This window comes from Photobacterium sp. 1_MG-2023, assembly GCF_030547945.1.
Taxonomy (GTDB): Bacteria; Pseudomonadota; Gammaproteobacteria; order Enterobacterales; family Vibrionaceae; genus Photobacterium.
Genome location: NZ_JAUORR010000005.1, coordinates 115,343 through 230,685 on the forward strand (window position 1 = coordinate 115,343; position 115,343 = coordinate 230,685).

Here is a 115,343-nt window from a genome sequence, read left to right on the forward strand (position 1 = left end):
TGTTTATTGGCGTGGATGTGTTTGAAGGACAGGATGCGGTCCGGGCCAATGCCCGTGCCATGCGGGAAGCGAATCGTCATTTATCGGCGGGTGGATTGCTTTTGATGTTCCCGGCCGGAGAAGTGTCGGTTTACGATAAAAAAACCAAGCAGCTGCGGGATAAGGGCTGGAGCAAGTCAGTCAGCCGTTTTATTCAGAAGCATCAGGCGACAACCGTGCCGGTATTCATCGGTGGCCAGAACAGCCGTCAGTTTTATATGGCGGGCAAGATTCATCCGATGCTGCGCACACTGATGCTGGGCCGTGAAATGCTGAATAAGCGTGAGGTCCGGATTCCCATCGCGATTGGGGAGCCGATTCGTTACAGCGAGGTCAAAAACATCGGGGATGGCCAGGAACTGGCAAATTACCTGAAACTGAATACTTATCTGCTGGGGAGTCAGGCAAAGCTGACACCGCAAACGCACGCGAGGCAGAGCCAGACTTTCTCGCAGGCAGAAACAATTGAGGCTCCTGTCAGCCGCAATTTGCTGGAAGCCGATATTGCCCGGCTGAACGAGACAGACAAAATGGTCAGTCAGGGTGAATTCGATGTGTATTGCGCGCGGGCAGCGCAGATTCCTGCGATCCTCAGAGAGCTGGGGCGTATCCGGGAAATCAATTTCCGTGCGGTTGGCGAAGGGACCGGTAAGTCCATTGACTTAGATGACTTTGACCAAAGTTACCGCCACTTATTTGTGTGGGATCGGGAAGCCGGACAAATTGTCGGGGCTTACCGGCTGGGCCTGACCGATGAGCTGATGGCCGAACAGGGACTGGGCGGTCTCTATTCACGCACGCTGTTTCACTATGATGAACGTTTTATTGCGGCATATGGTGCATCGATTGAACTGGGCCGCTCTGTTGTGGCCGAATCTTACCAGCGCAGCCTGAGTGCTTTGCTGCTGCTCTGGAAAGGGATATCAGCATTTGTGAGCCGCAATCCGAAGTATACGCATTTGTTCGGACCGGTGAGTATCAGTGGTAATTACAGTCAGGAAGCGCGTCAGCTTATGGCTGCCTGCATGACGGTTCATCATTCGGATGCGCAGGGCGCGAAGCTGGTGTCACCCACGAATCCGCTGGAGAATGATCAACGTGTATTCTGGCAGCCTGACATGTTGTCGGCGCTGGCCGATGTCCAGTTGCTGTCGAAAGTTCTGGCACGCATGGACGAAGGGAAAGGCGTGCCTGTCCTGCTTCGGCAGTATCTGGGTTTGAACGGTAAGCTGGTGTGCTTTAACGTCGATCCGGATTTCAACGATGCGCTGGATGGTCTGATCGTCGTGGATTTAACTCAGGTGCCGGAAAAGACGCTGGCAAAGTATATGACCCCGGAAAAAACGTCAGCCTATTTTGCTTTTCATGGCGTTGAATCGAGGGGTTAAGGCGCTGTATCAGAAGGTGTGTGCAGTGCTTCGGGAATATAAGTCAGGACATGCTGCTCAGTCGTCAGCGTCAGGGTATTGCTTTCCAGTGCGGTGGTGTTCCACTGTTGCAATGAACTGACCACGACGGATTCAATCATTGCCACTTCATTCTGAATACAGGCCATTTTCGTGGAAACCAGTGAGGTCACTCTGAACTGGTTTCCATTTTGAAGCTCGGCTATTCCCATGAACTGATTACATCCACTGAATCCCGTGGCTTTGAATTGCCCATCCAGGCTCAGGCGAATTGGTTCCCGGATCTCTGTCTGGGTGAGCTCCCGCCCGTCAATCTTACTGAGTACCCAATCTTGTTGCAGATCTGTTGCCGTAAAACCTGCTTTAGGGGGGGGATTACAGCCCAGCATGCTCAGACAGATTGATAACCAAATCCACTTTTTCATAGGTGTGTCACTCTCAGACAACAAGCAGGAGTCACTCTAATAGTAGCAGTTGATGCTCACCGCAGCGGCAGACTCGCGAGACAGGCACGACAGACACACTTGCCTTCGGGCAGACTGCTGGTATCGCGTTTGCTGAGTTCGAAACACCAGCAGGATTGCTGGTTATCGTCTATCGCACAGTAGGCCGGATTGCCGCATCGCTCACAGGTGTGGGTCGATTCTGTCCCCTGAATTTGTGCGATAGCTTGTGTATGTGCTTCATCATTCATGAGCCGCCACTCACTGATTTCTTTCATGGTCCTCAGGCATCCGTTGCATATACCTTCCTGATTCTTACACTTCGCGACGCAAGGGGTTTTCACTTCGCTGTTCCTATCCATTAATACCAATCGCAGTAAATCACTGGTCATCCTAGCTTGTTCAAATGCTCGATCACTGCGTTAGATTTTTTAATTGTAGAATAACTACTTATCTAAAAAATCTGCCTTGTTCTCAAACATTTTTCCTGCGCTATTTCTGATCATTGAATTACTTTGATTGGTATAAAAGCGGGCATTCTACCCCAGACCTGCGTCAATGTATCGGTCTGGGGCAGATTCACCAATGCCTGTTAACGCTTGCGCCAGATCGTCATTTCAGAAACGGTATGCTGGAATTTCCGCTTGGTCTCCCGGATGACAAAAGGAATTTCTTTCACGGCGACCAGTTCAAAATGCGGGATCAGGGTTTCTGTCAGTCCGTCCAGCGTTGTGAAGTTTTCACCGTTGACCTTAATGCCGCCCAGCCATTTATCTTTGGCAGTATAGTCCTCAAGCCAAGTGTAGGGAGAGGTGATCACCAGGTAGCCACCGGGCGCAATCCGTGCAGCAATGCTGGTCAGAAAGCCTGCCGGATCACCCAGCCGATCAATCAGGTTTGAGGCGTAAACCAAATCGTAATCTGTAAATTGGGGTTTCAGGTTGCAGGCATCGCCCTGACTGAAATGAATTTTGTCGCCCAGGTTCTGATAACCGAGCTGATCCAGGGTGATACTTTTGAACTCAACCAGATCTCCCTCGGTTGGAATTGTGTAACGCTTCTCGCCTTGTTCAAGCAAAGCATAGGCCTGCTGTATAAACCGGGCAGAGAAGTCGATGCCATCGACATGGTCAAAGCGTTTTGCCAGCTCAAAACTTGCGCGCCCGACAGAGCAACCAATATCCAGCGCCCGCCGTGTCTGGTGCAGGGAGACTTCTTCCAGACATTGCTTCACGCCATTGACACAGAAATTCGGAACATTGAAGTATTCCTGACCGTAGTGGAATTCCAGGTATTGAGCGATTAATTCATTGGTTTCATACACGTTGAGGTGCGTCATACTGGCGGGATCCTGTTTTGAGACGACATACCGGAATCCGGCGTGCTGATAAAAATGACGGCGAAATGCGTAGCGCGACTCGGGAATGCTCTCGTTACCGGTTGATATCCAGGATCCACCTTTCATCAGGTTATGTTTACCGTCAAATGTTGGCGTCGAGAAATCATCATAAAGCGGATGGACTTTGAAGCCCTGGAAGCCGTCGATTGCCGTTTCGGTCCATTGCCAGACATTGCCCACAATGTCGCATAAGCCATTGTGTTCGAAGCGGTCAACCGGACAGGATGAGGCATAATAAGCCAGCTCAGTATTGCCGGGTACTTCCTGCCAGTGCGGAGAGGCTTCTTCCAGACATTGGCGCAGTAAAGACCACTCTGCTTCAGTTGGCAAACGGACCGGCAGCTGCGCTTGATCGGCTTTCCAGCGACAAAAAGCTTTGGCTTCTAACTGATTGACTTCAACAGGCCAGTTGAGGGGAAGGGGAGTTTCATGGCACAGATTGCGCTGAAAATACTGGCCCTGATATTTGCGCCAGAAACGCGGCATCGTGGCTTGCGTATATTGCAGCCAAGCCAGCCCCTCTTCGGTCCAGTAACGCGTTTGCCGATATCCGTCGTCTTTGACAAATTCAAGGTATTCCTGATTTGAAACCAGATACTTACTGGTTTGGAAATCTTCTATCTTGAAATGTTGTATTCCGTATTCATTGTCCCAGCCATAGGTGTCGGCATCTTCAGATTTACCCAGCGTCAGATGGCGACCGGACATGGCAATCAGCTGATTCTCAGGGGCTGGACCAGACTCAGTGCAGGGGGCCCACTCGGGGGAGGGAGTCAGGTCGGATAAGGGTAACTGGCGAATAATAACAGAAGAAGTCTCAAGGTGAATGCGTTCGTGTTCGATCCCCATCAGGACGACCCAGGCGGGGTCATCGTCTTTGATGGGAAGCGTCAGAGGCATGTGATCGATAAACTGATTCACTGCGAGTCTGACTTGATCACGATAGGCTCTGACATCATCCACAGCGGGCCAGTCGTAATGGGCTTCATTCAGATCATCCCATGACATTTCATCCACACCGATCGCAAATATAGATTCGAATTGTGGGTTGAGTCTTTGCTCGATGTATTTGCCCAGCTTTAACTTATTGATATAGAAAACGGCCGTGTGGCCAAAGTAAAAAATGAGTGGGTGGCGAAGTGGCTCAGCTTTACGATAAAAGGCATCTTCATCGCGGATGAGGCGAAACAGAGATTCATAAAGCGCCCAGGTTTGATTGAATGCTGCTTTTAACTCTTGCCGCTTGCTTTGCTCTGAACTTCCTGTGAGCAATACGCTTCGGGTAGCAGCTGTCGAAAATTGAACCATAACTGTTTACTCTCCTGGAACAGTAAATTCATTCGTGTTTGCATGATTATGTCTGATAGTACTGCTCATGTTGCAGTTTTATACAGGATAGGGCAAGTTCATGTATTTGTTATTGCATACAAAACCAAAAGGCTCCCGATTGGGAGCCTTTGAATCAGTCAGACTGAATTAGTTTTTATTCTGGCCGGTAAATGCGTAACGTGATGATTTTTGGCCATTCTCAGTGGTTGCTTCAAACTTCACTGAGCGCGATGCATTCAGATGAAGTGGAATGAAGACCCGACCACGTTCATCTGTAGTGTATGTTTTGCGTTGTTGAGGGACATTCGCAACAGAGACGGAAGCATTCGCGGCAGGCTGGCCATTCTCTGTCACTGTTACCCATGCGCCGTTGTTGGTATCTGTGACCCGGATATCGGCCAGAGCAGATGTGGACATTAACAGTACAGCAGTTGCAGTGAGTACTTTAAAGCTAGTCATAATATTCACCTCTTTCATCAGTGGCAAAGCCATTGATTGGGTTGCGCCAAATTTTCTAAGGGTTTTCGATACAGGGCTCTCACAAAAGACCTACCTGTTTCCAAGAAATTTCATTCCTTTGTTAACCCAATCTCAGTTAGATGGTCGCTTCATATGCGCTTGGAAAGTATGTCTGCCCAGTTATTACCTTTCTGAATATAGTGATTGATAACTTAATCATTGCTTAACCATCACCATTATTATAGTAAGCGGCATTCATCATTGGATGTTAATTTTATTTCTTTATGTAAATGCAGAGGATAATTTTGTGGTAATTTTTTGTGGTCTGGTATTTTTGTGAGGTATACGGGCTGGATATCTCAGACTTCTGCAAATTGAGGGGCAGCGGCTTCGTAGTAAGAGAGATCTTCAGTGATCCGATTGACTCGAATCGCTTTTTCTTTAATCCGGACGAACTTGAGTCCTGCGCGTTCCAGAACCTTTCCTGGTTTTGGATCGAGCCGACGATGCTGACCAAAGATCTTTCTGAGCTTCAGAGAAGAAAAACCATAGTGTACTACACAGCAGGCAGCTTCACTGCAGTAACCCTGATGCCAAAAGGGAACGCCCAGCCAGAATCCAAGTTGCGCCGTCTGATTGTCAATGTGGTGTAGTCCAATGCAGCCAATCAATTGTTCTGTATCCCGGAGCGTCATCGCAAAGATGGCAAGCGTGCCTTGTTCCCAGCCTGCCAGCGCACGTCCAATCCACTGACCCGCCATGCCGGAATCGTAAGGGTAAGGAATATTGGTCGTTCCCAGCGCGATTTCAGGCGCACCTGCAAGTTTCTGAATTCGGGGAGCATCAGCCAATTGCAGTGGACGGAGCAACAAACGTTCGGTTGTTAACAAAGGTTGTCTCACGCGATCTCTCCTGAAAACTGAATCATTGACGTTCTAGCTGATGAAAGCACGGGTTGAGCCTATATTAAACAGGTTTCAATTTGATTTCCCCACGACTGGATCAATAAATCATTACTTCAGTGCAGATGCTTCAATGTTGGCCGGGTGGACCAAAAAGCCGGTAAAAACGAGCCCTTATGGATTGATTGGGCGCAAGTGCGGCATGAAAGATGTGCACCCAATGGTGGAATGTTGCTTTGAGCGGATGCCAGCCCGTAAAGTCTTCCCGAATGCCATAGCGGATGACGATTTGGTCATTTTCCGGTACGAAAGTGCCAAAGAGTTTGTCCCAGATGATCAACACGCCCGCAAAATTTTTGTCGATATATTCGGGATTCCGAGCGTGGTGCACTCTGTGGTGGGAAGGCGTGTTAAACATCAATTCAAGCCACCCAAGCCGCTTGATCATCCGCGTATGAACAAAAAACTGGAATCCAAGATTTAACCCGACGACCAGCACAACAGTTTCCGGTGGATAGCCAATCAGAATCAGTGGCATCCAGAATAGCCACATTCCGGAAATCGGGTAAGTCAGGCTTTGCCGGAAAGCTGTGGTGAAGTTCATTTTTTGTGAAGAATGATGCACGATGTGCGAAGCCCATAGCCAGTTCACATGGTGCGAGGCCCGGTGAAACCAGTAATAACAGAAATCCTGCAGCAAAAAAGCCGCTAACAAAGTCGTAGCCGATAAAGTCAGGTCAAACAGTCTGAATTGATAGACCCATAAAAAGAAGGGCATGAGTAAGATCGTTGCGATGAGATCGGCTGTCTGATGCAACCCGGCGAGCGTGAGGTTACAGAAGAGTTCTTTTTTACTGTAATCTGAATCGCCTTTTTGTTTCAGTTGGCGATATTCCCACAACATCACCAGAAAAAAAATCGGGCTGACAGCCAGTAAAATCAGCGCTTCCATGTCGACTCACCATGCTTTGCGATATTTTCCAAGGCCTTGCGGATGCTTTTCTCAAGCAGGAGCTTAATGATCCAACCCGTTCCTTTCACTTTCGGTGAAAAACTGATGCGGTATTGAATCTTACTGGTTACCGCATTCAGGCTCTGAATCTGAATCCAACCTCCGTGCTCCTGAAGTGGGCCACCTTTGACAATCCGGTAGTGAAGGTGCTCATTTTCTTTGTAATCAATTACTTTTTCATCGAAGGAAAAAGGGCCCGCAGAGACACGTCGAATTGCCCCAATCCCATTAGGCATCGGAGAACCGGTTTTGACCAGACGATAAGTGCCGTCAAAAAAACGGCCCAGGTTCTGATGGTCTGTTAATAACTCGAACAAAATTTCCTTTGGGGCCTGGGCAGATTGCTCCAGTGAGATTGTGTGAGCTGGCATGTTTCTGTCCTGTAAATTTCATAACAATATGTTAACAGGTGCAGATCGTCTGTCAAATCCGAATGAATTGATAGACTTCTTATTTTCCAGTGAATTATCAGCACCTTGAGTCTCGTTAAACCCTGTTGACTGCCCAAGTATGGTGCAAATTCAGCTCATGGTTGTAATAAATTTGTACTTGATTGTTAAAGTGTTGATTCACATCGCATTGTAAGATGTCTGATCGAATGATGATAAAAATGTGAGCAAAAACTCACAAAAAAGGTCAAAAATTCTGTTGAAAAAAATGTGCAGGGCTCTTATATTGGGTTTTGTTGATGTGAACTAGATGGTGATAACACTGAAAAAGCCTTGGATAACCTGAGCCCCACAAAAGGTGGCTGAACCTGTTTCCAACGTTTCCCCGAGCGTTCCTAAGGTCAGTTTCCATTTCAGGATATTCGGTAAGCAACCATCTCGTCCACTGAATCATTCTTCCGGATCTGAGTACCAAGGACACCACAGCGTATGTGGCATGTATCATCAGAGTGATCTCTGGAAGAATCACGTAAGCGATACCTAAATGTCATTCAACTGTCACAGACATATAGGTACAGTGAAGCGGATTAGGAAATTCAGTCGAGAAAAGAAGAAGGCTGATTCCCTATGTTTTATTGAGAGGTGAATGATGACAAATAGAAGCCGTAGACAATGGTTTTATTACCAATCTCAATCTTCTAAGTCGAAGTTAAAAAACAAATGAACGTGCCTCGCGCGTAAACGACTGAAAAGATAGAAAGATTGTTCAACCATAAATAAGTAAGCAAAAGCAGCCAGGAACACTTGAGTATTGTGTTTCTGGCTAAAGTTTTTTAAAGGAGCGTTTTTAAATCTCGGATATTGAACGAACATCTCATTTGATTGCTACTGATAAATTTTCCCGCCGACTTTAATGTTCTCTGGAATACTTTCTAATCGAATCCCGCCGAGATAAATATCGCCCCGAATATTCAGGGATTGCGGTAGGGTTGTGATTTGTGTGTGTGCAAGGTAAAGGTTCCCACCGACAAAAAGATTGTGAGGTAACTGTTTGATTGGCATACCAATCAGGCTCAAATCCCCGGGGACACGCAGGTTGGGAGGAATGCGAGTTAAACGCGTATGAGCCAGATTTAAATAGCCGCCAATTTCCAGTTTCGTGGGTAATTTGGTGATATGGCTATAGGCGAGATCCAGATTTCCGTCGATGCGGGTTGTCTTGGGTAACAGCCTGAGATCACTGTTTTCAAGATCCAGATTTCCTTTGATATGGAGGGGATCGGGCAACTGAATCAGTTTTGAATGCCGCAGGGAAACATTTCCATAACTGTCGGTGTAGTTCAGGAGTTTGAGTTCTGATACAAATTGATCGGAAGCATTGGCCTGAAGGACAGATAAACTCAGGAAAATCATGCTCGATTGACAGAATTGACGAATTTTTTTCGACATAGTGAAATCAAAGTTTATATTCTTTCCTGAGATTGTATCTGGCAAGTGCAGAAAAGACAGTGTGAAAGATTGAATTGGGAGTAGTGTCACCGAATCGCAGAGATAAAGAATGAGGTGAATCATGCGCCAAACCATAGGATTGACGCATGTCGAGCGAATTACTTATCGAACTGCTTAATCAGTACGGAAGTATCGGCACGCTGAAATCCACGGGCCTGAAGCTTTTCATATTCAGCGTCAACCTGACGCGCCAGCGGTAGGGCAACATCGTATTGTTCTGCAGCCTCAAAACAGATGGCGAGGTCTTTTCGCATCCAGTCAATCGCAAAACCAAAATCAAATTTATCCGCAGCCATGGTGACTGCGCGGTTTTCCATTTGCCAGGAACCGGCCGCACCGTGTTTCAGCACGTCAGTCATTTTTTGTATGTCCAGACCTGCAGATTTTGCCAGGGTAATTGCTTCGGAAAGGCCTTGGAGTACGCCTGCGATGCAGATTTGGTTTGCCATTTTCGTGATCTGACCGAAGCCGACGTCGCCCATCAGGGTTGAAGCCTTCGCATAAGCCGCAAAGATGGGCTTGGCCTGTTCAAAGTTTGCCTGACTTCCGCCAACCATCACGGTCAGACATCCGTTGACTGCGCCTGCTTCTCCGCCAGAGACTGGGGCATCCAGAAAGGCGGTTGAAACCTTAGCCGCAGCAGCAGCAATTTCACGGGCCACTTCAGCCGAGGCTGTCGTGTGATCAATCAGCAATGCTCCTGGACGTGCCGTGCTTAGAATTCCTTGCGGGCCACAGTACACTTCACGGACATCCTGATCATTGCCGACGCAGGTCAGAATGACATCGGCATGTTGAGCAGCTTCTGCAGGGGTACGTGCCAGTGTGCCAGTATAAGTGTTCAGCCATTTCTCAGCAGTTGCTGTAGTCCGGTTATACACAACCACCTGAAAGCCTGCTTTGGCAAGGTGTCCGGCCATCGGGAATCCCATCGTGCCTAAGCCGATAAATGCAACGGTTTTCGAAGTCATGGTGCTCTGTCCTTCATTGGTTTTAATTATGGACGGCATCATAGCACAGTCGCTTGGACACGAAGGCAGGAAATGGCAGTGCTACGCCTTTCGGCAAAGCACTGTGTACATTGGAAGTGGCAGGTCAGGACAGTGCGCGGGACTTGAGGTCGAAGATGATTTTTTCTGCGCTGCATTCGAAATGAAGACGGGCTTTCATTACTGTGTCATTCGCTTGAAACAGACACTCATGCCGAACGGCTGCGTTTACTGATTGCGCCAGTCGCAGATAAGGTTCGAACTTGGATTCGATTGCGGCACGGTGCTCACCACGAAAATCAAGCTCGGAAACGTCATCACCTTCCCGGATCAGAAAACCAATTTCGGTGGCGACACCACAAGCTTCACAAGGCGCTTCAAGATGTTTTAAATCTGCCATTGGGGAAACTCAACTTTTGCTTTGGGATGAAGACAGTGTATCCGTCGATGCCGGAAGCCGCTATTGCTGCATGCGACGGAGAATTGCGCAGGATCAAGGTAAGTGGTAAAAGTGCGGCAGATGCGCAGGGCGATCTGAAAGTGAAGAAGCCGGCTGAGAAGGTTCGACCGGCTTATCTGTGACGCTGAGTTACTTTTCTTCGAATCGCTTCGCCAGCGCTTCAAAGTCATCAACCTTCGCACTCAGGCCATTGCTGGATGCTTCAACTTGCAGTAGCTCTTTAAAGTTCTGCTCTGACGCGGCAGCAATGGAATGGATATGCTGACGGGTTTGATCCGTGAGTAATTCCTGATCAGTGGCAGCCTGAGCCATCTTTCGGATGAGCTGACTCATTTCATTCATGTTGTTTTCCATGCGCTTCAGGCTTTCTGAACCTTCTGCCGCAATGGATACACATGCGTTGGTCTGATCGCGGTTGTGTTCAATTACAGAGCGCCATTCGCCAATGGTTTCCAGCATGTGCTCAATGCTGTGCTGGATTTGCTCGGTCGCGGTTTGCGTGCGTGAGGACAAGGCACGAACCTCATCAGCAACCACGGCAAAGCCCCGGCCGTGTTCTCCCGCTCTGGCTGCTTCTATGGCTGCATTGAGCGCCAGCAGGTTCGTTTGATCTGCAATGCCACGAATCTCGTCCATCACAGTGCTGACTTTTGCTGCTTCATCGCTCAGCTGAACTGTTGCTGATGTTGCCTGCTCTGCCTGTGAGGACAGGGCCTGCAGGTTTTGCTGCGTGGCATCCAGTTGTTCGCGGGTTTGATCGCTGAAGCCCTGTGTATTTTGCAGGAGATGCTCTGATTGTTCCGCATGCTGACTGACATGCTGCGCAGAACCTGTCATATCGTCCAGTGCATTGGCAACATTGCGAATATTGTCATTTTGGTGGCGGATGGCTTCATTGACCCGGGTTGCGGTTTCATTCAGGTTCTCCGCCAGGGCATGCAGTGGATGCGCTGCGTCGGTCATCCGGCCCAAGACAGTTCGCATGCGTGCTGAAGCCATTTTCAGATGATAGTCTGCAATCGCATATTGACTGCCACCTGAGTAGATCAATCGGCTGATACTGTCATAATTTTGCCGGAGTTTTCCCAACTGTTGCGGGGTATGAAACAGTTCTTCCCGGAATAGAAATGCCAGAATCAGCAAGGGCAGGAAGGACAGCACTGCACTGACAGATAACCCGCTTTCAATCAAACTGTAGATACCAGGCAGAAGGGTTGCAGCGCCCAGCAAACCGTAACGCACGGAGGAAGGCACAGTGAACTGAAAATTTTGTTTTCCTTCATTGGATCGCAATGCCCGGTAGGCTTGTGAGGCTGTTCTGACCATTTCTGGCGTAGGTTTGACCCGCACGGACTGGTAACCCACGATCTTGCTTTGATCGTAGATTGGTGTCACATAGGCGTCGACCCAGTAATAACCGCCATTTTTGGTTCTATTTTTGACCACACCGCGCCAAGCATGGCCAAGCTTCAGGTGTTTCCACATATCCGCAAATGCGGCTTTGGGCATATCCTGATGGCGGATCACATTGTGTGGTTTACCCAGGAGTTCAGCTTCCTGATAACCGGCAACCTGACAGAAGCAGGGGTTGCAATAGGTAATGTTGCCTTTCAGATCAGTTGTCGACACTAACTGCTCACCTGCAGGAAATGTCACTTCACCGTCCTTCGTGGTATGAATGGAGATAGCAGACACGTATAACCCTTGTTTTAATAATATTTTTTTATCCGATGAATAAGAGCATAGATGCATCAGCTTTTTCAATAGGAGAAATTCGAAATATTCTATAGCCGCACAAAAAATAATGGATAAAGAGGGACAGTTTGAGAGCAGATCTCAGAAATTTGAGATGAATCAGTTTCATCGTTTCATCATAGGGCAGACACATTTCTACATGGTTAAGGTTCAGTCGAATCTTAACTATATTTATATTGATAAGAATCGTGATGATATTGATGAGGGGGTCACTATGGTTCTGTCTGAATGTCGTGAAATGTATCAGAAGCACTCCTTGGTCGAAGCGCGTCTTGTGCACGACTTTCTGAGTGCTGGCTGGAGCGTGAATTTTAAAGATCAGGACGGAAATGATTTTCCACTCACGGATATCTATGGCATTCCCTGCTGTTATGATTCGCTGAAACAGGCCGAGGATATGGTGCATGAAGTAGGGAACTGTCCGATTAAGGTCGACAGTTTGTTCTATTTCGCTGAACGCTAGTTTGCTCGAAGTAACCGCGCATTTACAGTGCCTGTCCCGGTATAGGAGCGGGAGCGGTGTCTGTCCCTGTTAGGGGGTCGCTAATTTTGGGTTGGCGTCGTGGTTCGACCACTCTCTTCTTGTCTGAAATAGAACGATCGTGCTTTACTGTGTGCACTATTTTTAAGGACGCGTCATGAGTAAAGGCCGCATTACCCGAGAGCATATTTTGACAACCGCCTTTGATCTGGCCAGTAAAGACGGGCTGGACAGCCTGACGATCGGTCAGTTAGCTAAAGCGTCGGGGATGTCGAAAAGCGGGCTTTTTGCGCATTTCAACTCGAAAGAGAATCTGCAGGTTTCAGTCCTTTGCTATGCAGGTGAATACTTTGCGCTTCGTGTGATTCAACCGGCCCGGATACAGGGCTTTGAGTCAGTTGAACAAAAATTGCGGCATTTGTTAGATCGCTGGCTGGACTGGAATCATTCCTTTCAGGGGCGATGTATGTTTATTGATGCCTGGAAAGAAGGGCGCAGCACGGATGATCCGGTGCAGCAGGAATTGGACATCCTGACGCGTCGGTGGATGGACTATTTGTGCCGGCAGGTCGAAAAGGGGAAAGCGTCGGGTGAATTTCAAACCGATTTAGATGCCTGGCAGGCCGTTTTTCAACTGTATGGCGCATATCTGAGCAGCCAGCTTTTTCATTCTCTCGGTCTGGAAGATGAAAGTAATTCGCGGTTCTGGCAGGAAGCTGAAATCATTCTGGCGCGTTGGCGGATGTCATACCAATCTCAGTAAATCACGGGTCATCCTAGCTTGTTCAAATGTTTGATAACCGCGTTAGATTTTTTGATTGGTATAACCTCAATTTTTTAAACCACCAAAAAAGCACGACCGTTCTTTTTTGGTGAGGAGATGATAATGAGCAGCAAAATTTATTTCAGTGCAACAGGTGGCGTACAAGTGAAACGTCGTGCAATGAATCTGGCAACCCGGATTTATCACCGTGTTGCCCCTTCTCATGCCTTGAAAACAGCCCGGAATCTGTTACTGACGCCTGAGAAGCTCGCGTCGCAGAATCCGCTACCGGAAGGCATGCAGACTGCCAGCATTGCCAGTCCGGAAGGTCAGTTGAAAACCTATCGTTTGGGATCGGGGCCGGTGTGGTTACTTGGCCATGGCTGGTCGGGTTCTGCCAGTCAGTTTTTTCCGTTGATGGAACATATGGCGGCTGCCGGATTTACTGCGGTGGCATTTGACAACCCGGCTCACGGAGAGAGTGAGGGGCAGCATGGCCATTTGCCTGGCTTTGTGAAAGGTCTGGAAGCCGTTCTGGATGCAGAAGCAGAAGAGGTTCAGGGTATGATTGCTCACAGCATGGGATGCACCATGGTCCTTGAAAGTCAGCACCCAAAGCTGGTGGGTAAGCCACTGCTGCTCATTGCTCCGATTTTGAACTACAAAGAAAATTTGTACCGTGTTGTTGAAGTGTCCGGATTCTCGAAGCGCTTGTTTCGTGATGTGGTCGGAGAGGTTGAGCAGCGTTATCAGTATCCAATCGACGCAGTGGACAGTCATGCACGGCTGGGACGCCATCAGGCCAATGTGTTGATTGTGCATGATGTCAGCGACAGGTTTGCCCAAATTGAACAATCCCGCCATGCGAAAGCCTTGAATCACGTTGAATTGCGGGAAACTGAAGGATTAGGGCATAGCCGGATTCTGAAAAGTGAGGCTGTCCGTGCTGCGTTCACGGCTATCAGTCAGCGCTCATATCCGGCAGGCATCAGCTGGGTTTCGCTGCAATCGCCGCAGACTCGCTGCTAAGAGAGGCCACCTCGGCATCCAGGGTCGCAATGTGATTCAGCATCATCTGGTGACAATGATCTGCCAGTGCTCTGGCATCCTGCATTGTGAGTTCGGATGTCTCAATGGGATTCAAATATTCAGCGATCACGATGCCGTTGTCTTTATGGTTCAGGTTGATCTGATTGTGTGTACTGCTGACGACCATCGGCACAATCGGTACACCTGCTTCAATGGCCATTCGGAATGCGCCGGATTTAAAAGGAAGTAAGCCGCGACCTTTGCTGCGGGTCCCTTCGGGATACATCCAGACGGAAAGATTACGATTGAGAATCGCACTGGCCACCTGCTGGATGGTATCTCTAGCTTTGACTTTGTTTTCGCGGTCCAGCAGGATATTTCCGGTGATCCAGTACAGTGGGCCAAAGAACGGAATCCAGAGTAAGCTTTTCTTGCCAATAGAGACAGTTCTTGGCCGGACCATGCCCGGGGAAGTGACAAAATCGAATACACTCTGGTGATTGGAGATATAAACGGCGTTGCCGATACCGGTGAGCTTCTCTGAACCGCGCTCAATAATCTGAACATTGACGATTTTTCTCAGCACCTTAAACCACTGACTGAAAAAATAAACGTGCTTTGGGTCTCTCGGGCTGAACAGGCAGTAAATCAGCGCGAACAGACAGGTAAACATGATAAATCCGGCTGCCAGAACCAGGCGAATAAAAGCAAGCACATCAACTCCTTGATCTTTTCTTAACTGCTTTTCTTAGCGTAATCCAGTCTTGGGAATTAGCAAAAGAGGTCAGATGAGTAATCCGAAACACCTCACACTTTTATGAACTTAAATGGCTGAAAGTAAAGGCAATATTTGCCTTTCTTATTGGTGGTTCAATCAATGAAAGGAAACCGGAAAGTGAGCCGTTTGCAAGAATTGCTTTAAGATTGAGCAGGCAGCCCGCCTGAGGATGCATCCCGGCAAGGCTTCATGCATAATCACTTCTTTGTGGTAATTTTTTGCGTAGAGGTTGAAATGGGGGGAACAGAGCTGTATTCACACGGTCGCTCGTGGCACCAGCAATTCCCATTATTGCCTCTGTGTCTTGTCATGATTCTGGCGGGTTGCAGCACAACATCAGAGCGATCCGATACAACAGAGACTGCTGCCCCTTTAGTGACTTCGCAACCTGATGTACCGCTAAATATCGCACGCACACCCCCGACACCAGGGTTTCTGGACGTCTATCAGAGCTGGAAAGGGACGCCTTATCGTCTGGGGGGCACAAGCCGCCGTGGGATTGACTGTTCTGCGTTTGTTCAGCTCACTTATTCAAAGGTTTATCAGCGCATGCTGCCAAGAACCACGGCAGAGCAGTCCCGGTTGGGCAAAGCGGTGCCATTGACTATGGCAAAGAAAGGCGATCTGGTGTTCTTCCGCACCGGCAGAACGATGCGGCATGTCGGTGTTTATCTGGGGAATAACGAATTCCTGCATGCGTCCACTTCTCAGGGCGTCGTGGTCTCCAGCCTGGATACGCCATACTGGCAACGGGTTTTTTGGCAGGTCCGGCGCATTCAATCTCCTCTCTGATTTTCTCTGGCACAAATTCGCAAAATGCACCGACTCCTTTCATACTTGGGAGGAAGGCAACAGCCCTCAGGACTGGGATATCCGGGAGGTGACCTATGGCGATGGCAATGACAGTCGGGCAATTTCTTAACAGCCATCATGTGGATTTCAGCCTGACACACCACAGACACACAGACACAGCGTTCAGTTCAGCGATCTCGGCACATGTGCCAACATCACAGGTTGCAAAAGCTGTATTGCTGAAAGATCAGCGGGATGATTACCTGATGGCGGTCGTGCCTGCGAACCGAAGAGTGATGATCGATAAGATCAACCGAATCATGGGGAAACAGTATTTTCTGGTGGGTGAGCATGAATTGTCTCAGCTCTTTCAGGACTGTGAACCCGGGGCGATTCCTTCACTCGGGCAGGCTTACCAGATCAACATGCTGGTGGATGATCTACTGCTGGAGCAAGACGAGCTCTATATTGAATCAGGTGACCATGAGAATCTGATTCATCTTGATAATAAGCAGTTTCACAGAGTTATGCGGGACATTCCGCACCGTAATATTTCCGGCTACCGGATGCTGTTTACTCAGGAACATGAAGGACGTCACTGGGAGTGGGAATAGCCCAGACGTGTGTTCGGAGTCGTTTTCAGACGGTTCCTTTCCAGGAACCGTCTGATTATTAATTGATGCAGCTCAGCATGAAATTAATAATCGGATCCGTCTCCGTTTCAAGCGACAGTGCTTTTGGTAGGTACTGTGGCGGCATCAGAATTTCCCGCTCGATCAGTTCATCCAGCAACGGCTTGAACTCAAACCCAGTTTTACCGATGAACAATGAAGTCAGGTCGGTTTCCTTATGCAGCCTCAGCGCATCTTTCAGGCCACGCAGGTACAGGTAATCTTTTGTGAAACCACCGCCCCGATAGGCACGGGTTGTAATGGTGAAAGCTGTATCATTGGACAGCCCGTAATCGAACTTCAGTGTATTGAATGTCTCATTGAAGCTTCGCTTGTTCACCATCATGTCAACCGCGACCACGCGCAGCGCCAGTGTTTTCAGCCGGTGCAGCGGGAAATTTCCGGACAAATGTTCACACAGGATGGCTAGACCTTCCTGCGTGTGGGTATTCCCCGGCAGGCCAAGTTGCAGCACTTTCAGGGGCTGTGCTTCCGCATTCACACTGGTTACCATATGAACGCCCATTTCATGATGTATCAGCGCGTACAGGTCCGTGGGTGAAAAGCGACTGTTCAGGTTCACTTTCACGGTTGTACCACTGACCATGGCACGTGCAATCAGTTTGGTGGTGCCTTGAATTTTACAGCGAAAGCCATAGTCATCGGCGGCTTCATGAAATGCTGCAATTGCTTCTTCAGCACTGATGCTGGACTGTTCAGGCTCAGCATAATCACGCGCGTGCAGAATGAAATTAGCATTGGCAATGTCGCTTTCATCCGGGCGTCCGTAATAACGCAGTGAGTTATATAAAAACTCTTCATGGCCCAGGCTCGTCAGCAGATCAATCCGCACAGCCAGTTGATCAATCACTTTCCGGTACATTGCCTGAATACCGGCGTCGCGAATTTCTTCGACCGGCAGGCGATAGAGCTGTTCCCTGAATTTGTAAGGGTCGAGATCTAACTGCCGATAGGTGAACTTCGGTTGGTACGCATCTCGATTATGCAGAAAACGACGTTTTTCCTGCTTCAGGTTGATTGGATTGATGTAGCTGAGGGTATTCAGGCCGCGGGCAAATTTATACAGCTGGCGATCCAACTGAATCACTTCCTTTGGCATTTTTGAATCCAGCACATGGGCTTTCTGACGACGCCTGATGGCAGGTTGCTTCATGTGTGCTTCCATCACATAGGCAGCATGTCCGGTCAGTGCATCTTTCAGCTCAGTTTTCAGTTGCTCAATCACTAAAGGATAACTTTCACCACCGCTCTCATTCATATACACCTTCTTGATCTCAATCGGTAAGATCAGGGTGCGGGAGAAATGATCACGGATGAAAGTGGCCTGATATCCCATACCCTGAAACACAAGGTTTTCTCCGGCAGTCACCGCAATGTTTGGCAGGGTAATCTGTCCCAGACGTGTGAGCAGATCATTGATTTCGGTATGCCATCCTTTGCGATCAACTTGTGCCGTTCCTAAATTAAACGTCGGACACGGTGTTGTAATGCGTTCATGATTGTATGAGTGTATGTCATACACAACACAGTAGCCGAACTTGCGCTCAAGTGACGTGACCAGCGCACGAAAAATTCGGTAGTAACAAGCATGTTTTGCCTGTGATAGCTGCTTTTCAGCGTCTGTCAGCACGGCATGCCAGACGTCTTTTCCCCACGCCTGGCTGTAAATACAATGCTCCGGAGCCCGGTTCAGATCGTACTCATAGCGGGAATCTTCGCCTTGAAGAACAATCGGCATTGAAGAGATGAACTCACCGGTATACGGATCTTCCTCAAAGTATCTTTCTTCTTCTGAAAGGTGGCATTTCGCCACCAGTTCAGGACGCAGACGACCCCCATGATGGATGGCCGTCGCGACAAAAGGCTGATACTCGGAAATGCGAATCGTCAGGCTACCATCCGCGAGCTGAGCTTCAAAAGGGATCTGATGCTGGATAAGCGCCAGCACCTCATGCTCAGCTAGTTGCTGCATCTTCAATCACCTGTCTGAACTTGTTCTTCCGCGCAATGCTGACGTCTTTGGCTTTGACCACACTTTCAACGAAGTCGATCACTTCACGCTGCAGTTTGGTTCGGTTCAGACGGTTGATTCGTGTAATACCGCCAGGACTCAGCACATTCACTTCAACCAGTTTGCCGTTAATGACATCCAAACCCACGAAATACAGGCCGTCACGGACCAGTTTCGGGCCAATATGACGGCACAGGCGCAGTTCCTGCTTGGTTAGGGTGTGTTTGACTTCCTGACCGCCGGCATGGATGTTTGAGCGAACATCGTCTTTGGCCGGCACACGCTTCATGGCACCAATCGGCTCACCATTGAGCATCATGATCCGCACATCGCCTTTTTCAGCGCCTTCAATGTAATCTTGCAAAATCACGTAGTTGTGATCGTCGCCGATGTAGAAGTCCAGCAGTGAACGGACGCTGGATTTTGCGCTTTTCTCGACTAAGATCACGCCCTTACCGCCGTAGCCGTTGAGTGGCTTCATGATCATGCGGTCGTTCGGGTTTTCTTCCAGCACGCGCTCCAGATACTCGCGGTTTTTCGACACGTGCGTGACCGGGATAAACTCGCGGTTTGGATCGGGCAGGGATGCGGTATACAGCTTGTTGTTTGCAACACGCAGACCGTCAATGTCATTGAAAATGAAAGTGTCGTCCCGTACTGAATCCAGGAAGTTCAGGGCCATGGTATCCAGTGGTGGGTTGGCGCGCATAATAATGGCATCAAATCCAGCCAGCGGCAGTTCAGCTTTACGAAACTCTGCCTTACGGTAGAAGCTTGGGATGTTGTTTGAGACGTCGGTTTTTTTCAGCACGCGGCAAAAACCAATCGCCATGCTGTCACGCATCGTCAGGTTGCTTGGGGTCGTCAGGGCAACCGTATGACCACGGCTGGCAACTTCATGAATCAAACGCAGGGTTGAGTCTGTTTCAGGCTCAACTTTGCTCCAAGGGTACATCACGAAACAAATTTTCATTTCAATAAACCATTGTATTGCCCTGTTTCATGGGGCAAAAAAGAAAAGAGCCATGCGCGGTGAGGCGAATGGCTCGGTAAAGCGTGTTGCTATGGCGATAATCGAGTGATTACTTAGTAATCAATGTCATCATCGCTACCGCCATCATCGCTGTCTTCTTCAAAATTGTTTGCAGAAGCTTTGCGAGGAGAGTTACACAAGGTGTAGCTACGTATCTTGGTTGAAGTCTGTTTCAGGTACTTCGTCCAGCATTTTGCGAAGTCTGAAGCAATTTCCTGCTGTCCGGTAATTTCAGCAAAAAATTGCTCTTCTTCTGGTGTTTCAGGGTGAAGTAGTCCTTCTTGAATACCACGCATGGTACGCCCGTAACTTTCCAGGATTGTGGCTTCGCCCACTGTGAAGACACCCGAGCGGTTAAAGCCGCGTGGGAAATTTTTATCGTCGTAAAATTTGCCTACACTTCTCATCTGATCACCTGCCATGTGAGATTTGCGCTGATATTCTTTCAGGTTTGTTGAGTTGTAAATCAAAGCTTTTTCGTCGTGACGATAAAACTTTTTGATGATAAGAATGGGAAGCACAGTGTAGTATCGCCATGAGTCCCATTCCTATTTATATACGAGTTATCTTGTGGACACAGAACTACTGAAAACTTTTCTAGAAGTCACAAAAACAAGGCACTTTGGCCGGGCTGCAGACAATCTGTACCTGACCCAATCTGCGGTGAGTTTCAGAATCCGTCAGCTGGAATCCCAGCTGGGGAATGCGTTGTTCTCTCGTCAGCGGGGGAATGTTCACCTGACTGCCGCGGGTGAGCGGCTGCAGCCTTATGCAGAAGCCATTTTGCAGACCTGGAGCCGGGCAAGGCAGGATGTTGCTTTATCTGATTCCTGCAATAACCAGATCACCCTTGGCGCGACAGCACTTGTCTGGGAGTTCGATGGCATGTCTGACTGGGTCAGCCGCATTTATGGTGCGATCCCGGATCTGGCATTGCGATTAGAGACTTTGTCCCGGCAAGGTTTGTCTAAACAGATCCTGAATAAAAGCATTGATGTGGTGATCACCAGTGAGCCGCCGAAGATCGAGAATCTGATCGTGCATGAGGTTCGCTCCTATCAGCTGCAGCTTGTTTGCCATTTGGCGGAAAGCAGTATGGCAGATATTAAAGAGTTGCCTTTGGTGTATCTGGACTGGGGAACTCGCTTTGCTGTTGAACACAGTCGGATCAATGAGCTGCAAAAGACTCCGATTTTGCACAGCCATTCCAGCAAGATGGCGCTGGAGCATTTACTACAAAACGGTGGTGTTGGTTATCTCCCGTCTCCGGTGATTGCGCATCCTGTAGAAGCAGGTGAAATCCATGTGGTGAAAAATGCACCTGTCATGGAGCAGACGTTGTACCTGGTCTGGCGGGAAGATAATGAAAAGATCGAGTTGCTGGACAAGTTGCTGGACGTGGCTTTCACCGAGATCAGTGAGCGGGTTTAGTGATATTTTATTGGGCATTATTTTTTGTCGTGATGATAAAAATATCTTGTTGTACAGGACTTCAGGCTTTGGATTAGTCTCGCAGCTGGAAGGGGGCGGTTCATAAAATGTTGTTTTGCAGTGTCGGCTATGCACTGCGACTGAACTGACCGTCTGACCATGCCACGAAGCATTTGTGTTTTTTTGATTTGTTACCCTATGCTTAGTGATGAAAGTCAGCCAATCGTGGCTAACTCAACATTTTTCAATGTTTTTATCTGGTTGTGTGTCAGGAAACAAGCATGGCAAAGTTAGATGAGAAGTTCCGCAAGGGGTCGAAGTCCAAGTTCAAGAGTGATTTTGAAGAAGACTTTTTTGATTACAATGAGCAGGCGCGGAAGAAAAAACGCCGACCAACGCGCCAGCGTCAGGACAGCGGTGAGTACATGGATTTCGACTACGAATAAGTTCTGATTTTTTTGATCACATAGCCTGCCAGCATGGCCTCAGTAATGAGCCATCTGGCCACCCAGACACGAGAAGCGCACCGAAAGGTGCGCTTTGTTGTTTCAGGGCCTGATACTTTTGCTGATATTCAGGCTTGAGGGTCAAGCAGCAAGGCGGGCAGTTCATCCAGTTGCCGGACCATATAGCTGGGTTGAATCCCTTCCGGTACATCGAGGCCATGCTGATTGAGCCAGCAGGTATCCATTCCGGCTTTCATTCCCCCTAAAATATCTGAATGCGGGTTATCGCCCACCATCAGGACTTTTTCCCGATCGGGGTGACCCATTTGATCCATGGCGTAATCGAAGATGACCGGGGAAGGTTTGGCAGCGCCCACCTGCTCGGAAATAATCAGTGAGGAGAAATAATGGGCGACACCAGTTCGTTCTAAACGAACGTCCTGCAGTTCCGTAAAACCGTTGGTAATAATGCCCATTTTGGTATGAGGGCTGAGTTGTTCCAGCATGTCAGCCACACCCGGCAACAGCGCGCAGGTATCTGCCATGGCTTCGAGAAATGCGCTGTTCAGCGCTGCGGTGGTCACACCCAGCTCAGACGCCCAGAATTCAAAGCGTTTGTGTTTCAACTGTTCTGCGTTGATATCGCCATTTTGGTAGTCAACCCAAAGCGGTTGGTTCAGGCGCTGATATTCTGAAAAATGGGCCTGACTAAAGTCGACCTCAAAGCGGGAAAACATCAGTTTGAGGCCACTGTAAGCATCAAAGTGAAAAAGTGTTTCGTCGGCATCAAAAAGAATCCACTGATATTTCATATACTAAGCCTTTGACATTGCAGAGGCCACATCTTACTCCTTTCAGATTCAGACAACAAAAAGAAAACCCAAATGATCCGGAAACAGTGTGTTGACTTCAGGTGAACGATGCCAAAAATCAACCATTTAAGCTGGTAGCTGATCATTCGACAGGACCATTGGCTCGTTGTAGAGCTTGATCACCAGCGTCAGGGTTTCATTGCGAATGTCTTCCCGGATCGTATCAATGGCGTAGAACTGACCTGATCTGTTTCGTAATGATTTGCGAATCAGTTGGGCAATGCTGTCGTCAATATCGCCTTTGACTTCAATGGTTTCGACAAGCTGAAAATTGCCATAGTTTGCTTCCTCGGGAGAAAGCAGTTCCGGATTGGCCAATACGGCGCAGGAAGAGAGGAGAAGCGTGGCACTGAATACAATTCGCTTGAACATGGTGAATCCGACATTGAAAGATGAATATTGCTGATAACGGCAACTGTGCCATAGCTGCCGTCCCTAATGTCAGTTTTCTGTTAACTTGGATAAATCAGTGTAATTTTTTTGAACCTCATTCAACCATGGTTTCCTGGTGCATGTGGGCCCCACGGAGCATGGCGTGGATCAGCTCATTAGCCTCAAATTTGGTCAGGGCTTCATGGGCGCCAACCTGATGTGCCTGAGAGACACTGATTTCGCTGGAAAGCGACGTATGCAGAATGATGTAAGTGCCCTTGAGTTTGGGGCTGTTCTGAATTTCAAAGGCCAGTTCATAGCCATCCAATCCCGGCATTTCGATGTCACTGACCAGTATTTCAAACGGCTGGCCTGCATCTGCGGCCTGATTGAGCATCCGGAGCGCATCTGTTCCTGTCGTCGCAATGTGATAGGGAATACTGACACTATCCATCGCCTGACAGAGCTGGCGACGGGCAACGGCTGAATCATCAACCAGCAGGATTTTTAACGGACGTAATGTTTCGCGCTGAACATCTGTCAGGACAGGGTGCAGGCTTTCAGGAGAATCAGGAAACACTTTAGATAACAACAACTCAATATCTAGTAACTGAACCAATTGGTTCTCAATGTTTGTCACACCGGTGACAAAAATATTTCTGCCAAGCGATGGGGGCGGCGCATCAATGTTATGCCAGTTACACTCGGTAATTTTATTGATACCGCGGACCAGAAAGCCCACCAGTCGCCGGCGACAGTCTGTGATGATGATGTAGCATTGTTTCAGCTCTTCCTGCGTCAGCGCCGGATAACCAATGGCCTTCGCCATATCAACCACGGGCAAAGTGTCACCACGCAAGCTGGCTGCACCTAAGACCGTTGGGTGGGATTGAGGGATGGCTGTTAAAGGGGTGTACGGCACAATTTCTTTCACTTTCAGTGTGCCGATAGCAAAAAGTTGTCGGGTGTTCAGCCTGAACAGTAGCATTCCCTGTGATTGATTGGTTGCGGTTTTGAGCATTTCAGCTTCCCTTTTCCACCAGTCGAGTTGCCTCCAGAAATCATGGAGTACAAAAATTGATACCCAAATCATCTCGTCATGGTCCGGCAAGTTTGAGTTGCCGCTCATGTCATCATCCAGTGTTATCTTTCCGGGGGAGCAAATGAACATCTTTCTTTCATCGTCCACAGAGAAGCAAGAAGGATGTTCATTTTCCGATCGATCATTCAGAAACGGATCACCAGACGCTGAATCTTGGTTGTGAGATCACTTGGGTATCACCTGATTATAGTAGTCTGTCTGCCGTGCAAAAGGAATTCATCGTATTGATTTTATTCTTAGTACTTGAACTTTGAGACTGCTCCAGAAATTCATTTAATCCTGAACGTGTCAAACCTGTCTCCGACGACGCCGGAGTCGGATGAATCCAGCTATATTTATAGTCATCAGTTCAAAGACAGGGGACGTGAATACTGATGATATGAATATCAGGGAATAGATTTGGCGTAGCAGACGAAGATAGGTACGGTTATGGAATTACGGAATCGATCTGGCGATATCGCCCACATGGCAGACAACCTGACATTGAAAGAAATTGTCGATATGGGTTTCTCGATCGACTTATGCGATGAGAATTACGACCCAAATGAGCATTGGACGATTCGGCAACCTCGTCAAAGAAAAGAAGGTGAGTACCCCTCAGACAGTTAAATCTCAGCCAGAGCAGCCCGCTCTGGCTCCCCCAACAAATGCATCATCTCTGGCAGATAAACAATGCCTTGAGTGGCATACCCTGCCCGGCATATTCATGTTATTTTGTGTGCATATCATTGTATCGAAAGACGTGTTTTAACGGATTGAATGTGAAGGACATGGTGTCAGCCAACAGACGATTTATCTGCTACCAGCCCAATCCAGCGGCTGAATTGAATTTGCTGTGCTTCCCTTTTGCAGGAGGAAGTGCAAGCGTGTTTCATCCCTGGGCTGCCAGATTACCTGCGCACGTTCAGATGTTTGCTTATCAGCCCCCTGGGCGGGCGCAACGTTTAAGTGAGCCTCGCTGCATTAGTATGTCTGCTTATATCGAAGATATCTGGCAAGGGCTGTGTGAGATTCCGGATAAGCCCATGCTCCTCTTCGGGCACAGTATGGGGTCTTTCGTGGCGTATGAAGTCATTCGCAAGCTGCAGCAGTCGGGCAGGAGATTGCCGGTAAAAGCCGTGTTTTCTGCCGCAAAATCTCCCTGGAAAAATCATCGGACTCGTTTCCTCAGCCAGCTTGCCGATGATGATTTTATCAGCGCACTGAAATCAAAAGGTGGCTTTCCGGCCGAAGTTCTCGATCATTATGAACTGATGGCAATGTGTACGCCTTTTGTGAAATCAGACTATCACATTGCGGAATCCTATCAGTGTCCGGATGGACAGCAACAGCCGATGCCAGTTCCGGCTATTGTTGTTGGGGGGGCCGATGATGACATCACACAAGATGAATTGTCCGACTGGCAGTCTGTGTTTTCAACACCGCCAGTCCTGCATACTTTTCCCGGTGGACATTTCTTTATCAGCGATGAAAGCATACAGGATGAGTTAATTCGTCTGATTCTAAGCTGAGATGGCTGATTATGGCGTGAGCCAGCCTGCAACGGTCTGAACCGGCACAAAACTGTTTTCCCGGGTCAGCCACGCGGCGACTGCATCGGCATTGGCCGGGATACGGGCGGGCGAAAATGACCAGCGGTTTTCGGATGCAGATTGAGCGGAGTCAAGGACCACGTGGTTGTATGTCAATATTTTTCCTGCATTTTCTCCCTGAAGGATCGGCGTGGTTTCATCCATGGCCATTAAAACAAAATGTGCGACAAATCTGCCTTCACCGGCATAATCCAGGGTGAATGCTTGATTCTCGTATGTCAGTGTTAACGCTTTTGCCGCAGTTGAGTTTTGTTCAGGTAAGCGCTGATGGCTGAAAAATCCGCGCCATTCTTTGCCATCAACCACAAACCCCGGTGTGTAAACCGAGCTCAGCACGTCATATTGATGATAAAGACGTTGTTTCAGACTGAAAGCCGGATTCGAAAAAGCGTCTTTCCAGCCCAGATAATCCCAGTAATCAACGTGGTATGCGACAGGGATGATGGTTTCCCAGAGCGAATACGTCTCACCCAGTTGACGGGTGAATCTGTCTGCGGGCGGGCAGCTGGAACAGCCCTGCGAGGTAAACAATTCAATCACTTGCGCTGGTGGTCCCTCATGCTGCCAGACTTGCGCCTGAGCCAGCGGACAAATACACAACAACCAGAAACCATCACTGAATCTTGAATTCATCACCTTACTCCTGTTTTCGATTCCTGAGGTATAAGACCAGAGCATGTCCCAGAGTCTTTCAATGGATGTGGCTCATGAATCAACTGATGGCTAGTCATCCTCCTTTCTAATTTTCAGTGGACAGGTGTTGTTTTAAGCCAGTAAGTGATTTGTTGCTCTAATTGAGGTTGCATTCAGTTGCAATGTAGATAATAAATATCCAGTGCAAATACCATAAATAAAAATATCAGGGACAGGAATATGTTCATCAGGAAACAGATATCCATTCGATTGGGACTCACTTTAACTGCGTCATTCATACTATCGGCATGCGGTGGTGGCAGCGAAAACGCTCACAGCGCTTTACCTGCAGCATTTAATTTGACTCAAGTGACCGCCGAGCAGGAAGGCGCTGGCCAGGTCAGCTTTATATGGCAGGCTTCAGCAGGTGCGAATCGATACAAGATTTGTGTGTTAGATCAGGACAACAGTTGTAAAGTGATCGGCGAAACGACAAATCAGGAACGTATCCTGACCATTCAAAACAGCGATGCACTGGCACAACCTCAATATTTTATTCGTGCTGAAAATTCAGCCGGTTTTACCGACTCGAATCAATTATCTCTGTCTGTCACGGAATTAACGAAAGCGGCCAGTGTCTTTGTGCCCGACGCTGATCAACTCAAGTCAATTTTTGCTGCCAATGTCAGCATGAGTGCTGATGGTAAAACGGTTGCGGTGGCTGCACCTTTTGAGGCCAAAGGTCCCGGATTTTTCGAGAATGATGCTGGGGCTGTTTATATTTATCAGAGAGATCAGGCTGGATACTGGACGAGTCAGGCAAAGATTACCGCCAGTAACCAAGATGGTTTTGACTGGTTTGGTATTGGAATCAGTTTATCTGATGATGGTAAAACACTCGTCGTGGGGGCGAGCGGTGAGCAGTCAACGCAGGTAGACCAACCCGACAGGAATGATAATGATGCTGTTGGCGCGGCTTATATCTTCGAAGCTGATGACAAAGGGAAATGGCAGGAAACGGCCTATTTAAAAAGCAGTTCCAGTCTCGATGTGTTTGATTTATTTGGCGGACAGGTTGAAATCAGTGGTGATGGCCAAACATTGGCCATTGCTGCAATCGGGCATGATGCCTTGTCAGCGGACGATCCCTTGGATAATTCGCGGAGTAATTCAGGTGGCGTTTACATTTTTCAACGGGCTGCTGACCGGCAATGGGCGCAAAAACAATTTCTGAAAGCCACCGTTCCGGAGGGGGATGCGGGCTTTGGTTATACACTTGCCATGGATTATACCGGCTCCCACCTTGCTGTTGGCATGCCTTATTCTCATCCCACCTACAGGTACGGGCAAGTCTATCTCTATCGTAAGAATGAAACGGGTTTATGGCAGTCTCAGGGAGCTTTGTCCGGTGTCAACCGTCCTGTGGCAGAGTTTGGTTCCGAAATAGATATGGATAGCCGGGGTGAGACGCTGGCGATCTCGATGCCAGGTATGAATGGTTCTGCGACAGGTGTGGTACGAATCTATCGTAGAGCCTCACAGAATGTATGGGAGCTCAGTGAGGAAATACATGATCCTGAGTTGAATATGTACAGCGATTTTGCACAGCGGGGGTTGAGTTTAAGTCAGGATGGACAGGTGATTGCGATTGGTGCGACTGCAACAGAAGTTGCTGACCCGCTCAATCCGAATCAACAATTGTCAAAAGCCGGTGCTGCCTTTATTTTTCGTTTAGATGAACAGCAAGCATGGCAGCAATCTGTCATCCTTCATGCAAAAGAAAGTAAAAGTGATGCTTATTATGGCCATGCGATTGATTTGAGTGAGGATGGGCGGGCTTTAGTGATTGGAGCGAGTGGTATAAATCTCAGAAGTCCTCTGAGTCTCCAGGTCAATGATAACCTGAATAGCAGTGTTGTGATTTATTAAGTCTGTTCTTGTTTGTCTTGGAATAAACTAATCTGCATTTTATGGCTTCATCGAGATGACGGATTAGTTGAGATTTACTCTTGATAGGGTAAATCTCAGTTTTTTTGAGCCAGCGGACAGACACATCAGCCATAAACAATCGCTGGAATGAAGGGACACCGTCTAACGCCTGTTGTTTGAATATCTGTTGTTTATGAACATAGCAAGACTTGTGAAATATTCTTCTGAGTCGATGAGGGAAATTTTAGAGGAATTTCAAGCGGATTATATGTCGGCGGTCGATCAGGTTGGGAATCAGTTGCGTCAAGACATTGATGAGAATGTGAGAGATAAAATATTCGAAGGGATTGTGAAATCCATGAGAAGGTTAACCCTCAATCCAGCATAAAAAGAAACCGAAACGTCTTGATTGCAATGAAAACGTGGTTCAGTTATTGTCTTCAGCATGCATATGACTCAACATCACTCTATTTCATCATCAATTCGTTGGTGGCGCTCCTGAAGGAGCGGCACTGAATTTTTACGTTCATTTGCCGCCGGAAATGGCAGCCAATGGACGGTTTATCCCTGATCTGATGTTTTCTTTGGTTGCCGTGAATCGGTTTAATTCAAGGAAATATCACATGAAAGAACGCATTCTCACGGGCGACAGGCCCACCGGACCACTGCATTTAGGGCACTATGTCGGTTCACTTCAGCAGCGGGTTCAACTTCAGCAGACGTACGACCAAACCATCTTAGTCGCGGATTTACAGGCGCTGACTGATAACGGACAGAACCCCAAAAAGATCTCAGAGAATATTCTCAATGTCGTTGCTGACTACTTAGCAGTCGGGATTGATCCGACCCAGACGACGATATGCTTACAGTCTGCGTTGCCCGCTTTATCTGAACTCACCCTGTATTACTCGAATCTGGTGTCTATTGCCAGGCTGGAACGAAATCCAACGGTGAAACATGAAATCCATTATCGGGGGTTTGGCAGAACCATCCCGGCAGGATTTTTAACTTATCCTATCAGCCAGGCAGCAGACATTACCGCATTCAGAGCAACTCAGGTTCCGGTGGGCGATGATCAACTTCCCATGATAGAGCAGACGAATGAAATTGTGCGCCGCTTGAATAGCATTGTTGGAGCTCCCGTCCTGTGTGAATGTCAGGCCATGCTCAGCCACTTTCCAAGACTTCCGGGCATTGATGGTCGAGCGAAAATGTCGAAATCCATGGGAACTGCGATCACATTGGGTGCCACGGAAGACCAGATTCGCGCTGCTGTGAAAGCGATGTATACCGATCCCAATCATTTGCGAATCACGGATCCGGGCCAGATTGAAGGGAATGTGGTGTTTACCTATTTGGATGCTTTTCATCCGGATGCTGGTTTTGTCGAGGAATTAAAAACGCATTATCGCCGGGGCGGATTGGGTGATGGTCAAACCAAAAAGATTCTGGAAGATTGTCTGCAATCCTTACTGGCACCCATCAGGGCAGAAAGACAAAGACTAATGCAGGATAAAGCCATGCTGATTGAGGTGTTGCGGCAGGGTACAGAGCAAGCAAATGAAGTGAGCCAGCGAGTTTTGCTGGATGTAAAGCGTGCGTTGGGACTTCCTGTATTCTGAAAGAAAAAATCCGGCTGTGTTTGTCACAGCCGGATTTATCAAGACTCAGGTTTTGTTATTTACGAACCCCTTCGATATGGAGTTCCATATCGGCATAACTGGAAGTTCCCATCACCTGAATTCCGAAATCAGCCAGTTCAAGGCGGGTTGTTCCCATAAAGCCAGCACGGTAGCCGCCCCAAGGATCTTTACCCGCGCCAACAAATTCAGCGTCGATTGTGATGGGTTTGGTTTGGCCGTGCAGCGTCAGATCACCATCAATCGCCAGTTGACCATTGCCTTTATCGGTTACTTTGGTGCTGGTGAAAGTGGCTTTCGGATATTTGCTGACTTCCAGGAAATCTTCACTGCGAACGTGCTTGTCGCGGTCTGCATGGTTTGAATCGAAGCTGGTGGTATCAACGTTCACTGTCACTTTCGACGCCGCGATGTTTTCAGGATCGTAGCTGAAAGTACCATCAAAAGTATTGAAACGCGCTTTAATAAAGCTGTAGCCTAAGTGGCTGATTTTCAGGTTGACAGATGCGTGGGCACCTTTGTTGTCGATCATATAATCAGCTGCGTTCGCAAACCCAGGAACCATCAGGGCTGCAGCCAGACTGAAAGCGGTCAGATGCTTTTTCATTTTTCCTTAACTCCCAACATTTTCTTCAAAGTATTGTCTTTATTGATGAAGTGGTGTTTCAATGCTGCTACTGCATGAAGGACTGCAAGTCCAATCAGGCCGTAAGCAATATATTCGTGAATTTCTCCGGCAATATCAGATTGATCCGGGAAAAGTTCCCCCATAGAGGGCACGGTCAGCCAGTTGAACACATCAATGCCACGGCCGTCAGAGGTTGAAATCAGATAACCACTGATAAACAGACCAAACATCAGCAGATAAATGACTGAATGTGCCAGTTTGGCCGACAGTTTTTCCCAGGCCGCACCTTCAATGTCAGGTTGCTTTCTGATGCACTTCCAGACAAGGCGAAACAGGGTTGCCGCCAAGAGGCAAAGACCCACGGATTTATGCCAGTGCGGGGCAGTGGTATACCAGGCGGAGTAATAATTGAGATCGACCATCCACACACCAACAGCGAAGAGTCCAATGACGACAAGGGCACTCAGCCAATGCAGTAAAATTGAAACCCAATCGTAATGAGTGACTGCTTTTTTCATGTATACCTGAATCCGGAATAAAAACTATTTCCCTATTCTAGTGGCAAATATTTCAAAAATCAGTGGATTAAGTTGAATAAGCTCTTCGAAGAATTTGAACAACATCGAAAGAACACAGTGAGTACAGGCAGATCTTGAGAAAAATGGCTGAATAAATAAGGTAACAAAACATTTCAGCCCTCTGTCCGTGAGGGCTGGTGAGCATTTTCTTGCTTTCTTTTGAATGACTTATCGCTGAATGTCATTCTGATGCCGCCAATCCATCATTGTCCACTCCTGCATTTGTGCATGCAAGGCGAGCGTTGGATCCGGGTTGACAGCAAACGGATGTTCAACAGCCTGGAGTAAAGGCAAATCGTTGATGGAATCTGTATAACAGTAAAGGCTGCTGAATGAGGTCTGTTGTGTCTGTAACCAGTCTTCCAGTCGCGTCACTTTTCCTTCACGATAGCTCAGCACGCCCGTGGTGCTTCCTGTATATATCCCGTTGATTGATTCAAGCTTGATCGCAAGTGAGTCATCGACCCCCAGGTGTTCTGCAATGGGCTTGACCAGATGCTCGCCCGTCGCAGAAATAATGATCACGCGATCGCCTCGCTTTTTATGCCACGCAATCCGCTCGATCGCATCCGGATAAATGGCGGGCTCAATACGGGTTTCCACAAATTCAGCAATGAGCGGAGCCAGATCGTTGATTGCTTTCCCTGCAATAGGCGCGAGCGTCGCAGCCATGTAAGCTTGCATGTCCATGCTGCCTTTGGCGTAATCTTTCATCAGCGCCCGTTCTTGCGCGATCAGACGCTCATCGGCCAACCCTTTTTCGACAATGAAACTGACCCACAGCGAAGCTGAGTCGGCAGCAATCAGTGTTTCATCTAAATCGAAGATGGCAAGGTTCGGTAATTTTGTGATGGGTTGAATGTTGGATAACAACGTGTCTGTCCTTTTCTTCACTTTTCTTCAGATTTAAGGGCTCAGGTTAGGTGTGAATCATGACACTCATGTTTCAATGATATGTCGTTTTGAAGTCACGTGTTCTGAAATGAAAGCGATATTTTAACGTTTTTGTGACATTTTTCTCACCGTGATCGCATAAACTTTTTCTGTCTCATCTTTGAGACAGTTTTTGGTCGCTTATATCTATATATTGCGGCAGTTTTACGCAAGTGTGCAGGTCGAAATACGTGCTCATCAGCGCGTACGCCATGTCTGTCATTGTATAAAGAGAAGAGCGTGAACAGGATACTCGCGACACTAAAAGATGTAGAAGAACACTTAGTCACTGAATCAGATGGAAGTTTCAGTGCGAAGTACGATGGCTATCTGATCAAAAGTGCTTTTCAGCCCATCCAAGCGACAGAGGGGGGGCTATTTGGATATGAGGCCCTAGCGCGTGTATATAACAAAGCCGGAGATGAGCTGAACACTGAACCATTCTTCACATCTACGTTTCTGGAAACAACGGATCAGGTCAATCTGGACAGACTTGCCAGAGTCATTCATGTCAAAAATTTTGCGCAATATTTTCCGGATCATGTTCTGTTCCTGAACATGGTGCCAGATGCGCTTTTGTCACATCACAAGCATGTGCCAGCGTCTTTACTCCACGAACGACTGAAGGAACATGGTTTGCTGGCGAGCCAGGTTTTCTTTGAGTTGCTGGAGCATGATTGTGCCAGAAATGCCGAATTACAACAGGCACTGAAGGAAATGCGGGAACAGGGGATGAACATTGCCATGGATGACTATGGCGTCAAAGCGTCTTCAGAGCGTCGTGCCAGATTACTCCACCCGGATATGATTAAAGTGGACCGTTCTCTGCTGGCCGGTTATCTGGCTGGCAATCAGCAACCACTTCTCTCTGTTGTCCGGTTGGCGAAAGAGTTAAGGGCGACGTTATTGTTGGAAGGCGTTGAGAACGAAGCAGGTTGTTCAGCGGCTCGTGCGCTGGGGGCCGATTATATTCAGGGATTTCATCTGGGCAGGCCGCAGTTGTTATCAGACATGCTGGAATGAAGGGTTTGCTGAGGCAAACCCTTTGATGTTCATCCTGAATTATTGGGCCACACCACCTGTGGTGAGCTTTTGTGGATCCAGCAAGCTTTCCAGTTCACTGCGTGACAGATCAGTTTCTTCTTCCGCGACATCCAGTATGTCCCGTTTTTCTTTGTACGCTTTTTTCGCGATTTCTGCGGCTTTCAGGTAGCCAATCACCGGGTTCAGTGCGGTCACCAGAATTGGGTTTTTCGCCAGGGCTTCTTGAAGTTTATCTTCCCGGACATGAAAAGTGGCGATTGCTTTGTCTGCCATCAGGGTGAAAGTATTCGAAAGCAGTTCAATGCTTTGCAGCAGATTATAAGCAATCACGGGCAGCATAACGTTCAACTGGAAGTTTCCGGACTGGCCGGCAACCGTGATCGTTGTATCGTTACCCATCACCTGTGCTGAAACCATGGCCGCAGCTTCCGGAATGACCGGGTTGACTTTGCCGGGCATGATGGACGAGCCGGGTTGCAGGGCTTCCAGTTCAATTTCTCCCAGACCCGCCAGCGGGCCGGAATTCATCCAGCGTAAATCATTGGCCATTTTCATCAGGGCGACAGCCGCAGTTTTGAGCTGGCCGGACAAGCCCACAATGGCATCCTGGCTGCTGAGGTTGTAGAAAAAGTTATCGCTGCTGGTGAACGGGACTTCTGCAGAAACGGACAGGTTGTTTGCAAACACGGCTGCAAAACGGGGATCCGCATTGATGCCAGTCCCCACCGCGGTTCCGCCTTGTGCCAGCGCCGACACATTGTCCAGACTCTGTTCGATGCCATGGCGGGCTTTGACAATCTGTGCTTTCCAGCCCTGTAATTCCTGCGCCAGCGTGACCGGCATGGCATCCATCAAGTGCGTTCGGCCCGTTTTCACAATGTGACCAACGGCGGCTGATTTTTCGTCCAGCGTCTGGCTGAGATGGGCCATCGCCGGGAACAGGTGTTCATGACAAGCCAGCACAGCACTGACCTGAATGGTCGTCGGGATCACATCGTTACTGCTTTGGCCCATGTTCACGTGATCATTTGGATTGACGGGCTGTCCGGCCCGTTGAGTGGCCAGCGTGGCAATGACTTCATTGGCATTCATATTGGAACTGGTGCCTGAGCCGGTTTGAAACACATCAATCGGAAATTGCTCAAGATGCTGTCCGTCGATGATTTCCTGACAACTGTCGATGATGGCGTGGGCAATCGGATCATCCAGCAGGCCCAGTTCAAGGTTACTTCTGGCGGCTGCCTGTTTCACAAACGCCAGCGCTTTGATGAATTGCGCCGGCATGGTCAGACCGCTGACAGGAAAGTTATTGACTGCACGTTGGGTCTGGGCCTGATACAACGCATTTTCAGGGACTTTTACTTCACCCATGCTGTCTTTTTCAATTCGGTAAGCTTTCGTCATGTCAGAGGTTCCTTATAGTCCGGACGAATGTTGTAACTGTAGGAGGTTTTGTTTGAGTGCCAGGAATTTATCGGTGTGATTGTCACCGTATAACTTTTTCAGGGCGAGTAGAGGGCAGTAGAGATAATCCAGACATATCCGACGAAAAATTCGGGATTGCCGGTTGTCCTGAATCGTTTCCAGCAAATGAAAAAATACCCGCCGGAGAAAGAGCTCCTGGAGTAATGGATTTCTGACTGCAGTGAGTTGTCCGTAATAAGCCGCCAGATTCATGCCTGCCTGAGTCATTTCAATAATGACATCTTGCTCATAACCCGGGATCAGAGGATGGTTGAGAAAACGATCTTCAGCCAGGAAATACTGGCGGTACAGCTCTCTGGTTTTGTCCATAAAACGCTCCACACCTCGAATGGTGATAATTATTATCATTATCATGTTCAGGTTGCAAGCTTGTATCGCAAGAACCCGGCAAGAGGTTCGCTGCTGACACTGTGCGGGTAAGTGTAGACGGCGTCAGCGATGGTTGTTGTGAAGAATCATCATGGACTGGCCGCGAACCAGACAGCCGGACTGACGTATTTTTCTGATCTCTGGGGCATGCAAAGCCGTATCGACCAGACAATGCCAACCGGTGCCTTGCAGCTGAAAGTGTACAGGCAGATTGCCGGGGTTGAAGAGATAACACAGACTGTCCTGAGCCTGTATCTGAATCCGGCAGGCGAAGGGTTGACGTTCAGACCAGTCCGAAGCTGTCATCGGGGAACCGTTCGGAACATGCCAGTGAATGATCACCGATTCCGGCGCTTCGGTGAGTGCCTGGATGAACCGGGGCAGAGTTGCTTGCCGTTGCTGAATGAGCCAGACGCACCCGTGTGCAAATTGGTCTGTGGTTGTGTGACTGTCCCAGTTGACCCAACTGACAGGATTGTCCTGACAATAGGCATTATTATTTCCCTGCTGGCTGTGGGCACGTAAATCAGCGCCCAGAAGATGAGGCATTCCGAAGCTGAAGATCAGGCTTGTCATCAGGTTTCGCTTGTGTTGCTCGCGTTTTTTCATGATGCCCGGGTGACGGGTTGGTCCCTCTATCCCCAGATTGTGGGATCGATTATCCGGATGTCCATCGCGGTTCTGTTCCAGATTGGCCTGATTGTGCCTTTGGTGATAAGACACCACATCCTGCAAGGTAAACCCGTCGTGATAGCAGATGTAATTCACACTCATCTTGGATGGCCAGTGACTGGCCGGAAAGAGTGATTGTGTGCCGAGCAACAGCGGGGCGATTTCTGCTGAAGCCGCGTTGTGTAACCAGTAGCTGCGCCAGGTGTCTCTGAAGACATCATTACATTCATGCCAGCCGTCCGGAAAGTGTCCCAACTGATAGCCCTGCGGGCCGATGTCCCAGGGTTCTGCGATCAATTTCACCTGACTGAGCACAGGATCGGCCTGAATGGCCTGGAAGAAGGCGGCGTGTTGATCGAATGATTCCCCGTTTCTGCCCAGCGTTAAAGCCAGATCAAATCGAAAGCCATCGACCTGATAATGCGTCACCCAGCTTCTCAGCGATTGGATCACTGCGGCCAGCGCTGGCGGATGTTGCAGATTGACGGTATTGCCACAACCCGTGTAGTTCAGGAGTTGTCCGTCCTGACTGTGCCGGTAGGTTTGCGGATCCAGTGCTTTGAAATGAAAGACAGGCCCGCCGTGGCCTTCTTCTGCTGTGTGGTTATAGACCACATCTAAAATGACCTCGATGCCATGTTCATGCAAGGTGCGGATCATGGTCTTACATTCCTCTACCGGGTTTTCACTGGCAAAGCGGGAATCGGGTGCTGACCATGCCAGCGGGTTATAGCCCCAGTAATTGGTGAGGGATTTTGCCTGCAAATGTGTTTCATCCGCTTTGGTCGCGATGGGCATCAGTTGCAAAGTGGTGATGCCATGGCGTTTGAAATACACAATCGTCACAGGGTGGCACAGCGCGAGGTATGTACCTCTGATCGCAGGTGGAATATCGGGATGTAATGCCGTGAATCCCTTCACGTGAACTTCGCAAAGGATGGTTTGAGCCGCGGGGATTTTGGGGGGTTGCGCCTGTCCCCAGTCGAAATAATGGTCTGTCACCTGCGCTGTCCAGAACGGAATCTTATCGTGACGTTGTAACACATGGTGGGCATGTGGATCGAGCAGCCACTGTTTCTGATTGTCTGCATTCAGGGTGTAAAACGCGTAGGCAGCCCCGGCCTGAACATGGCTGACAAAACAAGTCCAGTCGCCATTGGACTGTTTTTGCATCAGCCGGGGCATCTCAGGTGCCGTCTCGTGTTCGTCGGGGTGATCTGGCAAAACCAGAAACAAGTTTTCCAGTTGCGGGCCGTGCAAGCGGAAATGGCAGCCGCGGTCTGTCAGTGTGGTTCCCAGTGCGATGTCGGTGGTGGTGTTTTCCATTGAAATTTCCTGACCGGACTGAAAAAAGAACAGCCAGTCATATGACTGGCTGTTGTCTGTCAACGCTGCGGAGGCATTACCACCAGGCTTCAACCTGAGCGCCAATGCTGTACTCTGTATCGTTTCCTGTACCAAACGCATTGTCGTTGTCGAAATCAGACAGGTAGCTGGCGTAGAAGCGCAGTTCAGGGCGTGCCCAGAAGCTAGGACCGGCAGTGAAGGCCTGCGCGATGGTCAGCTTGCTGCCAGACTTGTCAATCAGTGAACCATCTGCATCTTTGTAATTCGCTTCATCATAGTAACCGGCTTCGAAGATGGTTTTCACGTGATCAGACCATTTGTACTCAGGACGGATGACCGCACTCAGAATGCTGTGATCTTCCTGGCTGTCGAAGCTGGTGTTTGCGTAGATCAACTGGTGGCCGATTTCCCAGGAAGCTGATGGCGCAATGACCCCCCAGTTGATCAGGCGGTAGCCTTGTGCACCGTCATTGGAGGAAGCGTTGAAATAGTGCCCTGCACCCAGACCAGCCATTTGCTCACCATAGCCTTCAGTACCGAACTGAAGCACCGTTTTGTTGAAACCACCCAGGAAACCACCCTGGGTCAGTTCTGCGGTCAGCATGACGCCATCGTTGAATTCACCCATGGCTTCCTGCTCATCGGTCGCATTCACCAGACCGTAGTTCACACCCAGCTCCAGGCTGGCATCGCGCCACAGGTTCAGACCCGCGTAACGCAGGTCCAGGTTGTTCACGTTCACTTCGCCGGAATCGTCACGGATCACAGCAAAAGACACTTTACCCGGACCTGCGCTCAGGTTTTCAATACCCGCGCCTGCACCCGAAGTGTCCCAGTAGTAGAAATCTGAAATATGGATGTCGTGGCGCTGGTAATAACGCTTCCCTGCCCACAGTGCGGCATCCGCGTCATTTGCAATGAAACCTTTGGCGACAACATTGAACTGACGCAGCGCGATATTATCTGAGCCGTCATCGTTCACACCCAGACCTTCCCAGTCATTTGACCCATCGGTTGCCACAGCCAGCATCGAGTCAACGTAGAAGGATTTTCCATCTTCGTTATAGACTTCCTTGCCCAGACCCAGCTCGCCGTAAACGTCGTTTTCGTTGCCTAAACGGCCCACTTTGTTTTTCTCATAGGAAACGTTTTCACCGTTTTCACCGCTGATACCAACACCGGCACGCATATACCCATGAAAATCGACTTCTGCGTGGGTCGCAGCAGACATCAATGCTGCGGACACGGCTGCTGCGGTTAAACAGATTTTGTTCAGTTTCATTGCATAACTCCTTGATGGATGCGTTTTTATTATCTTTCCTTGCCTGGTGAAGCCTGAAGCAAGGTTCAGCGTGTTCAGGTACAGGAAAATCACCCTGAAAAGCTTGCCCTTCAACGAACTGCCGCGCAGAGATAAATTCATCCCAGTGCGTTTATCCAATGGGGCAGGCTCACTTTGTTTTTATTCTGCGCCTGTCATGCAGGTGTCACATCCTCCTCTGATGGGTGGATTCATGGCGTAGAGCAGAGGATGAGTGCGGGGATCACACTTTGTAGGGGCGTTGGAAAAAAAGGACAGACACCACAAGTTTTTTCATAGTCGGATCACGAATTTTCATCACAGACGATGGGTTCCGGTGAGAAACAGTTACTGACATCACGCTTTGTTGGGGAGGAGACGGCCGGGGGAGCTGAGCGATGCATTGCTCCTCGAAGAAAATCGTGCTTTGTAATTGATTTGTTTGTTATTTGGTTGAGGGTTTGATGCTGCCTGCACTTTAGTGGTTCATTCACCAGTCAGACCGAACTTTTTTGGTCGTGTGTTTCAGGATTGCATATCTTTTCTGTGTTCTATTGAAATTGTTCGGCTGTGAGCAAAGGACTGGCAATGCGATTGATTGTGTGCATTTTGGGATTCCTGGCCTGTCAGGTTCAGGCGAACTGGTTCAGTGCAGACTATGCACATGGCGTGAGTCAGGAGAAAGTTGAGGTGCTGGCAAAAGCTCATCTTGAGGGCGAGGTGCTATTCATTGATACACGTGAGCCGGATGAGTATGCGGAATCACATATTCCGGGGGCAGTGAATATCCCGCTTCGCAACCTACATCAATTCAAGGCTTCGGATCTGGCGGGATACGCTTATGTGGTTCCCTATTGTTTAAAGGATTTCCGGGGGTTTGAAACCGCGAAAGCTTTACAAAACAAAGGGGTCAGGAATGTTGTCCTGATGGAGCCGGCGGGTTTCAATGGCTGGCGCTCTGCCGGTCTGCCCATCGAAAATTAACTTCAGTCAGGGAAGCCAGATGTTCGTGATTCATCGTCCGCAATTTTTCTTGATCCTCATACTGCTTGTGCTGTTGCCAATCATTGTATGGGGGAAGAATACCGGGAATCCGTTGCTGTATTTCACCGATTGGGTGCCGGTGGGTCAGGGGTATTATGTGTTGTCTAAGCTGGCGGCGTTGATTTCTCTGCTCCTTTTTGGTGTTCAGGCGCTCATCGGACTATTTCACGTCAAATTCAGTTTTGCCAACAAGCAACGGGTGCATCGTTGGGTCGGGGCAAGTGTGCTCCTGATGGTCTTGCTGCATGTCAGTGGCTTTATTGCAGCAACCTCACTCAGAAGCGGTCATTTTACTGGCCATTTTTTACTGCCGGACATTGACGATTATTATCATGCGCGAATTACGGTAGGCCTGGTTGCGCTGATTCTGATTTTGTCGGCTGTTTTTGCCAGAATCTGGCTGTCCGGGACATTGCAAAAATGGGGACACCGGTTTGCGATTCCAGCGTTTTATCTGGCGGCCTGGCATGCATTGACGATCGGGACGGAGTCGCGTCATCCCATCATACAGATGGTGTTGATTGTGCTGATGATACTGATTGGTCTCGGTATTCTCCGAAGGTTATTGCTTCGTCCGAAACCGATGCGAAGGGTCAGTACAGAATGAAAGCATGGCTCATCTTCCTTGTTGCTTTGTGGCTGCCGTCGTTGAGCCTGGCACAGGATTTACCCCGCGGAATGTCGTTTATTGGTCTGACAGCCGAGGGCTGGCGGGCATTTACGGTGGATGAAAATGGTCTGCCTGAGCGAGTCAGTGACTTAACCGAGCCCCGGGAATTCACCTGGTCGCCGTCAGCAAATCGCATGGTATTTATTCGTGCGGACGGCACGATATCGGACAGACAAAACGCCGTCACGAACACATTAGTCCCCAGTGACGCGGCGGACGCTTTTACGCAAATCCGGCTTGGTGAACAAGGTCAGTCGTTGATTGCCATTCGGTTGTTTGAGCGGAAAAGTGAACGGACAGCGTTGACTGTATGGCAACCCCGGCAGCAGCGTTTTTTCGATATTCATCAGCAGTTTGGCAAAGTTTTTGATCCCGATTTTAATGATGAAAATTTCCTGTTCAGTGTGGTGAGCTGCATGCTGGACTGCGGCGGTATTGTTCAGGAAGCCTGGCTCAAAAATCGGGTCACACACCGCGCAAAGCAACTGACGCTGCACAATGGGATCGTCAGATATCCGGTTTGGGATACACAACAGCAACGCACTGTGTATAGCTTCAGAGCGTCCACTCATTTTCAGTTGTGGCAAACGGATTCATCCGGCCGGTCGACGCAGTTAACCCATTCCGACAGCACGGATCTCTGGCCATCGCTGTCCCCATCTGGAGTGCTCTACTTCGTGCGCCGGGCCGAAGGCCGGGGCCGGTTAATGCGACTGGGGGCGAGCGGGGCTGTTGAAATCAAGCTGGAACATATTCTTGATATCCGGGATTTGGAGATTACACAGTGAGTGAGAAATGGGTTCTTTCTATCCTCATTTGTATGCTGGTGACTGTTTCTGTCGGGGTGCAGGCCGCGTCCCACCCCGTCGAGGTGGTATCGTTCGAGTCCAATCTGTTCGATCTGGAACGCGATCAGCAATTTCCGGTTATGATTCGTGTGACTGAAGCAACTGAGCTTCAGGTTGATATTGTCTCGCCTGATGGTGATTTGGCGAAGACGTTGTATCCGATGCAATCTACAGATGCAGGTGTACTCAAGCTGTCCTGGAACGGGACGGACATGCGGGATCAGCCCGTACCCAATGAAGCCTGGTTCCCTGTGATGCGATACCGACAAAATGACACCCAGATTTCGGTGTCTCCTCGAGACAGTTCCGGTGGGGAAGTGATCGCGCATGTACCGCTCTCTATCGAGTCTCCCTATCGATTGAAAATCACGCTTGAAAAACCCGCACGCGTATTAATGCGGGCAGGCATTCAATCCGGCGCGATGTTAAGAACGATCGTGAACTGGCAGCCTAAAGCTGCCGGGACGCATGTGATTCAATGGAACGGGCGTGATCGTTCTGATGTCTTTCCATTTACCGGGCTGGCGAATTTTGCGGTGATGGCCACGGCCTATCAGCTTCCCGAACACAGTATCCTGACCTGGCAGAATGAATCCATCAGCTACACGCAGTGGCGACAGTCGCTGGGGTATCCGGAACAGTCAGCGGATCAGCGTGCCAGTATTCAGGAAACAAGAAATGGACAAGTCCTCTCGAAGGTATTTTTCAAACCCAAGTACTTGCCTTTAGATCCCCGGGTTCAACTGGCGCTTCAACAAAATCCGGACAGTCAGCTGACCACTGTTGAAGTGGATATTCCTCTTGCGGATCGGGGGCTTGTTGAAGAGAGTTTATATGAAGTCGGCTTTTTCATTGATGGTGAATTCGTTTCGGAAGAAGAACAGGGTTATGTCCCTTTTACCTGGCAATTTAAGCCTTCGAATTATTCGAAGGGCGTGCATTATCTGACCGTCAACATTACCGGATTCGACGGGCAGGTGGGTGTTTCGTCCGTCAAATTTGTGAATGAATAATTGTTGAACAGGGCAATTTGCCGGCACGTTTCCTGATATTTCACTGACCATCAGACTGCACACAAATCAAACAAGCCTCAGAAAGAAACTGATGGCATTGTCATTTTCATAGCGAATTATTACTTCGTCACCTTTTTGATGATCCACTTAAAAAAGGCGTCAATTCGCTTCGCTGGTTGTCTAGGCTTTTCTCTATCCAACGTTTCAGGCTCAATTCATGAAAGGAAGCATGATGAAAGTATTTCATTATGTCGCTTTGGCAATTGTATTTTTTACGAGTTGTCAGGCGGTAGCCGTTGAATTATTTGATGCCCCCCCATGGCAGGAAACTCAGATTTACCGCGGAAAGGATCTGGTGGTCTATGACGAGCATTTATATCTGGCGAAGTTCTGGAACCGGGGTGAACAACCGGACGTGTCTCCGCATGTGTGGACGCCGGTTTCTATCAATGGATTGCCGCCTGCCTGGTCTCGCCATGAAGTGTATCGCCATGGGGATGCCGTATTTTTCCATGGGAAGATTTATCTCGCAGCCTGGTGGACGATTTGGCTGGAACCGGGAAGTTTATCGCCCTGGGGGCCATGGGTTTATCTGGGCGAGGCAGACTTGACCGGGCCAGAAATCGCGCTTCTCAGCCCCGAAGCCGGTGAACCGCTGACGAATGAATATCAGCCGGTTGTCGTGAGAGTCACGGATAAGCATCTTTCTTCGGATTTGGCGGATTATACCGTTGCGTCGACGACCGTCACTGACTTCACGCTGGCATGGCTGGAAGGCAATCTAATCATTCAACCGGTTTCTCCCTGGGGGGATGGTGAATTGACTCTGATTGTGAAAGCGGAAGATACCTGGGGCAATCAGTCTGAAGCGCAGTTCTCTTTACTGGCTGATATTTCAGTGCCGATTCAATCGGAGATCATTGCCATGCCGGGGCGTGGTGAAGCACCGCTGAAAGTCTTGTTCAGTCCGAATATCACGACAGATAAAGCGATCAATCATTATCGCTGGGACTTCAATGGCGATGGGATCTATGACAGGCAGGATACGGTGGGGAGAAGTCAGAGTTATACCTTTGATATGCCGGGTACCTATCTTGCAGCGCTGGAAATTACGGACTCCATCGGCCGGACAGATACCGGGTATCTTGCTGTCGAAGTAGACAATGCAGCACCTGCTGTTACAGCAAGCGTCAGTCAAACCAATGGTCCGGTGCCGCTGACGGTGCAATTTACAGCAAACGCAACCGACAACGAGGGCATTGCGAGTGTCGCATGGGACTTTGACGGTGACGGGCTGGTGGATGTAACCCGTGACACAGCTGGCACCGAGGACTTTACCTTTAATCAAGTCGGTCAGTATCAGGCTGCAGTTACGGTGACGGATACGCTGGGTAAACCAACACGCGTTGCACTGCCTAATATTGAAATTCGAGCGGTGAACCCTGACTCACCCACGGTTCAGCTCGCTCTGGATACCGTCTCCGGAAATGCGCCGCTGACCGTGTCTCTGACGCCAAGTGCCACACACAAAGATACCGTGTCTGTTCAGTCTATCCTTTGGGACTTCGATGGTGATGGGCAGACTGACGAGATCGCGTCTGTGTTGGAGCCGGTTCAGTGGGTTTACAAAAGTGCCGGCACCTTTTTCCCCACCCTGACAGTGCAGTTCAGTGACGGCAGCAGTGCCAAAGATGTTCAGCAGGTCACGGTGCAGGAGAGCCTGAGTCTGAGCATTCTCGGGAACAGTATCGACCCGGAAGGCGGCCAGACCGCACGGGTGAAAACCGTGATCAGTGCCAATCTCTCGCTGACCATACAGATTGAAGATCGTCTGGGGCAGGTTGTCCGTACGCTCGTGCCCTGGCAGGAGCGGCAGGCTGGTACGTATGAAGATATCTGGAATGGACTCGATGCACAGGGGCAACCCCTGCCACAGGGCGATTACTATGCCGTGCTGAACTATCGCAAAGACGGAAGGATCGTGCGCTTTGATTTACGTCCTTCAACCAGTGGTGCGGCTTATAACCCCAGTCGCAGCCGGATTCCCCGTACGTTTGAGCCCTATAACAACAAACCTTTGGTGATTGAATTCACGTTGAACAAGCCTTCTGAAGTGACGGCTTTCATGGGGTTATTTAATACCAATACGCGTTTGGTGACGTTTAAAAACCGCGAGCCGTTGGGTAAAGGTAAGCACCGCATCGTGTGGAGTGGCTTGGGGGATGATGGCAAACCGGTTGTAACGACCGCTTCGAACAAGTTCCTGTTTGGGATCTGGGGATATTCGATGGGGGATAACGTGATCTTTGTGTCTTCCGGCCCCGTGCTGAACAGCTTCCAGGCGAAGCCTGCGATTGTTGTACCAAACACCCATACAGAGACCAGCGATGGCAACAGTCATTTATCATTTTCTCTGAATAAACCCGCAGATATTGAACTTCGCGTCAGCGATATTGATACCGGCGCACTGGTTCGGCAGCAACGATTCAGCAATGTGGCTGCAGGGAGTCAGCAGCTCATCTGGGACGTGAAAGCCGACGATGGCAATGGTGTTGCCCCAGGAAAATATCGCCTCGGCATCCGTGCCATTGACCCGCAAGGTTATGTCAGTCCGTATCTGTACACCGTGCAGCGGGTTTATTACTAATGATTGTTCGTCTGATCAAGGACAGGTGAAGCAGATGATGAAAATTTTAATGGCCATATTTCTTGTATGGATGACAGCACCCGTCATGGCCGCATGCAATCTGAATATTGCGCAATATGTTTCTGTTGAGATTGAATCACGTCAGCACACGGTGGATGGGATGGCACAGCGGCTGATGTTGCTACAACAACAGGCCAATATGGATTTGATGTATGAAGCCGACTGGGAAACGGCTCAGAAAGTGAATGCAGTCTTCGCTCGTTACGATTGTTCACCCGCGGAACATGCGCGTTTTGGCGTTGTGCATGAAGGGGATATTGCCGTGTACCTGCTGTCTCATCCTGAATCACAGGCCAGGCTGGAGCACATACAGGCAAAATTCAATCAGTACACGCAATCGATTCGTGCCATCCAGCCTGAAACGGTTTCCGCAGAGGAGCATGCATCATGAAGACCAGACTCACAGCGGCGATGGCATTTTTCAGTGCGCTGTTATTCAGTTCTCCTTTACTGGCGTATCACTACCCGTGGGATCAGGGACACGATACGACGCTGAACAATAATCCGAAAAATGAACCGGGGCCCGGAGAATCGGAAAGTGAAGACAGCAACTGCGAGCAAGGGTCTCCCGTTTATCTGAAGACCGGACATTTTGTCTGGCATGACGTGGATCTGGTCGTTGGTCATGCGACGCCTTTGTCGATTCGACGTGTCTTTAATTCGAATGATCCGAAAGATGGACCCTTCGGAAAAGGCTGGACGTTCAATTGCGAAATTTCTCTGTTGAAAGTCACGGATACACAGGAAACCGCTGATGGCGGCGTTGAAACCCTCACGAAATTTATCTATCGCGTTGGCAATGGCCGCCGGATGACTTTCCTGCCGGACGGGCAGGGCGGATATCTCTCGCCTGATCGTGTAAAAGCAACTTTAATCGCGGGAGAAACGCCAACCCTTGCCTTTGAACAGGGCCACTCGATTACTTTTTCTTCATCGGGATTGGTGCTGAGAAAAACCGACCGCAACAACAATCAGGTGACGTATGAATATGATGAGAATCAGCGCCTGATTGAACTGAGTAATGGTTTTTCTCAGTCGCTCACACTGGCTTATAACGCGAGCGGCCGTGTGCAGGCCGTGACCGATCAGGCCGGACGCCAGTGGCTGTATGATTACAATGCGGATGGTGAACTGGTTTCTGTGACTGATCCAATGGGCCAGAGCCAGACCTATCAGTATGGCCGGTATCAGCCCAGTGGTGATGCTTTTGTTTACAGCCAACTGAAAGAGATCCGCGATGAAGCCGGCATGGTTGTCACCTCGGTCACTTACAACGGCGCCCGCGTGAAATCTTATACCGAGGGCAGCAATACTTTCAATTATGACTACAGCGCCGATTGGGTCACGAAAACGGACAGCATGGGTGCGAACTGGCGTTTTAAACTCAGTGCGGGTGGTCAGCGCATCGAAGATATTGATCCACTGGGTTACAAAACCGTGTATACGCGGGATGAAAAAGGCTATGCGACTTCTGTAACCGATCCCATGGGCTACAGCCAGACCGTAACTCGAGATGATGCCGATCGGGTGACGCAGCAGCACCACGGTTATCTCATCACGCAGTACCGGTATCCGGGAGAAAGCCGGTATCCGAATGCCATGGTGTATCTGCCTGCCAATGCCAGTCTTGAAACCTCAGGCAGTGACGCATCCCGAACCATCTCGCTGACTTATGATGCCAGCCACAATCTGACCTCAGTCACCACGCCGAAGGGGGAGACGACGCATCGCAGTTATCTGGCAAATGGCCTGCTTGCCAGTACCACAGACCCAGAAGGCAATGTTACCTCTTTCACATACAACAATCAGGGGCAGCTAGTTGCTGTCGTGAATGCACTGGGGCAAACCCAAACCCTGAGTTATGACGGCAATGGCTACTTAACGCAAGTCACGGATGCTGCCGGGCAAAGCTGGCATTATCAGTACGATGCATTAGGCCGTCAACTCAGCGAGCGGGATCCGGCGGGCCTTGAAACCCGCTATACCTACGACGAGGCCGGAAAGCTGACCGCTGTGATTGCACCCAACGGCGCTTCGGAAACCTACAGTTACGACAGCGATGGCCGGTTGAGTGTACTGACCCGCTATGACGGAAGCAAAGAAACCTATACCTACCGAACGGATAACCTGCTGGCCAGCAGTACCGATCCGATGGGGATCGTGACCCGTTATGAATATGATGATGGCAAGCGGCTGGTTAGGCTATCGGTTGGCTCGGAAGTGGTTGAGTACGCTTACAACGCGCGTGGTCAACTGACCCAAATCAGCAATGCCAACGATACGCTGACTCGCGCCTATGACCAATGGGCCAGGCTGACGTCGGAAACCAGTCAGGGGTTGACCCATCAGTACAGCTACACCCCATTTGGTGAGATTGCACAATGGGATAACGCAGGGACCCCCGTCAGTTATGCTTATGATGCGAATGGTCAGATCCAGAACATGACCACGCCGCAGGGGAGTTATTCGTTTACCTGGAATGCCAACGGGATGCTCACCCGCCAGCAAACACCGCACGGGCTGGTGCTAACCAATCAGTACGATGCATTAAACCGTTTAACCTCACGGCAGTACAACCAGAGCGCGTTCAGTAAAGACTGGCAGTATGCGTACAGTCTGTCGGGGCTGCTGGAAGGCATCACTCAGGATGGTGTGAATCAGACCTTTGCATACGATGCCAGCCAGCGTTTAGTGCAGGCGAACACCGTCACCGGAGCATATCAGTATCAATACGATGAATTAGGCAACCGGTTAGACTTCGGCGGTGTTTACAGCCCGGACGGCAAGTTGCTGGAAGATAATCAGTTCAGCTACGAATATGACCTGCGCGGTAATCTGAGTAAGAAAACCCGTAAAGACGGCAGCACCATCGAAACCTTCACCTATAACGACGCAGAACGTTTGGTTGGCTACCAGCGCGAGCGGGTGACCCGCGCAGATGCCGGAAATGGTGAAACGTCACTGCAATCCAGTATCGAAGTGACTGCTGCCTATACCTATGATCCGCTGGGACGCCGGATCAGCAAAACCGTGAATGGTGGGCAAACGCAGTTTGACTGGCTGGGGAACACTTTACTCCGTGAAAACGGCCCTCAGGGTCAGAAAGACTATACCTACGGCGCCACAGGTTACGCTCCAGTCACGATTGATGCAGACGGACAGGTTGCAGATGTGCTGAGTGATCACCTGTCCGCCCCGGTCGGGCTGATTCAGGCACAAAACCTGATCTGGCAACAGGCGAGGAGCCCGTTTGGGAAAACAGGCGGCACAGCTCAGCCAGTCACCTTCAATATCGGTTTTCCGGGGCAATACCGGGATGCAGAGTCCGGCCTGAACTACAATTTCTATCGGGATTACGATCCGAATACAGGGCGGTATATTCAGCGTGATCCGATTGGGTTGGGTGGGGGATACAACCTGTACAGCTATGCCGGTGCAGACCCGCTGAACTATACGGATTCGACAGGGTTAATCATTGACACTGTCGCTGACTTCGGGTTTATTGGCTATGGTTTATATCGAATTTTAACCGACAATGTTCTTGGTGATTGTGGGAATTTAAGCAGTAACTTAACAGCGCTGAGTTTAGATGTCGCGGGATTAGCGATACCCGGCGTAACGGGATTGGGGGCTGCGAGCCGGGTTGCGAAGAGTGGTAGAGCAACAGTAGATTTGGTGCAAGACGTCGCTAGTCGAGCGGAGAAGAAAATTGGTGGCTTTGGTGCTGCAGCAGGCTCAAAAAAGCATGCATATGCGAAGCAGTTAATGGATCGTTATCAACGCCGATTTGGAGGAAGTCTCGAAACAGAAGTTAGTTTTAGAGGTGGTCAACCAGTTGGTTATGGTACAAAAGGAAGCACACGTTTAGATGTTTGGGACCCTGCCACTGGTAATGTTTATGATTATAAATTTACAGTTAGACCGGGAAGGGGCGTTTCAGCTCGTCAACAAACGAAGATTCGTACGCAAGGCCCATCTGGTATTAATAATATTATTGAGGTTAATCCATAGATAATGAAAAAACTAACACCATTAATTAAGAAGAAAATAACGAAGCAGTGGCATGATGAATTTACTGGGCTTGGAATTTATAAAAGCATGTGGCTTTTGAGAAGAGTGGGATTTTTTGTACAAGGAATATGTCTAGATAGGGACTCAACCAATTCTAATTATCTGCCTATATTTCATGTTCATAATCTAGTTGGCCAGAAAGATGATGTTATCTCATTAACTTTGAGAACACCATTTAGGCAAATATCTAATGGTGTGCCATTTCATATAACATTACTTCAGCATGAGAAGAGTTTTTCTGAGTATGTTCTTGACTTTAAAGCACAAATGCCACTCCCATTAGAGGGGGGTATATCATGTGATGAGATGATTAAGGCGTATGAAAATTACATTGCGAATGGACAGTATGAAACTCGATATCCATTAAGTCAATATTTTGATATGTTGTGCTTGTTTATATGGTGCGATCGAATTGATGAGGCGAAAGTTTTTTTTGATGATGTGCGTGATAAGATTGATAGTTGGCCAAATGATGTTACTCGATATATGGGCGAAAGGATAACTGACTTTAATAATCTTCAAAGTTACATTGATAATCCTGAAGTGATGAGAGCGACCATCGAGACTACGATAGAGAGGCTTGGATTTGCAGGAATTCCATCTGGCGAGTTAATTGAATAATTATACAATCAACACATTATGCTGATTAAATATTCTAATTAAATGGCGTAGCAGGCACCATGAAGAATGCTAGCAAACGCAGTTTGACTGGCTGGGGAACACTTTACTCCGTGAATCTGGTCCTCAGGGTCAGAAAGATTATACCTACGGCGCCACAGGTTACGCTCCAGTCACGATTGATGCAGACGGACAGGTTGCAGATGTGCTGAGTGATCACCTGTCCGCCCCGGTCGGGCTGATTCAGGCACAAAACCTGATCTGGCAACAGGCGAGAAGCCCGTTTGGGAAAGCAGGCGGCACAGCTCAGCCAGTCACCTTCAATATCGGTTTTCCGGGGCAATACCGGGATGCGGAGTCCGGCCTGAACTACAATTTCTAGCGGGATTACGATCCGAATACTGGGCGGTATATTCAGCGTGATCCGATTGGGTTGGGTGGGGGGGTAAGCGTCTATACTTATGTTTATAATAATCCTATTAGATATATTGACCCTACTGGTGAATTTGGGTTGATTGGTGCTGGTATTGGTGCGGCTATTGATTTAGGTGGACAGCTTTTGGCAAATGGTGGTAATTGGAGCTGTATTAGCTGGACTCAAGTTGGCGTTGCTGGTGCTTTAGGGGCTGTTGGTGGTGGGGCTTTTGGTGGGGCTTTTAAGCATGCTGTTTCTGGTAAGAAATGGTCGCAGTTAAGTAAAGCATGGAAGAACGTTAGCCCACGTTATAGAAAGGCGCAACAAAGAGCCGGTAATGCTCCTGATGGGGATTGGGATGCTCACCATTGGGCTTTTCTACGACGGGGTGAAACAGGGGCAACTTGGAGAAATCATCCTGCAAATTTGAATCCTGTTCCAAGAGAAATTCATCAAAGAATACATGGAAATCACCCGACATTGGATCAGTTTGGTCCCCTTGGTCGGTGGTGGTATGGAACTCCGAGGTGGGCTAAAGCGGCTCAAGGATCTTTGGCGGGAGGGTTAGCTGGAGATGCTGCAACAGCAGGAGGTTGTGGGTGTCAGAATTAAAATTTCCCGTGCTGGTATATACACCTCGTTATCTGATGGGAGGTATATCTGATGAAAAACAACTTCACATTGTCAGTGAGAAAAAGTTAGCTGAAGGTTGTTTTGATCATGGTGTAGTGATTGATTCCTGCGGAGTAAGGTATCGTATTATATCGGCTAAGAAAAAAGAGGTGTCTTCTTTGACTTTTCTGCATGCAATAAAAGCTATTATTGGATGGGATAGTTGGGGTTCAAAGCCTGTTTGGGCTGAATTGGAATTATCTTATACAAAAAAAATGAATCTTGACGCGATAAAGTCTGAAATTCTCGATATTCTTCTGAAAAATAAAAGTTGGTATTCGAAATATGGCCACACGAAGCATAGCATATTGGCTTTAGTTGATGATGCCAGGACGGTTGAAGATTTAATCAGTAAAATTTCTATTTACCCGTAATCGGAAATGCCAGGACAGATACTCAGAAGAGAAAATATTCAGCGTGATCCGATTGGGTTGGGTGGGGGATACAACCTGTACAGCTATGCCGGTGCAGACCCGCTGAACTATACGGATTCGACAGGGTTAATCATTGACACTGTCGCTGACTTCGGGTTTATTGGCTATGGTTTATATCGAATTTTAACCGACAATGTTCTTGGTGATTGTGGGAATTTAAGCAGTAACTTAACAGCGCTGAGTTTAGATGTCGCGGGATTAGCGATACCCGGCGTAACGGGATTGGGGGCTGCGAGCCGGGTTGCGAACAAAGCCGTTGCAGGTAAAATCACTGGGTATACAAAACACGGATTGAACCAGGCTATTGGAAGAAATGGTGGTAAAGGTGTCAAAGCTGAATACATATTAGATGCAGTTCGGAATCCAAAAAAAGTTGTAGAATAGGCTAACGGTTTGGTTAAGTATCAAGGCAGTAAAGCTACCGTTATATTGAATGGTGAAGGAAAAGTAGTTACGACTTATGGGAAATCTCGAGGGCCTCAAATTTGGCAACAAGGAACGACCCGTTCTTCAGGAAGTGGATCTGCACAGGCCAAGGCTAATGACTTAGGTTTTAGTTATAATCCTAAATCAATAAGGTAGCTACAATGCAATTTAAAATTAACTTGTCAGATATCAAACTTCTAATTGAGGAAGTTGAAGATTCAGCCTTGGTCAAAAGACTTATTGAATATGAAAAAGATGGGCAGTATTTCGAAAAAGGTAAGTATCCCTCAGGTCAATATTTGATTGATCTGTCTGAAGATGAGGTTGAGGTTGTGATTAACTCCCTTTCTGATTATCTAATGATTTATGGAGTGAGTAATGATGGAGAGCCTAATGCATTAGGCCTTCAAGTCGAGACTTTAATTGATGTATTTAATGATGGTCAATTTTAAATTTAATTATGGTCTTGATTTGGTAGTTATTTAAGAGTTTGGTTTTTATCTGATCTACTAACTGTGGACACTTATTCTTATGTTGGGGGGATCCACAGAGTTATATCGACCCATTGGGATTAGAAAGATTTGGGTTCAAGCCATTGAGTGGTGATGAATCTTATTACAGTAACAACCATGTTCCCAATGGAAGCAGCAATTATCATCGCGCACATGAACAGCTTTGGTTTGACGGTAATTCAATGAAAATGTTGGATTTTTTTGCTGACGATATTCGTTCAGACGATGGCTATAACAGAAATGATTATGACTTTTTTGGACCTGTCTATGACGATAATTTAATGCATCAAGCATTGGACAATATTCGCGGGGATGGGATAACAACACATATTGTGTTGTGTGCAGAAATTGTCAGGATTTTGCAGACGCACTGAGGCAAGATATGACCGACTAGCAAATCCTCCAACTTGCCGTATGACAAGACGTGGTTGGCAATACAACTCATCAACAGGATCTTACCATTCACCCAAATAATTGGACGGATGGTCATTGCTATTTGAGGATTAAGATGAGCACTAATAATTTTGAAAGTTTGGTTCAGAAAGGTTTTTCGTTCCTTGTTTCTGATTACCATTTTCGCTGTGTTGAAGTCACGAACCATGTCGTTCGTTTTGAAAGTGATAAGGTGTTTGTGGCTGTGCGTTATGATGCAGACCGTTCGTATGAACTCGATGTTGAAATTGGTGAGCTGAATGTTCTGTATGGTGGGCAAGAGCGGCCATTTAATATGGGAGAGATTCTTAGACTGGAGGGTGTGGCCGAAAAAGAAAGGTATACCTTTTTCCAGGCCAGCACTCCTTCCGTACTGGCTAACTGTGTTGCCAAACTGTCGTCGTTATTGTCTACCTATGCAGTTGAGTTATTGCAACATAATGAGTTCGTTTTTAAACGCCTATCGGGTTTAAGAGAAAGAGAGTGTGACCAGTATGAGTTGAAAAGCAAGCTGGCGCATATCAGAAGAGAAGTACAAATTTCTTGGAAAAATAAAGATTACGCCAAAGTTGCTACGCTGTATAAACCGGTAGAATCTTCTATCAGTGATGCAGAGAAAAAGAAACTTGCATTTGCTGAGAAGCAAGTAAAATGACAAGGCCTGCTTTAGCGAGCAAATAAGGGAGGCCACTCTGCAATATGTACTACCGAAAGAAAACCCCAGGTATGCCCCGAGTAATAAATGTCGGGACAGGCACCTTAATCATCCTACTGGCTGGGGAACACTTTACTCCGTGAATCTGGTCCTCAGGGTCAGAAAGATTAGACCTACGGCGCCACAGGTTATGCCCCCGTCACTGTTGATGTAGACGGTCAGATTTCAGATGTGCTGAGTGATCACCTGTCCGCCCCGGTCGGGCTGATTCAGGCACAAAACCTGATCTGGCAACAGGCGAGGAGCCCGTTTGGGAAAGCTGGTGGTACAGATCAGCCAGTCACCTTCATTATCGGCTTTCCAGGGCAATACCGGGATGCGGAGTCCGGCCTGAACTACAATTTCTACCGGGATTACGATCCGAATACTGGGCGGTACATTCAGCGGGATCCGATTGGGTTGGGTGGGGGAGTAAGCGTCTATAGTTATGTTTATAATAATCCTATTAGATATATTGACCCTACTGGTGAATTTGGTCTTTTCGGTGGTATCTATGGTGCTATTTCTGGTGGTAATGGAGGCTATATTTCTGGTGGATGGCAAGGAGCATTAGCTGGAGCTGGTATAGCAAGCCTTTTGGGCCAAGGTGCTGGTAATGTCGTTGCAGGGAAAGATATCACTAATCTTTGCAATTATGACTTTTCAGCTGCTGGAGGTGCAGCGTTTGGTGGCGCATTAGGCGGTCCATTGGGTACTGCAATTGGTCGTTATGTAGGGCCTTACCGTTTCCCAGTTATTGGGCGACCTCTGGGTGCGTCAAGTATAAGTAATGCTCCGGGAAATACTGTAGGGGCCATTGTTGAAGGCATATCAGTGGCTGTGGGTGAATTAGGAGGACAGCAGTTATAATATGATGTGGTTATTAACAGCAATTTATTTTCTATTATACTCATTTGTGCTATGGGGAGGATTTATCATTTATGGAAAATCTTTATTGTACCTAGGTAAGTCAGGGGGAGGGTTGAAATTTTTTGGAGGATTTGTTATCTATGCAGTATTTGCATGTGTGTTAGTTTCCCCTTTATTTTTAGCACTCACGATGATCGATGATTGGCGAGAAAGTTTTAAATTAAACCCAATTTATATGATTTATTTCTTTGTGTTGTCTCTTCTTGCATCAGTTCCTGGTGGCATTTATTTCAAGAAGCATTATTTAAGTGATCTGAAAAAACTCGGATATTTTGCACAGAGACGATAGGTAAAATGATAAAAAATAATTTGTATTTATGGGCTCTCTGGCTGAACAGTATGTATAAAACCTATTTGTGAACCTAGAAACTATTGTTGATAAAGTGTATTAATAGACAGGACCTTAAGTATTAAGCTTTTCATAAATTCTATCTAAGGTTCTGTAACTTAACAGCGCTGAGTTTTGATGTCGCGGGATTAGTGATACCCGGCGTAACGGGATTGGGGGGCTGCGAGCCGGGTTGCGAAGGGGGCTGGTACTGAAACTGTTCAGCACTGGATGTCTAGAGCGGAACTGAAAGCGACTCAAGAAACTGGGTTGTTACGTGGTGGGCGAGATGGAACGCATTACGTTACTGATTCTGCAAACTCAGATGCCCTTCGTGCTCGTCAGCGGTCTGCGCTGCCTCAAACTCCAGAGGTTAGGGTTACGTTAGAAGTGCCTAACGGAAATGTCTGGACAGACACCTTAAAGAGCGGCGCAAAGGAAACATACAGTTACGATAGTGATGGTCGCTTGAGTGCGCTGAACCGCTACGACGGCAGCAAAGAAAGCTATACCTACCGGATATATTTGTTATGAGTGGAAACGCTACCTTTAGGATTACTTTTAATGTTTCTCATCCAACGATATCGGCGGATGAGATTGAAGGGGTTTTTGAGTTGCCGACTAGATTCTCTCAAACTGTAGGAGGCCCCAAAAAAACCAAAAGTGGAAAAATATTAGACGGAATGTACAAGCGAACAAATGTTAGCTTTTGTCTGCATGAATCGCCGTTGAATTTTGATGATGTTTCGATGAATGATTTTCTGAAGATGCAGCTAAGGGGCTATGATAGGGAGTATATTGTTCAACTTGTTGAATCTGGAGGAAGTTGTAATTTTTTAATCGGTGTATTTTCCGATGACAATGTCATGTTTGAGCTGAGTCTTGAAGCAATTCAAATGCTTTCGGAGTTTAAAGTGAGTATTCAATACGATTTTCATGGGGGTGAATAAGGAGATTACTATGGTTCTGAAGACAACTATTACTCTCTGATATACCACAGGGGCTCAAATAGATGGATAATTTTTTGAGCGATCTCATTACCTGCCTGAAGTTGTTCGGTAAAGGTAAAAGCGATATAAAAGGATACAAATATTCCACCAGGTTATATCATGATTTGGGTATCTATGGTGATGAAGCTTATGAATTCATATCTATTCTGGAAACTTCATTTGGTGTCGACTTATCAAGTTTTGTCTTTGAGTCATACTTTCCTATGGAGTTTCCCGGCGATACGCAATCACAACGCGTTTTTTATTGGCTGTTTCCATGTTTCATTAAAGAGCTATAGTCAAATCTGGTGTACGGACTCCAGCGCAGTGGCTTGTTGATTGTCCTGATTTGAGCGGATACCATCTTTGAAGCATTTCCCCTCGATGACATCTGCAAGTAACTTGAAGCCCCTTAGCCTGCGCCAGTTTGCTTCAGCTGTTTTCATTAACTTAAATGCCATCGCTAATGTGGTCGTTCGACTGCCACAACTCTTGGTTTTATTGGTTCTCAGTCGAACCGTTGCGAACATAGACTCAATCGGATTTGATGACCGAATATGAGTCCAATGCTCTGCTGGAAAATCATAGAATGCCAGCATCTCCTGTTTGTCTTTCACCAAGCATTCTGACGCTTTGGGGTACTTCGCTTCATACCGCTTCTGAAAAGCATCGTAGGCTTGATAGGCGTCATCACGGGTTTCTGCCATCCAGATGTCGTGTAAAGAGTCCTTCATCCGCGGTTGTACCGATTTCGGCACCTTGTTAAGCACATTGGCTGTCTTATGCACCCAGCATCGTTGCTGCTTAGTGGTCGGCCAGTGCTTTGTAACAGCGTTCCAGAACCCAAGTGCTCCGTCACCAATGGCGAGCCGTGGCTCGATCGCCAAGCCTTGTGAGGTCAGTTGATTCAGCACCTCAAGCCAACTCGCTTCTGACTCGCGGAAGCCATCAACAACAGCGAGAACCTCTTTTCGGCCACTTTCATCAACCCCAAGCATCACGAGAAGACATAGCTTGTTATCCATACGAACTTTGCTGTAGATCCCGTCAGCCCAGACATAAACATATCGGCGCTTACTCAGATCCCGTTTGCGCCATTGAGTATAATCGCCTTCCCATTGTGACTTAAGGCGAGAAACCGCATTGGGGGACAAACCTCCGGCATTTTCGCCAAGTAGAGACTCCAAAGCTGGCTGCATATCGCCTGTAGATATCCCACGTAAATAGAGCCAAGGGATAAATTCTTCCAGGTTCTTCGTCCGCTTCAGGTATGGTGGTACTAAACTGCTGTTAAACTTGATACCGCTTTTAGAGCGGTCACGAATCTTTGGAACCTTCACCTTGATGTCGCCAAGCCCTGTCTGTATCGAGCGCTCTGGCTGGTAGCCGTTGCGCACGACAGTTTGCCTTCCATCCACGGTTGCCGAGCTGTAATCGGCAAGCAGACTTTGAAGTTCAGCCTCGATAGCTTTAGCTAAAAGCTCTTGAGCGCCTTGCTTAAGAAGTTCGTTAAGCAGATTTTCTGGTTTCTGAAGTTCAGTAACGTTATTATTCGCCATGCGGTGTAGCCCTTGTTTGGTTGTTGATCTTGCCGGATCAATCAACAGGTTACACCGCAACCCTTTCTTCGCATACACCAGAAATCATCATAGCTCTTCATTAAAAGAAAAGAAGAAAACTACAAACTTGTTACACTGTTTCAGATAGAGCAAATCCTCAAGACTAAGCTATGGCATGACTGTGCACTGATTACATCGGGATAGGTACTCAAATAAATAAGATGGTCAGGTTAGGTCAGCTTGATTATTGAAAGTCGTGATTCGATGATTCTGTTTGTCGTTGAGTGTCTGAGGCGAACCAGTATGGAGGATTGATTCAGAGATGGAAAAGTTTAACACAGGCAATGATGTGAAAATGATGAATATCGATCTGTCACACGGGAGAAAGTATATCCGTGATTATTTGGATGGACGGAATGGATTTCAAAATAAGTTAATTGAAACGATTAGAAATAGACGATTTAATTGTAAGGTCATTGTCCCAGGTAATTATCATATGACTCACCAGATTAACCTGAATTGTGGTGGTGTATTCAGTCAGAATCACAAAGAAAATCAACATGAATCTGGCGTTGTAAAAGTCGTTGATTCAAGTCTCTGGTTATCCTGTTTTATAAAAGAGTTACTCAACGAAGATCATTTAAGCTGCCTCTTTGACGATGTGATGGCAAATGGGAGTGAGTTCATGCATGGTCATTCCCATGGTTTTATTTACCATGACGTCGCTTATCATTTTGTCAGTCAATCTACGATTGATTCTGAAAAAGATTTACTGTCGTTAATTTATGCCACCAAACTCAGTTGGCATTTCTTATGTGTGCTGTTTGATGCTGAGATTGATTGTATCGAGGATATTGACCGTTTTATTTCTGAGGTTCTGGACAACTTTCAAGTGCTTATTCTTGGGATCTTCGATGGCGAAAGCTATTTAGTGATGTGTGCAGGCGATTGAATGGGAACGTGGCTTCTGAATCTGGGGGGGATCAATGAATGAGACTTGGCGGTTACCTGATTTACATGATTGGGAAATCAGCACAATTCACGTTGATCCCTATCTGAGAATTGTCGATCTCTCTCTGAGAGATCCGAACCAAGGTCAGGCATTGATATGTCATCTGAGTGGTGTAAAACAATATCATGGTTCTGGCATGATGCTTCAGAATGTCATTCTTGATGCCTGCATATTCAGCGAGGAAACGCCCTCAGACGACTTAAATTACTGTAAAAAGAAGCTCGGTATCTCTGTGATTGACAATGATTGTTTCATTTTATACATCGAGCCGTCTGTTGGCATGGAGATAATTTGTTATTTTCAAACCTTAGAGATTGATTTTAACAATCCGTAAACTTTCTGCTCAGCGAGGGAGCTGGAAGCGATGACCTCATCAAGACGACTGGAATCTCAGCCCGGCGGTTGTGCCGGACTGAGGTAATAAAGTTTGAGGGGTTATTCCCCATCATCGGGATAGAATCGACCTTCCGGTGAGTAGGGCTCTCTGTCATCCACGATACTCTGGTGACCTCGAATTTCTTTCAATTGGTTCTCCAGCATCCTGACCTGCTGATAGTCCCCTTCCTGATAAGCAGCAGTGAGGCGTTGTTCGATGTCTTCAATGCGTTCTCTGATACTCATTGTGACCTCCGGCTCATGAACAGTGTCGCAATCAGTGTCAGGCGGCGTCTTCCTGACACATCCCCACTACCAATCTTAATGTAAATTAGCGGCCTTGTTCATTCCGATCGGTTTGGAAGAGGCGGGGTCTTTATAATCTGCAGATATGAAAACGGATACCCTGAAGGATACCCGCAAATTTCTGCGGCTGATTGGCATCGTCGATGGGATCAGACCCCTTTTTCCCGATACAAGCGGCGACAGGCTTGGCCGTCACGATGGAACAGGTGACAGCGGTATGCCGGAATGCCGACACGTAGTGTTTCGCCGGATTCGACATCCAGAATATCCGGCTGACGATAGATAAAGTCGGCATCAACACCTTTCAGATTGAGATAGACCTGCGTTTCATGCCCCAGTTTTTCAACCACCTGAATCTTACCTTCAACAACTGCGTCGCCTTCTTCTGCCGTTGTCAGGTGTTCCGGTCGAATGCCGAGCGACATCCGATCGCCTCGGGTCACTGAGCTGCCGTCGACAGGAATCCAGAAGGTTGTACCGTTAGCCAGTTGAACCATCACGCGTTCTTCTTCTACCTGCTCAACGAATACACTGATGAAGTTCATTTTCGGTGAGCCGATAAATCCGGCAACGAAGCGGTTTTCCGGGTAATGGTAAAGCTCCAGCGGCTTTCCTACCTGAGAAACGGCGCCACCATCAAGAACCACAATCTTGTTTGCCATCGTCATGGCTTCGACCTGATCGTGCGTCACGTAGATCATGGTGCTGCCCAGTTGCTTGTGCAGTTTGGCAATTTCGATTCGCATCTGGACACGCAGCGCAGCATCCAGATTTGACAGTGGCTCATCCAGCAGGAAAACTTTAGGTTGTGCGACCAGTGTCCGCCCAATGGCGACACGCTGGCGCTGTCCGCCAGACAATGCTTTCGGTTTCCGCTCCAGTAAGTGGCCGAGCTGAAGAATATCAGCAGCGTGCGCCACACGTTGACGCGTTTCCTCTTTATCAGCGCGGGCCAGCTTCATCCCGAATGACATGTTATCGAACAGATTCAGGTGCGGGTACAGCGCGTAGGATTGGAAGACCATGCCCACACCACGCTGAGCGGGGGGAATGTCATTCATGCGTTGTTCGCCGATGTACAAATCGCCTGAAGTGATCTCTTCAAGGCCTGCAATACAACGGAGCAGTGTGGATTTACCACAGCCTGACGGGCCAACGAAGACGACAAATTCGCCTTCAGCAATGTCCAGATCGACATTTTTCGAAATCAGGTTTTCGCCATATGCTTTACAGACATTGCGTAAAGTGACACTTGCCATCCGGCTTCCCTCTATCAGTTGTTTCCAGCCCGCTTCAGGCGGATTGCCTGCAAGCGAGCTGCTCAAAGTCGGTGAAGAAAAAACAGGGTAGCGCCCAAAAGTACAGCGGCAGTTGAACGGCAGCTACCCATGATCAACAGGAGAGACTTCCCCAAGCAATCCTGTTCCGTGCGATGCCAAGTGGCGGGCATCTAATACCAATCGCAGTAAATAACTGATCATCCTAGCTTGTTAAAATGTTCGATATCTGCGTTAGATTTTTTGATTGTAGAATAACTACTTATCTAAAAAATCTGCCTTGTTCTCAAACATTTTTCCTGCGCTATTTTTGATCACTTACTTACTTTGATTGGTATAAGCTGCAATGTGCAGCAACAGTCAACAATACAACAGCAGTCGTTCTGCTGAACAAGCTCAAGCCTCGTTGAGGGTCGTTGAATTGTGTATGAGCCACTTGCTGATAACATCCTCCTTACAGCATTCTTCTCAGGGGGATGAGAGGGGGAGGAGTATTTGGATCACACTTTACGGCCTGTTGTACTGCCAGATGAAATCATTGCAAGTACTATGTGCGCCCCATCACGATTAGATGCGTTTTTTAGACGTTGGTCACTGACGCTAACGACGCTGATCACGCTTTTCATACGCAGTGGTGGGGGGCGTAGCGCTTAGGATGATGCCTCCTCGGAATGACTCAGAGATGATAGAGGCTGGATAATGTGTTGCCAGTGCAAACTGCAACGATAACCATCTGGAAGGATATAACAATGAAGAAAGTCCTCAGTACTGTCGCACTCTGTACCCTTGCCGCTCTCGGTTCTGTCTCTGCCCACGCAGCGATCGAAGAAGGGCAACTGACCATCTGGATCAATGGTGATAAAGGCTATAACGGCCTGGCCGAAGTCGGACAGCAATTCGAAGCTGACACCGGCATCAAAGTGACGGTCGAACACCCGGACAAGCTGGAAGAAAAATTTCCTCAACTGGCTTCAACCGGTGATGGTCCGGACATTGTACTCTGGGCACACGATCGTTTTGGCGGGTATGCGCAGGCGGGCCTGCTGACTGAAGTGAAACCTTCAGATGCGTTCCGCAGTCAATTTGCTGATTTCACCTGGGATGCGGTTTCTTATCAAGGCAAATACGTGGGTTATCCGGTTGCGGTTGAAGCGCTGTCGTTGATTTACAATAAAGATCTGCTGCCAGAGCCCCCGAAAAACTGGGAAGACGTCGCGGCTCTGGATGCCAAGCTGAAGCAACAGGGCAAGCGTGCTGTCATGTGGAATCTGCAGGAACCTTTCTTTACCTGGCCGCTGCTGGCTGCTGACGGTGGTTATGCCTTTAAATTCACCGCATCTGGTTATGATGCCAAAGATGTGGGTGTGAACAATGCAGGCGCCAAGCGTGCCATGACGTTTGTAAAAAGCTTAGTTGAGAAGGGTGTGATTGCCCCGGATGTTGACTACACCATCGCTGAAGCCGGTTTCAACAAGGGCGAAGTTGCCATGACGATTAATGGTCCCTGGTCTTGGGCGAACATTGATAAAGCGGGCATCAATTATGGTGTCGCGTTACTGCCGAAACTCAATGGAAATCCTTCTAAACCTTTTGTCGGCGTTCTGACCGCAGGGATCAGCTCCGCATCACCAAACAAAGATCTGGCTGTGGAGTTTCTGGAGAACTATCTGCTGACCAACGATGGTCTGCGTAAAGTGAACAATGATACCCCACTGGGCGCTGTTGCACTGAATTCTTTCCAGGATGAGCTGAGTGCAGATGCGCGCATCTCTGCCACAATGGCGAACGCGATGAACGGTGAAGTCATGCCGAATATTCCGCAGATGTCGTCTTTCTGGTATGCCGAGAAAGCTGCAATCAATAACGTCGTGAACGGTCGCCAGTCTGTTGAAGAAGCACTGAATACGGTCGCAGACCGAATGACCAAGTAAACTGACCTATCGGAGCAGGCGTTCGTCTGCTCCTTCCTCTGACGTACTGCGAGGAAAGCGCATGCAGTCTCAACCTATTGCCGAAATCACGCTTGATGCGACTGATATGAATAAAACTTCTGAAAAAAAGCCCGCATTCAGAGCTGGATTGAAATGGGCCGCGCTGGGCGGGATCAGCATCCTGAATGGCTACGCGATTATCTTGATGTATGCGCGTGCTGAGTATGCTTTTGCGTTACTGACCCTGATCCTGACTTCGCTTGGCGTTTATGTGTTTGCCCGAAAGCGGACTTACGCGCACCGATATATTTTCCCCGGCGTGGCCGGGATGATTCTGTTCATCATTTTTCCGCTGGTGTATACCATAGGTCTGGCGTTTACGAACTATAGCGGTACGAATCAGCTGAGTTTTGAACGCGCTCAATCGGTGTTGATGGCACAACGGTTTCAATCCGGCGAAAGCTATCAGTTTTCACTCTACGGGCAGGACAACCTATATCAGCTGGCACTGGAAACCGATGAAGGCGTGTATGTGAGTGATCCGGTTGATCTGACAACGCTGAGCGGTGCTGTATCACTTCGCGAGGCATCAATGCCATCCTCGCCGAAAGCACCGCTGAAAACTGTCATTCAGCATCGTCAGCAATTGAGTGATGTGGCTGCTGTGTTACCGAACGGCGAGCAATTGACCATGTCCGGATTGCGTAAGTTTGCCGCCAGTCAGCCGTTGTATGCGTTGCAGAGCGACGGTGAGACATTGATCAACCAAAAAACACAGCAAGTCTTTCAGCCGAATACAGCCATTGGTTTTTATCAGGAAGTAGACAGCCAGGGACAGTTTATAGGGGAGCCAATGTCGCCTGGATTCATTGTCAGTGCAGGCTGGGCGAACTTCACGCGAATCTTTACGGATCCCGGAATTCAGGGGCCATTCCTGAGTATTTTTGTCTGGACGGTTTTATTTTCCGGACTGACTGTCGTCTTCACGCTGGCTGTTGGTGTTGTGCTGGCGCAGGTGGTGTCCTGGGAAGCGCTCAAAGGGCGGGGCTTGTACCGGGTGCTGTTAATCCTGCCTTATGCTGTTCCGGCATTTATTTCAATTCTGATTTTCAAAGGCTTATTTAACCAGAGTTTTGGTGAAATTAATCAGGTGCTGGAAGGTCTGTTTGGATTGAGTCCATCCTGGTTCACTGATCCGTTTCTGGCGAAATCCATGATTCTGATCGTCAATACCTGGCTGGGCTACCCTTACATGATGATTCTGGCGATGGGGCTGTTGAAAGCCATTCCGGATGATTTGTATGAAGCATCTGCAATGGATGGTGCAGGGCCGCTGGATAACTTCTTCCGCATCACTTTACCGATGCTGGTGAAACCGATGATCCCGCTGCTGATCGCGACGTTCGCATTTAACTTCAACAACTTTGTGTTGATTCAGCTGCTCACCAACGGTGCGCCTGACATGCTTGGAACCAGCGTTCCGGCAGGACATACTGACCTGTTGGTCAGTTATACCTACCGGATTGCATTTGAAGGCTCAGGCGGGCAAGACTTTGGTCTGGCGGGTGCAATCGCAACGATCATCTTCCTGCTGGTCGGTGGTTTGTCGCTGTTGAATATGAAATTTACCAAACTGGATGCTGAGTAAGGGGAAATCCATGGCAATGGTACAGCCACAATCGTTGAAATACCGGGTATGGGCCACGCATATTGCAATGTGGTGTTTCCTTGGACTGATCATGTTACCGTTGTTAATGGTGATCGCGATTTCATTCCGGGAAGGGAATTATGCTTCCGGAGAACTGATTCCGAGTGATCCATCGCTTGAGCACTGGAAACTGGCGTTGGGCATTGCAGTTGAGCATGCCGATGGGAGTCAAACTTTGCCCCCGTTCCCGGTACTGACCTGGCTTTGGAATTCAGTGAAAGTCGCAGGGCTGACGGCCATCGGCATTGTGGCTTTGTCCACAACCTGCGCTTATGCATTTGCGAGAATGAAGTTTGCCGGAAAAAGCCATATTTTGCGTGCTATGCTGATTTTACAGATGTTTCCGCCGGTGCTGGCACTGGTTGCACTGTATGCGTTGTTTGACCGTTTGGGGGCGTATGTTCCTTTCCTGGGGATGAACACGCATGGCGGTGTGATTTTTGCTTATATGGGTGGTATTGCGTTGCATGTGTGGACAATTAAAGGATATTTTGAATCCATTGACGGCTCTCTGGAAGAAGCCGCCGCCTTGGATGGAGCGACACCCTGGCAGGCCTTCCGGCTGGTTTTATTGCCGCTTTCTGTACCTATCCTTGCTGTGGTGTTTATTCTTTCGTTCATTGCCGCAGTTACAGAAGTTCCTGTTGCATCGTTGTTATTGCGTGATGTAAATTCCTACACATTGGCTGTGGGAATGCAGCAATATCTTTATCCGCAAAACTACTTGTGGGGAGATTTTGCCGCTGCAGCCGTGTTATCGGCGATGCCGATAACGATTGTGTTTTTGCTGGCGCAGAAATTCCTGGTCGGCGGTCTGACTGCCGGCGGGGTTAAGGGATAAAAATAACAAGAAGGCCCATGTTCACTTAGGGTGGGCCATCCCCGGAGATGAAGGTTTAACATTGGTTTGGCCGCCGATCTGTTAAATGTTTCTCTCAATCTATTGGCGTTGCATAGCTGGACTTGCTCTTTGTTTCAGACAAATCGCAGGTTGAATTGGTAACCAAAGCCCGGTGTGTTCACCGGGCTTTTTTGTATGTGTTCAATCGCAACACATTGATCTGTCTGTCAGAGAAGGTGTTCTGGAAGTGAAAAGCAGGGCCGAAAACAACAAAAGCCTTATCATCAATGAAAAGGCTTTTGTTGTGTTGGACAGAAAGCGGTCGCTGTTTGGATCAGGCGACCTGATTTCTTCCTTGTTGTTTCGCTTTATAAAGTGCTTTGTCAGCGACTTTCAGGACATTGGCGGTTCTTGAGTCTTCCTGACTGTCTGCTACGCCGATACTGACTGTGATCTGCACGGTTTCATTCTTTCTGCGGCTGCCGCGTTTGCGTTTCCCTTCCAAATCATCGAGTGGCCTGGATTCCACATCTCTGATATGCATCGGATAGTTTGCAATCGCTTCACGGAGTTCTTCCAGTGCTTCGATACACTGACCTTTACGCCGTCCCTTAAAGAGAATCGTAAATTCTTCGCCGCCATAGCGGTAAACTTCGGCTTTGATGTTGATATTCAGTAAAAACTGGGCCACCAATCGCAGCACATCATCGCCGGTTTTATGGCCGTATTTATCGTTGAACTGCTTGAAGTGATCCACATCCAGCATCGCCAGCGTATAAGTTCTGCCCAGATGCTTTAGCTCTGTCTCCATTGCCCGTCTGCCCGGAATGCCTGTCAGCGGATCAATAAAGGCAAGTTCATGCGAACAGGACATCAGGTTGAGTAACAACAAGCCAGACGCCACAGTAAAGGCAATACTCGACATATACGGTTGCTGAAACTGAGCCAGTGTCAGCCCGGAAAAGAGCAGGCAAATAAAGGTGGCCTGATCATAGCCCTGATTCCGTTTCAGAATGATGGATGCACTGGCACAGGTCAGCGCAAGCAGCATGAGAATCAGGATTAAGGGCAAAGGCGAAAAATCTCCCAATGTATAAAAATAGGTTTGCCATACATTGGTAGTTTGATCCGGTTCCACATGTTTAATCAGCAGCCACCCCCAGGACAACTGAAGCCCGAGGATACCGAGATAGATCAGCCCAAACCGCGAAAACAACCGCCTTTCCGGGATAAAGTGGAGCTGAAACAGGTTCAGAGGCAGCAGAATGGACAGTAAAATGTAGGTTAACCCGGTTTTTGACTGGGCCAGCGGTGCCTGTAAATTCTGCTGAATCAAATAATAAGCAAGCAGCATCAGCATCGCGCTGATCCCTGTTTTACTCTGATTGAACGGCTGGCACAGCATCATGACCAGACTCAGGAGTATGTAGGGAAGCAGAAGCAACACTTCAACCTGATGTGACATCGAGGCCACAATATCACCGTGTACGGCGAAGGTACCCATAGCCAGAACTAAAGGCAGCGCGAAACGCATTTTAGCGTTTCTAAATACTGAAAATGAGAGTGTTTGCATTACAATATTCCCTGTCAAGGAGATATCATAGCTAACTTGGTGCTTAATCCCAACACATTTGAAGGTGGGGATGGATTCAGTCTGAACGCGATACAATTTTGAGTCATAGGCCATTGTTATAGAATGAAAAAGCCCTGCAATTGCCGGGCTGAATATATTAGTTTTTGCTAATTAAGTAAGGGAAGAGCTGACGTATTTCTTCCTTGGTCAGCGCATTCATCTTCTCAATGTTCTGTTCTGGTATTGCTTCTGGATCAGGATAGTGCGCCAGTACTTTCTCCATGCTGTCCTCACGGATTAGATGAAAGATTGGATAGGGCGCACGATTTGTCAGGTTTTCTGCATCATCGGGGTGTGTTCCGAAAAAATAGTAATCGGGGTGGAAACTGGCGACCTGATACACACCATCTTTTCCGCACTGGCTGATGAGCGCCTCAACCATATCAAGAAACTGATTGTACTCGTCAAAATCCTGTAAAAGGTTGGGGCAAACGACCAAGCTTGTATCAAGATCACAGACTGGCGTATTGTCCAGGCGTTGAATCTCTTGTTGAATGTTTTCTAAAAGCACGTCCAGCGAGTCAGTTTCGCAGATCGCAATACGAATTTGCTCATTTCTGCGCGGTTTGGCGGCGAACGGACATAAGTTCAATCCGATGACGACATCATCGAGCCACTGTTCAACGTGATGAAGATAAGACATGAATCACCAGATATTGTAATGAGTATTCAGGTTGGGTAATGGGGTAGAGAGGTTGACTGAGGGCGGCAGGTGGCCGCCCTCGGTGATTCACAAATCAGGCCTGTTCGGTTTCGGACTGATTTTCTGCCTGAGTTTTGACTTCAGGGAATTGTTTCACAGGTTTTGCAACCAGTTGGCGTGTTGCTTCGCGAACTTCGGTCAGGACGATCTCAAAGTGATCACCCAACTGGAATTCACGCACCTTATCAATGTTGATGATGCCAAGATCCCCATTACATTCAATACGCTCTTTATTATCCAGAATCAGCGGTGCCGGGATAAAGGCGGATGCGCCATTTTCCAGAACGCGCACGCGCATGCCGGCACGGTTAATGTCGAACACCTCGGCGGTAAAGACAGTGCCTTCCTGTACAGCATCTTTCAGCAGACGTACGTACAGCCAGTCAGCCACATCGCGTTCAGCCATGCGATGGCTACGGCGGTGGGTTGAAATCTCTTCACCAATGGTTTCATCTGGTGTCTGAACAGGTTCCAGCCCACTGACCACAGCTTTCAGCATGCGGTGGTTGATCATGTCACCATACTTACGGATAGGTGACGTCCAGGTCGCGTAGACATCCAGTCCCATTGCAAAGTGCGCAGCAGGCTCGTTGCCAACCTCACTGTATGCCTGGAATTTACGAAGACGATTATCCAGATAAGTGGTTTCCTGATCATTCAACCAACGGCGCAATGCGCTGAAGCCATTCAGCGTCAGGAGCTGCTCTTTCTCAAAAGGTGCTTCGGCATCAGCCAGAAACTCCATTGCAGTGTCGATTTTTTCCGGATTAAAACCGTTATGGTAGTTGTAAACGCCTTTACCAAACTTCGCTTGCAGCACCCGGCCCGCACAAATGTTGGCAGAGATCATGGCTTCTTCAATCATCCGGTTCGCCGTACGACGCGGATCGGTATGAATTGCAACAACGTCGTTGTCTTCACTCAGTTCGAAGCGGTAATCCGGGCGATCCGGGAACACAACTGCGTTTTGACTCCGCCAGTTGCTCCGCGCATCCGCGAAACCTTTCAGGGCTTTCACCTGAGCGTCAATGATGTCGTTCGGTGTCCAGTTCTCCGCTGAACCATGCTCCAGATAATCAGAGACATCGTCGTAGTTCAGGCGTGCCTGTGACTGAATCCATGCCGCGAAGAATGTAATGTCATCCTGAATGACGCCATCTTTGTCTACCGTCAAACGGCAGCAAAGCGCAGGGCGCTTCTCGTTTTCCATGAGTGAACACAGTTCGTCACTCAGTTCACGAGGCAGCATCGGAATATTGCGGCCAGGCAGGTAAATGGTAAACCCACGCTCACGCGCTTCTTTATCCATGTCGCTGCCAACTTCAATATAAGAGGTTGGATCGGCAATCGCGACAGTCAGCTCAAAGCTGCCGTCTTCTTTCGCCACAGTGTACAGCGCATCATCCATGTCTTTGGTTGATTCGCCGTCAATGGTAATAAAAGGCAGGTCTGTTAAATCTTCACGCTGCAGCCCTTCTTCCATCATATGCCAGCTGTCCTGCGGTGCAGGTTCAGCGTTTGGCAGTTCATGACGGGCGAGTGTGACCCACCAAGGTGCAATCTTATCTTCGCTGTCGGTGATTTTTTCTGTGATGTCGCAGAAGAACGTTTTGTTATCACCAACCAGCGGGTGGCGTGTCATCTTCGCAATAACCCAGTCGCCTTCTTTCAGGCTGTCTGCGCTGAGGCCCTTGACGGTGCGTGCTTTAATCGCATCTTTCAGCTGAGGATGATCCGGAACCACATTCAGCCGATCCTTAATGCGTTTCACACGGCCGATAAAGCGTGTGATAAATTGCTCGACTAATTCTTGCGGCTCAGCAACTTCGCGCTCTTTTTCCGTGCGGATGACGGCGATCACTCGGTCGCCATGCATCACTTTTTTCATATAGTTAGGCGGAATGAAAACGCTGTCTTTGTTGTCCACTTCCAGAAAGCCAAAGCCACGATCGGTTGCTTTGATCTGGCCTTCTTTCTTCGGAAGTGATTCTTGAATCTGTTTTTTCAGTTGTGCTAAAAGCGGATTATCTTGAAACATTATGCCTGGTCCCGGATTATGAACTGACACACTATACGGATTAACAGGGGTAAAACCAAGGGCAAAGCATCTTTCAGCGCAGCGAAAAGACAATCAGAACTATTTTTGTCTCGCTTTCCAGACAATCCCGGTCACCGAGTGCTGATTCTTTTATGGTCACTCCGGTTCATACCTTGGATAGAATTTGCGGAAAGTAACTAATATATGAGCCAATAATGGTGCGTTCCATATTCAGAAAATGTGTGACGATAAAGTCGACATATAAATTCTTGGTCACAAATGTTGTAGAAAATCACAAACAAGCTTTCATAGTCTGTAGTTGCGGTCGTTATTATTCTCAACTTGGAGTATTTTGTACCCCGTGGGTTAATTTTGACTGAATCAAGACACAGAATCGTGTAAGGAAAAGCATGCTGTTTAAACTCAACGATGAGTTGGATAAGCTCGTTGACACGCTTGCCCGTCAGGCAAACATGGAACGTTGGTGCCATCGTTTGCTTTCTGAATTGCATCATACGCTTGATTTATCCTACCTGACATTACTGGTTGAACAGGAAGGGCAAACGCGTGTGCTGGCAAGCTGGATGGGAAATGAAGAGTTTAAGTATTACCTGCATCCGTTGTCGTTGAAGAATTATAATGGCGTGCCTCCTGAGCATCTGGAAGAAGTCAGACAAACCCGTCGTGCGGTCACCCGGACTGCGCACAAGCCATTTAAAGCGATCTGGAATGATGAGAGCCAGCAATGGCATCGAATTTTGTTTCCTATCATCATGCATGAGAAAGCCGTGGCTTTTTTATATGCAGAAACGCTGATACCAGAGCGCTTAACCCAAAATCTGGCTGCTTTTGAACGTGTTCTGCTTTTGATCGCCTCTGACATCAGTGTGCACATGCTTCGGGAAGAAGCGCTGACACATAACATCAGCCGCCGGAGTGTGGAAGCTGAACTGGAAGTCCGCAACTACTCGCTGCGGGAATACTTGTCTTTATTAAAGCAGCTGCACGAAGTCACGCTGGCTCTGGCAGAATCGGTTGATCTGGATAGTTTGTACCGGACAGCGATTATGCTGGGCAGGAAAAAACTGGGGATCGATCGTTTGGCTGTTTTCCTGACGGACATGCAGCAATACACCATGCAAGGAACTTACGGGACGGATCCTGAAGGTGACATCGTCTCCAGATACAGCTTCTCTAGTGATATTCCTGACCATCCGCTTGTGCATGAAGCTTTGAGCAGAAAAGATGTTGTGGTTGTGAAAGAAAATGCGCCGCTATATTTTGGCACACAGCAGGTCGGCACGGGCTGGAATGCCATGATTTCGATGTGGAATGGCGATGAGTGTATCGGATGGGTTGCTGCGGATAACCTGATTAGTCAGAGAAGCCTGACCGAACATCAGAAAGAAATTATGAAGCTGTTTGGTGCGGCACTGGGGCAACAAATTGTGATTAAGCGCAGCCATGAAGCGCTGACCCGGTTAAATGCCGAGTTGGAGCAGCGTGTTCAGCTTAGGATGCAGGAATTACAGCAGACGAATAAAGCACTTGAAGAAGCCAACCGGCGATTAGAAGCATGGTCGATGCAAGATGGTCTGACCGGCGTAGCAAATCGACGGTTCTTTGATTTAACACTAAAGCGCTATTGGCAGATCGCCGCGCGAAAACAACTGCCGCTGAGTATCATTATTCTGGATGTCGATCATTTCAAGGCATTTAATGACACTTATGGTCACCAGCGGGGGGATGTGTGTCTGAAGCAGGTTGCTGTCACACTTGAAAGCCTGGCAGAGAAACACGAAAAAGCGATCTTCAGTCGTTACGGCGGGGAAGAGTTCGTCTGCCTGCTGCCGAATATGCCGGCGGATGCTCTCATCAGCCTGGCCGGCGAGATGTTAGCCGCGATTTCACAACTGGAAATTCCGCACACCGAAACCCGGGAGGGAATCATCACCATCAGCCTGGGTTTGTATACGCGAACGCCAGCGGAAGATATTCAGGAAGAAGTCCTGCTTGCGGGGGCAGATCAGGGGCTATATCTGGCAAAACAACGAGGAAGGAATCAATATTTTCAATGGGATGATGCAATCGCAGTCGAAAAAGAATATCAGGGTGCTCATATCTCAAGCTGATTGAATAATAAATACATGCTTAAGTAATGATTTGTGACGGCAATCAATTTTTTCTGGCATTTTAACCTTGAATAGCGCACAATGCGCGCCTTAGTCGAGGCCCATGCTTGTGGATACTGTTGCTGAACCGTGTTGAAAGCAAAGGGGCCCCGTTTACGTTCGATTATCTATTGGGTACCCAATGCAAGAATCTGTTACAGAATTTCGCCAGTTAGAGCTGGCCGACACTATTTTATCCGCACTTGACGCGATGGGCTTCGTTTCGCCGACACCGATTCAGGCGGCCTCTATTCCACTGTTGCTGACCGGCACTGATGCACTGGGCCAGGCTCAGACAGGTACAGGTAAAACAGCAGCATTCTCACTGCCTCTGCTGAACAAAATCAATCTGAAACAACACAAGCCTCAGGCGATTGTGATGGCTCCAACTCGTGAGCTGGCAATTCAGGTTGCTGCTGAAATCAAGAATCTGGGCAAGAATATTCAGGGCCTGAAGGTTCTGGAAATCTACGGCGGTGCTTCTATCGTTGACCAAATGCGTGCGCTGAAAAACGGTGCGCATATTGTGGTTGGTACACCGGGTCGTGTGAAAGACCTGATCAGCCGTGATCGCCTGCACCTGGATGAAGTTCATACCTTTATTCTGGATGAAGCCGATGAAATGCTGAAAATGGGCTTTGTTGACGATGTGACCTGGATTCTGGAGCAAGCGCCAGAGTCAGCACAGCGTGTTCTGTTCTCTGCAACCATGCCACCGATGGTGAAGGAAATCGTTGAGCGTTTCCTGCGTGATCCTGCACGTATTGACGTTGCGGGTGAAAATCGGACTGTTGCAAAAGTAGAGCAGCAGTTCTGGGTCGTCAAAGGCGTCGAGAAAGACGAAGCCATGATCCGCCTGCTTGAAACTGAAGAAACGGATGCATCGATTGTTTTCGTTCGTACCCGTCAGGATACAGAGCGTCTGGCTGACTGGTTGTCTGCCCGTGGTTTCAAAGCAGCAGCGCTGCACGGTGATATTCCACAGTCTCTGCGTGAGCGGACTGTTGATCACATCAAGCGTGGCGTAATTGATATCCTGGTTGCAACTGACGTTGTTGCCCGTGGTCTGGACGTGCCGCGTATCACGCACGTATTCAACTACGATATTCCGTTTGACGTTGAGTCTTATATTCACCGTATCGGTCGTACCGGTCGTGCAGGACGTCAGGGTAAAGCGATTCTGCTGGTTCGCACCAACCAGATCCGCATGCTGCGTACCATTGAGCGTGTGACGAAGTCTCGCATGGAAGAAATTCAGCTGCCAATGCGTGATGATGTTGCTGCAGCACGTCTGTCTCGTCTGGGCAAAGAGCTGGAAGAGCAGAAAGAAAGCGCAAGCCTGGAAGCTTTTGTTGAGCTGATCGAAAAGCTGCAAAGCTCTATCGAAGTTGATGCGACGACACTGGCTGCAATCTTGCTGAAACGTCAGCAAGGCAATCGTCCATTGTTCTACAATGGCCCGGATCCGATGATCGCTGCGATTGAGCGTGAAAAGCAACGTCGTGACCGCCGAGGTGAACGTGGTGAACGCGGTGAGCGTGGTGAACGTCGTGAGCGGCGTCAGTTCAATACGGCTGACTGGGATACTTACCAGTTGCAGGTTGGCCGCGAGCAAGGCGTACAGGTGAAAGACATCGTGGGAGCCATTGCCAACGAACTGGGTCTGAGCAAAGACTTTATCGGTGCGATCAAACTGGCACCAGAGCATACCTATGTTCAGTTGCCGAAGAAGATGAGCTCAGATGTGGTTGCTCAGCTGAAAAAGCTGCGTATTCGTCAGAACGAAGTGAAAGCCGTTGTTGTTGAAGATAATGTGCTGCGTGAGCATCGTCGTGGCGGTAACGGTGGCAACCGTGAAGGCGGTTTCCGTGGTGGTAATCGTGAAGGCCAGCGTGATGGTCAATCTCGTGGCCGTCGTGATGGTGAGCGTCGTTTTGACCGTAACCGTGGTGGTGACCATCGTGGTAGCTTCCGTGGTGAACGTAACCATGGTGAGCGAAACCAGGGTCAGCGTCAGGAACGTAGCAAGCCGCGTTTCGACTAATCGCACAGCGAAATTAATTTGTCTAAAAGCCGGGTATATATCCCGGCTTTTTCATATTTGTCGTTTTGAAATTAATCCCTCTGATAATTTATTACATTCACTGTAATTGATTCTGTTTTAGAGAGTTTCATTTTAGTTATCTATAAATTAATATGGTTATATAATAAGTCGCCTAATATTCATTATTAGTTCAATTTTTATTGTTATCATATAAGGCTATCAACGCATGCTTAAAGGAATATCCATCAGGAATCAGGTTCTGATGCCTGTCATTTTGTCAGCTATATTATTACTTGCTTCCGTGGTTATTTCTAATAGGGTATTATTGGATACCGTTAAAGAATTAAATGAAGCCTCAAAAGTCACAATTGAATTAAAAGATAACGTTGCAAACTTGATTGAAAGCACTTACGCCATGCGCGTCGGAGCAATCTATGCATTATATGATGAAACACAACTGAGTGTTTTAAAATCGACACTTGATCAGCGAGAGTTACAGATTCAGCGTTTGATACCTGAACTGAATCAGTTTTCGGGTGCAGAAGCAGACATTGCTTCGCTGGAATCAGCAGTGAATGACTATCTGAATTATAGTCGGCAGACCATGCTGGATGTGCTGAAGCGACGTCACCAGGGGTTGATGTCTGATCGAGATTTTAATCAGTATGTGGTGCCTTACCGAGATAAAGGGAATGTCTTAATACAACGGATTGATGTGCTTTCTAAACAACTCAATCAGCTTTCTTCGGACTATATGCTGAAACGGGTTAAACAACATGATCAAGTGTTGTTCTGGAGTCAGGTGGCGATTGTGGTGGCCATCCTGATCGGGCTGATGGCAGGCTGGTTTCTTTCCGGGTTTATTTCCCGCCCGCTGGCTTCACTGAGTGGAAAAATGCAGCAGTTTGCAAAAGGTGAACTGGAGATTGATGCTCATTTACCAGGGACCAATGAATTGAGTCGTCTGGGACAGAATATTGAAAGCATGGCTGGGAATTTACGCAGCATTGTGTCCGGGTTGAGACAGAATGGGGACAGCACTGCGACAGCAACTTCTGAACTGGCGACAGTGATGCAAGCGTCAGAAGATAATGCTGTCCGTCAGAGTCGTGAAATCGAACAGATTGCCTCTGCAGTTGAGGAATTGGCAACGTCTTCCCGTGAAGTGGCTGAAACGGCCCTTCAGGCGGATCAGGGGGCAAACACTGCGGTACAAATGACTGATGAAGGTGAGGTCATGTTCCATCGTGTTTCGCAGGCGACCCATGAAATGGGTTTAGGTGTTGAAGCGGCGACGATTGAAATCGCAGAGCTCGGACAAGCTGCGTCTCAGATTACCGGTGTGCTGGAAGTGATCCATACAGTGTCAGAACAAACCAACTTGTTAGCCTTGAATGCTGCGATTGAGGCCGCCCGAGCGGGTGAAAGCGGCCGGGGGTTTGCTGTGGTTGCGGATGAAGTCCGACAATTGGCTGCCCGGACACAGCAGTCGACCGAGGATATTCAGAAAATAATTGAACAACTGCAAATGCGCTCTCAGTCTGCCAGCGCTTCAATGAGTACGATGTCTGAACTGATTGAAAATAATCGGATGCTGGAAGAGCAGGCTTCACAGGCTTTGGCCAGAATTAAAGTTTCGATTGCTCAGATTGGAGAGATGAATCATCAGGTCGCAGAATCTGCAGCACAGCAGACAGAGGTCACTCAGACAATCAATGAGAATCTGGCGACGATTCATGAGATTGTTTCAACCAATGCTACGGGTATCAGCCAGTGTGCTGCAGCCAGTAAAGAAATCTCTCAATTGGCAGAAGACATGGCGGAAAAGCTGCAGTTTTTCAAAATGTCTGCCTGACCTGAAAGCCGTTGAAACGGACTGACACAGATAAAAGCACTGATGGTTTATTCAACGAGCAATTGCTTCGGTTTGGGTAAACCCAGTGCTTTTTTATTATTCTTATCCATCTCCTGAACGCGTCCGATCAGGTAGTCTTTAAAATTCACACAACGGACCGGCATATATTTTCTGGGCTTGAAGTACAGGTTCAATTCAAATTCACTGCTGACATAGTCTTTTAATACCGGAAGTAGCTGACCGGATTGGAGCTCTTGATTGACCAGGCTATAGGGTAAATAAGCGATACCGCCGCCAGCGAGCGCAATATTCTTGAGGATCTCACTGTCATCCGCTTCAACGGTTTGTGCAATTTCCACAGAATTGTATTCACCATTCTGTTCGAAGATCCATTTATTCCCACCAACAAGCGTGGTCGCATATAAGCAGAAGTGTGACTTGAGAGCTTCCGGATATTCAGGTTTACCGTATTGAGCAATATATTCAGGAGAGCAGCAAGCGATTAAAGGTTCACGAACCAGTGAACGTTTCACGAGCAGACTGTCTTTGTCCTGAAAGCCGCGATAAGTTGCGTTTGCACGAATGGCAAAGTCGACATCATGGACATGATCGACTTCAAATGCAGTTTCGATCACGACGAAATTAATCGAAGGATGAATCTGAACATACTCACCAATGATCTGGCTGAGATAATATTTAGCAAACAGCGGTGTACTGGCGACCCGGATCAACCCCTTGTCTTCATGGCTCAGGTTCTGAACTTCATTGAAGACATCATTAATCTGGCCGTTGATCAGACTGAACCTGTCATACAGACGTTGTCCTGCCTGAGTGGGGGTGATTTTACGTGTCGTGCGCTTGAGCAGGCTGACGCCCATGCCAGCCTCCAGCTCGCTCAGCCACCGGCTGCCTGCAGACGCAGAAATGCCGTAGTGTTTGGCCGCTTCACTGAGTGAGCCACTCCGCACCACATGTAGGAAAAAAACTACTTTATCAAGCATGCTTTGCAACAGTTCCATTGTTGTAGATTCTTCATACATTTATAGCAAAGGTCAGACCCGATACCAGTGAAGAGTTCGTGAATCCCGAAAAATTACCGCTAACGCTCTGATTTTCCTGAAAGCGAAGTGAATGGAAATCGGCCAGTAAAAACGTTCATATTGTTGTGTTCTCAGTCAATTGAGGGAGTTTTTTTGGCGAATTCTATAAGGAATCAGTGTTCTGCGTGCATAATGACTGAAAAATCAGCGCAAAGGTGAATTGCATCATTGAGTGTAATCTTTTGATTTGTTTCATCTAAAATCAAAATTGACGGAAGTGAGCAGGGAAGCGGTGTGCCCGCACTGTATTCGGTATTTCACTTCGACATTTCGAACCAAGAGGGAAAGACTATGTTAGATAAGAAGGTTTGCATTGTAACGGGTGGCGCTCAGGGCATAGGCCGATGTATTGTGGAGACCTTTGCCAGCAATCAGGCTGAAGTTGTTTTCGCTTGTGATATGAATGCAGCAGCAATGGCCGATTTGGAGAAAACTTACAAGAATGTGAGAGCGATTGAGCTGAATGTTTGTGATCGCGAAGCAATCCAGCGTTTTGTTCAGGGCATTGTCGACACCTTCGGTCGTGTCGATGTTCTGGTGAATAATGCGGGGATTACCCGGGATAATCTGATCGAAAAAATGTCTGTTGAAGATTGGGATATGGTGTTGGATGTCAACCTCAAAGGCGTTTTCAATATGACTCAGGCCGTCGCCCCTGTGATGATGGAACATGGCGTGGGGTCGATCATTACCATGTCTTCTGTTGTCGGGACAGACGGAAATATTGGTCAGAGTAATTACGCCGCGACGAAAGGGGGTGTGATTGCCATGACAAAAGGCTGGGCGAAAGAATTTTCTCGCAAAGGCGCTCAGGTCCGGGCGAACTGTATTGCTCCCGGCTTTGTCGAAACGCCATTAACTGTCGATTTACCAGAAAAAATTCTGGATTACATGAAGTCGAAAACGCCGCTTCAGCGCATGGGGAAACCGCAGGACATCGCGAATGGTGCGCTGTTTCTTGCCAGTGAACAAGCGTCATTTATCACAGGACAGACCTTGAAAATTGATGGCGGACTGGTGATTTAATCACCAATCCATTTTGTGACTTTGTACACAAAGGCTTCGAGAAATCGAGGCTTTTGTCATTTCAAATCGCTTAAATGCGATCATGCTCCAAGTCTGCGTTTGTGGTCAATTGTCCAAATCTGAGCCGATACACTTTGCAGTGTAAATATGCATAAATCATCTTTAATTATGACGTCCAACACCTTATTATTTTGCCACTTTGCAAGGTTTGAGGTTGAGTAAGTGTTCTCTGGTTATATCGCACCAAGTTTACTGTTTATCGTACTCGTGTGCTTGCTGACACTTGCCGTGGCGTTGCATCGTCAGTGGCTCTGGCTGACCCGTTTTTCATTAATTGGCTTACTGATCGCCGCAGCACTGGTTGCCAAGTATCAATACCAGGACCTCCAGTCTGTCGGGTCTTGCCTGCATCGTCTGGAAAATCCGCGCTCTATTCAGCATGGCTGCATGCGGGTTGATTAAGTCCCTCTGACTTTCGTGAATACCTTTGTCTGTTTCTTCACCATTTTGAGCCCCGGATGTCATTCTTCTGTTAAGAAGAAGGCAGAGGCATGCTTTTCGATACTGCTCCCGCTAGAGTTCTCCCAAAGCAAAAGGAGCAGTGTATGAAAAAATTATTGATTGCCAGCATGGCAAGTTTGGTCCTGGCAGGCTGTGGTTCGGATTCGAACGATCAAACAACAGGTAAGGTGTCGCTGGGGATGTCTGATGCGCCGGTTGATGGCCTGAAAAAAGTTTGTGTCGCATTTGACGACATTACGGTTCACCATTCGGGCGGCAGCGAAACTTCGTGGACCACAAATACATTTGCAGCGGATGAGAGTTCAGCATCTTGTATTCCAGCTGGCTTATCGATTCCAGAAGACGAAAACGGCAATCCGTCCTTTATGGTGATCAACCTGCTTGAGTATCAGGGTGAAAAGTCATTACAGGTCTTGAGCGATGAGGTTCTGTTGTCCGGAAACTATACGCAAATGCGTTTATCTGTGCTGACAAACGGTACTTACAGTAATGGCACGCCTTATTCGCATGTTGTAACGGATACCGATGCGGTCGAAGGCATTCGAGTGCCAAGCGGTGAGCTGAAACTGGACGGATTTACAGTTGAAGCCGATGCAACTCAGGCCTACACCATCGAATTTGATTTGCGTAAAAGTATGGTGCTGAGTGCCAATGCTTACCAGTTGAAACCGCGTGGTGTTCGGGTTGTCGAAAATACATCTGTGGCTGCGATTGACGGTTCTGTGGATCCTTCCCTGTGCAGTAATGACATTTCGAATGCTTTTGTTTACGTCTATCCACTCACAAACGCAGGTGAGTATGGCGATCTGGGTTCTGAGAAAGAGCCACTGGCATCTGCTTCAGTCGACCCAGCGACCGGAATGTACACGATTGGTTATCTGCCATTCGATACTTATGATTTGAATCTGGTATGTAACGGTAACGAAGACGATCCGGAACTAGCGGGTGATACGTTGATCCTAGAGCAGACGCTCATGGACCAGATTTTGGGAACAGATGGCCTGACGGTCAACTTCTGATTTCCACATAAAAAACCGCCTGAATGAAGGCGGTTTTTTTTATACCTGCTGATTTCGCTGGGCCCAGCTTCCCAGAAAGATAAATGTCCCGAGTACTGCCACGAACAGCCAAAGGTTGCTCAATGCAGTCATCTGTTTCGCAAGCCACGGTGCGACGGCCACGATCAGCAGCCCGTATCCGAAGGCGTTCACGAAAATGAATGCACTGGTACGAATCAGGAAGTTGGTGCCAGACAGGTAGCGCCGCAGGATCATGTTGATATCTGATCCAAATACAACTAATAAGCAGGCAACCATCGCCATGGCAATGTCATCGATCCACGGACGCATGAACTGTCCGGACTCAGCAAGGTAGTGTAATAGGGTATCCATAACTGATTGTTCTAAAAAATCACATCAAAGCCGTAAGGATACGCCGACTGCTGAAAGGGATGAATGCCCTGTCGAATGAGATGCAGAACAGATCACATTCCGCATGAGTGGAAATCTTCTGCTGAAATAAGATAATAGCCTTTGTATTTCTTCAATCGTTCATCTTGTTATGTTATCAATCTCTAACACGGTTCAGCTTGCTGACTGGGAAATCGAAATCACCGCTATCCGGGCTCAGGGCGCTGGCGGTCAGAATGTGAATAAAGTTTCCAGTGCAATTCATTTGCGCTTTGACATCAATCGCTCCAGCTTGCCAGCTGTTTATAAAGAACGTTTACTGGCCCTGTCGGATCAGCGCATTACCAAAGATGGCGTGATTATCATCAAAGCGCAGCAGTTCAGAACACAGGAACAAAACAAAGAGGATGCCTTGTTACGGCTTCAGCAACTGATCCATTTGGCGATGAAGCAGGAAAAAAAGCGCAGACCGACCAAGCCAACGAAAGCGTCGCAAAAACGCCGGATGGACAAAAAGGCGCAACGGGGTCAGGTCAAAAATATGCGTGGGAAGGTTCAATACTAAGTGGAATAAAAATTAAATAAAATTGCCTGATTATTCGTTTGTTTGGCGAAAAGAAGGCTGGCATACTGAGAATCTTTATCAATATTCAGATTTTTCAAGTGGTGATGACAAGGATGAAAAGCATTAATTCTGTCGCAGTTGTGGGAGGCACCCATGGCAATGAATTCAGTGGCATTTACTTAGTGCGCCAATGGCAACAACACCCGCAGCGCATTACCCGGGATACCTTTACAACACAGACTTTGTTCGCAAACCCTAAGGCGCATGAAGAAAATAAACGCTATGTCGATAGCGATCTGAACCGACAGTTTTCGGTTGAAGATCTGGCTAACCCGGCCCTGGCAAATTATGAACAAAGCCGCGCCAAAGTGATGAATAACGTTCTGGGGCCGAAAGGGAATGCCAAGACTGACTTTATCATCGATTTACACAATACAACCAGCAACATGGGGCCGACGTTAATCGTGCTTCAGTCAGACGATTTCAACATCAGAATGGGCGCTTATGTGAAGGCAAAAATGCCTGAGGCGGTGGTCGTATTTGAAGATCAGATTCCGCTGGCTGAGCATAAGTTTGTCAGTTCAATTGCTGCGCAAGGGGTGATTGTTGAAATCGGCCCGCAACCGCAATCCGTTTTACGGCAGGATGTGCTGGACTGGATGGAAACCATGACCATGCACATTCTTGATTACGTTGATCTTTACAATCAGGGTGCGCTGCCTGAATTGCCGGCCAGTTATGAAGCGTTTCGGTACACTGAAACCCTGAAACTACCGGAAAATGCCCAAGGTGAGCGGATTGGCATGGTCCATCAGTTTGTTCAGGACAACGATTTCAAGCCGCTTCATCACGGCGATCCGATCTTTAAGTTGTTTAACGGCGAAGAAATCTGCTGGGATGGCCATTACGAAGCGTATCCTCATTTCATTAATGAAGCCGCCTATTACGATAACAACCTGGCAATGTCGCTGGCAGAGAAAATTACTGTTCAGCTTTAAAAATGTCCGTATGAACCGGTAATTGCTTGCCCAACCAACGGGCATTGACCGTATGATCGGCCAGCTCATTGGCTGATACCGGATGGATCAGCACAGACAATCCTGCTCTGTGTTGATCCAGCCATTCGATGAATCCCGTTCGGTTGTCCGCAAAATGCAATTCAAACATCGGTTGATCATGCGGACCCACCCGTCGTGGCACCAGTGAAAAAATCGCCAGAATGTCATCCGGACGTTCTTCAATAATTTGTTGCCGGACTTGCTCGGCAAGCGTCTGCTGGGATAGCTCAAAGTAAACGTGGGCATGAAACATGACGGGACTCCGCTTTGAATGAATATCCCGATCCTAACGGTTATGACTAGAAACACCATGCTTGCCGGATGAATTGATCATTCGAAAAAATCGAACAACAGATGAAGAAGTGTGTTCATATGCTCTTTCAGGCATACTTGTTTTGAATTGAAGGGATTCGTGTTGTTTTCAGAGGCGTAAAGATGAATAAAGTGTTGATCGCCGGGGCTTCTGGCTATGTTGGCCGGCATGTTTCGGGATATAAGAAATCCCTGGGTTATCAGGTTTTTCATTTTGCTCACCGACCCGTATCGGAATGTGATGACCCTGCGATGACGGTTTCGGCTCAGGACGAACACTTGAATGCTTTTTTTGATGTTGTGATCAATTGCGCCAGACCTCACTGGTCACAATACTCGCCCCAGGAAATTGCGGTGCAGGAGCAGCGGCTGATGAAGCAGTTAGATATGCTTGCTGCCCCGGATGCCGTTCGGATTCATACCTCAGGCGTGTGGCTGTTCGGCCATGCATCGGTTCAGGATCTCAAGCATTTTATCTGTCGTCCAATCTCTGTCGTTGCGCCGGATCAGACAACGATTCAGGCTGCATTGAATCAGGGCTGGAATATCGTTTATTGCCCCAGCCTGATTTACGGTGGCGATCATTGTCAGCTGGCACGTATTCTAGCGGAATTACCTGACCAGCAGATGACCGTTGCAGTCCCCAGCACGGGATGGCATCAATATGTGCATGTGGAAGATATCGGACCCTTTTATACAACGTTGGCATCATTGAAAGTGCAGGGTACACAGCATTTCATTGCAGAATCATGCGGTTACTCCGCGTTAGATTTTGCCGGATTATTAAAACAGGCCCAAAAGATTCGACATATCCAGCAATTGGACTGGGACACGTTTAGTCGAAAGCAGGGTGAAATGGCGCTGGAAGTTGAACAGATGCATCTTGATCTTCCGGTCTCCGATCTTTTCCGTGCAACCCGTTCGATTCGTCACTATCTTATTGGCTGTTAAGTTGATTTCGTACAAGTAAGGAGACGCCATGACACAAGCGATCATTGTGATTGATGTTCAGCGAATTTGTTTTGAACCTGAACCACACCCGTTTGAAGCCGATGAAGTGGTTTCACGTATCAATCAACTGACCCGTTGGGCCAGAGCTCGCTCGTTGCCCGTGATATTGATTCAGCACGAAGCGCCTGGTACTGAGATCGCCTATAACTCGGAGGGTTGGCAATTGCATCGGGCTCTGGAAACGTCGGACGACGATGTACTTGTCAGAAAAACAACGCCGGATTCTTTTCACGACACCGCTTTACAATCGACACTGGAACGACTGGGTATCGATCATCTGGTCATTTGCGGTTACGCGACAGATTTCTGTGTTGACACGACAACACGGCGTGCAGCGGTTTTGGGTTACGGTGTCACATTGGTGGCAGATGCACATACCACACATGACAAGCCGTATGCTTCAGGCGCACTGATTCGTGAGCACCATACATCGGTACTGTCTTGGGCAGATAGTTTCCCGGTGCAGATTCAGGCGGTCCCGACAGCTGAGGTGATCGCCCGTTAACGTGAGTTATCAAACCCAGGGATGAGAACGGGGGAGGAGAATCCTCCCTTTTCTTTTCGGACGTTAGATTCCTAGCTCGTGCTCATCCTGCATCCTCTGAATCCCCGCGGTCGCGGGGTTGGTCAGACACTGAATATTCATGAATGTTGTCATTCTTGCGCAGGCGAGCATGCAATGATGTTGAACAACAGCCAGCGTTGGGCTGATGGCTCTTCGACAGATACATGGCTCAGGAAACCTGATAGCCCATCAGGCTGAGTAATTCCTTTGCGGTCTCAATCGCCTCGCTGCGATTGGCGATATTCAGTTTTTGATACAGATTCCGGATATGCGTTTTGATCGTCGTTGCCGCCACGTCCAGTTCAGTGGCAATCTGCTCGTTACTGTAGCCGGTATAAATGAGTCCAAGCACCTGCCATTCCCGTTGGGTCAGCGGGCTGGTGCGGATCAGTTCCGGTAAATCCGGCAGATTCAGCAGCTTTTCGACCAATGCCTCATCGAAGTGGACCAGACGGTGTTTTTCTTTGCTGTTCATTTCACGAAGTAAATGCCGTGCCCGGTGCATGGATAACTCATTAAGCATTTTGTCGTCGATCAGGGTTTGCAACAGATCCTGAATATCTGCCGCTGCGATCAAAAAATTCCCGACCATGCCTGTGCTGTTGGTCAGATGCAGGGCTTCTGCCAGATGTTTCAGCGCCATTTCTCGATTGTCTGCCCGCTTGCAAATGGTTGCCAGCAGAATCAGGTTCCGGTTTCTGTCGGTGACCAGCGCGTGCTTTTCACAACTGTCCAGCAATATGGTCAGAATCCGATGTGCTTCTTCAATATTGCCAGTCAGTAGGCGGGCTAATGCCAGGTTTCGCCATTGTTGCTGCTGAAAATGGTTGCATGAACCGTCCGGTTCTTCTGCATGTTCCAGCCATTGCTGGATACTGCTGATGTCGTTGCACTGTTGCCAGTACAGCAGTTTGGCCATGTCGGCATTGGCACGCCAGTCGATATGAAAATCTGCACGGTCCATCAGATCATTGCAGCGTTGCAGATAGCGCGCGGCTTTGTCCTGCTCCCCCCGGGTAATCGCAATCCGGGCGAGCATGGAGTAGGCTTGCAGCGATTTGGTGTCATCGTAAGGGGCGAGTACATCCAGACTTTTTAGCGCCGCTTCTTCTGCTTCATCCAGCCGGTTCCAGCACCACAGGATCTGTGCTTGCAGGCGTAACAGGAACTCGTGCATGGGGACCTGATGTAAATGCTGATCTTTGACCAGTTTGAACCCTTGCTCCAGTAACTCGTAAGCAGGCTGTACAGCACCTTGCGCCAGCATAATTTCACTTTGCTGCAACAGTGCCCAGAGTGCCTGATGATACACATGATACTGACGCGCCATTTTTTCGGTTTGCTGCATCATCGGCAATGCGCGGTTCAGATTCCCGAGACAGTGATGGACTTCCCCCACCACGGAAGTCGCCACAATCCGGCTGCGATAGGTGGTTGCAGGCAGCTGGCCCAGCGCCTGCTCAGACAGCAGGAGTGCATCTTCAGGTTTACCCTGATTAATGGCAACCTGCGCACGCAACGCATTCAGTTCTCCCTGCAAGGCATCATCCAGCTGGATGTGATTGGCCAGCATTTCTGCTTCAGATTCCGCAATCAGATCGCCCACTTCGTTGTAGCGATGCTGACTTTGGGCCAGCCAGAGTCGCAGCAGAATCAGGCGCGGGCTGCTGAACAGCAAGCGTTTATCCAGCGAAGCAATACAGTCTTCGAGGATGCGCAGTTCACCATGATGGAACATTTGCCAGCCATGGTCAGACAGAATCTCAACCATGAATGAATGATTCTGGCTTTTTTTCACATGGTAAAGCGCCTGCTGGGGACTGTTCTGATTCAGCCAGGCCTGTGCGGCCTTATTGTGCAGATCTTTCCGCTGTTCCGGGATGTGAGCGTGCCGTTTGTGACGCAGGAATTCAGCAAACAGATGATGGAAACGAAACCAGTTATCGGCGCCTTCCAGCGGGCTGATAAAGAGTCCGATACGATTGAGTGTTTCGAGTTTGATCAGGGCATCGCTGCGACCCGTCAGATCCATGACTAATTCGGCATTGAACATATCGAGCACTGAGCAATGCAGCAGGAAACTGCGGGTGTCTTCATCGAGTAAATCAAAGACTTCTTCCGCGAGGTAATCCCACAGGTGACTTCGATTAAATTCTGCGAGTGACAGGGCGGACTCGGCGAGATGATTCGGGCGCTGCTGGGCGTGCAGCGCGATGAGCTGAAGGGCTGACGGCCAGCCTTCAACTTGTGCACGAAGATTGCTCAGTGCGGTCGTTTCGATCTCATTCGCGACACGTTTACTGAAAAAACGCGTGGTTTCCTCTTCATCAAAAGCCAGAGATTCATGATCGGCTTCGATGAGCAGATCCCGGACCCGCAGGTTGGCTGTACCCAGCGGGGGCTGACTACGGCTGGTCACCACCAGCGTCATTTCATCCGGCATATGCTTGAGGAAAAAGCGCATACCATCATGAATGTCTTCGTTGTGAATCACATGATAATCGTCCAGCACCAGATACGTCTGATGCGGGTAATCCTGCAGTTCTGCAAAGAGTTCGCTGAACAGGGTACTGAGGCAGGCAAACTGGCGACGTTCCGCCATGGCTTTGGTCTTCAGGCAAGCATCCTGAGACGCTTTATTCAGTGCCTGAAGCAGATAGTTAGCAAAGCGAAAGGGATCGTTGTCATTGTCGTCCAGATTGAACCAGCCGGTATGCGGATGCTCATTCAGCCACTGCGCAGCCATGGTGGTTTTGCCATAGCCAGCCGGAGACCGAAACAGCACCAACCGGTAGGCGGTGGCATGTTGCAGCAGATCCAGTAATCTGGGGCGTAATATCGCATTGTGCAATCGCGCAGGGCGGGTCAGCTTAGAAGGTATCCACATAATTTTAATTTTTCTGAATTGTCATGGTTGATGGTGTAGGCGTATTTATCATTACCTGTATCCCCGCCTAAATCAGCATTTGTTGCACTTCTCATCCCTGAAAGTAAGTGATGAGTCACACTTTATTGATTTGTTCACTGGCATCCGCATGACTCCTGCACAGGTGTGGTGTCCGTGTTTTTGTGACTGGCATCAGAATTGATCCGGGATATCACGATGGATTTCAGGATGTTGTCACAGAAAGCACGTTCAGAGGCGGACTACGCCCTGCTGCTACTCCCTCAACCTCAGGTTTTCAGGATGATGTTTTTCGACCGGGTCACAGGCAGCATGAACCTCAGAATTTTTTGACTGAATATGACCCGACAGCGAGAAACCCATGATGCAGAAGCAACCTCAGGCGCTTTCATTTGATAAAGCCGCATTTCAGACTTCGGTAAAACAACATTTGCTGACGACCTATGCTCAGACACCGGCAACAGCCAGCGCACGCCACTGGTATCTGGCGATGAGCCGTGCACTGGCAGAAATCAGCACGGGTAACCTGATTGACACGGAGCAACATCTGGCTGCGACAGATTGTCGCAGTGTGAATTATCTTTCTCTGGAATTTCTGATCGGTCGCCTGACCGGCAACAACCTGATCAGTCTGGATCTGTATGCGCCAGTTGCTGAAGTGATGGCTGAGCTGGGTCAGAATCTCACAGACCTGCTGGAAGAAGAGCGCGATCCTGCGCTTGGGAATGGCGGACTGGGCCGTTTGGCTGCCTGCTTCATGGATTCACTGGCAGCACAGGAGTTTCCAGCGGTGGGCTATGGCCTTCACTATGAATACGGCCTGTTTCGCCAGTCATTCGATCAGGGCCGCCAGATGGAAGCACCGGATGGCTGGCGCGGACAGGAAGGCTACCCATGGGAGATTCAACGCCCGGAACTGAACCAGACAGCAGGTTTTTATGGCCGGGTTGAAGTCTATACCGATGAACAGGGCGCACAGCGACGCCGCTGGGTGCCGGGCATGCAGGTTGAAGGTGTGGCCTGGGATCTGCCTGTGATCGGCTACCAGAATCAAAGTGTCTATCCGCTGCGTTTGTGGGAGTGTCGTGCCCCGGTGCCTTTCCGTCTTGCACCGTTCAATGAGGGTGATTACGTCGGGGCGCAAGCAGCTGCGATTGAAGCCGGCAATATCACCAAAGTACTGTACCCGAATGACAATCATGATCAGGGCAAAACGCTGCGACTGATGCAGCAGTACTTCCATTGTGCCTGTTCAGTTGCAGATATTCTGCGTCGCCATCTGGCTGCGGGTCATCCGATTGAAGCGCTGGCTGCGCAGGAAACGATTCAGCTGAATGACACACACCCGACCATCGCGATCCCTGAGCTGATGCGGATCCTGCTGGATGAGCATCACCTGAGCTGGGAAGCTGCATGGTCGATTTGCAATCAGGTGTTTGCTTACACCAACCACACATTGCTCCCGGAAGCGCTGGAAACCTGGAGCGAAGCCTTGATTGCTGAACTGTTACCCCGTCATCTGGAAATCATCTTTGAAATCAACCACAGATTTATGGCCGAAGTGGAAGCGAAATGGCCGGGACGAGATGACATTAAACAGAAACTGTCGGTGATTCAGGAAGGCGGTCAGCGCATGGTGCGCATGGCAAACCTCTGCGTGATTGGCAGTTACGCGGTGAACGGTGTGGCAGCACTGCATTCGGAGCTGGTGAAGCGCGATCTGTTCCCGGAATTTGATGCGTTATTTCCAGGAAAACTGCAGAACGTTACGAATGGCGTGACACCACGCCGCTGGCTGAAGTTCTGTAACCCGGCTCTGAGCCAGTTGATTGATGAGAAAATCGGAACGGGCTGGCCAGCGCAGTTGTCGCAGTTGTCTGCACTGGCTGATTTTGCGGATGATGCTGAGTTTCAGCAGCGTTATATGGCGGTCAAAAAAGCGAACAAGCAGCGCCTGGCAGACTGGGTTGCAGACAATATAGGCATTGCACTGGATACCGATGCGATTTTTGATGTTCAGATTAAACGTTTGCACGAGTACAAGCGTCAGCACCTGAATCTTGTCCATATTCTGTCGTTGTATCATCGTCTGCTGAATGATCCGCAGTTTGAGATGACGCCCCGAGTCTTCATCTTTGCTGCAAAAGCGGCGCCGGGGTATGCGCTGGCGAAAGAGATTATTTTTGCCATCAACAAAGTGGCTGAGCAAGTGAACAACGATCCGCGTCTGGGCGGTCAGCTCAAGGTGGTCTTCATTCCGGATTACCGGGTTAGTCTGGCTGAAATCATCATCCCGGCGGCAGATGTCTCCGAACAGATTTCAACGGCAGGCAAAGAAGCCTCCGGCACCGGCAATATGAAGCTGGCACTGAATGGTGCCCTGACGGTCGGGACCATGGATGGCGCCAATGTGGAAATCCGTGAAGAAGTGGGTGATGACAATATCTTCATCTTTGGGTTGCTGGTGGATGAAGTGCTTGAACTCAAGCAGCAGGGCTATCAGCCCGCACGTTACTACGAGACTGACAGCTTGCTGAAAGCTTCGCTGGATCTGCTGCTGGGTGACACCTTTACACCGGGTGAACCGGATGCATTGGCTGGCATTCGTCACAATCTGCTGGAAGGCGGTGATCCTTACTTCGTTCTGGCAGACTTTGCGGATTATGTCTCTGCTCAGGAGCGGATTGATGAAGCCTATCGTGATCAGGTGGGCTGGGCGAGAAAAGCCATTCTGAATACTGCGCTGGTTGGCAAGTTCAGCTCCGACCGAAGTATTCGTGATTATGTGAACAATATCTGGCAGCTTGAGGCTGTGAAACGCTGATTGATTTGCCGGGGCTGATGGCCCCGGCTTTGTTGTATTGTGGTGAACGGGGACATGCATTTCGGGAGAGATTTCCCCTGTGGCGTCACGGAGAAGATGAATGAGAACAGAAACGGTTTTGAAAGCAGTCGCCCGGCAGGCTGGGCTGGCTGAAAGTTACATCAGCGCCTGGGGTGAAGACACCCCGGTCAGCGAAGAAACACTGGCACGGTTGCTGGCTGCGATGGGGTATGACGTCAGCAGTGATGCAGCACTGGAAGCCTCTGCCGCACGTCTTCAGCCACGGGAAGTGCTGGCTCCGGTCCAGGTGATCCGTCAGGGAGAGCCGGTTCAGGTTGAACTCATGCTGGGGCGCAGTGCCCGCGTCAGCGATTTCAGCTGGCGGCTGTTGACGGAACAGGGCGAAGTGATGGAAGGCTGGCTGCAATCACAGCTGGTCTCCGATGATCGTGCACAGGGCGGGAGTCTTCGGGTCGCGCTACCTGAACTGCCGCTGGGTTATCACCAGTTGGAAATGTACCGCAAACGTCGTCAGTCGCCTTATCAGATGACGCTGATTGTGACGCCAACTGCGTGTTTCAAGCAGCCTGCACTAGTACAGGGTAAAAAATTGTGGGGGCCCAGTGTCCAGCTGTATTCCGTGCGAACCGGCCACAACTGGGGCATTGGTGATTTCGGCGATCTGAAACAACTGGTTTCGGATGTCGCTGCACAGGGCGGTGATTTTGTCGGGCTGAACCCGATTCACTCCTTGTTTCCGGCCAATCCGGAGGGGGCAAGTCCGTACAGCCCATCGTCACGTCGCTGGCTGAATATTATCTACATTGATGTGTGTGCCGTGCCGGAATTTGCTCAGTGCGATGAAGCGCTGCAACTGGTTGGCAGTGACGCATTCCAGCAACGACTCAATGCCGCCCGGGAGAGTAACTGGGTGAATTACAGTGAAGTTGCCTGCCTGAAAATGGCGGTGCTGCCCATGCTGTTCAGCACTTTCAAGCAGCGTCATCTCAAGGCTGAAACGGCTCGCGGTGGTGCATTTCTGGCCTTCGTGGAAAACGGTGGCGAGAGCTTAATGCATCAGGCGGCTTTTGATGCACTGCATGCAGAATTGAAAGCGACCGATGAACATATCTGGGGTTGGCCGGTTTTCCCGGAACCATACCGTCAATTCGACAGTGCGGCTGTGCAGCAGTTTATCGAAAGACATCCGGACCAAGTTCAACTGTATATGTATTTGCAGTGGCTGGCCGATACCCAGCTTGCGGAAGCGCAGCAACTGGCTGAAGAAAAAGGCATGGTCATGGGCTTGTATCGTGACCTGGCCGTCGGCGTGTGTGATTCCGGCGCGGAAACCTGGGCGGATCAGGGCGCGCTGTGTCAGGACGTGAGTGTCGGTGCACCACCGGATATTCTGGGGCCACTGGGTCAGAACTGGGGATTGCCGCCATTTAACCCACAACAATTGAGAAAGATGGCATATCAGCCGTTTATTGATTTGTTGCAGTCCAACATGCGGCATTGTGGTGCGCTGCGAATAGACCACGTCTTGGGGTTACTCCGCCTGTGGTGGATCCCGAAAGGTGAGTCCGCCAAGCAGGGGGCCTATATGTATTATCCGGTGGATGATCTGATGGCCATTCTTGCGCTGGAAAGTCATCGTCATCAATGTACGGTGATTGGTGAAGATCTGGGAACAGTGCCGGACGAGATTGTCGAGAAGCTGGCAACGGCTGGGATTCATTCATACAAAGTCTTCTTCTTCGAAACTGCTGAAGATGGGGGATATTACTCCCCGGCGCACTATGCTGAGCAGTCAATGTCGGCATTATGTACCCATGACATGCCGACATTGCGCGGCTTCTGGCACTGTGACGATCTCAAACTTGGCCGGGAACTGGGGCTGTATCCGGATGAGGCCCAGTTGAAGGGGTTGTTTGATGGCCGGGCGGAGAGCAAACAGCGCATTCTCGACAGCGTGAACTGGCATGGATTTCTGCCGGACAATGTCGGCCGGGATGCGATGTCTGTCCCGATGGATCAGGCACTCAGCGAAAGCTTGCAACTTCATCTGGCAGCCGGTGCCAGTGCGCTGCTGAGCCTGCAGCTGGAAGACTGGCTGGAAATGGACAAGCCGGTCAATATTCCGGGGACAGTCGATGAATATCCGAACTGGCGTCGGAAGTTGTCGGCCAATCTGGAAGATCTGTTTAATCGTCCGAACATTCAGGCGCTGAGCAAACGGCTGACTGCAGCGCGAGCACAAGCCTCTCAGAAAACGGAGTAGTCAGTGAATCGCGGCCAGAAAAATCAGGAAAATTGGCAACCCGACATGGCAGCCCTGAGTCACCCTTCGACCCAGTACCACCAGATGGGGGCGCAACCAATGCACATTCATGGCCCGCAAGGGCCCGTCAGCGGCGTTCGTTTTGTGGTATATGCCCCGAATGCTTCTGCCGTGAGTGTGGTGGGGGATTTCAACAACTGGGACAGTCACATCAATTTGTTGACTGCGCTGGCGGACGGGTACTGGGCCTGTTTCGTCGAGGGACTTGAAACGGGGGCGCGGTACAAATTTGAGATCCGCGACATATCGGGACAGTCACTGCCCCATAAGGCGGATCCCTGGGGTTATCATGCGGAGCAATATCCGTCGTTTGCATCGCTGGTTTATGATCACAACACGTATTCATGGGGCGATGCGACCTGGCAGCAGCGTCCGGTCACGGCTAAACATGAACAGCCGTTGTCGATCTATGAACTGCATCCGGGTTCCTGGCGACGTCATGAAAACGGGGACCACCTGACTTATCTGGAGCTTGCTGACGTCCTGATCCCTTATCTGGTTGATATGGGATATACCCATGTGGAACTGATGCCGGTGTCCGAACATCCATTTTACGGGTCCTGGGGATATCAGCCGGTAGGCTTGTTCGCACCGACCAGTCGGTACGGCACGCCGGATGATCTGAAAAGCCTGATCGATCAATGTCATCAGGCGGGTATCGGTGTGATTCTCGACTGGGTTCCGGCGCATTTTCCGGCAGATGATCACGGGTTGGCAATGTTTGACGGTACTGCCCTGTTTCATGATCCGGATCCGCGGCGGGGATGGCATCCCGACTGGCAAAGTTATATCTATGATTATGGCCGTGAGCATGTCCGCCGATTTCTGGTGGCCAATGCACTGTACTGGTTCGAGCATTTTCATATTGACGGACTACGGGTCGATGCCGTGGCCTCCATGCTGTATCTGGATTATTCGCGCCAGCCTGGTGAGTGGATTCCCAATGCAGAAGGCGGGAACGTGAACCATGATGCCGTCAGTTTGCTGAAATGGATGAATGAAGAAGTTTACAGTCGTTATCCGAATGCAATGACCATTGCCGAAGAATCGACGACCTTTCCCGGTGTGTCGCGTCCGACCTATGCGGGCGGGCTGGGCTTTGGGTTTAAATGGAATATGGGCTGGATGCATGACAGCCTCAGTTATATCCGGCAGGATCCGGTTCATCGACGTCACCATCACGGGACGCTGACGTTTCCTCTGGTGTATGCCTTCAGTGAGAATTACGTGTTGTCGCTTTCTCATGATGAAGTGGTGTACGGCAAAGGTGCTCTGCTGAACAAGATGCCGGGAGATGAGTGGCAGCAAACGGCAAACCTCAGGGCTTATCTGGGCTACATGTACGGTCAGCCGGGGAAGAAGCTGAATTTCATGGGGACTGAAATCGCTCAGAGTGCGGAATGGGATCATGACGGTACACTGGCATGGCATCATCTGCAGTATGGGCGTCATCAGGGCGTGCAGCGACTGGTGAAAGATCTGAATCATCTGTACCGGGAAACGCCTGCATTATATGAACTTGACTGTGATCCATCCGGTTTTGCGTGGCGGGTCTCAGACGATGCTGAACAGAGTGTGATTGCGCATGAGCGTCGGTCGAAACAAGGAGAAACTGTGCTGGTGGTCAGCAATTTTACCCCGGTGCCTCGCGAGGATTATGTGATTCCGGTCTCTATGGCGGGCACTTATGATGTGTTGCTGAATTCAGACGATACGACTTACTGGGGCAGCGGTTTGCCAATCCAATCGCAGGTCATCTCTCAATGCCATGAGGGGCAACAAATGCATCAGGTGCGTCTGTCATTACCCCCATTGTCGACCTTATTTTATACCAATCGCAGTAAATAACTGGTCATCTTAGCTTGTTCAAATATTCGATCACTGCGTTAGATTTTTTGATTGTAGAATCACGACTTATCTAAAAAGTCTGCCTTGTTCTCAAACATTTCCCCTGCGCTATTTCTGATCATTGACTTACTTTGATTGGTATTACAGGTGAAATCCGCTTAATTGGGGGCACTGAAGTCAACGGTTTCAAGCGGGTTTGGACAATACTGACGGGTTTTGTCCAAGACCTGCTTTTTCAGATCATTGTTTGCATCAATTTCCGGATATTTCTTTCGCAGTGCTTCGGTACACTTTTCTGTTTCCTGAAATAAGGTGGTGAGCTTTCCCTGCGAACTCATCAGCTGACTGATGTCGTTCCCTTCTTCTGTTTTCATCGACTGTAAAGCTTTCTCAAGCTCAGCATAGGGTGCAGCCAGACAACCGCAGACATCTCTTGCAGCCTGATCCAGATTGTCAGCATAGGACGGTAAAGTCATCATGCTGACGGTCAGAAATAAAAATGGACGTAATTGCATATCAGCCTCGGTTGAGTTTTTATCGGGCAAGAAAAAGACCGCCTGTGATAATTCTGCGGTTCCTGCATGCATATCTTTGACAGTGCGTCATATCATCAATGAGTTGCAGGGCCCAGGCACATCAGACAAATACTCATACTGCATTCTTCGGATCGCAAAAAATTATGAGTGTTATTTTTGCGACACTGCTCAAAAAATCCGCTCCCTATACTCAAGGTTAGCTGCACTAGTGACGATGCATTACTTGTATTAGATATACCTAATAAAACAAAGCGTACATATATTCAGCGTGTCGATTTAGGGGGTTTTATGAAATGCGTACATCGCTGTCACGGTGTCTGGATACCTGTTGTTCTGCTCACAGCCACGGCATCTCAAGCCTGGGCCGACAGCAGTAAATCCAGTTTTGTCAGTTCAGTTTCAGATGAAGTAATGAACTCACTCTCCACGATTGCGAACGATGTCCGCATTGATAAAGCCAGTCAGAAAGAATCCCTACACCCGGCGGTCAGCCTGTTTTCTTCTCCTTTAGCGTTGTATCCCGGCGATGTCAGCAGCCGGACCAGCAGTATTCGTGAAGATAGCCGAACCCGCAGCTTCTATGGATCCGCTTATGCAGGACCTGAATACGCGCAAACCTCGTATTTTGATAACTCTCAGGGCGGATTGGGGACGTATATGCGAGTTGCTCGCGCGCAGCCGCAGCTGACCTTGAATCAGTCACCGATTGGGCGCACACAACCTGTGGTCACGGATGGTTATTCCCTGACCATGGGGGGAGATTATCTGCTGAATAACAACTACCTGTTTGGTCTGGCGCTCGGTATGCCAACCTATCGATCTGCGGATTACGATAACGAGCAGGGCAGTGATATTGATGGTCTGGTGGCATCCGGGTACTTCAGTTACTTCGAAAACGAATGGTTTCTGGATTTCACTGCCAGTTACGCGCTGATCGATACGGATATGGAGCGTCAGGTGAATATGTACAGCGATCCTGTGGTTAGCAGTATGGATGATGCAGACTCTGATGTCTGGGTGTTTACACTGGGGGGCGGCTATGTGGTCGATTATCCCTATGCGAAGGTCGCGCTGGAAAGTTCCGTACAGTACACATTGTCTGATCAGGATCGCTATAACGAGCGGCTATCGAAAGGCAATTCGAATTATGTCATTTCGCAGGTAGACGATATCAATAAACTTGAGGGGATGACTTTCATTACCGGCGCAACGATTTCTAAACCGTTTCGTACCAGTCTTGGGTTATTTCAGCCTTATGTGAAAAGTTATCTGCATTATGATTATCAGTACGATTCAGATCGGATCATCAGCCAGTTCCGGTCTGCGTATACAAGCAGTAACCTGCCTGTGATTACTCAGGCTGATGATCGATTCTATGGCCGCTTTCATGCCGGCGTTTCCGGTGCATTTAACGATAAATGGATTGGTTATGCAGAAGCCAGCACACTGGTCGGGTTGAATGACTTGAATCCCGCTCTGTACAGCGTGGGGGTGATTATTCCATTCCGTTAAACCAACAACCCGCCGGAGAGGCGGGCTGAGTGAGTTGATTATCCACCGTAATACAGACAGATCCGCTGGCCGTCAATTTCTTTGATATCAAACGGGATCTCGTACATTTCCTCCATAATCGTTTTTTCGATCACGTCATGAACTTTTCCGCTTGCAACCACTTCTCCGCGTTTCATCGCAATGATGTTATCTGAATAGCAGGAACTGAAATTGATATCGTGAATCACGATCACCACAGCTTTGTGCATTTCTTTTGCGAGTCGGCGAAGCGTCATCATGATGTCCACGGAATGACGGATATCCAGATTGTTTAACGGCTCATCGAGAAAGATATAGTCTGTATCTTGTGCAACGACCATGGCAATAAAGGCCATCTGTCGCTGGCCGCCACTGAGTTCATCGATAAAGCGATCCTGAATTTCACGGATCCCCAGATGATCCAGGGCTTCATCGATAATACGGTTATCTTCAGGCGTCAGCCGTCCCTGTGAATGCGGATAACGACCAAAGGCCACCAGCTCACGGACTTTGAACCGCATGTTTATGTTATTGGATTGTCGCAGGACAGCCAAACGCTTCGACAGCGCTTTGCTGTCCCATTGGGAGAGCGGTGTGCCAGCAATCACGACTTCACCGGCATCGCTTTGGGTCAGTCGGCTCGCCATGGACAGCAGGGTACTTTTACCGGCACCATTCGGACCGATAATCGATGTAACTTCACCTTTGGGAAAAAGCGCCGAGGCATGTTTGACCACAGGGGTGTTGCCGTAATGTTTGGTTAATCCGGTTAATTCAATCATAAGTTTCAGATTTTATTTCGGGTCAGCAGGTACAGAAAATAACTCCCACCGACAAAGTTAATCAGGACACTCACTGTTGTTTCAAAGTGCAGGACTTTTTCCACAAAATACTGACCGCTGATCAGTAGTAGGACAGCCATCAGGCTGGCGATCAGAATCAGGTTTCTGTGATGGTATGTCCGAAATATTTCTCGCGTCAGGCTGACAACAATCAAGCCGAAGAAAAGAACGGGGCCAACCAGTGCGGTCGAGACTGAAATCATCACAGAGACGACCAGCATGACCTGCAGCGTGAGTTTGCGGGTATCGACCCCCAAACTCTTGGCGTTATCCTCACCCAGCCACATCACATCTAATTGCGGGGACAGTCGCAGCAAGTACAAGAGGCAAATCAGGAGCATCGGAATACACCAGTAAACCAATTCACTGTTTACATTGTTAAAACTGGCAAACATTGCGTTCTGAACCACAGTGAACTCATTCGGGTCGATGAGCATGGCAAAGAAGTTCGAGATGTTGGAGAACAGGCTGCCCAGTACGATCCCCAGGAGCAGCAGGGTAAAAACGTTGGTATTGCGGCGACGGAAATAGAGACTGAACAGCAGGGTAGACAGGCCAGTCATCAGGAACACACAAACAAAGAAATTGATCTTCTGATTGATAATCAGAAAGCTGGCGCTGCCAAAGATCACCACAATCAAGGTTTGCAGCATGACGTAAAGAAAGTCAAAGCCAAGAATCGAAGGGGTCAGAATCCGGTTATTGGTGATGGTCTGGAACACTATTGAAGAGGCTGAAATAGCAATGGCTGCCAGACAAATCGCCAGGACTTTCGGAATACGACGGGACAGAAAGAAGCTGTAGTTATCCGGTGTGAGTCCCTGACCGATGAAATAGCCAATGACCAGCACAGACAACGCTGCCATCCAGAGAACTTTCATGGAATCACGCATTGGTTTTGTCCTTGAGAACCAGATAGATGAACGCAGCACCGCCGAGCACAGACACGATCATCGAGATTGGGATTTCATACGGAAAAATAATCAATCGTCCCAGAATGTCACAGGCCAGGACGACCACAACGCCCCAGAAGGCTGTCCAGGGCAGGTTGCGCTTCATGTTGTCGCCGAGGAATAAAGACACCAGATTCGGAATAATCAGGCCGACAAAATAAATCACCCCGACGATCATGACGACGGACGCTGAAATAACGGCGACGATAACAACGCCGATCAGCACGATATTCTGATAGTTCAGGCCGATATTTTTCGCGAAACTCTCGCCAACACTGGCCGCACTGAACTGGCTGGCAAAGTGATAGGCAAGCACAGAGGCCGGAATCGCAAGGTACAACAGCTCATACTGCCCCTGAAGGACGGAGGAAAAGTTAGCAATTGTCCAGGTTTCCATGGTCTGAACCAGATCATATTTGTAGGCAATGAACTGTGTAAATGCGGAGACCACATTGCCAAACATCATCCCAATCAGAGGAACAAGTACTGTATTTTTGAAGGTGAGTCGTTGCAGAAACTTGACGAACAGCAGTGTGCCACCGACTGCAAATGCAAAAATGACCGCTAAATCCACCCATTTGCTCAAACCGGTGAAGAACACCATGCTGGCCACATAACCAAGCAGGGCGCAGTCGATGGTGCCTGTGGTATCCGGTGCGGCAAATCGGTTCTGACAGATCTGCTGCATGATGAGTCCGGCAATGCTTAATCCCGCACCCGCCAGACAAACGGCAAGCAACCGGGGTATACGGCTGGCAATCAGGATAGACGTCGCTTCCAGGTCACCTTGCCATAACTGGCTGAGATGCAGGTCTGCAACACCAACGGATAAAGAGGCTGCACTGAGCAATAAGAGCAAAGTGCCCGAAATAAATATACGGGAATAATAAATACTTGATGACTTCATAGTAAACCGAGACCTGCCCGAAGGCAGATCTCACAACATGGGTTAGAACAGGGCGTTAATATCGTCGATCATCAGCTCGGTCGCTGTTGCGCCAGCCATGGTGATATACCAGGCATTCGGGTTCAGGTAGACAATATGATTCTGCTTGAAAGCTGGCGTGGATTTGACCAGCGGATTATCGAAACGGGCTTTCGCTTTACCGGTATCGCGGCCAATGGCTTGTTCACGGTCAAGCACGAGCAGGGCATCTGGCTTAGCATCTGCGATATATTCAAATGAAATCAGGTTGCCGTGTGGGCCGCCTGCGGACACTTTCTCGCTTCTGGCAGGGGAGAAGCCAAAATCGTTGAAGACCATAGAAAAACGACTGCCTTCATTAAACATGGCGAGTTTGTTGCCGTTGTTCATCAGCATCAGTGCATTCATGCCACTGTCTTTGACACGTTTTTGGGTGGCATCCAGTTTGGTCTGGACTTCCGAAATCAGTTGTTCTGCTTCAGCCTGTTTGTTGAAGATCTCACCCAGCATCCGCCAGTTTTTCTGTGCATCCTGCCAGTATTGCCCGTACTCGACGGAGTACATAATGGTTGGTGCAATCTCCTGAAGCTGATCCATCAATGCGGTCATTCGTGCTTCAGCAATGATCAGGTCGGGCTTCGCCATGAAAATCGCTTCGAAATCTGGTTCTACAACCGATCCAACGCCCACATATTGATCATCCTGATATTTACTGAGATAAGCAGGCATCATCGATTTCACCACTCCCACTGGCTCAATACCCAGTCGGTTCAGGGTGTCCAGGCTTCCCTGACCCAGTACAACAACCCGTTGTGGGACCTGATCAAGCGTAATTTCACCCAATGCGTGTTTGATTGTTTTGGGGGAGTGGTTCTCAGCGAAGGCCGCTTGCGTGGCAAGCAAACCTGCAGCAAGCAGGACAATGCGAGACAGAAGACCGAATGATTTCATTGTGTATACGTCCTAAGGATGAAATAAGTCGCACAATGCTATTCAATTTACGGAATGTTGTCACGAATAAAACTGAGAATCGTTCTTCTTTGTGTTTGTTTTTGTGGTGCTGCTTTTCGCTTTGCTTGTGAGGGTGATTTATTAAATTCGTTTTAAATCATGCATTTGTGAGTGTTATTGGCGTTGTGCTGAGGTTCGTTCGCCCATCAACGCTTTACATTGATTTACCATTGCCTTGTTATAGCGTTGTTCCGTTCACCAAAGACCAGTGATGCGGCATGAGCTCTCGTATAGTTTTAAAAACCAGTTCGTTGCCTAGGGTGGTGATTGCAGCTTGAACATCGCCACCCCAATGGACCAGACGCTCCTGACAAATGCCGCAAGGTGATAACACCATAAATGCACTCTTTTCATCTTCTCGGCAGAGGCACAATGAATGCGTTACGGCATCATTCAATTTATGCGCTTCTAAGTATGCCCCGACTTCCATGCACAGGGATAGCGCATCATTTTTGATGTCTGGGGCAATGCTGGTTAATATCTTTCCGGAAGCGGTTCTCACCGCTGCTGCGCCACCCCAGCCGGTTGGATATCGCGTTTGAATGAGTTGTATTGCAGCGTCATAAAGATCTTTTTCGATGTGTTCCATTTTGCGGGTTCCATATTGAGCAGCAACATCCGACATGACGTAGCGTGGGATGCATGTGTGCGTTCAATTCAATCGAAGACCAGTGACATCTGAACCGTATCAAAGTATTTGCCATCAAAGTTCATGCCATTGGGAATGACTGTTTCAATGTTAAACCCTAGCTTTTGATACAGATTTAAAGACGCCTGATTATCTGCACGAGTTTCTAGTTCCACGCGCGATACACCTTTTGACTTGGCTTTCGTTAAACACGATTTTAGTAATAGCTCGCCGATACCTTGACCACGGAAATCAGGATGGACTCCCATGCCTAACTGACCACGATGCCTGAGGGTGGGGGCCCAATGCGAAAAAATATCGGCCCACCCGACAACTTGTTGACCGGCTAATGCAATCCACTGAATCGCATCATTTGCTACGTTTTCTTTCACAAATTGGGTGAAAGTTTCCAGCGGTAAGGCTGCTGTCTGTGCCAGATATTGTTTCTCTTTGGCAACGGTATCTAAGCATTGATGAAAACTGATTACATGTGATGAGCTGACTGGGGTAATGATGACGTTTTCATGCGGTTGTAAATTGATCTTCAAGATGCCACTCCATGATGAATCATGTTGTTCAATCCAACCCGATTTTGGCGCGATGGATTGCAGCTTCAATCGCCGATTTTGCTTGCGGACTATTTTTCCAGCAGGTTGTTCGCAGCATTGACGCAACTCTTTCTGCAATGTCTTCTGCGCGATAAGTTGCTAACTCGGACATTGAGTCGATGCCAATTTCTTCAAATCGTTTCAAAACAGTCGGGCCGACACCCTTCACAGCCAATAGCGCTTCTCGCTCAGATTTCGAAAATGCCATACTTTCTCCTGATCAATTGCTGTGGGATAGGAAATTGAAAGATTTCAGAGGCACAAATCACGTCTCTGAAAATCAGAGAACACGCTATACGAAAGGGGCTGATTTGAAAAGTGCGAGAATATGCAAATGTGAGAATGGGCTGGATAAATGGAAGGTGCCAGAGAAAATGTACATAGAGCCAAAGTATGGCTCTATGTAAAGGAATGATGCTCGTAGAAAACCTTATTTATAGAAGGCTTCTACTTCACCTTTCAGTTTGATCAGCATGGGCTGACCCCAGCGGTCTTTTGCTTTTGGAGATGCGATTTTCACCCAGCCTTCGCTGATGCAGTATTCTTCAACATCGGTGCGTTCTTTACCATTGAGTCGAATGCCAATCGCGTGCTCAAAGCACTCTGCCACATAGTGTGGGCTGCGCGGATTGCCCGCCAGATGATCCGGTAAAGCTGGTTTAGCGTTGTTGTCGCTCATATTAATGACCTGAGAATGGATATCGAGAGGTGCATTTTAGTCAAGTCACCCCTTTGGCTCAAGATGATGAGGACAGACGCCTGAAGAAAAAATCTGCCTTATCAATTTCAATGCTTTTCGAATGAACTCTCACAATCATCACTTGCCTCTATACACTGGAATTAAACTCAGACACTGTTTATTTATCCAGTTCTTATTCAAGCAACCTTATGACAACAGCCAGAAGCCAACTTATCAGTGTTGAAGCAACACCTTATTATCACTGTGTTTCCCGATGTGTTCGCCGATCCTATTTGTGCGGTTATGACCAATTGACACAGACCAGCTACGCGCATCCAAGATGATGAGGACAGACGCCTGAAGAAAAAATCTGCCTTATCAATTTCAATGCTTTTCGAATGAACTCTCACAATCATCACTTGCCTCTATACACTGGAATTAAACTCAGACACTGTTTATTTATCCAGTTCTTATTCAAGCAACCTTATGACAACAGCCAGAAGCCAACTTATCAGTGTTGAAGCAACACCTTATTATCACTGTGTTTCCCGATGTGTTCGCCGATCCTATTTGTGCGGTTATGACCAATTGACACAGACCAGCTACGCGCATCGGCGTGCTTGGGTAGAGGAGCGATTACAGCTTATATCAAGCATGTTCTGTATTGGTGTCTGTGCTTATGCAATCATGAGCAATCACTATCATGTTGTGCTTTATATCAACATGAAGCAAGCCCAGGGCCTTTCTGAACAGGAGGTGATTCAACGCTGGCTCACCTTACATCGAGCGCCGGTATTGATACAAAGATACTTAAAAGGTGAGCTTTTATCGGACACAGAAACAACGGCATGCCGGGCAATCATCAAAACCTGGCGGGAGCGCCTCTGCTCTATTAGCTGGTTCATGCGTCTGCTCAATCAACATATTGCTCAGGAGGCCAACCGCGAAGATGGCTGTACCGGCCATTTTTGGGAAGGGCGTTTCAAAAGTCAGGCATTGCTGGATGAAAAAGCATTAGCCGCGGCCATGGCTTATGTTGATCTGAACCCGATTCGAGCCGGTATTGCTGACACACCTGAAACGTCCGATTTTACATCGGTGAAAGCCCGTATTGAATCGCTTCACAAAGACATGAAAACCGCCCCATTTCTCTTTCCGTTCGCAGGGAATCCAAGAAAGCAAGAGGCGGAAGGGCTGCCATTTCGACTCATGGATTACCTTCAACTGCTTGACTGGACTGGCCGACAGGTGAAAAGTAGATCTCATCATTGTATCGCTGCAACGCAGTCGCCTATTCTCAAACGACTTGGTCTGGATTCGGTTGCATGGCTGAGTATTTGCACAACAATAGAAAAGGGGACATTGATCGGTCCCGCTTCAGTAATGCAAGACGCTTTGCCGCATTTCAACCGGCAGCGATGTTCTGGATTACAAATTCCGTAGCGTGATGCAACGACACTGAACTCTCATTGCACTCTCATTGCACAAGCGTTCGCTTCTGTGCCCCAACTCGCCTGAAAATCACTGTTATTGCCGCAGTAATGGCTCCTGAATTCCAAAATACTATCGTTTGATGAATGAACTTGTTTTTTGAACATTGTTCATCGAAGCAATTTGGATGTTGGCAGATTTTCTTAGCACGACTGTCCTTTGAAGAAAAATTGTCGGTTCATTTATCTTAATGTGTCTGTCCTTAGACAAGTTACTTAGACAAGTTAGGCAACTAAAAAGTGAAGCGACTGTCCCTTCAGCTCCGGCTGTAGCTTTTTCATGCGCCTGTCCCTTCAGCTTATGAGGACTTAGCTTGAAGTGTCTGTCCTTGTTACGCCCCTTGTTACGCCCAGGCCCCCCTGCAATGGGAGCGAAAAGTGGCCTTTATGGAATGACTGCATTGGAATCACGGCTTCGGAATGCTGCGATAAAGCTTGTTGATTTGGCGGTTTTGCGTGAAGTAGAGTTCGATTTCGGCTTGAATGCCGGGGTTAACCTTATAATCGTGTTCTTTTTGGAAGTTGAGACTTGGCGTGAGTTTCATGAACAGCCAGTTCTTGTGCAGTCTGCGTTGCCAGCTGAAAGAAATCCAGGCGTTCTCTGCGGCAAGGTTGGGACGACTGTTGGCACTTGTACCGATGGAGTAGGTGAATAGATTCCGGCTGCTCACCCGGTCATAAATTTCGGCCAGATTCACAAACTGCCAGTTGTCATCTTCATCCAGGAACTGTGCGCTGCTCCCAATCCGGAGGATCGTGAGCTCTGCAGGCTCCAGAGCGTAATAGAGATCGACTGACGTCAGACTGCCCGGTCCTTTGCTGTGATAAAAGAACAGCTCCTGACGAAGCAGGCTGGTCCAGCCTTCTCCCAGTTTATCGGTACGTCTGAACTGCGCTCGGGTGAACGGATCGAGTGGAAGGCGCAGCTTCAGGCCGATATCAAAATCGGCATACCATTCGCCGAATTTGCGGCTTTCAAGGCGGACCCCACCAATGGCCCCCCGGTTATCGGTCCGGGTGGTTTCAACCAGTCCCCGTTCTTTGTCTTCGAGGCTTTCAAAGTCTCCTGGATCCGTTTCGAAAATCAATTTCCAGTTCTTTTCGGTATGCGGTAAATCCATCCGCAAAGAGATGCTCGAATCAAACTCAAAATATTCTCGATGTGAATAGATAGGCTGAAGGCGGATCCGCAAATAGCTTTTATTGAGTACGGGATCTTCAAGATCACTCAGGCTCAGGAACTCATCAATATTTGAACTGACTTCGGTGATGGTTTCTGAGAGAGAGGATTGCGTATCCTCCAGCCATGCTGGCATGAGGGTATCTTCTGTGACCCCTTCTGACTGTTGCCAGGGATCCGTTGCGATTGTGTTGTCTGCAAAGCAAATTTTTACCGAACTGAGCCAGAACGTCATGAAAAAAGTAATGATTCCTAACCGATGAAAACATCTCATGTAGGCCCTCGGTGCAATCGCTAACAAATTGAAACACAAGCTATATTCAGTATAGACAAGTGAGATGTTTTGTCCCGATACAATCTTGAGCTTAGTAATTTTTGAATTGGATCTAATTCTTGATTGCAACTGATGAAAAGGATTACATGTTCGGAATGGCGATATTGATGAAAAAACCTTCAGGGATACAGAGTTATGCGAAATGGGAATAATTTGCTGTATTTTTCACTGTGTCGGCAGCACTTTGATGTCATAAAACTCGGCTACAATAAATCGGTATAGAAAACCTATACGCCCCTGTATAGGTTATTTTTGGTGAGGTGTAAGATGGATATGTCAGATTTTGATGGAATTAAACGGGATATCTCACTTAAAGTCGAACATATCTTCGAAGTGTATGAAAATGAACATTATTGCATGCCAACGATGGAGGAATTTCGGGCCTTATTCAATGAACATATTGATGAGTATGTCGGTCCTGACGATTCACTGAGGGGCTCCGGATTGGGTATGCCGTCAGACTTGAAGCAACGGCGTGAGCAGAAGGTATGGCGTGTAGTGAGCGAGTTGGAAGCTGAACAGCGGACACTGCGCTCTGATGAGGACAGCTACATGGCCTGATTATAAGAAATAGGCCGGTGGAAAACACCGGCCTCATGATGTTGAATCATTTTATGTTTGTGTTCGGCCTGCGATGTAAGCTAAAGCTGCATTGGAAGATGGTCGACGGCCAAGTCGCTGACAAATGGCTTCGCCAGCCAAAGCAAGTTTCTGTAAATCAATGCCTGTGTGGATCCCGGATTGTTCACATAAGTAAACCACATCTTCCGTGGCAACATTGCCACTCGCCCCAGGCGCATAAGGGCATCCGCCCAAGCCAGCGACACTGGTATCAATCGTCGAGATTCCCATCAGCAGGGACTGATAAATATTGGCCAGCGCCTGTCCCCAGGTATTGTGACAATGGACTGCAAGCGCTTCAGCCGGGATGTCGCTGAGGCAGGCATTCAGCATGGCTGCAAACCGCAGAGGTGTGGCGCGGCCGATGGTATCGCCCAGCGAAATCTCGTAACAGCCCAACTGATACAGAGCGTGGGCAATGCGCGCGGTTTGCTGAGGAGACGTCGGGCCGTCATACGGACAGTCAGTCACGCAGGATAAATAGCCCCGAACACGAATACCGCTGGATTTCGCTTGCGCGATCACGGGTTTGAACCGGGCCAGACTCTCCTGAATACTGCAGTGAATGTTGTGCTGGCTGAACCCCTCTGACGCTGAAGCAAAAATTGCGACTTCATCGGCACCGGCAGCCAGCGCTCTCTCCAGACCCTTTAGATTTGGGGCGAGGGCTGCGTAAATGACCCCCGATGTTCGGTGGATACCATGAAACACATCTTCAGAATCTGCCATTTGCGGTACCCATTTCGGGGATACAAAGGCGCCGGTTTCAATATACTGAAGACCTGCTGCAGACAGCTGATTCACCAGAGTAATCTTATCGCCCACAGTGACACTGGACTCATTCTGTAATCCATCACGCGGACCCACTTCAACAATGCGAACAGAAGCCGGTAATGTCGGAAGATCTCTGGCCGCTAGGCAATCATTCATGCGCACCTCATTGTGTCTGTCCGTTTACAGATTCCGTCGGGCTCAGCTGGACAAGCTCCTGTCCGTGCTGAACCTGTGTGCCTTGGCTGACCAAAACCGCGTCTACGTGTCCGGCATGGGGCGCGCGCACGGTGTATTCCATTTTCATTGCTTCAATCACGACCAGCCCCTGATCTTTCTCGACTTGCTGTCCCGGATGGCACAGGACTTCGGCAACCACACCGTTTAATGGCGCGACCGGGATATCTTCGGCCTGATTTTCATGGTGTCGATGCGCTGGGTTCAGGCGGTGCAGGATCTGCCTGCCCTGATAAAAGCTCAGAACCTGATCGTCGTCGGCCAGGAACACCAGACGGATCTGTTTCCGGCGGCCAAGAAACTCAACATGACAGTCCAGCGATCGAGAGGCTTCATGGCATGCCAGCAAGGTTAGACTGACCGACGCAAAACTGTTGTTTTCTTCTCCTGTACACAGTTGTTCCAGATTGATGGTATGCGTGACGCCATGGTCAACAGAGAACCAGAACTGGCAGGGCGCGTCCTTGGCATCATACAGGGTAACGATGTGCCGGGCTGGTTGATTGAGTCGCCAGCCAGACAGTGGCGACGACCCCATTTGCCGGAAACATAATGCTGCGGCAGTCAGGAGATCGTTTTCCGGGACAGACACTGAAAGGCCCGTACTCGTGGTCAGCGTAAAGGCATCAACCGGATCCGTGGCCAGCGCATCCTGATACTGCTCAATAAAATGCGTGCTCAGATTGGCCTGTATAAATGCGTCCTGCTTCAGGATCCGTTGCAGGTAGGGCAGGTTGGTCTGAACACCGCCTAACTGATACTGGGCGAGCAGCGACTGTAACTGGTCAATTGCGGCTGTCCTGTTCTCTCCCCAGGCGATGATTTTGGCCAGCATGGGATCGTAATAGGTTGTGACGGTGTCACCTTGTGCGATGCCACTGTCGATTCTGGTCCGGACAGGTTGTGCGGCATTTGAGTCCGGATGTTGATAGGCTGGTTCAGACAAAAATTCAATCAGACCGGAGGCGGGCAGGAAGCCTTGTGCTGTGTCTTCGGCATAGAGCCGGGCTTCGATGGCATGTCCCTGATGGCGGATGTCAGCTTGAGCGAGCGGTAACGGGCGTCCTTCTGCGATGTGAATTTGCCACTGCACCAAATCCTGACCTGTGATCAGTTCGGTGACTGGATGCTCCACCTGCAACCGGGTGTTCATTTCCATGAAATAGTAGGTCTGGCTGTCCGGGTCAAACAGAAACTCGACGGTCCCCGCTCCGACATACGCAATCGCTAATGCTGCCTGAACTGCGGTGTCTCCCATCTTCCGTCGTAAATCATCGGACAATCCTGGCGCAGGCGCTTCTTCAATGATTTTCTGGTGGCGGCGCTGAACTGAACAGTCCCGATCGGAAAGATACACACAGTGGCCGTGCTGGTCTGCGAAGACCTGAACCTCGATGTGTCGCGGCTCGGTCAGATACTTTTCCAGTAACAGGGCTTCATCGCCAAAGGCGGAACGGGCTTCCCGTTTGGCTGAACGGATCGCCTCGGACAGTTCTGATTCGTGCCGGACGATTTTCATGCCTTTACCGCCACCGCCAAGCGCGGGTTTCAGAATCACGGGATAGCCAATTTTCGCCGCTGCCTGAGTCAGGTTGTCGGTATTGTCATCCGCACCATGGTAACCGGGGAGCAGGGGAACACCGGCTTTTTCCATAATGCTTTTAGCGTCTGATTTGGAACTCATGACAGCCATCGCTGCAGGAGGCGGGCCAATGAACCGGATGCCGTGCTGCTCGCAGGCTTTGGCGAAATCAACATTTTCAGACAGGAAACCATAGCCAGGATGAATCGCATCTGCCTGACTGGCCGTCGCCGCACCGATGATTTTTTCAATCACCAGATAGGATTCAAGCGCAGGGGCAGGGCCGATGCAGATGGCTTCGTCCGCCATGCGGACATGTCTGGCATGACGATCGGCTTCGGAATAGACCGCAATGGTCACAATGCCCATTTGTTGTGCGCTCCGGATCACCCGACAGGCAATTTCACCGCGGTTCGCGATGAACAATCGACGAATGTTGGCGGGGACAGACACAGCAGGTTGTCCTGAAATTTGTGCGGCCTCCGTTACGGATGTTTCAAAGAGTGGCTGCAGCCGATCACCGGGCTTACTCATCTTTCGCTCCTTGCAAAGACTGACTGGTATCCCAGTCCGGACGACGTTTTTCAAAAAATGCAGAAAGCCCTTCCTGTCCCTGAGCCGAGACCCGGATATCTGCAATCATTTCACTGGTCAGCCGGATGAGCTTTTCATCAATAGCTGACTGAGCACACATCTGACAGAGCTGCTTTACCTGACTGAGTGCAGCAGGACTGTTTGCCAGCAGCACTTCAATGGTTTGCTGAAGTTCGGTTTCCAACTGATCAGCCGGACAGGCATGATGTAAGACACCCAACTGCAGGGCTGTTGCTGCATCAAAGGTTTCGGCTGTCAGCATCAGACGCCTGGCCTGTCGCTGGCCCATGGCCCGGCAGACATAGGGACCGATCGTTGCCGGAATCAGACCCAGCTTTACTTCACTCAGTTTGAAGCGTGCGCTGTCAGCGCCCAGTGCGATATCGCAGCAGCTGATCAGCCCCAATGCGCCGCCAAATGCAGCCCCCTGAACCATCGCAATGCTCGGATGCGGGAAGGTATCCAGCTCATACATCAGCGAAGCCAGTGCCTGAGCATCATTAAGATTGTCATGACGGCTTTTCTGAGCCATGGCTTTCATCCAGTTCAGATCAGCCCCGGCAGAAAAGTGTTTTCCGGCCGCACTGAGGACCAGTACGCGCACATCCGAATGTTTGGCCAGTTGCTGCAGGTAGTGACGCAGGGCAGCAATCAGCAGATCATCAAATGCATTGGATTTCTCCGGGCGGTTCAGGGTCAGGTGCGCAATGCCACGACGACTGATCGAACACAACACCGGATCGCTGGCCGTGGCGTGCAGAATTTCAGCAATGTCACCGGGTTGGAATACGGGTATTTCATGAGTATGCATGGGTTGTCCTCGCGGCTACATCCGGAATATTCCGAACGGGCTATCTTCAATCGGGGCATTGGCGGCGGCCTTCAACGCGAGACCTATTACGTCCCGCGTCTGAGTCGGATCGATAATACCGTCATCCCACAACCGGGCACTGGCAAAATACGGAGAGCCTTCTTGTTCATAGCGCTCAAGAATGGGCTGCCTGAACGCAGTTTCTGCTTCCGGCGACCAGGTTTCCCCCTGACGTGCTTTTGCGTCTCGGGTCACCTGTGCCATCACACCGGCTGCCTGTTCACCCCCCATGACTGAAATCCGGGCATTGGGCCACATCCAGATCATCGTCGGGTCGTAGGCTCGTCCGCACATCCCGTAGTTACCGGCGCCGTAAGAACCGCCAATGATCACGGTAAATTTCGGCACATTGGCACAGGCCACAGCCATCACCATTTTTGCGCCGTGCTTGGCAATCCCTTCTGCTTCATATTTCTTACCCACCATAAAGCCCGTGATGTTCTGTAAAAAGAGCAGCGGAATTTTGCGCTGGGTACACAGCTGAATGAAGTGGGCACCTTTTTGTGCGGATTCCGAGAACAGAATGCCCTGATTCGCAACGATACCCACCGGATGACCATGCAGACTGGCAAAGCCGCAAATCAGGGTGTCGCCATAGAGCGCTTTGAATTCGTCGAACTCAGAATCATCCACCAGCCGTGCAATCACTTCCCGGGCATCAATCTGTTTCTTGAGATCAGTACCGACGATGCCGTAGAGATCCGTTGCCGGGTAGCGCGGTGGTTTCACGGCTTCAGACATGACTGCCTGTCCTGAGATGCGCGCTTGCTGACAACTGTGGACTGCCTGCCTGGCCAGCGTCAGTGCATGGGCTTCATCGTCGGCATAATAATCCGCAACGCCCGAGGTTTTGCAGTGCACATCTGCGCCGCCCAAGTCTTCTGCACTGACATCTTCCCCCGTCGCTGCTTTGACCAGCGGCGGTCCGGCGAGGAAAATGGTGCCCTGATTTCTGACCATGATGGCAACATCAGCCATTGCCGGGACATAGGCGCCCCCGGCAGTACACAACCCGAGGACAATCGCAATCTGCGGAATGCCTTTGGCAGACATTCTGGCCTGATTGAAAAAGATCCGGCCAAAATGATCTTTATCCGGAAAGACTTCTGCCTGATGGGGGAGGTTTGCACCACCTGAGTCCACCAGATACAGGCAGGGCAGGTGACAACGTTCGGCAATTTCCTGCGCTCTGAGATGTTTTTTGACAGTCAGCGGATAGTAAGTACCGCCTTTGACGGTTGGATCATTGGCGATGATCATCACATCGCGACCGGCGACCTGGCCGATCCCTGCGACGACGCCCGCACAGGGAATTGCTTCCGCATAGACTTCCCAGGCGGCAAACTGGCCGACTTCCAGAAAGGGACTGCCCGAATCCAGCAATCGCTCAATCCGCTCCCGAACCGGCAATTTTCCTTTCGACCGTTGTCTGGCCTGCGCCGCCTCACCACCGCCTTGCAACTGAATACTGACACGTGTCTGCAGTTCATCAACTACAGCAGCCATCGCCTGATGATTCTGCTGAAACTGTGCATCATGCGGCTGAATACGGCTTTCAATTTTCGCCATGAATCTGTTCCCTGATCTGGTTTATTTGCTTTGTTCGAATAATTCGCGTCCGATAAGCATCCGGCGAATCTCTGAGGTTCCGGCACCAATTTCGTACAACTTGGCATCCCGAAGCAGGCGGCCTGTCGGAAATTCATTGATATAGCCGTTTCCGCCCAGCAACTGAATGGCATCCAAAGCCATCTGCGTGGCCAGTTCAGCGCAATACAGAATGACACCGGCAGCATCCTGACGCGTGGTTTCACCCCGGTCACAGGCCGCGGCAACGGTATAAACATAAGCGCGTGCCGCATTCATACGCGTATACATATCGGCGATTTTGGCCTGAACCAGCTGAAATTCCCCGATGGATTTTCCGAACTGTTTACGGTCATGAATGTAAGGCAGACACACATCCAGACAGGCACGCATGATGCCTAACGGACCTGCAGCGAGAACAACACGCTCGTAATCCAGGCCGCTCATCAGTACCTCGACGCCGCGATTCAACTGGCCCAAGAGATTTTCTGAGGGGACTTCACAGTTTTTGAATACCAGTTCGCAGGTATTCGAACCGCGCATCCCCAGCTTGTCGAGTTTTTGCGCCTGACTGAATCCGGGGAAGCCTTTTTCAATCAGGAAGGCGCTGATCCCACGGGATCCGGCCTGAGGATCCGTTTTGGCGTAGACCACAAAGGTGTGGGCATCTGGCCCGTTGGTGATCCACATTTTGCTGCCGTTGAGCACAAACACATCGCCGTGTTGTTCGGCTTTGAGCTGCATGCTGACCACATCTGAACCCGCGTTGGCTTCACTCATCGCCAGTGCGCCAACATGCTCCCCGGAGATGAGCTTCGGCAGATATTTTTCTTTCTGTGCCTGCGTCCCATTGCGGAAAATCTGATTCACGCACAAATTGGAATGGGCGCCATAACTCAGCCCGACGGATGCGGAAGCACGGCTGATTTCTTCCATCGCCACCACATGGGCCAGATAACCCATCCCAGCGCCACCAAAGGATTCACTCACTGTGACCCCAAGCAGCCCCATTTCTCCGAATTTCGGCCACAAATGCGATGGGAACTGGTTGTCTTTGTCGATCTGTTCCGCAATCGGTGCGATTGCATCGGCAGCAAAATGATTGACGTGGTCCCGAAGCATGTCCAGTGTTTCACCCAGCCCGAAATTGAGCGGTGTAAACAGGTCTTTCATAACATCTCCCTTGGGTCCGGCAAGCCGGACATTTCATGAGAAACGACTGAATTCTCAACTGATAACAAGACGATGGAATGCCTCAGAGCAGGCGGTTATTCCAGAGTCTTCCGATGATTGTGACGATTTTTGTGCTGACGGTTATTCTGGCCCAGCGCGTGTTCACATCGTTCTTTGGCAGTATCGAGATCCTGCATGATGACCTGGATATCATCCAGTTGCCGTTGCAACTTGTCCTGTTTTTCATCAATGATTTTAATCATTTGACGTAACTGACTGTCGCTCTGATCGGTATCGTACAGGTCAAACAATTCCCGGATTTCTGCCAGAGAAAACCCCAGCCGTTTGCCGCGAAGGATCAGTTTCAGCCGGATCTTATCCCGGCGCTGGTAGACCCGGATGGCGCCTTCACGATCCGGCTGCAACAGGCCGACATCCTCGTAAAACCGGATACTGCGGGTTGTGATGCCGAATTCTCTGGCCAGTTCACTGATTTTAAAGGTCTCCACCACACTGCTGTCCTCCCGTTGTGAGCGAAAGCAGGACAGCGAAATGACTGCCGCAGACTTAAGCCTGAATATGGATATTGTCAGTAAGATGGCAACAATTCTGTACGGTTAGTCATTGATTGTGTTGTCATCTTGTTTCTTAACGTTTACGTAAATGTTAGTGCTATGCTTACGAAAACGTCAAGCAAAGTGGAGCCGGGAAAATGGAAGCCAGCACCAATTCATCAGCGGTCGCATCAGGCGACAAAGAAGTCTGGATCGTATCTGCAAAACGTACTCCCCTGGGGAGTTTTCAGGGACAGTTTGCGTCGTTGTCTGCGCCAACACTGGGGGCATACGCGGTGAAAGGCGCGCTGGAAAGTATTGGAATTTTTACCGATGCGCTGTGGCCATCCAAATCAGACGGAATCCGCATTGATGAAGTGCTGATGGGATGTGTTTTACCGGCCGGGTGCGGACAAGCGCCTGCACGTCAGGCGGCACTGAATGCCGGATTACCGATTTCAACAGGCTGTGTGACTGTGAATAAAGTCTGCGGGTCCGGCATGAAAACCGTCATGCTGGCCACGGATATGATTCGCGCTGGCAGCATTCACACCGCCATCGCGGGGGGCATGGAAAGCATGACCAACGCGCCGTATCTGCTCAAGCAAGCCAGAGAAGGCTTCCGTCTGGGCCATCAGACAACGCACGATCACATGTTTTTAGATGGCTTGCAGGATGCCTATGAAGGCGATCTCATGGGAGTGTATGCCCAGCGCACAGCAGACGCGACTGCTTTCAGCCGGGAGTCGATGGACGAGTGGGCCGCACTGTCGGTCCAGCGGGCGCGTCAGGCGATTGATGACGGAGCGTTTGATCAGGAAACATGCCCTGTGGTGGTTGCTGATCGCAGAGGGGAGCATCTGGTGAAAACGGATGAGCACCCGCATGAAGTCGATCCGGAAAAAATTCCGAAACTGAAACCCGTATTTGCCAAAGACGGCAGTGTCACGGCCGCCAATTCCAGTGCGATTGCAGATGGTGCCGCTGCCTTGCTGCTGATGGACAGTGATACGGCACGACAACATGGCCTTGAGCCGCTGGCGATTGTGCGGGGACAGTCGACTCACGCGCGTCTGCCTGCTGAATTTACGATTGCGCCTGTAGATGCGATCCGTCAGTTGCTCGATCAACTGTCGTGGCGTGCTGAAGACGTAGATCTCTGGGAAATCAACGAAGCGTTTGCAGTGGTCACTCAAATTGCGGTGAAGGAGCTTCAGCTGGATGCCGAGAAAGTCAACATCCATGGCGGAGCCTGCGCTTTGGGTCATCCGATTGGTGCCAGCGGCGCTCGGATCCTTGTCAGCCTGATTCATGCTTTGCGACGCATACAGCAAAACGGCAAATCCGTTCGGCGCGGCATTGCATCACTCTGTATTGGTGGCGGAGAGGCAACAGCCATCGCCATTGAACTACCTTCTGATTAAATCAATGGTCGGGTAGCTGTATCACCGATCAGGAACGAACAGTGGAGAGGACAACCCCATGATTGAGAAAGTACCGCAGTTTATTGAAGGCCAGTTTCGCCAGTCACGCACTGAGGAATGGATTGATGTGACAAACCCGGCAACGAATGAAGTGATTGCGCAGTTGCCCTGTGCACTGACATCAGAGATCGATCAGGCGATTGCCAGTGCCAAAGCAACTTTTGAAAAGTGGAAAGAAGTGCCGGTTCCGGAACGGGCCCGACTAATGCTGAGTTATCAGCAGCTTCTGAAAGCACATCATGACGAGTTAGCCTGTCTGCTGTCTAGCGAAACCGGCAAAATTCTGGCGGATGCCAAAGGGGATGTCTGGCGTGGGATTGAAGTGGTTGAACAGGCCGCGAATATTGCCAGCCTGATGATGGGGGAAACCAGTGAAAATGTCGCCAAGCATATTGATACCTTTTCGCTGACGCAGCCGCTGGGTGTGTGCAGTGGGATCACGCCTTTTAACTTCCCCGCGATGATCCCGCTGTGGATGTTTCCGCTGGCCATTGCGGCCGGGAATACTTTTATCCTCAAACCGTCTGATCAGGTGCCGCTGACCTCGGTTCGTCTGGCGGAACTCTTCGAACAGGCGGGGGCGCCTCCGGGTGTGCTGCAAGTGGTGCATGGCCGAAAAGCTCAGGTGGATCACATTCTGGAGCATCCGGACATCCGAACGGTCTCCTTTGTTGGATCGGTGCCCGTTGCCCGGTACATCTACCAGACAGGCACCCAGCATCTGAAACGCGTTCAGGCGTTTGCCGGCGCGAAAAACCATCTGGTGGTGATGCCGGATGCCAATAAAGCGCAGGTGATTAATAATCTGGTGGGCGCTTCGGTGGGCGCGGCCGGGCAGCGCTGTATGGCGATTTCCGTTGCTGTGTTTGTCGATGGTGCCAAAGACTGGATCCCAGAACTCAAAGAAGCGATGGCCAGGATGAAGCCGGGCGGCTGGGATGAAGAGGACGCGGCCTATGGCCCGCTGATCAGCCCCGAAGCGAAAACGCGTGTGCTGCGTTTGATTCAGGAAGGTAAATCTCAGGGCGCAGTCTGTGAACTCGACGGGAGTGAATGCACGGTTAAAGATTATCCGAACGGCAACTGGGTGGGCCCGACGCTGTTCAGCGGCGTGACGCCAGAAATGAGCATCTATCGCGAAGAAATTTTCGGACCGGTGCTGGTGTGTGTGGAAGTCAATTCGTTGGAAGAAGCCATCGCGCTGATCAATGAGAATCCATATGGTAACGGAACGTCCATCTTCACCGCCAGCGGTGCTGCTGCCCGTAAATTCCAGCATGAGATTCAGGTGGGTCAGGTTGGCATTAATGTGCCGATTCCTGTGCCATTACCGTTCTTTTCATTCACCGGATGGCGCGGCAGTTTCTATGGTGACCTGCATGCCTATGGCAAACAGGCGGTCCGTTTCTACACCGAGACCAAGACCGTGACTTCGCGCTGGTTTGATGACGATATTCCGAAAGGACCGAATCTGACGATCAACATGGATCACTGATCCTCATATCAACCGGAGCAAAGCAATGGATTTTGAACTCAACGAAGATCAGGCTGCTTTTGCCGAGGCTGCCCGCCAGTTCTCGCAAGAACAGCTGTTACCGATGGCTGCGAGTTGGGATGAAACGTCCACTTTCCCGAAATCTGTCTTACGACAGGCGGGTGAAATGGGCTTCCTCAGTCTGTATACGCCAGTCGAGCATGGGGGGATGGGTCTGAGCCGTCTTGATGCCTCGATGATTTTCGAGCAACTGGCGATGGGCTGTACGTCGACGACGGCTTTTATGACGATTCACAATATGGTGACCTGGATGATTGCCAGTTTCGGGTCGGAAGCCGCCAAAGCGGCATGTTGTCCCAAGCTGATCACCGGGGAGTGGCTCGGATCTTATTGTCTGACAGAAGCCAATGCCGGATCGGATGCTGCGTCTCTGACCACAAAAGCCGAACGGAAAGGCGATACCTATGAGATCTCCGGATCCAAAGCGTTTATTTCCGGCGCGGGAGATACGGATGTTCTGGTTGTGATGGCACGGACTGGCGAAGTTGGTGCCAGCGGGATTTCTGCCTTTATTATTCCGGCGGATGCCGACGGCATCAGTTATGGCCGCAAAGAGCCCAAACTGGGCTGGCACAGTCAGCCCACCCGGGCCGTGACTTTTGACCGCGTCACCATTCCTGCGCACTTCCGGTTGGGTGAAGAAGGTGAAGGGTTTCGATTTGCGATGAAAGGACTGGATGGAGGCCGGATTAATATTGCCACCTGCTCTGTGGGAACGGCGCAACAGGCACTGAATCTGGCACGGGCATACATGACCGAAAGAAAACAGTTCGGTAAACCGCTGGCTCAGTTTCAGGCGTTACAGTTCAAGCTTGCAGATATGGCAACCGAGCTGGTGGCTGCACGCCAGTTGGTCCGCTTTGCGGCGGCCAAGCTGGATCGCCAGGATCCGGAAGCCACGGCGTATTGCGCCATGGCCAAACGGTTTGCGACCGATGTCGGTTTTTCGGTTTGCGATCAGGCGCTGCAGCTGTATGGCGGCTATGGCTATATTCAGGAGTATCCGATTGAACGTCATTTCCGGGATGTGCGTGTGCATCAAATTCTTGAAGGAACGAATGAAATCATGCGCTTGATCATCGCAAGGCGATTGCTCAGCGAGGATACTACGCTGTTTTGAATCACTTTGAAGGATGCAGAACGCAGCAAATTAACTGAGAGGATGGCAAGATGCACGCACTGACACAGACGGGTGGGCCAATTGAAGTGGAGATTCAAGGTCATGTGGCCGTTTTGACCATGAACAATCCGCCCGCCAATACCTGGACGGCAGAGAGTCTCAATCAGCTGAAATCACTGGTTGAAGCGTTGAATGAAGACAAGACGATTTATGCGCTGGTTCTGACCGGAAAAGGTGAGAAGTTTTTCTCGGCAGGTGCCGATCTGAAGCTGTTCGCCGACGGTGACAAAGCGGTGGCGGCAGAGATGGCCTTTTGCTTCGGGCAGGCGTTTGAAACCTTGTCGGCATTTCGGGGCGTGTCGATTGCAGCGATCAATGGCTATGCCATGGGGGGCGGCCTGGAAGTCGCTTTAGCCTGTGATATCCGGATTGCTGAAGCGCATGCGGTGATGGCATTACCTGAGGCCAGCGTGGGGTTATTGCCATGTGCTGGCGGGACTCAGAATCTGGCCTGGCTGGTGGGTGAAGGCTGGGCGAAACGCATGATTTTGTGCGGTGAGCGTGTCGGGGCTTCTCAGGCGTCAGAGATCCGTCTGGTAGAGGAAGTGGTGGCTTCAGGTCAGGCACTGGAAACGGCCATTCATCTGGCGGAAAAGGTTGCGCATCAGTCACCGGTTGCTGTGACAGCAT

At 49.1% G+C, this 115,343-nt stretch carries 110 protein-coding genes and 1 pseudogene (2 of these 111 running past the window's edge); 59 read left to right on the forward strand and 52 right to left on the reverse strand.

What is annotated here, in order from left to right; genetic code table 11:
- Window positions 1-1,427, forward strand: partial view of a lysophospholipid acyltransferase family protein gene (locus Q4579_RS06760; RefSeq protein WP_303562707.1) — the 3' portion only. 355 nt of this gene lie to the left of the window's left edge; only the last 1,427 of its 1,782 coding nucleotides appear in the window; the start codon falls outside the window, past its left edge; its stop codon occupies window positions 1,425-1,427.
- Here Q4579_RS06760 and Q4579_RS06765 read toward each other — a convergent pair.
- The 10 genes from Q4579_RS06765 to Q4579_RS06810 all read right to left on the reverse strand — a co-directional run bounded on the left by Q4579_RS06765 (window position 1,424) and on the right by Q4579_RS06810 (window position 10,276).
- Complete coding sequence (locus tag Q4579_RS06765) at window positions 1,424-1,870, reverse strand: META domain-containing protein (RefSeq protein ID WP_303562708.1); 447 nt, start codon at window positions 1,868-1,870, stop codon at window positions 1,424-1,426. The genes Q4579_RS06760 and Q4579_RS06765 overlap by 4 nt on opposite strands.
- A gap of 56 nt (window positions 1,871-1,926) precedes the next feature.
- Window positions 1,927-2,280 carry a cysteine-rich CWC family protein gene (locus tag Q4579_RS06770; RefSeq protein WP_368501965.1) on the reverse strand — a complete coding sequence of 118 codons (354 nt, stop codon included), beginning with the start codon at window positions 2,278-2,280 and terminating at the stop codon, window positions 1,927-1,929.
- A gap of 200 nt (window positions 2,281-2,480) precedes the next feature.
- A complete protein-coding gene (gene ovoA / locus Q4579_RS06775; RefSeq protein WP_303562709.1) occupies window positions 2,481-4,595 on the reverse strand; it encodes a 5-histidylcysteine sulfoxide synthase in 2,115 nt (704 codons plus the stop codon).
- Between the two features lie 168 nt (window positions 4,596-4,763).
- Window positions 4,764-5,075, reverse strand: a complete 312-nt coding sequence (locus tag Q4579_RS06780) for a hypothetical protein (RefSeq protein ID WP_303562710.1) — start codon at window positions 5,073-5,075, stop codon at window positions 4,764-4,766.
- Window positions 5,076-5,434: 359 nt separating this feature from the next.
- A complete protein-coding gene (locus tag Q4579_RS06785; protein ID WP_303562711.1) occupies window positions 5,435-5,977 on the reverse strand; it encodes a GNAT family N-acetyltransferase in 543 nt (180 codons plus the stop codon).
- Between the two features lie 130 nt (window positions 5,978-6,107).
- On the reverse strand, window positions 6,108-6,929 hold the full coding sequence (locus Q4579_RS06790) for a sterol desaturase family protein (RefSeq protein WP_303562712.1): 822 nt from the start codon (window positions 6,927-6,929) through the stop codon (window positions 6,108-6,110).
- On the reverse strand, window positions 6,917-7,360 hold the full coding sequence (locus tag Q4579_RS06795; protein ID WP_303562714.1) for an SRPBCC family protein: 444 nt from the start codon (window positions 7,358-7,360) through the stop codon (window positions 6,917-6,919). The genes Q4579_RS06790 and Q4579_RS06795 overlap by 13 nt, the downstream gene beginning before the upstream one ends.
- 903 nt (window positions 7,361-8,263) lie before the next feature.
- The gene (locus Q4579_RS06800; RefSeq protein ID WP_303562715.1) at window positions 8,264-8,827 is read right to left on the reverse strand and encodes a hypothetical protein; all 564 of its coding nucleotides are present in this window, start codon (window positions 8,825-8,827) and stop codon (window positions 8,264-8,266) included.
- A gap of 158 nt (window positions 8,828-8,985) precedes the next feature.
- A complete protein-coding gene (locus Q4579_RS06805; protein WP_303562717.1) occupies window positions 8,986-9,858 on the reverse strand; it encodes an NAD(P)-dependent oxidoreductase in 873 nt (290 codons plus the stop codon).
- A gap of 124 nt (window positions 9,859-9,982) precedes the next feature.
- Window positions 9,983-10,276: a DUF406 family protein gene (locus Q4579_RS06810; protein ID WP_303562718.1), complete on the reverse strand. Its 294-nt coding sequence runs from the start codon at window positions 10,274-10,276 to the stop codon at window positions 9,983-9,985.
- A gap of 26 nt (window positions 10,277-10,302) precedes the next feature.
- On the opposite strand from Q4579_RS06810, the gene Q4579_RS06815 reads away from it, so the two are divergent.
- Window positions 10,303-10,458, forward strand: a complete 156-nt coding sequence (locus Q4579_RS06815; protein ID WP_303562720.1) for a hypothetical protein — start codon at window positions 10,303-10,305, stop codon at window positions 10,456-10,458.
- A gap of 7 nt (window positions 10,459-10,465) precedes the next feature.
- On the opposite strand, the gene Q4579_RS06820 is transcribed toward Q4579_RS06815, so the two are convergent.
- A complete protein-coding gene (locus Q4579_RS06820) occupies window positions 10,466-12,088 on the reverse strand; it encodes a PAS domain-containing methyl-accepting chemotaxis protein (protein ID WP_303562721.1) in 1,623 nt (540 codons plus the stop codon).
- A 97-nt stretch (window positions 12,089-12,185) separates the two neighbouring features.
- Here Q4579_RS06820 and Q4579_RS06825 point away from each other — a divergent pair, with 97 nt between their 5' ends.
- From Q4579_RS06825 to Q4579_RS06835, 3 genes are all read left to right on the forward strand, one after another.
- Complete coding sequence (locus tag Q4579_RS06825) at window positions 12,186-12,554, forward strand: hypothetical protein (protein WP_303562723.1); 369 nt, start codon at window positions 12,186-12,188, stop codon at window positions 12,552-12,554.
- Between the two features lie 175 nt (window positions 12,555-12,729).
- Entirely contained in the window at window positions 12,730-13,335 is a 606-nt protein-coding gene (locus Q4579_RS06830) for a TetR/AcrR family transcriptional regulator (protein WP_303562725.1), read from the forward strand.
- A gap of 123 nt (window positions 13,336-13,458) precedes the next feature.
- Entirely contained in the window at window positions 13,459-14,364 is a 906-nt protein-coding gene (locus Q4579_RS06835; RefSeq protein ID WP_303562727.1) for an alpha/beta hydrolase, read from the forward strand.
- Here the strand turns inward: Q4579_RS06835 and Q4579_RS06840 are convergent.
- Window positions 14,324-15,079 carry a 1-acylglycerol-3-phosphate O-acyltransferase gene (locus Q4579_RS06840; RefSeq protein WP_303562728.1) on the reverse strand — a complete coding sequence of 252 codons (756 nt, stop codon included), beginning with the start codon at window positions 15,077-15,079 and terminating at the stop codon, window positions 14,324-14,326. The two genes, Q4579_RS06835 and Q4579_RS06840, sit on opposite strands and share 41 nt — an antisense overlap.
- A gap of 372 nt (window positions 15,080-15,451) precedes the next feature.
- Here Q4579_RS06840 and Q4579_RS06845 point away from each other — a divergent pair, with 372 nt between their 5' ends.
- Window positions 15,452-15,934, forward strand: coding sequence for an NlpC/P60 family protein (locus Q4579_RS06845; RefSeq protein WP_303562890.1), 483 nt, complete (start codon window positions 15,452-15,454; stop codon window positions 15,932-15,934).
- A 95-nt stretch (window positions 15,935-16,029) separates the two neighbouring features.
- Window positions 16,030-16,548: an aminoacyl-tRNA deacylase gene (locus Q4579_RS06850; protein ID WP_303562731.1), complete on the forward strand. Its 519-nt coding sequence runs from the start codon at window positions 16,030-16,032 to the stop codon at window positions 16,546-16,548.
- 58 nt (window positions 16,549-16,606) lie between these two features.
- Here the strand turns inward: Q4579_RS06850 and Q4579_RS06855 are convergent, their stop codons facing one another.
- The 3 genes from Q4579_RS06855 to maoP form a co-directional block, all read right to left on the reverse strand.
- Window positions 16,607-18,598, reverse strand: coding sequence for a flavohemoglobin expression-modulating QEGLA motif protein (locus Q4579_RS06855; RefSeq protein WP_303562732.1), 1,992 nt, complete (start codon window positions 18,596-18,598; stop codon window positions 16,607-16,609).
- Entirely contained in the window at window positions 18,582-19,610 is a 1,029-nt protein-coding gene (gene gshB, locus Q4579_RS06860) for a glutathione synthase (protein ID WP_211650325.1), read from the reverse strand. The genes Q4579_RS06855 and gshB overlap by 17 nt, the downstream gene beginning before the upstream one ends.
- Before the next feature lie 113 nt (window positions 19,611-19,723).
- Window positions 19,724-20,191 carry a DUF413 domain-containing protein gene (gene maoP / locus Q4579_RS06865; protein ID WP_303562736.1) on the reverse strand — a complete coding sequence of 156 codons (468 nt, stop codon included), beginning with the start codon at window positions 20,189-20,191 and terminating at the stop codon, window positions 19,724-19,726.
- Window positions 20,192-20,240: 49 nt separating this feature from the next.
- Between maoP and hdfR the strand changes: the two genes are divergently transcribed.
- Both hdfR and Q4579_RS06875 read left to right on the forward strand, forming a co-directional pair.
- The gene (gene hdfR / locus Q4579_RS06870) at window positions 20,241-21,101 is read left to right on the forward strand and encodes an HTH-type transcriptional regulator HdfR (protein ID WP_211650323.1); all 861 of its coding nucleotides are present in this window, start codon (window positions 20,241-20,243) and stop codon (window positions 21,099-21,101) included.
- A gap of 281 nt (window positions 21,102-21,382) precedes the next feature.
- Window positions 21,383-21,547, forward strand: a complete 165-nt coding sequence (locus Q4579_RS06875; RefSeq protein ID WP_303562739.1) for a hypothetical protein — start codon at window positions 21,383-21,385, stop codon at window positions 21,545-21,547.
- 128 nt (window positions 21,548-21,675) lie between these two features.
- On the opposite strand, the gene yjjG is transcribed toward Q4579_RS06875, so the two are convergent.
- The 3 genes from yjjG to Q4579_RS06890 form a co-directional block, all read right to left on the reverse strand.
- Entirely contained in the window at window positions 21,676-22,359 is a 684-nt protein-coding gene (gene yjjG, locus Q4579_RS06880; RefSeq protein WP_303562740.1) for a pyrimidine 5'-nucleotidase, read from the reverse strand.
- Window positions 22,360-22,485: 126 nt separating this feature from the next.
- Complete coding sequence (locus Q4579_RS06885; RefSeq protein ID WP_303562741.1) at window positions 22,486-22,791, reverse strand: hypothetical protein; 306 nt, start codon at window positions 22,789-22,791, stop codon at window positions 22,486-22,488.
- Between the two features lie 115 nt (window positions 22,792-22,906).
- A complete protein-coding gene (locus Q4579_RS06890) occupies window positions 22,907-23,812 on the reverse strand; it encodes a chemotaxis protein (protein ID WP_303562892.1) in 906 nt (301 codons plus the stop codon).
- Window positions 23,813-24,322: 510 nt separating this feature from the next.
- Here Q4579_RS06890 and Q4579_RS06895 point away from each other — a divergent pair.
- Window positions 24,323-24,502 carry a hypothetical protein gene (locus tag Q4579_RS06895; protein ID WP_211650309.1) on the forward strand — a complete coding sequence of 60 codons (180 nt, stop codon included), beginning with the start codon at window positions 24,323-24,325 and terminating at the stop codon, window positions 24,500-24,502.
- 161 nt (window positions 24,503-24,663) lie between these two features.
- On the forward strand, window positions 24,664-25,404 hold the full coding sequence (locus Q4579_RS06900) for a thioesterase II family protein (RefSeq protein ID WP_303562743.1): 741 nt from the start codon (window positions 24,664-24,666) through the stop codon (window positions 25,402-25,404).
- 9 nt (window positions 25,405-25,413) lie between these two features.
- Here the strand turns inward: Q4579_RS06900 and Q4579_RS06905 are convergent, their stop codons facing one another.
- On the reverse strand, window positions 25,414-26,118 hold the full coding sequence (locus tag Q4579_RS06905) for a DUF1223 domain-containing protein (protein WP_303562744.1): 705 nt from the start codon (window positions 26,116-26,118) through the stop codon (window positions 25,414-25,416).
- Window positions 26,119-26,760: 642 nt separating this feature from the next.
- Between Q4579_RS06905 and Q4579_RS06910 the strand changes: the two genes are divergently transcribed.
- Window positions 26,761-28,047: an FG-GAP repeat protein gene (locus tag Q4579_RS06910; RefSeq protein ID WP_303562745.1), complete on the forward strand. Its 1,287-nt coding sequence runs from the start codon at window positions 26,761-26,763 to the stop codon at window positions 28,045-28,047.
- Window positions 28,048-28,670: 623 nt separating this feature from the next.
- Window positions 28,671-29,669, forward strand: coding sequence for a tryptophan--tRNA ligase (trpS, locus tag Q4579_RS06915; RefSeq protein WP_303562747.1), 999 nt, complete (start codon window positions 28,671-28,673; stop codon window positions 29,667-29,669).
- A 55-nt stretch (window positions 29,670-29,724) separates the two neighbouring features.
- Here the strand turns inward: trpS and Q4579_RS06920 are convergent, their stop codons facing one another.
- The 3 genes from Q4579_RS06920 to Q4579_RS06930 all read right to left on the reverse strand — a co-directional run bounded on the left by Q4579_RS06920 (window position 29,725) and on the right by Q4579_RS06930 (window position 31,766).
- Window positions 29,725-30,294, reverse strand: coding sequence for a YceI family protein (locus tag Q4579_RS06920; RefSeq protein WP_303562749.1), 570 nt, complete (start codon window positions 30,292-30,294; stop codon window positions 29,725-29,727).
- A complete protein-coding gene (locus Q4579_RS06925) occupies window positions 30,291-30,833 on the reverse strand; it encodes a cytochrome b (protein ID WP_303562750.1) in 543 nt (180 codons plus the stop codon). The genes Q4579_RS06920 and Q4579_RS06925 overlap by 4 nt, the downstream gene beginning before the upstream one ends.
- A 228-nt stretch (window positions 30,834-31,061) precedes the next feature.
- Complete coding sequence (locus tag Q4579_RS06930) at window positions 31,062-31,766, reverse strand: HAD family phosphatase (protein WP_303562752.1); 705 nt, start codon at window positions 31,764-31,766, stop codon at window positions 31,062-31,064.
- A gap of 300 nt (window positions 31,767-32,066) precedes the next feature.
- Here Q4579_RS06930 and Q4579_RS06935 point away from each other — a divergent pair, with 300 nt between their 5' ends.
- Entirely contained in the window at window positions 32,067-32,849 is a 783-nt protein-coding gene (locus Q4579_RS06935; protein ID WP_303562753.1) for an EAL domain-containing protein, read from the forward strand.
- 39 nt (window positions 32,850-32,888) lie between these two features.
- On the opposite strand, the gene Q4579_RS06940 is transcribed toward Q4579_RS06935, so the two are convergent.
- The 4 genes from Q4579_RS06940 to Q4579_RS06955 form a co-directional block, all read right to left on the reverse strand.
- The gene (locus Q4579_RS06940) at window positions 32,889-34,274 is read right to left on the reverse strand and encodes an aspartate ammonia-lyase (RefSeq protein WP_303562754.1); all 1,386 of its coding nucleotides are present in this window, start codon (window positions 34,272-34,274) and stop codon (window positions 32,889-32,891) included.
- A 12-nt stretch (window positions 34,275-34,286) separates the two neighbouring features.
- A complete protein-coding gene (locus Q4579_RS06945) occupies window positions 34,287-34,664 on the reverse strand; it encodes a hypothetical protein (protein WP_303562756.1) in 378 nt (125 codons plus the stop codon).
- A 123-nt stretch (window positions 34,665-34,787) separates the two neighbouring features.
- On the reverse strand, window positions 34,788-36,722 hold the full coding sequence (locus tag Q4579_RS06950; protein ID WP_303562758.1) for a glycogen-debranching protein: 1,935 nt from the start codon (window positions 36,720-36,722) through the stop codon (window positions 34,788-34,790).
- Window positions 36,723-36,798: 76 nt separating this feature from the next.
- A complete protein-coding gene (locus Q4579_RS06955; protein WP_303562894.1) occupies window positions 36,799-38,019 on the reverse strand; it encodes a maltoporin in 1,221 nt (406 codons plus the stop codon).
- 612 nt (window positions 38,020-38,631) lie between these two features.
- Between Q4579_RS06955 and Q4579_RS06960 the strand changes: the two genes are divergently transcribed.
- From Q4579_RS06960 to Q4579_RS23055, 20 genes and pseudogenes are all read left to right on the forward strand, one after another.
- Window positions 38,632-39,027 (forward strand): rhodanese-like domain-containing protein, encoded by a 396-nt coding sequence (locus Q4579_RS06960; RefSeq protein WP_211650288.1) that lies wholly within the window; start codon window positions 38,632-38,634, stop codon window positions 39,025-39,027.
- Window positions 38,990-39,694: a hypothetical protein gene (locus Q4579_RS06965; RefSeq protein ID WP_303562759.1), complete on the forward strand. Its 705-nt coding sequence runs from the start codon at window positions 38,990-38,992 to the stop codon at window positions 39,692-39,694. Before Q4579_RS06960 ends, Q4579_RS06965 begins: the two co-directional genes overlap by 38 nt.
- Entirely contained in the window at window positions 39,691-40,545 is an 855-nt protein-coding gene (locus tag Q4579_RS06970; RefSeq protein WP_303562761.1) for a hypothetical protein, read from the forward strand. The genes Q4579_RS06965 and Q4579_RS06970 overlap by 4 nt, the downstream gene beginning before the upstream one ends.
- Complete coding sequence (locus tag Q4579_RS06975; RefSeq protein ID WP_303562762.1) at window positions 40,542-41,618, forward strand: hypothetical protein; 1,077 nt, start codon at window positions 40,542-40,544, stop codon at window positions 41,616-41,618. Before Q4579_RS06970 ends, Q4579_RS06975 begins: the two co-directional genes overlap by 4 nt.
- Before the next feature lie 232 nt (window positions 41,619-41,850).
- A complete protein-coding gene (locus tag Q4579_RS06980) occupies window positions 41,851-44,265 on the forward strand; it encodes a FlgD immunoglobulin-like domain containing protein (RefSeq protein ID WP_303562763.1) in 2,415 nt (804 codons plus the stop codon).
- Between the two features lie 34 nt (window positions 44,266-44,299).
- Window positions 44,300-44,716, forward strand: a complete 417-nt coding sequence (locus Q4579_RS06985; RefSeq protein ID WP_303562765.1) for a hypothetical protein — start codon at window positions 44,300-44,302, stop codon at window positions 44,714-44,716.
- Entirely contained in the window at window positions 44,713-48,336 is a 3,624-nt protein-coding gene (locus Q4579_RS06990; RefSeq protein ID WP_303562767.1) for an RHS repeat-associated core domain-containing protein, read from the forward strand. Before Q4579_RS06985 ends, Q4579_RS06990 begins: the two co-directional genes overlap by 4 nt.
- A 3-nt stretch (window positions 48,337-48,339) precedes the next feature.
- Entirely contained in the window at window positions 48,340-49,017 is a 678-nt protein-coding gene (locus tag Q4579_RS06995; RefSeq protein ID WP_303562768.1) for a hypothetical protein, read from the forward strand.
- A 202-nt stretch (window positions 49,018-49,219) separates the two neighbouring features.
- Entirely contained in the window at window positions 49,220-49,396 is a 177-nt protein-coding gene (locus tag Q4579_RS07000) for a hypothetical protein (protein WP_303562770.1), read from the forward strand.
- 12 nt (window positions 49,397-49,408) lie between these two features.
- A pseudogene (locus tag Q4579_RS07005) lies at window positions 49,409-50,041 on the forward strand (RHS repeat-associated core domain-containing protein); the annotation flags it as partial.
- Window positions 50,029-50,475 (forward strand): hypothetical protein, encoded by a 447-nt coding sequence (locus tag Q4579_RS07010; RefSeq protein WP_303562772.1) that lies wholly within the window; start codon window positions 50,029-50,031, stop codon window positions 50,473-50,475. The pseudogene Q4579_RS07005 and the gene Q4579_RS07010, both read left to right, overlap by 13 nt.
- Before the next feature lie 6 nt (window positions 50,476-50,481).
- On the forward strand, window positions 50,482-50,919 hold the full coding sequence (locus Q4579_RS07015) for an RHS repeat-associated core domain-containing protein (protein WP_303562774.1): 438 nt from the start codon (window positions 50,482-50,484) through the stop codon (window positions 50,917-50,919).
- Between the two features lie 203 nt (window positions 50,920-51,122).
- Window positions 51,123-51,413, forward strand: coding sequence for a hypothetical protein (locus tag Q4579_RS07020; protein ID WP_303562775.1), 291 nt, complete (start codon window positions 51,123-51,125; stop codon window positions 51,411-51,413).
- A gap of 143 nt (window positions 51,414-51,556) precedes the next feature.
- Complete coding sequence (locus Q4579_RS07025; RefSeq protein ID WP_303562777.1) at window positions 51,557-51,847, forward strand: hypothetical protein; 291 nt, start codon at window positions 51,557-51,559, stop codon at window positions 51,845-51,847.
- Window positions 51,848-51,981: 134 nt separating this feature from the next.
- Complete coding sequence (locus tag Q4579_RS07030; RefSeq protein WP_303562779.1) at window positions 51,982-52,560, forward strand: hypothetical protein; 579 nt, start codon at window positions 51,982-51,984, stop codon at window positions 52,558-52,560.
- Between the two features lie 231 nt (window positions 52,561-52,791).
- Window positions 52,792-53,469: an RHS repeat-associated core domain-containing protein gene (locus Q4579_RS07035; protein ID WP_303562781.1), complete on the forward strand. Its 678-nt coding sequence runs from the start codon at window positions 52,792-52,794 to the stop codon at window positions 53,467-53,469.
- 1 nt (window position 53,470) lies between these two features.
- Complete coding sequence (locus Q4579_RS07040; protein WP_303562783.1) at window positions 53,471-53,818, forward strand: hypothetical protein; 348 nt, start codon at window positions 53,471-53,473, stop codon at window positions 53,816-53,818.
- Between the two features lie 270 nt (window positions 53,819-54,088).
- On the forward strand, window positions 54,089-54,391 hold the full coding sequence (locus Q4579_RS23050; RefSeq protein ID WP_368501966.1) for a hypothetical protein: 303 nt from the start codon (window positions 54,089-54,091) through the stop codon (window positions 54,389-54,391).
- Entirely contained in the window at window positions 54,388-54,807 is a 420-nt protein-coding gene (locus Q4579_RS07045) for a hypothetical protein (protein WP_303562785.1), read from the forward strand. The genes Q4579_RS23050 and Q4579_RS07045 overlap by 4 nt, the downstream gene beginning before the upstream one ends.
- Before the next feature lie 62 nt (window positions 54,808-54,869).
- Window positions 54,870-55,145 carry a DUF1493 family protein gene (locus Q4579_RS23055; RefSeq protein WP_368501967.1) on the forward strand — a complete coding sequence of 92 codons (276 nt, stop codon included), beginning with the start codon at window positions 54,870-54,872 and terminating at the stop codon, window positions 55,143-55,145.
- Here Q4579_RS23055 and Q4579_RS07050 read toward each other — a convergent pair whose 3' ends face one another.
- Window positions 55,146-56,405 (reverse strand): IS256 family transposase, encoded by a 1,260-nt coding sequence (locus tag Q4579_RS07050; protein WP_303562786.1) that lies wholly within the window; start codon window positions 56,403-56,405, stop codon window positions 55,146-55,148. It abuts the gene before it with no gap.
- Between the two features lie 322 nt (window positions 56,406-56,727).
- Here Q4579_RS07050 and Q4579_RS07055 point away from each other — a divergent pair, with 322 nt between their 5' ends.
- Window positions 56,728-57,357 carry a hypothetical protein gene (locus tag Q4579_RS07055; protein ID WP_303562788.1) on the forward strand — a complete coding sequence of 210 codons (630 nt, stop codon included), beginning with the start codon at window positions 56,728-56,730 and terminating at the stop codon, window positions 57,355-57,357.
- Between the two features lie 34 nt (window positions 57,358-57,391).
- Complete coding sequence (locus Q4579_RS07060; protein ID WP_303562789.1) at window positions 57,392-57,751, forward strand: hypothetical protein; 360 nt, start codon at window positions 57,392-57,394, stop codon at window positions 57,749-57,751.
- 101 nt (window positions 57,752-57,852) lie between these two features.
- On the opposite strand, the gene Q4579_RS07065 is transcribed toward Q4579_RS07060, so the two are convergent.
- Both Q4579_RS07065 and malK read right to left on the reverse strand, forming a co-directional pair.
- Window positions 57,853-58,038: a hypothetical protein gene (locus Q4579_RS07065; RefSeq protein ID WP_211650247.1), complete on the reverse strand. Its 186-nt coding sequence runs from the start codon at window positions 58,036-58,038 to the stop codon at window positions 57,853-57,855.
- A 209-nt stretch (window positions 58,039-58,247) separates the two neighbouring features.
- A complete protein-coding gene (malK, locus tag Q4579_RS07070; protein ID WP_303562790.1) occupies window positions 58,248-59,357 on the reverse strand; it encodes a maltose/maltodextrin ABC transporter ATP-binding protein MalK in 1,110 nt (369 codons plus the stop codon).
- Window positions 59,358-60,124: 767 nt separating this feature from the next.
- On the opposite strand from malK, the gene malE reads away from it, so the two are divergent.
- From malE to malG, 3 genes are all read left to right on the forward strand, one after another.
- Window positions 60,125-61,306: a maltose/maltodextrin ABC transporter substrate-binding protein MalE gene (gene malE, locus Q4579_RS07075; protein WP_303562792.1), complete on the forward strand. Its 1,182-nt coding sequence runs from the start codon at window positions 60,125-60,127 to the stop codon at window positions 61,304-61,306.
- A 106-nt stretch (window positions 61,307-61,412) separates the two neighbouring features.
- A complete protein-coding gene (gene malF, locus Q4579_RS07080; protein ID WP_303562896.1) occupies window positions 61,413-62,954 on the forward strand; it encodes a maltose ABC transporter permease MalF in 1,542 nt (513 codons plus the stop codon).
- Between the two features lie 10 nt (window positions 62,955-62,964).
- Window positions 62,965-63,855, forward strand: coding sequence for a maltose ABC transporter permease MalG (malG, locus tag Q4579_RS07085; protein WP_303562793.1), 891 nt, complete (start codon window positions 62,965-62,967; stop codon window positions 63,853-63,855).
- Between the two features lie 334 nt (window positions 63,856-64,189).
- Here malG and Q4579_RS07090 read toward each other — a convergent pair whose 3' ends face one another.
- The 3 genes from Q4579_RS07090 to Q4579_RS07100 form a co-directional block, all read right to left on the reverse strand.
- Window positions 64,190-65,389: a GGDEF domain-containing protein gene (locus Q4579_RS07090; RefSeq protein ID WP_303562794.1), complete on the reverse strand. Its 1,200-nt coding sequence runs from the start codon at window positions 65,387-65,389 to the stop codon at window positions 64,190-64,192.
- 196 nt (window positions 65,390-65,585) lie between these two features.
- Complete coding sequence (locus Q4579_RS07095) at window positions 65,586-66,131, reverse strand: DUF1415 domain-containing protein (RefSeq protein WP_303562796.1); 546 nt, start codon at window positions 66,129-66,131, stop codon at window positions 65,586-65,588.
- Window positions 66,132-66,225: 94 nt separating this feature from the next.
- A complete protein-coding gene (locus Q4579_RS07100; protein WP_303562798.1) occupies window positions 66,226-68,229 on the reverse strand; it encodes an exoribonuclease II in 2,004 nt (667 codons plus the stop codon).
- Between the two features lie 410 nt (window positions 68,230-68,639).
- Between Q4579_RS07100 and Q4579_RS07105 the strand changes: the two genes are divergently transcribed.
- The 3 genes from Q4579_RS07105 to Q4579_RS07115 all read left to right on the forward strand — a co-directional run bounded on the left by Q4579_RS07105 (window position 68,640) and on the right by Q4579_RS07115 (window position 74,299).
- Window positions 68,640-70,361 carry a diguanylate cyclase gene (locus tag Q4579_RS07105; protein ID WP_303562800.1) on the forward strand — a complete coding sequence of 574 codons (1,722 nt, stop codon included), beginning with the start codon at window positions 68,640-68,642 and terminating at the stop codon, window positions 70,359-70,361.
- Window positions 70,362-70,542: 181 nt separating this feature from the next.
- On the forward strand, window positions 70,543-72,444 hold the full coding sequence (locus tag Q4579_RS07110; RefSeq protein WP_303562802.1) for a DEAD/DEAH box helicase: 1,902 nt from the start codon (window positions 70,543-70,545) through the stop codon (window positions 72,442-72,444).
- A gap of 325 nt (window positions 72,445-72,769) precedes the next feature.
- Window positions 72,770-74,299, forward strand: a complete 1,530-nt coding sequence (locus Q4579_RS07115; protein WP_303562803.1) for a methyl-accepting chemotaxis protein — start codon at window positions 72,770-72,772, stop codon at window positions 74,297-74,299.
- A gap of 47 nt (window positions 74,300-74,346) precedes the next feature.
- Here Q4579_RS07115 and Q4579_RS07120 read toward each other — a convergent pair whose 3' ends face one another.
- Complete coding sequence (locus tag Q4579_RS07120) at window positions 74,347-75,300, reverse strand: LysR family transcriptional regulator (RefSeq protein ID WP_303562897.1); 954 nt, start codon at window positions 75,298-75,300, stop codon at window positions 74,347-74,349.
- A gap of 390 nt (window positions 75,301-75,690) precedes the next feature.
- Here Q4579_RS07120 and fabG point away from each other — a divergent pair, with 390 nt between their 5' ends.
- The 3 genes from fabG (at window position 75,691) to Q4579_RS07135 (ending at window position 77,966) form a co-directional block, all read left to right on the forward strand.
- Window positions 75,691-76,425 (forward strand): 3-oxoacyl-ACP reductase FabG, encoded by a 735-nt coding sequence (fabG, locus tag Q4579_RS07125; RefSeq protein ID WP_303562805.1) that lies wholly within the window; start codon window positions 75,691-75,693, stop codon window positions 76,423-76,425.
- Between the two features lie 222 nt (window positions 76,426-76,647).
- On the forward strand, window positions 76,648-76,887 hold the full coding sequence (locus Q4579_RS07130) for a hypothetical protein (RefSeq protein WP_303562807.1): 240 nt from the start codon (window positions 76,648-76,650) through the stop codon (window positions 76,885-76,887).
- Window positions 76,888-77,030: 143 nt separating this feature from the next.
- A complete protein-coding gene (locus Q4579_RS07135; RefSeq protein WP_303562809.1) occupies window positions 77,031-77,966 on the forward strand; it encodes a DUF4382 domain-containing protein in 936 nt (311 codons plus the stop codon).
- 39 nt (window positions 77,967-78,005) lie between these two features.
- On the opposite strand, the gene Q4579_RS07140 is transcribed toward Q4579_RS07135, so the two are convergent.
- A complete protein-coding gene (locus tag Q4579_RS07140; RefSeq protein ID WP_303562811.1) occupies window positions 78,006-78,338 on the reverse strand; it encodes a DUF3392 domain-containing protein in 333 nt (110 codons plus the stop codon).
- Between the two features lie 169 nt (window positions 78,339-78,507).
- Here Q4579_RS07140 and arfB point away from each other — a divergent pair, with 169 nt between their 5' ends.
- Both arfB and Q4579_RS07150 read left to right on the forward strand, forming a co-directional pair.
- Window positions 78,508-78,921, forward strand: a complete 414-nt coding sequence (gene arfB / locus Q4579_RS07145; protein WP_303562813.1) for an alternative ribosome rescue aminoacyl-tRNA hydrolase ArfB — start codon at window positions 78,508-78,510, stop codon at window positions 78,919-78,921.
- Between the two features lie 113 nt (window positions 78,922-79,034).
- Window positions 79,035-79,919: an aspartoacylase gene (locus tag Q4579_RS07150; RefSeq protein WP_303562815.1), complete on the forward strand. Its 885-nt coding sequence runs from the start codon at window positions 79,035-79,037 to the stop codon at window positions 79,917-79,919.
- Here the strand turns inward: Q4579_RS07150 and Q4579_RS07155 are convergent.
- Window positions 79,903-80,232: a DOPA 4,5-dioxygenase family protein gene (locus tag Q4579_RS07155; protein ID WP_303562816.1), complete on the reverse strand. Its 330-nt coding sequence runs from the start codon at window positions 80,230-80,232 to the stop codon at window positions 79,903-79,905. The two genes, Q4579_RS07150 and Q4579_RS07155, sit on opposite strands and share 17 nt — an antisense overlap.
- Before the next feature lie 182 nt (window positions 80,233-80,414).
- Here Q4579_RS07155 and Q4579_RS07160 point away from each other — a divergent pair, with 182 nt between their 5' ends.
- Both Q4579_RS07160 and Q4579_RS07165 read left to right on the forward strand, forming a co-directional pair.
- Window positions 80,415-81,242, forward strand: coding sequence for an NAD-dependent epimerase/dehydratase family protein (locus Q4579_RS07160; protein ID WP_303562817.1), 828 nt, complete (start codon window positions 80,415-80,417; stop codon window positions 81,240-81,242).
- Window positions 81,243-81,270: 28 nt separating this feature from the next.
- On the forward strand, window positions 81,271-81,807 hold the full coding sequence (locus tag Q4579_RS07165; protein WP_303562818.1) for a cysteine hydrolase family protein: 537 nt from the start codon (window positions 81,271-81,273) through the stop codon (window positions 81,805-81,807).
- Between the two features lie 229 nt (window positions 81,808-82,036).
- Here the strand turns inward: Q4579_RS07165 and malT are convergent, their stop codons facing one another.
- A complete protein-coding gene (gene malT, locus Q4579_RS07170; RefSeq protein ID WP_303562820.1) occupies window positions 82,037-84,754 on the reverse strand; it encodes an HTH-type transcriptional regulator MalT in 2,718 nt (905 codons plus the stop codon).
- Window positions 84,755-85,133: 379 nt separating this feature from the next.
- On the opposite strand from malT, the gene Q4579_RS07175 reads away from it, so the two are divergent.
- The 3 genes from Q4579_RS07175 to glgB all read left to right on the forward strand — a co-directional run bounded on the left by Q4579_RS07175 (window position 85,134) and on the right by glgB (window position 91,788).
- Window positions 85,134-87,596 carry a glycogen/starch/alpha-glucan phosphorylase gene (locus Q4579_RS07175; protein ID WP_303562822.1) on the forward strand — a complete coding sequence of 821 codons (2,463 nt, stop codon included), beginning with the start codon at window positions 85,134-85,136 and terminating at the stop codon, window positions 87,594-87,596.
- Between the two features lie 100 nt (window positions 87,597-87,696).
- Complete coding sequence (gene malQ, locus Q4579_RS07180) at window positions 87,697-89,880, forward strand: 4-alpha-glucanotransferase (protein ID WP_303562824.1); 2,184 nt, start codon at window positions 87,697-87,699, stop codon at window positions 89,878-89,880.
- 45 nt (window positions 89,881-89,925) lie between these two features.
- Complete coding sequence (gene glgB / locus Q4579_RS07185) at window positions 89,926-91,788, forward strand: 1,4-alpha-glucan branching protein GlgB (RefSeq protein WP_303562899.1); 1,863 nt, start codon at window positions 89,926-89,928, stop codon at window positions 91,786-91,788.
- A gap of 158 nt (window positions 91,789-91,946) precedes the next feature.
- Here glgB and Q4579_RS07190 read toward each other — a convergent pair whose 3' ends face one another.
- Window positions 91,947-92,303, reverse strand: a complete 357-nt coding sequence (locus Q4579_RS07190) for a hypothetical protein (protein ID WP_303562826.1) — start codon at window positions 92,301-92,303, stop codon at window positions 91,947-91,949.
- Window positions 92,304-92,612: 309 nt separating this feature from the next.
- On the opposite strand from Q4579_RS07190, the gene Q4579_RS07195 reads away from it, so the two are divergent.
- Complete coding sequence (locus Q4579_RS07195; protein ID WP_303562828.1) at window positions 92,613-93,836, forward strand: autotransporter outer membrane beta-barrel domain-containing protein; 1,224 nt, start codon at window positions 92,613-92,615, stop codon at window positions 93,834-93,836.
- Window positions 93,837-93,874: 38 nt separating this feature from the next.
- Here Q4579_RS07195 and Q4579_RS07200 read toward each other — a convergent pair whose 3' ends face one another.
- From Q4579_RS07200 to Q4579_RS07235, 8 genes are all read right to left on the reverse strand, one after another.
- Window positions 93,875-94,636 (reverse strand): ABC transporter ATP-binding protein, encoded by a 762-nt coding sequence (locus Q4579_RS07200; protein WP_303562829.1) that lies wholly within the window; start codon window positions 94,634-94,636, stop codon window positions 93,875-93,877.
- 5 nt (window positions 94,637-94,641) lie between these two features.
- The gene (locus Q4579_RS07205; protein ID WP_303562831.1) at window positions 94,642-95,589 is read right to left on the reverse strand and encodes an iron chelate uptake ABC transporter family permease subunit; all 948 of its coding nucleotides are present in this window, start codon (window positions 95,587-95,589) and stop codon (window positions 94,642-94,644) included.
- Window positions 95,582-96,556: an ABC transporter permease gene (locus tag Q4579_RS07210; RefSeq protein WP_303562833.1), complete on the reverse strand. Its 975-nt coding sequence runs from the start codon at window positions 96,554-96,556 to the stop codon at window positions 95,582-95,584. The genes Q4579_RS07205 and Q4579_RS07210 overlap by 8 nt, the downstream gene beginning before the upstream one ends.
- 42 nt (window positions 96,557-96,598) lie before the next feature.
- Window positions 96,599-97,525 (reverse strand): siderophore ABC transporter substrate-binding protein, encoded by a 927-nt coding sequence (locus Q4579_RS07215; RefSeq protein WP_303562835.1) that lies wholly within the window; start codon window positions 97,523-97,525, stop codon window positions 96,599-96,601.
- Window positions 97,526-97,763: 238 nt separating this feature from the next.
- Window positions 97,764-98,174: a cytidine deaminase gene (locus tag Q4579_RS07220; protein WP_303562837.1), complete on the reverse strand. Its 411-nt coding sequence runs from the start codon at window positions 98,172-98,174 to the stop codon at window positions 97,764-97,766.
- Between the two features lie 68 nt (window positions 98,175-98,242).
- Window positions 98,243-98,761 carry a GNAT family N-acetyltransferase gene (locus Q4579_RS07225; RefSeq protein WP_303562838.1) on the reverse strand — a complete coding sequence of 173 codons (519 nt, stop codon included), beginning with the start codon at window positions 98,759-98,761 and terminating at the stop codon, window positions 98,243-98,245.
- Between the two features lie 28 nt (window positions 98,762-98,789).
- Window positions 98,790-99,029, reverse strand: coding sequence for a hypothetical protein (locus Q4579_RS07230; RefSeq protein ID WP_303562840.1), 240 nt, complete (start codon window positions 99,027-99,029; stop codon window positions 98,790-98,792).
- A 222-nt stretch (window positions 99,030-99,251) separates the two neighbouring features.
- Window positions 99,252-99,500 carry a DUF3297 family protein gene (locus Q4579_RS07235; protein WP_303562841.1) on the reverse strand — a complete coding sequence of 83 codons (249 nt, stop codon included), beginning with the start codon at window positions 99,498-99,500 and terminating at the stop codon, window positions 99,252-99,254.
- 486 nt (window positions 99,501-99,986) lie between these two features.
- Here Q4579_RS07235 and Q4579_RS07245 point away from each other — a divergent pair, with 486 nt between their 5' ends.
- Entirely contained in the window at window positions 99,987-100,943 is a 957-nt protein-coding gene (locus Q4579_RS07245) for a transposase (RefSeq protein ID WP_303562842.1), read from the forward strand.
- Window positions 100,944-101,397: 454 nt separating this feature from the next.
- Here the strand turns inward: Q4579_RS07245 and Q4579_RS07250 are convergent, their stop codons facing one another.
- Window positions 101,398-102,405: a hypothetical protein gene (locus Q4579_RS07250; protein WP_303562844.1), complete on the reverse strand. Its 1,008-nt coding sequence runs from the start codon at window positions 102,403-102,405 to the stop codon at window positions 101,398-101,400.
- A gap of 366 nt (window positions 102,406-102,771) precedes the next feature.
- Between Q4579_RS07250 and Q4579_RS07255 the strand changes: the two genes are divergently transcribed.
- Complete coding sequence (locus tag Q4579_RS07255) at window positions 102,772-103,065, forward strand: hypothetical protein (RefSeq protein WP_303562846.1); 294 nt, start codon at window positions 102,772-102,774, stop codon at window positions 103,063-103,065.
- A 51-nt stretch (window positions 103,066-103,116) separates the two neighbouring features.
- Here Q4579_RS07255 and Q4579_RS07260 read toward each other — a convergent pair whose 3' ends face one another.
- The 6 genes from Q4579_RS07260 to Q4579_RS07285 form a co-directional block, all read right to left on the reverse strand.
- Window positions 103,117-104,055, reverse strand: a complete 939-nt coding sequence (locus Q4579_RS07260; RefSeq protein WP_303562848.1) for a hydroxymethylglutaryl-CoA lyase — start codon at window positions 104,053-104,055, stop codon at window positions 103,117-103,119.
- A 7-nt stretch (window positions 104,056-104,062) separates the two neighbouring features.
- Window positions 104,063-106,249: a biotin carboxylase N-terminal domain-containing protein gene (locus Q4579_RS07265; RefSeq protein ID WP_303562850.1), complete on the reverse strand. Its 2,187-nt coding sequence runs from the start codon at window positions 106,247-106,249 to the stop codon at window positions 104,063-104,065.
- The gene (locus Q4579_RS07270; RefSeq protein WP_303562852.1) at window positions 106,242-107,120 is read right to left on the reverse strand and encodes an enoyl-CoA hydratase-related protein; all 879 of its coding nucleotides are present in this window, start codon (window positions 107,118-107,120) and stop codon (window positions 106,242-106,244) included. The genes Q4579_RS07265 and Q4579_RS07270 overlap by 8 nt, the downstream gene beginning before the upstream one ends.
- A 15-nt stretch (window positions 107,121-107,135) precedes the next feature.
- Complete coding sequence (locus Q4579_RS07275; protein ID WP_303562853.1) at window positions 107,136-108,749, reverse strand: carboxyl transferase domain-containing protein; 1,614 nt, start codon at window positions 108,747-108,749, stop codon at window positions 107,136-107,138.
- A gap of 21 nt (window positions 108,750-108,770) precedes the next feature.
- Window positions 108,771-109,940: an isovaleryl-CoA dehydrogenase gene (locus tag Q4579_RS07280; protein WP_303562854.1), complete on the reverse strand. Its 1,170-nt coding sequence runs from the start codon at window positions 109,938-109,940 to the stop codon at window positions 108,771-108,773.
- Between the two features lie 95 nt (window positions 109,941-110,035).
- Complete coding sequence (locus Q4579_RS07285; protein WP_303562900.1) at window positions 110,036-110,449, reverse strand: MerR family DNA-binding transcriptional regulator; 414 nt, start codon at window positions 110,447-110,449, stop codon at window positions 110,036-110,038.
- A gap of 203 nt (window positions 110,450-110,652) precedes the next feature.
- Here Q4579_RS07285 and Q4579_RS07290 point away from each other — a divergent pair, with 203 nt between their 5' ends.
- The 4 genes in view from Q4579_RS07290 to Q4579_RS07305 are tightly spaced (at most 58 nt apart) and all read left to right on the forward strand, a layout consistent with a single transcriptional unit that may run on beyond the window.
- Complete coding sequence (locus Q4579_RS07290; protein ID WP_303562856.1) at window positions 110,653-111,918, forward strand: thiolase family protein; 1,266 nt, start codon at window positions 110,653-110,655, stop codon at window positions 111,916-111,918.
- 58 nt (window positions 111,919-111,976) lie between these two features.
- A complete protein-coding gene (locus Q4579_RS07295) occupies window positions 111,977-113,473 on the forward strand; it encodes a CoA-acylating methylmalonate-semialdehyde dehydrogenase (protein ID WP_303562858.1) in 1,497 nt (498 codons plus the stop codon).
- A 25-nt stretch (window positions 113,474-113,498) separates the two neighbouring features.
- Complete coding sequence (locus Q4579_RS07300; protein WP_303562860.1) at window positions 113,499-114,653, forward strand: acyl-CoA dehydrogenase family protein; 1,155 nt, start codon at window positions 113,499-113,501, stop codon at window positions 114,651-114,653.
- 50 nt (window positions 114,654-114,703) lie between these two features.
- On the forward strand, window positions 114,704-115,343 hold the 5' portion of the coding sequence (locus tag Q4579_RS07305) for an enoyl-CoA hydratase (RefSeq protein WP_303562862.1). The gene runs 155 nt beyond the window's last position; 640 of the gene's 795 nt are visible here — the first part of the coding sequence; it begins with the start codon at window positions 114,704-114,706; its stop codon lies beyond the right edge, outside the window.

What these genes read in the sequence shown, in the direction of transcription:
- Q4579_RS07220 (WP_303562837.1), bottom strand. Translation starts at nt 98,174, where the DNA reads ATGGAACACATCGAAAAAGATCTTTATGACGCTGCAATACAACTCATT.
- Q4579_RS07135 (WP_303562809.1), top strand. Translation starts at nt 77,031, where the DNA reads ATGAAAAAATTATTGATTGCCAGCATGGCAAGTTTGGTCCTGGCAGGC.
- Q4579_RS07155 (WP_303562816.1), bottom strand. Translation starts at nt 80,232, where the DNA reads ATGTTTCATGCCCACGTTTACTTTGAGCTATCCCAGCAGACGCTTGCC.
- Q4579_RS23055 (WP_368501967.1), top strand. Translation starts at nt 54,870, where the DNA reads ATGGATAATTTTTTGAGCGATCTCATTACCTGCCTGAAGTTGTTCGGT.
- Q4579_RS06815 (WP_303562720.1), top strand. Translation starts at nt 10,303, where the DNA reads ATGAAGACAGTGTATCCGTCGATGCCGGAAGCCGCTATTGCTGCATGC.
- Q4579_RS06780 (WP_303562710.1), bottom strand. Translation starts at nt 5,075, where the DNA reads ATGACTAGCTTTAAAGTACTCACTGCAACTGCTGTACTGTTAATGTCC.
- Q4579_RS07165 (WP_303562818.1), top strand. Translation starts at nt 81,271, where the DNA reads ATGACACAAGCGATCATTGTGATTGATGTTCAGCGAATTTGTTTTGAA.
- Q4579_RS07050 (WP_303562786.1), bottom strand. Translation starts at nt 56,405, where the DNA reads ATGGCGAATAATAACGTTACTGAACTTCAGAAACCAGAAAATCTGCTT.
- Q4579_RS07105 (WP_303562800.1), top strand. Translation starts at nt 68,640, where the DNA reads ATGCTGTTTAAACTCAACGATGAGTTGGATAAGCTCGTTGACACGCTT.
- Q4579_RS07205 (WP_303562831.1), bottom strand. Translation starts at nt 95,589, where the DNA reads ATGCGTGATTCCATGAAAGTTCTCTGGATGGCAGCGTTGTCTGTGCTG.
- trpS (WP_303562747.1), top strand. Translation starts at nt 28,671, where the DNA reads ATGAAAGAACGCATTCTCACGGGCGACAGGCCCACCGGACCACTGCAT.
- Q4579_RS06810 (WP_303562718.1), bottom strand. Translation starts at nt 10,276, where the DNA reads ATGGCAGATTTAAAACATCTTGAAGCGCCTTGTGAAGCTTGTGGTGTC.
- Q4579_RS07060 (WP_303562789.1), top strand. Translation starts at nt 57,392, where the DNA reads ATGAATGAGACTTGGCGGTTACCTGATTTACATGATTGGGAAATCAGC.
- Q4579_RS06980 (WP_303562763.1), top strand. Translation starts at nt 41,851, where the DNA reads ATGAAAGTATTTCATTATGTCGCTTTGGCAATTGTATTTTTTACGAGT.
- Q4579_RS06825 (WP_303562723.1), top strand. Translation starts at nt 12,186, where the DNA reads ATGAATCAGTTTCATCGTTTCATCATAGGGCAGACACATTTCTACATG.
- Q4579_RS06990 (WP_303562767.1), top strand. Translation starts at nt 44,713, where the DNA reads ATGAAGACCAGACTCACAGCGGCGATGGCATTTTTCAGTGCGCTGTTA.
- Q4579_RS06965 (WP_303562759.1), top strand. Translation starts at nt 38,990, where the DNA reads ATGGCTGGCGCTCTGCCGGTCTGCCCATCGAAAATTAACTTCAGTCAG.
- Q4579_RS07295 (WP_303562858.1), top strand. Translation starts at nt 111,977, where the DNA reads ATGATTGAGAAAGTACCGCAGTTTATTGAAGGCCAGTTTCGCCAGTCA.
- Q4579_RS06890 (WP_303562892.1), bottom strand. Translation starts at nt 23,812, where the DNA reads ATGCTCAAAACCGCAACCAATCAATCACAGGGAATGCTACTGTTCAGG.
- Q4579_RS06875 (WP_303562739.1), top strand. Translation starts at nt 21,383, where the DNA reads ATGGCAAAGTTAGATGAGAAGTTCCGCAAGGGGTCGAAGTCCAAGTTC.
- Q4579_RS06940 (WP_303562754.1), bottom strand. Translation starts at nt 34,274, where the DNA reads ATGACGAAAGCTTACCGAATTGAAAAAGACAGCATGGGTGAAGTAAAA.
- Q4579_RS07200 (WP_303562829.1), bottom strand. Translation starts at nt 94,636, where the DNA reads ATGATTGAATTAACCGGATTAACCAAACATTACGGCAACACCCCTGTG.
- Q4579_RS07040 (WP_303562783.1), top strand. Translation starts at nt 53,471, where the DNA reads ATGATGTGGTTATTAACAGCAATTTATTTTCTATTATACTCATTTGTG.
- Q4579_RS07045 (WP_303562785.1), top strand. Translation starts at nt 54,388, where the DNA reads ATGAGTGGAAACGCTACCTTTAGGATTACTTTTAATGTTTCTCATCCA.
- Q4579_RS06770 (WP_368501965.1), bottom strand. Translation starts at nt 2,280, where the DNA reads ATGACCAGTGATTTACTGCGATTGGTATTAATGGATAGGAACAGCGAA.
- Q4579_RS07270 (WP_303562852.1), bottom strand. Translation starts at nt 107,120, where the DNA reads ATGCATACTCATGAAATACCCGTATTCCAACCCGGTGACATTGCTGAA.
- Q4579_RS07195 (WP_303562828.1), top strand. Translation starts at nt 92,613, where the DNA reads ATGAAATGCGTACATCGCTGTCACGGTGTCTGGATACCTGTTGTTCTG.
- Q4579_RS06895 (WP_211650309.1), top strand. Translation starts at nt 24,323, where the DNA reads ATGGAATTACGGAATCGATCTGGCGATATCGCCCACATGGCAGACAAC.
- Q4579_RS07290 (WP_303562856.1), top strand. Translation starts at nt 110,653, where the DNA reads ATGGAAGCCAGCACCAATTCATCAGCGGTCGCATCAGGCGACAAAGAA.
- Q4579_RS07210 (WP_303562833.1), bottom strand. Translation starts at nt 96,556, where the DNA reads ATGAAGTCATCAAGTATTTATTATTCCCGTATATTTATTTCGGGCACT.
- arfB (WP_303562813.1), top strand. Translation starts at nt 78,508, where the DNA reads ATGTTATCAATCTCTAACACGGTTCAGCTTGCTGACTGGGAAATCGAA.
- Q4579_RS07055 (WP_303562788.1), top strand. Translation starts at nt 56,728, where the DNA reads ATGGAAAAGTTTAACACAGGCAATGATGTGAAAATGATGAATATCGAT.
- Q4579_RS06795 (WP_303562714.1), bottom strand. Translation starts at nt 7,360, where the DNA reads ATGCCAGCTCACACAATCTCACTGGAGCAATCTGCCCAGGCCCCAAAG.
- Q4579_RS06830 (WP_303562725.1), top strand. Translation starts at nt 12,730, where the DNA reads ATGAGTAAAGGCCGCATTACCCGAGAGCATATTTTGACAACCGCCTTT.
- Q4579_RS07255 (WP_303562846.1), top strand. Translation starts at nt 102,772, where the DNA reads ATGGATATGTCAGATTTTGATGGAATTAAACGGGATATCTCACTTAAA.
- Q4579_RS07090 (WP_303562794.1), bottom strand. Translation starts at nt 65,389, where the DNA reads ATGCGTTTCGCGCTGCCTTTAGTTCTGGCTATGGGTACCTTCGCCGTA.
- Q4579_RS06855 (WP_303562732.1), bottom strand. Translation starts at nt 18,598, where the DNA reads ATGCAGCAACTAGCTGAGCATGAGGTGCTGGCGCTTATCCAGCATCAG.
- Q4579_RS07250 (WP_303562844.1), bottom strand. Translation starts at nt 102,405, where the DNA reads ATGACGTTCTGGCTCAGTTCGGTAAAAATTTGCTTTGCAGACAACACA.
- Q4579_RS07095 (WP_303562796.1), bottom strand. Translation starts at nt 66,131, where the DNA reads ATGTCTTATCTTCATCACGTTGAACAGTGGCTCGATGATGTCGTCATC.
- Q4579_RS06960 (WP_211650288.1), top strand. Translation starts at nt 38,632, where the DNA reads ATGCGATTGATTGTGTGCATTTTGGGATTCCTGGCCTGTCAGGTTCAG.
- Q4579_RS07160 (WP_303562817.1), top strand. Translation starts at nt 80,415, where the DNA reads ATGAATAAAGTGTTGATCGCCGGGGCTTCTGGCTATGTTGGCCGGCAT.
- malT (WP_303562820.1), bottom strand. Translation starts at nt 84,754, where the DNA reads ATGTGGATACCTTCTAAGCTGACCCGCCCTGCGCGATTGCACAATGCG.
- Q4579_RS07140 (WP_303562811.1), bottom strand. Translation starts at nt 78,338, where the DNA reads ATGGATACCCTATTACACTACCTTGCTGAGTCCGGACAGTTCATGCGT.
- malQ (WP_303562824.1), top strand. Translation starts at nt 87,697, where the DNA reads ATGAGAACAGAAACGGTTTTGAAAGCAGTCGCCCGGCAGGCTGGGCTG.
- Q4579_RS06945 (WP_303562756.1), bottom strand. Translation starts at nt 34,664, where the DNA reads ATGGACAAAACCAGAGAGCTGTACCGCCAGTATTTCCTGGCTGAAGAT.
- Q4579_RS06925 (WP_303562750.1), bottom strand. Translation starts at nt 30,833, where the DNA reads ATGAAAAAAGCAGTCACTCATTACGATTGGGTTTCAATTTTACTGCAT.
- Q4579_RS06995 (WP_303562768.1), top strand. Translation starts at nt 48,340, where the DNA reads ATGAAAAAACTAACACCATTAATTAAGAAGAAAATAACGAAGCAGTGG.
- Q4579_RS06820 (WP_303562721.1), bottom strand. Translation starts at nt 12,088, where the DNA reads ATGCATCTATGCTCTTATTCATCGGATAAAAAAATATTATTAAAACAA.
- Q4579_RS06950 (WP_303562758.1), bottom strand. Translation starts at nt 36,722, where the DNA reads ATGGAAAACACCACCACCGACATCGCACTGGGAACCACACTGACAGAC.
- Q4579_RS07280 (WP_303562854.1), bottom strand. Translation starts at nt 109,940, where the DNA reads ATGAAAGACCTGTTTACACCGCTCAATTTCGGGCTGGGTGAAACACTG.
- fabG (WP_303562805.1), top strand. Translation starts at nt 75,691, where the DNA reads ATGTTAGATAAGAAGGTTTGCATTGTAACGGGTGGCGCTCAGGGCATA.
- Q4579_RS07265 (WP_303562850.1), bottom strand. Translation starts at nt 106,249, where the DNA reads ATGAGTAAGCCCGGTGATCGGCTGCAGCCACTCTTTGAAACATCCGTA.
- Q4579_RS07300 (WP_303562860.1), top strand. Translation starts at nt 113,499, where the DNA reads ATGGATTTTGAACTCAACGAAGATCAGGCTGCTTTTGCCGAGGCTGCC.
- Q4579_RS06800 (WP_303562715.1), bottom strand. Translation starts at nt 8,827, where the DNA reads ATGTCGAAAAAAATTCGTCAATTCTGTCAATCGAGCATGATTTTCCTG.
- Q4579_RS06985 (WP_303562765.1), top strand. Translation starts at nt 44,300, where the DNA reads ATGATGAAAATTTTAATGGCCATATTTCTTGTATGGATGACAGCACCC.
- Q4579_RS06885 (WP_303562741.1), bottom strand. Translation starts at nt 22,791, where the DNA reads ATGTTCAAGCGAATTGTATTCAGTGCCACGCTTCTCCTCTCTTCCTGC.
- Q4579_RS06765 (WP_303562708.1), bottom strand. Translation starts at nt 1,870, where the DNA reads ATGAAAAAGTGGATTTGGTTATCAATCTGTCTGAGCATGCTGGGCTGT.
- Q4579_RS07150 (WP_303562815.1), top strand. Translation starts at nt 79,035, where the DNA reads ATGAAAAGCATTAATTCTGTCGCAGTTGTGGGAGGCACCCATGGCAAT.
- glgB (WP_303562899.1), top strand. Translation starts at nt 89,926, where the DNA reads ATGGCAGCCCTGAGTCACCCTTCGACCCAGTACCACCAGATGGGGGCG.
- Q4579_RS07175 (WP_303562822.1), top strand. Translation starts at nt 85,134, where the DNA reads ATGATGCAGAAGCAACCTCAGGCGCTTTCATTTGATAAAGCCGCATTT.
- Q4579_RS23050 (WP_368501966.1), top strand. Translation starts at nt 54,089, where the DNA reads ATGTCTAGAGCGGAACTGAAAGCGACTCAAGAAACTGGGTTGTTACGT.
- Q4579_RS07245 (WP_303562842.1), top strand. Translation starts at nt 99,987, where the DNA reads ATGACAACAGCCAGAAGCCAACTTATCAGTGTTGAAGCAACACCTTAT.
- Q4579_RS06805 (WP_303562717.1), bottom strand. Translation starts at nt 9,858, where the DNA reads ATGACTTCGAAAACCGTTGCATTTATCGGCTTAGGCACGATGGGATTC.
- malK (WP_303562790.1), bottom strand. Translation starts at nt 59,357, where the DNA reads ATGGCAAGTGTCACTTTACGCAATGTCTGTAAAGCATATGGCGAAAAC.
- Q4579_RS07230 (WP_303562840.1), bottom strand. Translation starts at nt 99,029, where the DNA reads ATGGCATTTTCGAAATCTGAGCGAGAAGCGCTATTGGCTGTGAAGGGT.
- Q4579_RS07275 (WP_303562853.1), bottom strand. Translation starts at nt 108,749, where the DNA reads ATGGCGAAAATTGAAAGCCGTATTCAGCCGCATGATGCACAGTTTCAG.
- Q4579_RS07215 (WP_303562835.1), bottom strand. Translation starts at nt 97,525, where the DNA reads ATGAAATCATTCGGTCTTCTGTCTCGCATTGTCCTGCTTGCTGCAGGT.
- malG (WP_303562793.1), top strand. Translation starts at nt 62,965, where the DNA reads ATGGCAATGGTACAGCCACAATCGTTGAAATACCGGGTATGGGCCACG.
- Q4579_RS07065 (WP_211650247.1), bottom strand. Translation starts at nt 58,038, where the DNA reads ATGAGTATCAGAGAACGCATTGAAGACATCGAACAACGCCTCACTGCT.
- Q4579_RS06970 (WP_303562761.1), top strand. Translation starts at nt 39,691, where the DNA reads ATGAAAGCATGGCTCATCTTCCTTGTTGCTTTGTGGCTGCCGTCGTTG.
- Q4579_RS06850 (WP_303562731.1), top strand. Translation starts at nt 16,030, where the DNA reads ATGGCGATGGCAATGACAGTCGGGCAATTTCTTAACAGCCATCATGTG.
- Q4579_RS07110 (WP_303562802.1), top strand. Translation starts at nt 70,543, where the DNA reads ATGCAAGAATCTGTTACAGAATTTCGCCAGTTAGAGCTGGCCGACACT.
- Q4579_RS06790 (WP_303562712.1), bottom strand. Translation starts at nt 6,929, where the DNA reads ATGGAAGCGCTGATTTTACTGGCTGTCAGCCCGATTTTTTTTCTGGTG.
- gshB (WP_211650325.1), bottom strand. Translation starts at nt 19,610, where the DNA reads ATGAAAATTTGTTTCGTGATGTACCCTTGGAGCAAAGTTGAGCCTGAA.
- Q4579_RS07260 (WP_303562848.1), bottom strand. Translation starts at nt 104,055, where the DNA reads ATGAATGATTGCCTAGCGGCCAGAGATCTTCCGACATTACCGGCTTCT.
- Q4579_RS07120 (WP_303562897.1), bottom strand. Translation starts at nt 75,300, where the DNA reads ATGCTTGATAAAGTAGTTTTTTTCCTACATGTGGTGCGGAGTGGCTCA.
- malE (WP_303562792.1), top strand. Translation starts at nt 60,125, where the DNA reads ATGAAGAAAGTCCTCAGTACTGTCGCACTCTGTACCCTTGCCGCTCTC.
- Q4579_RS07020 (WP_303562775.1), top strand. Translation starts at nt 51,123, where the DNA reads ATGCAATTTAAAATTAACTTGTCAGATATCAAACTTCTAATTGAGGAA.
- Q4579_RS07235 (WP_303562841.1), bottom strand. Translation starts at nt 99,500, where the DNA reads ATGAGCGACAACAACGCTAAACCAGCTTTACCGGATCATCTGGCGGGC.
- Q4579_RS06920 (WP_303562749.1), bottom strand. Translation starts at nt 30,294, where the DNA reads ATGAAAAAGCATCTGACCGCTTTCAGTCTGGCTGCAGCCCTGATGGTT.
- Q4579_RS06845 (WP_303562890.1), top strand. Translation starts at nt 15,452, where the DNA reads ATGATTCTGGCGGGTTGCAGCACAACATCAGAGCGATCCGATACAACA.
- Q4579_RS07100 (WP_303562798.1), bottom strand. Translation starts at nt 68,229, where the DNA reads ATGTTTCAAGATAATCCGCTTTTAGCACAACTGAAAAAACAGATTCAA.
- Q4579_RS06905 (WP_303562744.1), bottom strand. Translation starts at nt 26,118, where the DNA reads ATGAATTCAAGATTCAGTGATGGTTTCTGGTTGTTGTGTATTTGTCCG.
- yjjG (WP_303562740.1), bottom strand. Translation starts at nt 22,359, where the DNA reads ATGAAATATCAGTGGATTCTTTTTGATGCCGACGAAACACTTTTTCAC.
- Q4579_RS07015 (WP_303562774.1), top strand. Translation starts at nt 50,482, where the DNA reads ATGCCAGGACAGATACTCAGAAGAGAAAATATTCAGCGTGATCCGATT.
- Q4579_RS06835 (WP_303562727.1), top strand. Translation starts at nt 13,459, where the DNA reads ATGAGCAGCAAAATTTATTTCAGTGCAACAGGTGGCGTACAAGTGAAA.
- malF (WP_303562896.1), top strand. Translation starts at nt 61,413, where the DNA reads ATGAATAAAACTTCTGAAAAAAAGCCCGCATTCAGAGCTGGATTGAAA.
- Q4579_RS07190 (WP_303562826.1), bottom strand. Translation starts at nt 92,303, where the DNA reads ATGCAATTACGTCCATTTTTATTTCTGACCGTCAGCATGATGACTTTA.
- ovoA (WP_303562709.1), bottom strand. Translation starts at nt 4,595, where the DNA reads ATGGTTCAATTTTCGACAGCTGCTACCCGAAGCGTATTGCTCACAGGA.
- Q4579_RS07030 (WP_303562779.1), top strand. Translation starts at nt 51,982, where the DNA reads ATGAGCACTAATAATTTTGAAAGTTTGGTTCAGAAAGGTTTTTCGTTC.
- Q4579_RS06900 (WP_303562743.1), top strand. Translation starts at nt 24,664, where the DNA reads ATGGTGTCAGCCAACAGACGATTTATCTGCTACCAGCCCAATCCAGCG.